Annotated in this window: 107 protein-coding genes and 1 tRNA gene (2 of these 108 only partly in view); 44 read left to right on the forward strand and 64 right to left on the reverse strand. The window is 61.4% G+C overall.

Annotation, left to right across the window (positions count from 1 at the left end):
• A protein-coding gene (locus AC1Q6X_RS11650) for a GNAT family N-acetyltransferase (protein WP_070224661.1) crosses the window boundary here: on the reverse strand, nucleotides 1-69 show its start. It extends 462 nt beyond the left edge of the window; the window shows 69 of its 531 coding nt (coding positions 1-69); it begins with the start codon at nucleotides 67-69; the stop codon falls past the left edge of the window.
• Nucleotides 70-244: 175 nt separating this feature from the next.
• Between AC1Q6X_RS11650 and AC1Q6X_RS11655 the strand changes: the two genes are divergently transcribed.
• Both AC1Q6X_RS11655 and AC1Q6X_RS11660 read left to right on the forward strand, forming a co-directional pair.
• Nucleotides 245-1,693: a M20/M25/M40 family metallo-hydrolase gene (locus AC1Q6X_RS11655; protein WP_492497074.1), complete on the forward strand. Its 1,449-nt coding sequence runs from the start codon at nucleotides 245-247 to the stop codon at nucleotides 1,691-1,693.
• Between the two features lie 6 nt (nucleotides 1,694-1,699).
• The gene (locus AC1Q6X_RS11660; protein WP_070224663.1) at nucleotides 1,700-2,605 is read left to right on the forward strand and encodes a LysR family transcriptional regulator; all 906 of its coding nucleotides are present in this window, start codon (nucleotides 1,700-1,702) and stop codon (nucleotides 2,603-2,605) included.
• Here the strand turns inward: AC1Q6X_RS11660 and AC1Q6X_RS11665 are convergent.
• The 5 genes from AC1Q6X_RS11665 to AC1Q6X_RS11685 form a co-directional block, all read right to left on the reverse strand.
• Nucleotides 2,592-4,055 carry an efflux transporter outer membrane subunit gene (locus AC1Q6X_RS11665; protein WP_492497076.1) on the reverse strand — a complete coding sequence of 488 codons (1,464 nt, stop codon included), beginning with the start codon at nucleotides 4,053-4,055 and terminating at the stop codon, nucleotides 2,592-2,594. The two genes, AC1Q6X_RS11660 and AC1Q6X_RS11665, sit on opposite strands and share 14 nt — an antisense overlap.
• On the reverse strand, nucleotides 4,052-7,192 hold the full coding sequence (locus AC1Q6X_RS11670) for an efflux RND transporter permease subunit (protein WP_492497078.1): 3,141 nt from the start codon (nucleotides 7,190-7,192) through the stop codon (nucleotides 4,052-4,054). The genes AC1Q6X_RS11665 and AC1Q6X_RS11670 overlap by 4 nt, the downstream gene beginning before the upstream one ends.
• A gap of 9 nt (nucleotides 7,193-7,201) precedes the next feature.
• Nucleotides 7,202-8,338 (reverse strand): efflux RND transporter periplasmic adaptor subunit, encoded by a 1,137-nt coding sequence (locus AC1Q6X_RS11675; RefSeq protein ID WP_492497080.1) that lies wholly within the window; start codon nucleotides 8,336-8,338, stop codon nucleotides 7,202-7,204.
• The gene (gene epsC / locus AC1Q6X_RS11680) at nucleotides 8,335-10,554 is read right to left on the reverse strand and encodes a serine O-acetyltransferase EpsC (RefSeq protein ID WP_492497082.1); all 2,220 of its coding nucleotides are present in this window, start codon (nucleotides 10,552-10,554) and stop codon (nucleotides 8,335-8,337) included. Before epsC ends, AC1Q6X_RS11675 begins: the two co-directional genes overlap by 4 nt.
• A gap of 464 nt (nucleotides 10,555-11,018) precedes the next feature.
• Nucleotides 11,019-11,876, reverse strand: coding sequence for an MBL fold metallo-hydrolase (locus AC1Q6X_RS11685; RefSeq protein ID WP_492497084.1), 858 nt, complete (start codon nucleotides 11,874-11,876; stop codon nucleotides 11,019-11,021).
• Between the two features lie 178 nt (nucleotides 11,877-12,054).
• On the opposite strand from AC1Q6X_RS11685, the gene AC1Q6X_RS11690 reads away from it, so the two are divergent.
• From AC1Q6X_RS11690 to AC1Q6X_RS11730, 9 genes are all read left to right on the forward strand, one after another.
• Nucleotides 12,055-12,291 (forward strand): hypothetical protein, encoded by a 237-nt coding sequence (locus tag AC1Q6X_RS11690; protein WP_492497086.1) that lies wholly within the window; start codon nucleotides 12,055-12,057, stop codon nucleotides 12,289-12,291.
• A gap of 122 nt (nucleotides 12,292-12,413) precedes the next feature.
• Nucleotides 12,414-12,662, forward strand: coding sequence for a hypothetical protein (locus AC1Q6X_RS11695; RefSeq protein ID WP_034751890.1), 249 nt, complete (start codon nucleotides 12,414-12,416; stop codon nucleotides 12,660-12,662).
• A gap of 329 nt (nucleotides 12,663-12,991) precedes the next feature.
• Entirely contained in the window at nucleotides 12,992-13,879 is an 888-nt protein-coding gene (gene prpB / locus AC1Q6X_RS11700; protein ID WP_070220951.1) for a methylisocitrate lyase, read from the forward strand.
• 88 nt (nucleotides 13,880-13,967) lie between these two features.
• Complete coding sequence (gene prpC / locus AC1Q6X_RS11705; protein ID WP_492497088.1) at nucleotides 13,968-15,122, forward strand: bifunctional 2-methylcitrate synthase/citrate synthase; 1,155 nt, start codon at nucleotides 13,968-13,970, stop codon at nucleotides 15,120-15,122.
• 11 nt (nucleotides 15,123-15,133) lie between these two features.
• Complete coding sequence (gene acnD, locus AC1Q6X_RS11710) at nucleotides 15,134-17,728, forward strand: Fe/S-dependent 2-methylisocitrate dehydratase AcnD (protein WP_492497449.1); 2,595 nt, start codon at nucleotides 15,134-15,136, stop codon at nucleotides 17,726-17,728.
• Between the two features lie 120 nt (nucleotides 17,729-17,848).
• Nucleotides 17,849-19,048 (forward strand): 2-methylaconitate cis-trans isomerase PrpF, encoded by a 1,200-nt coding sequence (gene prpF, locus AC1Q6X_RS11715; protein ID WP_492497090.1) that lies wholly within the window; start codon nucleotides 17,849-17,851, stop codon nucleotides 19,046-19,048.
• Nucleotides 19,049-19,192: 144 nt separating this feature from the next.
• Complete coding sequence (locus AC1Q6X_RS11720; RefSeq protein WP_492497092.1) at nucleotides 19,193-20,728, forward strand: MBOAT family O-acyltransferase; 1,536 nt, start codon at nucleotides 19,193-19,195, stop codon at nucleotides 20,726-20,728.
• A gap of 12 nt (nucleotides 20,729-20,740) precedes the next feature.
• On the forward strand, nucleotides 20,741-21,967 hold the full coding sequence (locus tag AC1Q6X_RS11725) for a hypothetical protein (protein WP_492497094.1): 1,227 nt from the start codon (nucleotides 20,741-20,743) through the stop codon (nucleotides 21,965-21,967).
• Between the two features lie 60 nt (nucleotides 21,968-22,027).
• Complete coding sequence (locus AC1Q6X_RS11730; protein WP_492497096.1) at nucleotides 22,028-23,914, forward strand: propionate--CoA ligase; 1,887 nt, start codon at nucleotides 22,028-22,030, stop codon at nucleotides 23,912-23,914.
• Nucleotides 23,915-23,958: 44 nt separating this feature from the next.
• Here AC1Q6X_RS11730 and AC1Q6X_RS11735 read toward each other — a convergent pair whose 3' ends face one another.
• Nucleotides 23,959-24,672 carry a S24 family peptidase gene (locus AC1Q6X_RS11735; RefSeq protein WP_070220944.1) on the reverse strand — a complete coding sequence of 238 codons (714 nt, stop codon included), beginning with the start codon at nucleotides 24,670-24,672 and terminating at the stop codon, nucleotides 23,959-23,961.
• A gap of 149 nt (nucleotides 24,673-24,821) precedes the next feature.
• Between AC1Q6X_RS11735 and AC1Q6X_RS11740 the strand changes: the two genes are divergently transcribed.
• The 18 genes from AC1Q6X_RS11740 (at nucleotide 24,822) to AC1Q6X_RS11825 (ending at nucleotide 42,648) form a co-directional block, all read left to right on the forward strand.
• Nucleotides 24,822-25,235, forward strand: coding sequence for a FeoC-like transcriptional regulator (locus AC1Q6X_RS11740; protein WP_492497099.1), 414 nt, complete (start codon nucleotides 24,822-24,824; stop codon nucleotides 25,233-25,235).
• 25 nt (nucleotides 25,236-25,260) lie between these two features.
• A complete protein-coding gene (locus tag AC1Q6X_RS11745; RefSeq protein WP_492497101.1) occupies nucleotides 25,261-25,803 on the forward strand; it encodes a hypothetical protein in 543 nt (180 codons plus the stop codon).
• A gap of 333 nt (nucleotides 25,804-26,136) precedes the next feature.
• Nucleotides 26,137-27,342, forward strand: coding sequence for a phage tail tube protein (locus AC1Q6X_RS11750; protein WP_492497103.1), 1,206 nt, complete (start codon nucleotides 26,137-26,139; stop codon nucleotides 27,340-27,342).
• A gap of 76 nt (nucleotides 27,343-27,418) precedes the next feature.
• Nucleotides 27,419-27,871, forward strand: a complete 453-nt coding sequence (locus AC1Q6X_RS11755) for a hypothetical protein (RefSeq protein ID WP_492497105.1) — start codon at nucleotides 27,419-27,421, stop codon at nucleotides 27,869-27,871.
• Nucleotides 27,872-27,879: 8 nt separating this feature from the next.
• Entirely contained in the window at nucleotides 27,880-28,215 is a 336-nt protein-coding gene (locus tag AC1Q6X_RS11760) for a phage tail assembly chaperone (protein ID WP_230504772.1), read from the forward strand.
• Nucleotides 28,216-28,331: 116 nt separating this feature from the next.
• The gene (locus AC1Q6X_RS11765; RefSeq protein ID WP_492497107.1) at nucleotides 28,332-32,882 is read left to right on the forward strand and encodes a tape measure protein; all 4,551 of its coding nucleotides are present in this window, start codon (nucleotides 28,332-28,334) and stop codon (nucleotides 32,880-32,882) included.
• A 20-nt stretch (nucleotides 32,883-32,902) separates the two neighbouring features.
• Nucleotides 32,903-34,372 carry a hypothetical protein gene (locus AC1Q6X_RS11770; protein ID WP_492497109.1) on the forward strand — a complete coding sequence of 490 codons (1,470 nt, stop codon included), beginning with the start codon at nucleotides 32,903-32,905 and terminating at the stop codon, nucleotides 34,370-34,372.
• Nucleotides 34,369-35,223 carry a hypothetical protein gene (locus AC1Q6X_RS11775; RefSeq protein WP_230504779.1) on the forward strand — a complete coding sequence of 285 codons (855 nt, stop codon included), beginning with the start codon at nucleotides 34,369-34,371 and terminating at the stop codon, nucleotides 35,221-35,223. The genes AC1Q6X_RS11770 and AC1Q6X_RS11775 overlap by 4 nt, the downstream gene beginning before the upstream one ends.
• Nucleotides 35,220-35,510 (forward strand): hypothetical protein, encoded by a 291-nt coding sequence (locus AC1Q6X_RS11780; protein WP_230504781.1) that lies wholly within the window; start codon nucleotides 35,220-35,222, stop codon nucleotides 35,508-35,510. The genes AC1Q6X_RS11775 and AC1Q6X_RS11780 overlap by 4 nt, the downstream gene beginning before the upstream one ends.
• Nucleotides 35,507-36,217, forward strand: a complete 711-nt coding sequence (locus AC1Q6X_RS11785) for a hypothetical protein (protein ID WP_143450066.1) — start codon at nucleotides 35,507-35,509, stop codon at nucleotides 36,215-36,217. Before AC1Q6X_RS11780 ends, AC1Q6X_RS11785 begins: the two co-directional genes overlap by 4 nt.
• Nucleotides 36,218-36,250: 33 nt before the next feature.
• Nucleotides 36,251-37,081: a hypothetical protein gene (locus AC1Q6X_RS11790; protein ID WP_492497112.1), complete on the forward strand. Its 831-nt coding sequence runs from the start codon at nucleotides 36,251-36,253 to the stop codon at nucleotides 37,079-37,081.
• Nucleotides 37,081-38,859 (forward strand): hypothetical protein, encoded by a 1,779-nt coding sequence (locus tag AC1Q6X_RS11795; RefSeq protein WP_492497114.1) that lies wholly within the window; start codon nucleotides 37,081-37,083, stop codon nucleotides 38,857-38,859. Before AC1Q6X_RS11790 ends, AC1Q6X_RS11795 begins: the two co-directional genes overlap by 1 nt.
• Nucleotides 38,860-38,873: 14 nt before the next feature.
• Nucleotides 38,874-39,056 (forward strand): hypothetical protein, encoded by a 183-nt coding sequence (locus tag AC1Q6X_RS11800; RefSeq protein ID WP_492497116.1) that lies wholly within the window; start codon nucleotides 38,874-38,876, stop codon nucleotides 39,054-39,056.
• 76 nt (nucleotides 39,057-39,132) lie between these two features.
• A complete protein-coding gene (locus AC1Q6X_RS11805) occupies nucleotides 39,133-39,561 on the forward strand; it encodes a hypothetical protein (protein ID WP_070313495.1) in 429 nt (142 codons plus the stop codon).
• A 14-nt stretch (nucleotides 39,562-39,575) separates the two neighbouring features.
• Nucleotides 39,576-40,073, forward strand: a complete 498-nt coding sequence (locus tag AC1Q6X_RS11810) for a glycoside hydrolase family 19 protein (protein ID WP_492497118.1) — start codon at nucleotides 39,576-39,578, stop codon at nucleotides 40,071-40,073.
• The gene (locus tag AC1Q6X_RS11815) at nucleotides 40,070-40,396 is read left to right on the forward strand and encodes a hypothetical protein (RefSeq protein ID WP_492497120.1); all 327 of its coding nucleotides are present in this window, start codon (nucleotides 40,070-40,072) and stop codon (nucleotides 40,394-40,396) included. Before AC1Q6X_RS11810 ends, AC1Q6X_RS11815 begins: the two co-directional genes overlap by 4 nt.
• 128 nt (nucleotides 40,397-40,524) lie before the next feature.
• A complete protein-coding gene (locus AC1Q6X_RS11820) occupies nucleotides 40,525-40,689 on the forward strand; it encodes a hypothetical protein (protein ID WP_180279150.1) in 165 nt (54 codons plus the stop codon).
• 459 nt (nucleotides 40,690-41,148) lie between these two features.
• Complete coding sequence (locus AC1Q6X_RS11825; protein WP_492497123.1) at nucleotides 41,149-42,648, forward strand: nucleobase:cation symporter-2 family protein; 1,500 nt, start codon at nucleotides 41,149-41,151, stop codon at nucleotides 42,646-42,648.
• Between the two features lie 41 nt (nucleotides 42,649-42,689).
• Here the strand turns inward: AC1Q6X_RS11825 and AC1Q6X_RS11830 are convergent, their stop codons facing one another.
• The 17 genes from AC1Q6X_RS11830 to AC1Q6X_RS11910 all read right to left on the reverse strand — a co-directional run bounded on the left by AC1Q6X_RS11830 (nucleotide 42,690) and on the right by AC1Q6X_RS11910 (nucleotide 55,793).
• Nucleotides 42,690-47,732 (reverse strand): diguanylate cyclase domain-containing protein, encoded by a 5,043-nt coding sequence (locus tag AC1Q6X_RS11830; RefSeq protein ID WP_492497124.1) that lies wholly within the window; start codon nucleotides 47,730-47,732, stop codon nucleotides 42,690-42,692.
• A 337-nt stretch (nucleotides 47,733-48,069) separates the two neighbouring features.
• Nucleotides 48,070-48,933: an SGNH/GDSL hydrolase family protein gene (locus AC1Q6X_RS11835; protein ID WP_205602260.1), complete on the reverse strand. Its 864-nt coding sequence runs from the start codon at nucleotides 48,931-48,933 to the stop codon at nucleotides 48,070-48,072.
• A gap of 71 nt (nucleotides 48,934-49,004) precedes the next feature.
• Nucleotides 49,005-49,337: a hypothetical protein gene (locus AC1Q6X_RS11840; RefSeq protein WP_492497126.1), complete on the reverse strand. Its 333-nt coding sequence runs from the start codon at nucleotides 49,335-49,337 to the stop codon at nucleotides 49,005-49,007.
• A gap of 408 nt (nucleotides 49,338-49,745) precedes the next feature.
• Nucleotides 49,746-50,024: a phage tail protein gene (locus AC1Q6X_RS11845; RefSeq protein WP_492497451.1), complete on the reverse strand. Its 279-nt coding sequence runs from the start codon at nucleotides 50,022-50,024 to the stop codon at nucleotides 49,746-49,748.
• Between the two features lie 181 nt (nucleotides 50,025-50,205).
• Nucleotides 50,206-50,478: a hypothetical protein gene (locus AC1Q6X_RS11850; RefSeq protein WP_227741996.1), complete on the reverse strand. Its 273-nt coding sequence runs from the start codon at nucleotides 50,476-50,478 to the stop codon at nucleotides 50,206-50,208.
• The gene (locus AC1Q6X_RS11855) at nucleotides 50,475-50,960 is read right to left on the reverse strand and encodes a hypothetical protein (RefSeq protein ID WP_492497129.1); all 486 of its coding nucleotides are present in this window, start codon (nucleotides 50,958-50,960) and stop codon (nucleotides 50,475-50,477) included. Before AC1Q6X_RS11855 ends, AC1Q6X_RS11850 begins: the two co-directional genes overlap by 4 nt.
• 36 nt (nucleotides 50,961-50,996) lie before the next feature.
• Nucleotides 50,997-51,206 carry a hypothetical protein gene (locus AC1Q6X_RS11860; RefSeq protein ID WP_492497130.1) on the reverse strand — a complete coding sequence of 70 codons (210 nt, stop codon included), beginning with the start codon at nucleotides 51,204-51,206 and terminating at the stop codon, nucleotides 50,997-50,999.
• Between the two features lie 3 nt (nucleotides 51,207-51,209).
• A complete protein-coding gene (locus tag AC1Q6X_RS11865; RefSeq protein WP_492497132.1) occupies nucleotides 51,210-51,503 on the reverse strand; it encodes a hypothetical protein in 294 nt (97 codons plus the stop codon).
• Nucleotides 51,500-51,895, reverse strand: a complete 396-nt coding sequence (locus AC1Q6X_RS11870) for a hypothetical protein (RefSeq protein WP_492497133.1) — start codon at nucleotides 51,893-51,895, stop codon at nucleotides 51,500-51,502. The genes AC1Q6X_RS11865 and AC1Q6X_RS11870 overlap by 4 nt, the downstream gene beginning before the upstream one ends.
• Entirely contained in the window at nucleotides 51,889-52,041 is a 153-nt protein-coding gene (locus AC1Q6X_RS11875; protein ID WP_175445091.1) for a hypothetical protein, read from the reverse strand. Before AC1Q6X_RS11875 ends, AC1Q6X_RS11870 begins: the two co-directional genes overlap by 7 nt.
• Entirely contained in the window at nucleotides 52,038-53,876 is a 1,839-nt protein-coding gene (locus AC1Q6X_RS11880; protein WP_492497134.1) for a replication endonuclease, read from the reverse strand. The genes AC1Q6X_RS11875 and AC1Q6X_RS11880 overlap by 4 nt, the downstream gene beginning before the upstream one ends.
• Nucleotides 53,866-54,243: a hypothetical protein gene (locus AC1Q6X_RS11885; protein WP_492497135.1), complete on the reverse strand. Its 378-nt coding sequence runs from the start codon at nucleotides 54,241-54,243 to the stop codon at nucleotides 53,866-53,868. Before AC1Q6X_RS11885 ends, AC1Q6X_RS11880 begins: the two co-directional genes overlap by 11 nt.
• A gap of 101 nt (nucleotides 54,244-54,344) precedes the next feature.
• Nucleotides 54,345-54,764, reverse strand: a complete 420-nt coding sequence (locus AC1Q6X_RS11890) for a hypothetical protein (RefSeq protein WP_492497136.1) — start codon at nucleotides 54,762-54,764, stop codon at nucleotides 54,345-54,347.
• A gap of 120 nt (nucleotides 54,765-54,884) precedes the next feature.
• Nucleotides 54,885-55,148 (reverse strand): Ogr/Delta-like zinc finger protein, encoded by a 264-nt coding sequence (locus AC1Q6X_RS11895; protein ID WP_046682346.1) that lies wholly within the window; start codon nucleotides 55,146-55,148, stop codon nucleotides 54,885-54,887.
• Entirely contained in the window at nucleotides 55,145-55,333 is a 189-nt protein-coding gene (locus tag AC1Q6X_RS11900) for a hypothetical protein (RefSeq protein WP_492497138.1), read from the reverse strand. The genes AC1Q6X_RS11895 and AC1Q6X_RS11900 overlap by 4 nt, the downstream gene beginning before the upstream one ends.
• Before the next feature lie 48 nt (nucleotides 55,334-55,381).
• A complete protein-coding gene (locus tag AC1Q6X_RS11905; protein WP_492497140.1) occupies nucleotides 55,382-55,579 on the reverse strand; it encodes a hypothetical protein in 198 nt (65 codons plus the stop codon).
• A 10-nt stretch (nucleotides 55,580-55,589) separates the two neighbouring features.
• Nucleotides 55,590-55,793 carry a hypothetical protein gene (locus AC1Q6X_RS11910; RefSeq protein WP_492497142.1) on the reverse strand — a complete coding sequence of 68 codons (204 nt, stop codon included), beginning with the start codon at nucleotides 55,791-55,793 and terminating at the stop codon, nucleotides 55,590-55,592.
• Between the two features lie 79 nt (nucleotides 55,794-55,872).
• On the opposite strand from AC1Q6X_RS11910, the gene AC1Q6X_RS11915 reads away from it, so the two are divergent.
• The 3 genes from AC1Q6X_RS11915 to AC1Q6X_RS11925 all read left to right on the forward strand — a co-directional run bounded on the left by AC1Q6X_RS11915 (nucleotide 55,873) and on the right by AC1Q6X_RS11925 (nucleotide 58,906).
• Nucleotides 55,873-56,316, forward strand: coding sequence for a helix-turn-helix domain-containing protein (locus AC1Q6X_RS11915; protein ID WP_492497144.1), 444 nt, complete (start codon nucleotides 55,873-55,875; stop codon nucleotides 56,314-56,316).
• Complete coding sequence (locus AC1Q6X_RS11920; RefSeq protein WP_492497146.1) at nucleotides 56,216-57,178, forward strand: hypothetical protein; 963 nt, start codon at nucleotides 56,216-56,218, stop codon at nucleotides 57,176-57,178. Before AC1Q6X_RS11915 ends, AC1Q6X_RS11920 begins: the two co-directional genes overlap by 101 nt.
• Before the next feature lie 237 nt (nucleotides 57,179-57,415).
• Nucleotides 57,416-58,906 (forward strand): esterase/lipase family protein, encoded by a 1,491-nt coding sequence (locus AC1Q6X_RS11925; RefSeq protein ID WP_492497148.1) that lies wholly within the window; start codon nucleotides 57,416-57,418, stop codon nucleotides 58,904-58,906.
• A gap of 222 nt (nucleotides 58,907-59,128) precedes the next feature.
• Here the strand turns inward: AC1Q6X_RS11925 and AC1Q6X_RS11930 are convergent, their stop codons facing one another.
• The 26 genes from AC1Q6X_RS11930 to AC1Q6X_RS12055 all read right to left on the reverse strand — a co-directional run bounded on the left by AC1Q6X_RS11930 (nucleotide 59,129) and on the right by AC1Q6X_RS12055 (nucleotide 78,686).
• Nucleotides 59,129-60,385 (reverse strand): phage late control D family protein, encoded by a 1,257-nt coding sequence (locus AC1Q6X_RS11930; RefSeq protein ID WP_492497150.1) that lies wholly within the window; start codon nucleotides 60,383-60,385, stop codon nucleotides 59,129-59,131.
• The gene (locus AC1Q6X_RS11935; protein ID WP_492497152.1) at nucleotides 60,382-60,990 is read right to left on the reverse strand and encodes a phage tail protein; all 609 of its coding nucleotides are present in this window, start codon (nucleotides 60,988-60,990) and stop codon (nucleotides 60,382-60,384) included. The genes AC1Q6X_RS11930 and AC1Q6X_RS11935 overlap by 4 nt, the downstream gene beginning before the upstream one ends.
• 15 nt (nucleotides 60,991-61,005) lie before the next feature.
• Entirely contained in the window at nucleotides 61,006-63,876 is a 2,871-nt protein-coding gene (locus tag AC1Q6X_RS11940) for a phage tail tape measure protein (protein WP_492497154.1), read from the reverse strand.
• Nucleotides 63,877-63,990, reverse strand: coding sequence for a GpE family phage tail protein (locus AC1Q6X_RS11945; protein WP_071650284.1), 114 nt, complete (start codon nucleotides 63,988-63,990; stop codon nucleotides 63,877-63,879).
• A gap of 8 nt (nucleotides 63,991-63,998) precedes the next feature.
• Nucleotides 63,999-64,307 (reverse strand): phage tail assembly protein, encoded by a 309-nt coding sequence (locus AC1Q6X_RS11950; RefSeq protein ID WP_492497156.1) that lies wholly within the window; start codon nucleotides 64,305-64,307, stop codon nucleotides 63,999-64,001.
• A gap of 42 nt (nucleotides 64,308-64,349) precedes the next feature.
• Entirely contained in the window at nucleotides 64,350-64,859 is a 510-nt protein-coding gene (locus AC1Q6X_RS11955) for a phage major tail tube protein (RefSeq protein ID WP_070289540.1), read from the reverse strand.
• 50 nt (nucleotides 64,860-64,909) lie between these two features.
• A complete protein-coding gene (locus tag AC1Q6X_RS11960) occupies nucleotides 64,910-66,085 on the reverse strand; it encodes a phage tail sheath protein (RefSeq protein WP_492497158.1) in 1,176 nt (391 codons plus the stop codon).
• Between the two features lie 34 nt (nucleotides 66,086-66,119).
• The gene (locus AC1Q6X_RS11965) at nucleotides 66,120-66,596 is read right to left on the reverse strand and encodes a hypothetical protein (protein WP_492497160.1); all 477 of its coding nucleotides are present in this window, start codon (nucleotides 66,594-66,596) and stop codon (nucleotides 66,120-66,122) included.
• 3 nt (nucleotides 66,597-66,599) lie between these two features.
• Nucleotides 66,600-68,126, reverse strand: coding sequence for a phage tail protein (locus AC1Q6X_RS11970; protein WP_492497162.1), 1,527 nt, complete (start codon nucleotides 68,124-68,126; stop codon nucleotides 66,600-66,602).
• A complete protein-coding gene (locus AC1Q6X_RS11975; RefSeq protein WP_492497164.1) occupies nucleotides 68,123-68,743 on the reverse strand; it encodes a phage tail protein I in 621 nt (206 codons plus the stop codon). Before AC1Q6X_RS11975 ends, AC1Q6X_RS11970 begins: the two co-directional genes overlap by 4 nt.
• Nucleotides 68,736-69,647 carry a baseplate assembly protein gene (locus AC1Q6X_RS11980; RefSeq protein WP_492497166.1) on the reverse strand — a complete coding sequence of 304 codons (912 nt, stop codon included), beginning with the start codon at nucleotides 69,645-69,647 and terminating at the stop codon, nucleotides 68,736-68,738. The genes AC1Q6X_RS11975 and AC1Q6X_RS11980 overlap by 8 nt, the downstream gene beginning before the upstream one ends.
• Nucleotides 69,644-69,988 (reverse strand): GPW/gp25 family protein, encoded by a 345-nt coding sequence (locus AC1Q6X_RS11985; RefSeq protein ID WP_492497168.1) that lies wholly within the window; start codon nucleotides 69,986-69,988, stop codon nucleotides 69,644-69,646. The genes AC1Q6X_RS11980 and AC1Q6X_RS11985 overlap by 4 nt, the downstream gene beginning before the upstream one ends.
• A complete protein-coding gene (locus tag AC1Q6X_RS11990) occupies nucleotides 69,985-70,629 on the reverse strand; it encodes a phage baseplate assembly protein V (protein ID WP_492497170.1) in 645 nt (214 codons plus the stop codon). Before AC1Q6X_RS11990 ends, AC1Q6X_RS11985 begins: the two co-directional genes overlap by 4 nt.
• 137 nt (nucleotides 70,630-70,766) lie before the next feature.
• A complete protein-coding gene (locus AC1Q6X_RS11995; protein WP_492497172.1) occupies nucleotides 70,767-71,462 on the reverse strand; it encodes a hypothetical protein in 696 nt (231 codons plus the stop codon).
• Nucleotides 71,459-71,974: a RusA family crossover junction endodeoxyribonuclease gene (locus tag AC1Q6X_RS12000; protein WP_492497174.1), complete on the reverse strand. Its 516-nt coding sequence runs from the start codon at nucleotides 71,972-71,974 to the stop codon at nucleotides 71,459-71,461. Before AC1Q6X_RS12000 ends, AC1Q6X_RS11995 begins: the two co-directional genes overlap by 4 nt.
• Before the next feature lie 144 nt (nucleotides 71,975-72,118).
• Nucleotides 72,119-72,802 (reverse strand): hypothetical protein, encoded by a 684-nt coding sequence (locus tag AC1Q6X_RS12005; protein WP_492497176.1) that lies wholly within the window; start codon nucleotides 72,800-72,802, stop codon nucleotides 72,119-72,121.
• An 86-nt stretch (nucleotides 72,803-72,888) separates the two neighbouring features.
• Entirely contained in the window at nucleotides 72,889-73,353 is a 465-nt protein-coding gene (locus AC1Q6X_RS12010) for a phage virion morphogenesis protein (RefSeq protein ID WP_492497178.1), read from the reverse strand.
• Nucleotides 73,350-73,838, reverse strand: coding sequence for a phage tail protein (locus tag AC1Q6X_RS12015; protein WP_492497180.1), 489 nt, complete (start codon nucleotides 73,836-73,838; stop codon nucleotides 73,350-73,352). The genes AC1Q6X_RS12010 and AC1Q6X_RS12015 overlap by 4 nt, the downstream gene beginning before the upstream one ends.
• Nucleotides 73,822-74,313, reverse strand: coding sequence for a lysis system i-spanin subunit Rz (locus AC1Q6X_RS12020; RefSeq protein ID WP_492497182.1), 492 nt, complete (start codon nucleotides 74,311-74,313; stop codon nucleotides 73,822-73,824). The genes AC1Q6X_RS12015 and AC1Q6X_RS12020 overlap by 17 nt, the downstream gene beginning before the upstream one ends.
• Nucleotides 74,310-74,870 carry a glycoside hydrolase family 108 protein gene (locus AC1Q6X_RS12025; protein WP_492497184.1) on the reverse strand — a complete coding sequence of 187 codons (561 nt, stop codon included), beginning with the start codon at nucleotides 74,868-74,870 and terminating at the stop codon, nucleotides 74,310-74,312. The genes AC1Q6X_RS12020 and AC1Q6X_RS12025 overlap by 4 nt, the downstream gene beginning before the upstream one ends.
• Nucleotides 74,870-75,241: a hypothetical protein gene (locus tag AC1Q6X_RS12030; RefSeq protein ID WP_492497186.1), complete on the reverse strand. Its 372-nt coding sequence runs from the start codon at nucleotides 75,239-75,241 to the stop codon at nucleotides 74,870-74,872. Before AC1Q6X_RS12030 ends, AC1Q6X_RS12025 begins: the two co-directional genes overlap by 1 nt.
• Before the next feature lie 65 nt (nucleotides 75,242-75,306).
• Nucleotides 75,307-75,516 carry a tail protein X gene (locus AC1Q6X_RS12035; protein WP_492497188.1) on the reverse strand — a complete coding sequence of 70 codons (210 nt, stop codon included), beginning with the start codon at nucleotides 75,514-75,516 and terminating at the stop codon, nucleotides 75,307-75,309.
• Nucleotides 75,516-76,019 carry a head completion/stabilization protein gene (locus tag AC1Q6X_RS12040; protein ID WP_492497190.1) on the reverse strand — a complete coding sequence of 168 codons (504 nt, stop codon included), beginning with the start codon at nucleotides 76,017-76,019 and terminating at the stop codon, nucleotides 75,516-75,518. Before AC1Q6X_RS12040 ends, AC1Q6X_RS12035 begins: the two co-directional genes overlap by 1 nt.
• A gap of 97 nt (nucleotides 76,020-76,116) precedes the next feature.
• On the reverse strand, nucleotides 76,117-76,833 hold the full coding sequence (gene gpM / locus AC1Q6X_RS12045) for a phage terminase small subunit (RefSeq protein ID WP_492497192.1): 717 nt from the start codon (nucleotides 76,831-76,833) through the stop codon (nucleotides 76,117-76,119).
• Entirely contained in the window at nucleotides 76,833-77,852 is a 1,020-nt protein-coding gene (locus AC1Q6X_RS12050) for a phage major capsid protein, P2 family (protein ID WP_492497194.1), read from the reverse strand. The genes gpM and AC1Q6X_RS12050 overlap by 1 nt, the downstream gene beginning before the upstream one ends.
• A 48-nt stretch (nucleotides 77,853-77,900) precedes the next feature.
• Complete coding sequence (locus AC1Q6X_RS12055) at nucleotides 77,901-78,686, reverse strand: GPO family capsid scaffolding protein (protein WP_492497196.1); 786 nt, start codon at nucleotides 78,684-78,686, stop codon at nucleotides 77,901-77,903.
• 136 nt (nucleotides 78,687-78,822) lie between these two features.
• Between AC1Q6X_RS12055 and AC1Q6X_RS12060 the strand changes: the two genes are divergently transcribed.
• The 6 genes from AC1Q6X_RS12060 to AC1Q6X_RS12085 all read left to right on the forward strand — a co-directional run bounded on the left by AC1Q6X_RS12060 (nucleotide 78,823) and on the right by AC1Q6X_RS12085 (nucleotide 84,754).
• Nucleotides 78,823-80,622: a terminase ATPase subunit family protein gene (locus AC1Q6X_RS12060; RefSeq protein ID WP_492497198.1), complete on the forward strand. Its 1,800-nt coding sequence runs from the start codon at nucleotides 78,823-78,825 to the stop codon at nucleotides 80,620-80,622.
• Complete coding sequence (locus AC1Q6X_RS12065) at nucleotides 80,619-81,701, forward strand: phage portal protein (RefSeq protein WP_492497200.1); 1,083 nt, start codon at nucleotides 80,619-80,621, stop codon at nucleotides 81,699-81,701. The genes AC1Q6X_RS12060 and AC1Q6X_RS12065 overlap by 4 nt, the downstream gene beginning before the upstream one ends.
• Entirely contained in the window at nucleotides 81,698-81,913 is a 216-nt protein-coding gene (locus AC1Q6X_RS12070) for a hypothetical protein (protein ID WP_492497202.1), read from the forward strand. Before AC1Q6X_RS12065 ends, AC1Q6X_RS12070 begins: the two co-directional genes overlap by 4 nt.
• Nucleotides 81,914-82,417: 504 nt before the next feature.
• Complete coding sequence (locus AC1Q6X_RS12075) at nucleotides 82,418-82,756, forward strand: hypothetical protein (RefSeq protein WP_230503851.1); 339 nt, start codon at nucleotides 82,418-82,420, stop codon at nucleotides 82,754-82,756.
• 10 nt (nucleotides 82,757-82,766) lie between these two features.
• Nucleotides 82,767-83,405, forward strand: a complete 639-nt coding sequence (locus tag AC1Q6X_RS12080; protein ID WP_492497204.1) for an SOS response-associated peptidase — start codon at nucleotides 82,767-82,769, stop codon at nucleotides 83,403-83,405.
• A gap of 137 nt (nucleotides 83,406-83,542) precedes the next feature.
• A complete protein-coding gene (locus AC1Q6X_RS12085) occupies nucleotides 83,543-84,754 on the forward strand; it encodes a RelA/SpoT domain-containing protein (RefSeq protein ID WP_492497206.1) in 1,212 nt (403 codons plus the stop codon).
• Nucleotides 84,755-85,197: 443 nt separating this feature from the next.
• On the opposite strand, the gene AC1Q6X_RS12090 is transcribed toward AC1Q6X_RS12085, so the two are convergent.
• The 3 genes from AC1Q6X_RS12090 to AC1Q6X_RS12100 all read right to left on the reverse strand — a co-directional run bounded on the left by AC1Q6X_RS12090 (nucleotide 85,198) and on the right by AC1Q6X_RS12100 (nucleotide 86,890).
• Nucleotides 85,198-85,515, reverse strand: coding sequence for a hypothetical protein (locus tag AC1Q6X_RS12090; RefSeq protein WP_492497208.1), 318 nt, complete (start codon nucleotides 85,513-85,515; stop codon nucleotides 85,198-85,200).
• 112 nt (nucleotides 85,516-85,627) lie between these two features.
• Entirely contained in the window at nucleotides 85,628-86,635 is a 1,008-nt protein-coding gene (locus AC1Q6X_RS12095) for a tyrosine-type recombinase/integrase (protein WP_492497210.1), read from the reverse strand.
• A 168-nt stretch (nucleotides 86,636-86,803) separates the two neighbouring features.
• Nucleotides 86,804-86,890: transfer RNA gene (locus AC1Q6X_RS12100), tRNA-Leu, on the reverse strand.
• Nucleotides 86,891-87,685: 795 nt separating this feature from the next.
• Between AC1Q6X_RS12100 and AC1Q6X_RS12105 the strand changes: the two genes are divergently transcribed.
• Nucleotides 87,686-89,503 carry a hypothetical protein gene (locus tag AC1Q6X_RS12105; RefSeq protein WP_492497212.1) on the forward strand — a complete coding sequence of 606 codons (1,818 nt, stop codon included), beginning with the start codon at nucleotides 87,686-87,688 and terminating at the stop codon, nucleotides 89,501-89,503.
• Nucleotides 89,504-89,601: 98 nt separating this feature from the next.
• Here AC1Q6X_RS12105 and AC1Q6X_RS12110 read toward each other — a convergent pair whose 3' ends face one another.
• The 7 genes from AC1Q6X_RS12110 to AC1Q6X_RS12140 all read right to left on the reverse strand — a co-directional run bounded on the left by AC1Q6X_RS12110 (nucleotide 89,602) and on the right by AC1Q6X_RS12140 (nucleotide 96,871).
• Complete coding sequence (locus AC1Q6X_RS12110) at nucleotides 89,602-91,887, reverse strand: TonB-dependent receptor (protein ID WP_492497453.1); 2,286 nt, start codon at nucleotides 91,885-91,887, stop codon at nucleotides 89,602-89,604.
• Nucleotides 91,888-92,322: 435 nt separating this feature from the next.
• Entirely contained in the window at nucleotides 92,323-94,056 is a 1,734-nt protein-coding gene (locus AC1Q6X_RS12115) for a methyl-accepting chemotaxis protein (protein WP_121669868.1), read from the reverse strand.
• Nucleotides 94,057-94,368: 312 nt separating this feature from the next.
• A complete protein-coding gene (locus AC1Q6X_RS12120; RefSeq protein WP_492497214.1) occupies nucleotides 94,369-94,758 on the reverse strand; it encodes a nuclear transport factor 2 family protein in 390 nt (129 codons plus the stop codon).
• A gap of 11 nt (nucleotides 94,759-94,769) precedes the next feature.
• Entirely contained in the window at nucleotides 94,770-94,982 is a 213-nt protein-coding gene (locus AC1Q6X_RS12125) for a hypothetical protein (RefSeq protein WP_070222955.1), read from the reverse strand.
• An 84-nt stretch (nucleotides 94,983-95,066) separates the two neighbouring features.
• A complete protein-coding gene (locus AC1Q6X_RS12130; RefSeq protein ID WP_070222954.1) occupies nucleotides 95,067-95,570 on the reverse strand; it encodes a DUF2939 domain-containing protein in 504 nt (167 codons plus the stop codon).
• A gap of 125 nt (nucleotides 95,571-95,695) precedes the next feature.
• Entirely contained in the window at nucleotides 95,696-96,142 is a 447-nt protein-coding gene (locus tag AC1Q6X_RS12135; RefSeq protein WP_492497217.1) for a DUF2939 domain-containing protein, read from the reverse strand.
• 36 nt (nucleotides 96,143-96,178) lie between these two features.
• Nucleotides 96,179-96,871, reverse strand: a complete 693-nt coding sequence (locus AC1Q6X_RS12140; RefSeq protein ID WP_070291241.1) for a hypothetical protein — start codon at nucleotides 96,869-96,871, stop codon at nucleotides 96,179-96,181.
• A gap of 226 nt (nucleotides 96,872-97,097) precedes the next feature.
• Between AC1Q6X_RS12140 and AC1Q6X_RS12145 the strand changes: the two genes are divergently transcribed.
• Nucleotides 97,098-97,937 carry a hypothetical protein gene (locus AC1Q6X_RS12145; RefSeq protein ID WP_070291240.1) on the forward strand — a complete coding sequence of 280 codons (840 nt, stop codon included), beginning with the start codon at nucleotides 97,098-97,100 and terminating at the stop codon, nucleotides 97,935-97,937.
• A 14-nt stretch (nucleotides 97,938-97,951) separates the two neighbouring features.
• Entirely contained in the window at nucleotides 97,952-100,171 is a 2,220-nt protein-coding gene (locus AC1Q6X_RS12150) for a penicillin acylase family protein (protein WP_492497219.1), read from the forward strand.
• A gap of 107 nt (nucleotides 100,172-100,278) precedes the next feature.
• Here AC1Q6X_RS12150 and AC1Q6X_RS12155 read toward each other — a convergent pair whose 3' ends face one another.
• Both AC1Q6X_RS12155 and AC1Q6X_RS12160 read right to left on the reverse strand, forming a co-directional pair.
• Nucleotides 100,279-101,460, reverse strand: coding sequence for a trans-sulfuration enzyme family protein (locus tag AC1Q6X_RS12155; protein ID WP_492497221.1), 1,182 nt, complete (start codon nucleotides 101,458-101,460; stop codon nucleotides 100,279-100,281).
• Nucleotides 101,457-102,836, reverse strand: a complete 1,380-nt coding sequence (locus AC1Q6X_RS12160) for a pyridoxal-phosphate dependent enzyme (RefSeq protein ID WP_492497223.1) — start codon at nucleotides 102,834-102,836, stop codon at nucleotides 101,457-101,459. Before AC1Q6X_RS12160 ends, AC1Q6X_RS12155 begins: the two co-directional genes overlap by 4 nt.
• A 303-nt stretch (nucleotides 102,837-103,139) precedes the next feature.
• Between AC1Q6X_RS12160 and AC1Q6X_RS12165 the strand changes: the two genes are divergently transcribed.
• Nucleotides 103,140-103,688, forward strand: a complete 549-nt coding sequence (locus tag AC1Q6X_RS12165) for a thymidine kinase (RefSeq protein ID WP_034755172.1) — start codon at nucleotides 103,140-103,142, stop codon at nucleotides 103,686-103,688.
• A 9-nt stretch (nucleotides 103,689-103,697) separates the two neighbouring features.
• On the opposite strand, the gene AC1Q6X_RS12170 is transcribed toward AC1Q6X_RS12165, so the two are convergent.
• On the reverse strand, nucleotides 103,698-103,970 hold the full coding sequence (locus AC1Q6X_RS12170; protein ID WP_070222941.1) for a putative signal transducing protein: 273 nt from the start codon (nucleotides 103,968-103,970) through the stop codon (nucleotides 103,698-103,700).
• A gap of 49 nt (nucleotides 103,971-104,019) precedes the next feature.
• Nucleotides 104,020-105,990 carry a methyl-accepting chemotaxis protein gene (locus AC1Q6X_RS12175; protein ID WP_492416091.1) on the reverse strand — a complete coding sequence of 657 codons (1,971 nt, stop codon included), beginning with the start codon at nucleotides 105,988-105,990 and terminating at the stop codon, nucleotides 104,020-104,022.
• Nucleotides 105,991-106,510: 520 nt separating this feature from the next.
• Between AC1Q6X_RS12175 and AC1Q6X_RS12180 the strand changes: the two genes are divergently transcribed.
• Both AC1Q6X_RS12180 and AC1Q6X_RS12185 read left to right on the forward strand, forming a co-directional pair.
• On the forward strand, nucleotides 106,511-108,778 hold the full coding sequence (locus AC1Q6X_RS12180) for a carboxy terminal-processing peptidase (protein ID WP_492497226.1): 2,268 nt from the start codon (nucleotides 106,511-106,513) through the stop codon (nucleotides 108,776-108,778).
• Nucleotides 108,779-109,165: 387 nt separating this feature from the next.
• Nucleotides 109,166-112,255 carry the 5' portion of an nSTAND1 domain-containing NTPase gene (locus AC1Q6X_RS12185; RefSeq protein WP_492497228.1) on the forward strand. It continues 528 nt past the right edge of the window, so only the first 3,090 of its 3,618 coding nucleotides appear in the window; the start codon lies at nucleotides 109,166-109,168; the stop codon falls past the right edge of the window.

Here is a 112,255-nt window from a genome sequence, read left to right on the forward strand (position 1 = left end):
GAGGGAAATATAGGTATTCAGGTCGGCAGCCTGCAAATGCCGGATGGTGCAGAGGGTTCCCTTGAGCATGTCGGTTTCCGGTAGCGATCACGAATCTTCATGGTAATCGACTCTGGGGGCAAGAGGCAATCGGTCCCGTAAAAGTTGCTGCAATGACAGAACAAATACGCTATCGTAGACAGCCGCGCCTTGCCCATGGCCACGGCGTACCCGCTTCGACCTCGTTGACTGGAACTGACATCACATGCAAATCATCCTGACTGGCGCGCCATTGCGCCGTTCCGTTTTATCCATCGCCCTTGGCTGCATCGTCAGCGCCGGCGCCTTTGCCGCCGTACCGGGCAATACGCCGCAAGCGCTGGCGCAGGTGCGCGATACGGCGCTGCAAAGCGACTGGGCCTACGCCCGTCTGGCCGACATGACGGATTTGATCGGCCCGCGCCTGTCCGGCTCCGCAGGCGCGGCCGCCGCCGTGCAGCAGGTGGCCGACGCCATGCGCCAGCTGGGCGCCACCGTCACCCTGCAGCCCGTGAAAGTGCCGCACTGGGTGCGCGGCGTGGAAACGGCGGAAATCGTCGACTATGCGGGCCGTCCGCAGGGTGTCTCGCAGCGCGTGGTGCTCACGGCCCTGGGCGGCTCGGGCGCCACTGCGGCCGCCGGCCTGACGGCACCCGTGATCATCGTCAAGAGCCTGGACGAACTCAAGGCACGCGCGCCGGAAGTGAAGGGCGCCATCGTGCTGATCGACACGCCGTTCGACCAGGAGATGGCCGAACGGGGCCTGGCCGGCGTTACCTACGGCCAGGGTTCGCGCGCGCGCTTCCTCGGGCCGAAGGCGGCGGCCGACCTGGGCGCGGCGGCCGCGCTGGTGCGCTCGGTCGGCGGCGCGAACTTCCGCATCCCGCATGCGGGCGCCACGGGCTTGGACGACAACAAGCGCATTCCGGCCGCCGCCGTCACCGTGGAAGACGCCTTGCTGATCGGCCGCCTGGCCGCGCGCGGGCCCTTGAAAATGCACCTGACCCTGACGCCGCAAAATCTGCCGGAAGCGGACAGCTACAACGTGATCGCCGACTGGCCCGGCACGGACAAGGCTAGCGAAGTGGTGGTGGTCTCGGGCCACCTCGATTCCTGGGACCTGGCGACGGGCGCGCACGACGACGGCGCCGGCGTCGTGGCGGCCATGGGCGTGGTGGAAACCTTGAAAAAGCTCGACTACCGCCCGCGCCGCACCATCCGCGTGATCGCCTGGATGAACGAGGAAAACGGCGGCCGTGGCGGCCAGGCCTACTTCGAGGCCCACAAGCAGGCGCTCGGCAAACAATACGCGGCCATCGAGATGGACAGCGGCGCCGGCCGCCCGTTCGGCATCCTCGCCAGCGTGGGGCCGAAGTCGGAAAAACTGTTCGCGCCGCTGCGCGCTGCCTTGCTGCCGATGGGCGCGCACGCGTTCACGCGGCGCGATGCGCTGGGCACGGGCGACCTGCACCGCCTGGAAACGGGCGGCGTGCCCAGTTTCGAGCCGCTCGTCGACAGCCACAGCTACTTCCACTACCACCACACGCCGGCCGACACCCTGGACAAGGTCGACCCGGATAACCTCAAGCGCAACGTGGCGCTGATGGCGTCGCTGGCCTGGTTCCTGGCCAATATCGACGGCGAGATCGGCCGCGCGCCGGAGCAGGGCGAGTAAGCGCCAATGTCGCTACCCGATCTGAACCTGTTGATCACCCTCGATGTCCTGCTGGCCGAAGGCAGCGTCACGCGCGCGGCGCGGCGCTTGCGTCTGAGTCCATCGGCCATGAGCCGCGCCCTGGCGCGCCTGCGCGAGACGACCGGCGATCCGCTGCTGGTGCGCGCCGGGCGTGAACTGGTGCCCACGCCGCGCGCGCTGGAGCTGCGCGAACGGGTGGGCCGCCTGCTGGGCGAGGCGCTAGCCGTGCTGGGACCGGTGCAAGCGCTCGATCCGCGCCAGCTGGCGCAGACGTTCACGCTGCGTGCGAGCGACGGCTTCGTGGAAAATTTCGGCCCGGCCCTGCTCGCGCATATCGGCGCGCAGGCGCCTGGCGTGCGCCTGCGCTTCGTGCAAAAGCTCGACCGCGAAAGCGTGCAGCTGCGCGAGGGCAGCATCGACCTGGAAACGGGCGTGATCGGCAGTCTCACCAGCCCGGAAGTGCGCACGCGCAGGCTGTTCGGCGACCGTTTCGTGGGCGTGGTGCGCAGCGGCCATGCGCTGGCGCAAGGAGCGATCAGCGCCGAGCGCTATGCGGCCGGCCAGCACGTGCTGGTGGCGCGGCGCGACCAGGATACGGGACCGATGGACGACGCGCTGGCCGCGCTGGGATTGCAGCGCACGATCGCCAGCATCGTCGGCGGCTTCACGGCGGCGCTGGCGCTGGCCGCCGGCTCCGACCTGATCGCCACCGTGCCGGAACGGCATACGGGCAATCTGCGTGCCGGCATGTTCAGCTTTGCGCTGCCGCTGGGCATGCCGGACCTGACCGTGTCGCTGATGTGGCATCCGCGCATGGATGCCGACCCCGCCCACCGCTGGCTGCGCGGCTGCGTGGTCGACGCCTGCGCGGCCCGGATCAGCGCCGGCTGATGGCGCCGGCAGCGGCCTGCTGCACGGGCCCGTCGAAGCCGCCGGCAATTGCCGTGTAGGCGCGCGCCGTGGCGATGGCCATGTCGCGGTGCGCCGTCACCAGCTGCTCCTGCGCGGCCAGCGCAATGCGTTCCGCTTCGAGCACGCCGAGCAGGCTTTCCGCGCCTTCCTGGTAGCGCACGCGCGCCAGGCGCGCGCTTTCCTGCGCCAGCCGGTGCGCCTCGCGCAGTTCCGCTTGGCGGTTGCGCAATTGCACCCATTGCGCGATGGCGCTGTCGGTTTCCTCCAGCGCCAGCGCCAGCGCCTTGTCGAAGCCGGCCTGCGCGGCCTGCACCTCGGCCCCGGCCGCGCGGGCGCGGGCCCGGCGCGTGCCGCCATCGAACAGCGGCAGGGAAAACGCGGCGCCCGCATGCCAGCGCGCCGCATCGCCGCCATTCCAGTCGCCGGCCACGCCGGAGGCGCCAAACAGCGCGCCCAGGCTGATGCGCGGGAAGCGTTCGGCGATGGCGGCGCCTTCGCGCGCGCTGGCCGCTGCCAGCGCCCGTTCGGCCGCGCGCACGTCGGGCCGGCGCAGCAGCAGGTGAGCCGGCTCGTCCGTCAACAAGGTTTGCGGCAGCGTCAGCGGCATCGGCTGGTCGAGCGCCGCCAGTTCCGGCGCATCGAGACGCTGTCCGGTGAGCGTCGCCAGCCGGTTGCGCGCCAGGCGTTCTTCGGCGTTCAGGCTGGGCAGGCGGGCACTGGCCAGGCGCATCTGCGCCTCGGCGCGCATGCGTTCGGCCGGCGCGGCGCGGCCGGCGCTTTCGCGCTCGCGCACCAGTTGCAGGGTGCCGGACTGGTTCGACAGCTGCTCCTGCAGGCTGGCGCGCATCTGCTGCGCGCCGCGCAGCACCAGGTAGGCGTCCACCACCTGCGCCAGGATCAGGCGCCGCACATCGTCGCGCACGGCGGCGCGCTCGTCCGCCGATGCCTCGGCAGCGGTGATGCTGTGGCGCACGCGGCCGAACAGGTCGAGCTCCCAGCTGAAGACGGCGCTCCACTGCAGCGGCGAGGCGATGTGCGGCTGGCCGCCGCGGCTCTCGATCGCCGCCAGGCGCGCGCGTCCGGCCTGGGCGTCGAGATCCACCGCCGGCAGGCGGGCGCCGCGCGCGGCCTGCGCGAACTCGCGGGCGCTGGCCAGGCGCGCGGCGGCGATGCGCACGTCGTAATTGTCTTGCCAGGCGCGCTTGACCAGCTGCTCCAGGCTGGCATCGCCCAGTGCCTGCCACCACAGCGCCGGCGGCGCGCCGGCCTGCAGTTCCGGGCCCCCCGCCGAGGGCAGGGCAGACAGTTGCGCCGGATCAAGCGCCCGCGTCGCCGTGGGCGTGCCGGCGCTGCAGCCGGCCAGGGCCAGCATGGCCGCCGCCAGCAGCGGCGCGGCGCGGCGCGTGTTCAAGTGTGTCATGCGGATCATGCGGCTTCTCCCAGCGCGACCGTGTGCGTGGCCGGCGCCGCGCGGCGCCTGCTCAGCAAGGTGAAAAACAAGGGTGTAAACAACAGGCCCGACAAGGTCACGCCCAGCATGCCGGCGAAGACGGCCGTGCCCATCGACTGGCGCATCTCCGCGCCCGCACCGGAAGACAGCATCAGCGGTATCGCACCCAGCAGGAAAGCCAGCGACGTCATCAGGATGGGACGCAAGCGCGTGCGGGCGGCGGCGATGGCCGCTGCGCGCGCGTCGGCGCCGGCCGCCATCGCCTGGCGCGCGAATTCGACGATCAGGATGGCGTTCTTGGCGGCCAGGCCGATCAGCACCACGATGCTGATCTGCGTCAGCACGTTGTTGTCCAGGCCGCGCCACGACACGCCGATCAGCGTGGCCAGCACGCAGCTGGGCACGATCAGCACGACGGACAGGGGCAGCAGCCAGCTTTCAAACAGGGCCGCCAGCAGCAGATACACGAGCAGAACGGCCAGTCCCAGCACCATGCCGGTGCTGGCGCCCGCGTGTTTTTCCTGCAGCGCCAGTTCCGTCCACTCGTAGTCGAAGCCGGCCGGCAGGCGCGCCTTGAGCAGTTCTTCCATCGCGGCGATGGTCTGCCCCGTGGAGTAGCCGGGCCTGGTGCTGCCCTGGATTTCGGCGGCAGGATACAGGTTGTAGCGCGGCACGCGGAACGGCGCCGTGCCTTCGCTGAAGGTGGCCACGCTGCCCAGCGGGACCATGTCGCCGCTGGCGGTGCGCGTCTTGAGTGCGGCCAGGTCGGCCACGCTGCGCCGGTAGGGCGCGTCCGCCTGTGCGGTGACGCGCCAGACCCGGCCCATCAGGTTCATGTCGTTGACGAACACGGGTGCCAGGTAGCTTTGCAGGGTCTCGTTGATGCGCAGCGGCGGCACGCCCAGGTATTCGGCCCTGGTGCTGTCCAGTTCAACCTTGATCTGCGGGCTCATGGCGTTGAACGGCGTGAAGGCGCCCGTCACCGAGGGCAGTTTCCCCGCTTCCTCGGCGATGCCGCGCGCGGCCGCCTGCAAGGCTTGCGGTCCCAGGCCGCCCGTGTCGCGCAGCATCAGCTTGAAGCCGCCGCCGGTGCCGATGCCGCGCACGGAAGGCGGCGGTATGACCATCACGCGCGCCGCGCTGATGGGCGCCAGCTTGCCGCGCAGGGCGCCCAGCATGGCCGGCCCGTCCAGGCCACTGCTGGCGCGCGCGCCGAAGTCCTTGAACATGGTGAAGATGACGGCCGTGTTGGGCGCCGACGTAAACGTGGCGCCGTCGGTGCCGACGAAGGCGGCCGTGTGGGCCACGCCGGGGTGGCTCATCAGGCGTGCCGTGGCGTCCTGCACCACTGCGCTGGTGCGCGCCAGGGTCGAGCCGGCCGGCAGCTGGATCGAGACGATGGCATAGCCGCGGTCCAGCTGCGGCACGAAGCCGCGCGGCGTCGCGTCCAGGCGCCACAGGGTCAGGCCCGCCAGCACGAGGTACACGGGCAGCATCAGCCAGCGCCGCGAGAGGATGCGCCCGGTCAGTTGCACGTAGCCGCCCGTCAGGCGGGAAAAGCCGCGGTTGAAGATGGCCATCCAGCGCGCGCCCAGGCTGTTGGCATCGTGCTGCGGCTTGAGCAGCAGCGCGGCCAGGGCCGGCGACAGCGTCAGCGAGACCAGTGCCGAGATCACGGTGGAGGCGGCGATGGTGACGGCGAACTGGCGGTAGAACATGCCGGAGATGCCATCGATGAAGGCCGTTGGCACGAACACGGCCACCAGCACCAGCGCGATGGCGACCAGCGCGAAGCCCACCTCGTTCATGCTGCGCTGCGCCGCGGCGACGGGGCTCATGCCGTCCTCCATGTGGCGCTCGACGTTTTCCACCACCACGATGGCGTCATCGACGACGATGCCGATCGCCAGCACCAGGCCGAACAGCGACAGCGTATTGAGGGAATAGCCCATCGCGGCCAGCACCGTGAAGGTGCCGACCAGGGACACGGGAATGGCCAGGATGGGAATGATGGCGGCGCGCCACGAGCCGAGGAACAGCAGCATGGCCAGGCACACCAGCAGTGCCGCCTCGAAGATGGTGTCGCGCACCTTGTCGATCGAGGAACGGATGAATTCGGTCGGATTGTAATAGGCATGGTAGGCGACGTCCTGCGGGAAATCGGCTTCCATTTTGGCCAGCAGCGCCAGCACGCGGTCGCCGGTGGCCAGCGCATTCGAGCCGGGCAGCAGGCTGATGCTCAGCGCGATGGCCGTGCGGTTGTCGACAAAGCCGCTTTCCGCGTAATCCTGCGCGCCCATCTCGACGCGCGCCACGTCGCGCAGGCGCACCACGCCGCCGTCGGCATGGGCGGCGACGATGATGGCCTCGAATTCGGCCACGTCGCGCAAGCGGCTTTGCGCCTGCACCTGCACCTGGTAGGCGCCATCGCTGCCGCCGGGCGGCTGGTTCAATACCCCGGCGGCGACCTGCGAGTTGGCTTGCCGTACCGCCGCGATCACTTCCGGCGCGCTCAGGCCCAGCGAGGCCACGCGCGCCGGATCGAGCCAGATGCGCATCGAGAAGTCGCGCGCGCCGCGCGTGTAGATGTCGCCGACGCCTTCGATGCGGGCCAGCTGGTCCTTGACGGCGGTGCCGATGAAGTTGGAGATGTACTGCTGGTCGCGCGTGCCTTTCGGCGAATCGAACAGCACTACCATCAGCTGGTCGGGCGAGGCCTTCTTGACGGCCAGACCCAGCCGGCGCACGGCGTCGGGCAGGCGCGCTTCGGCCACCGCCACGCGGTTCTGCACCAGCGACTGCGCCTGTTCGATGTCGGTGCCCGGCTTGAACACCACGCTGATGGTCAGCTTGCCGTCGCCCACCGATTGCGAGGACATGTAGAGCATGCCGTCGACGCCGTTGATTTCCTGTTCGATCGGCGCGGCGACCGTATCGGCGATTTCCTGCGCCGAGGCGCCAGGATAGCTGGCCTTCACCGTCACCGTGGGCGGCACGATCTCGGGAAACTCCGAGATCGGCAGGCGCATGGCCGACACCGCGCCCACCAGGGTGATGAGGATCGACAGCACGATGGCAAACACGGGACGGCGGATGAAAAATTGGGAAAAGCGCATGGCCGCTCCTTATGCGCCGCTGGCGCGGGGAGCGGCCACGAGCACCTGGTCGCCTGGGCGCACCTTGGCCGCGCCGGAGACGATGACCCGCTCCTGCGGTCCGAGGCCGGACAGCACGATCTGCTTGTCGCCCTGCAGGCCGCCCAGTTCCAGCTTGCGCGGCGCCACCTTGCCCGCCGCGTCCACGATGAACACCATCTTTTTGTTCTGGTCGCTGAGGATGGCGGCGTCGGGCACCAGCAGGCGCTCTTGCGCCGCGCCGACGGGAATGCGCACGCGCGCAAAGCTGCCCGGCATGACGGCGCGGTCGGCGTTGGCCAGGCTGGCGCGCAGGCGCACCGTGCCCGAGCGGGCGCTGATCTCGTTGTCGACAAAATCGACGCTGGCATCCTGGGCGGGACCGCCGCCGTCGAGCGCCAGCTGCACCTTCGATGGCAGCTTGCTTTGCTGGCGCAGGCGCTGGAAATCCGCTTCCGACAGGTCGACCGTGGCGCGCACGGGGCTGTGCGCGACGATGGTGGTCAGCACGCCACTTTGCGCGGCGCCGCCGGCCACGTAGTTGCCGACATCGACGCGGCGGTCCGACACCGTGCCGGCGATGGGCGCGCGCATGGTGGTGAAGGACAGTTCCAGTTCGGCGCTGCGCAATTCCGCCTGGCTCAGCATGACGGCCGCCTGCGCGCCTTCCAGCTCGCCGCGCGCCCTTTCCAGCTCTTCGGTGCTGGCCGCGCCCGTTTGCTGCAGCCGGCTGCTGCGTTCGAACTGGGCCGTGGCCAGCTTGCTGCGCGCATGGGCCTGGGCCAGGCTGGCCCGGGCGCGGTCGCGCGCCGCCGCGAAGGGGCGCGGGTCGATGACGAACAGCGCATCGCCGGCCTTGACCTGCTGGCCGTCGCGAAACGCGATTTGCTGCAAGTAGCCCGACACGCGCGAGCGCACTTCCACGCGCTGCGATGGTTCGATGCGGCCCGTGTAGTCGAGGCTTGCCTGCACCATCGACGATTCGGGCAGGGCCACGGACACGGTGGGCTTGGGCGGCAGGCCGCCAGGCGCGGCCTGGGAACGGCCGCAGCCGGATAAAGTGGCGCTGCAGGCCAGGGCCAGCAGCAGTGGGAAGGGCAGGGACGGGATCGGACGGGGGCGCATCATGCGGGGTCTCCAGAAGACGTAGGGGGCTTGGCCAGGACGCGGCCGAGCGCGAAAATGGCCAGCGCGGCGAGTATCAGCGCGCTGGCGACGGCAAAGGTGGCGTGCATGCCACGGATCATGGCGGCTGGCCGGGCGCCGGCGATATCGCCAGCGCCGGCGGCGAAGACGGCGCCCATCACGGAGGCGCCCGTGACGAGGCCCAGATTGCGCGACAGATTGAGCATGCCGGAAATGAGGCCGCGCTGCTCGGGCACGATGTCGCCCATCACGGCGGTATTGTTGGCCGCCTGGAACAGCGCGTAGCTGGCCGTGAGCAGCATGATCGGCGCGACGTAGCCGGGGATGCCCAGGCTGGCCGGCAGCAGGGACAGCACCAGGCAGGCGGCGGCCGCGCCGCACAGGCCCGCGCCGCCCATGCGCTGCGCGCCGTAGCGGTCCACCAGCCAGCCGGACGGCACGCCGCAGAACGCCGCCACCAGCGGCCCGGCCGCCAGCACCATGCCGGTGACGGCCGTGCCCAGGCCCAGGCCGCGCGCCAGGTAGAAGGGACCGACCACCAGGGTCGACATCATGACCGTCGATACGAGCATGCTGGTCGCCAGGCCGGCGCTGAGCACGGGCGCGCGCAGCATGGCCAGGCGTATCAGCGGCGCCGGCGCCTTCAGTTCGACGCGGACGAACAGGGCACCGCCCACGCAGGCGGCCAGCAGCAGGGCTGCGTTGCGCATGCCGAAATGGCCGCGCCCCAGGGTCATGGCCAGCGCGTACGCGGCCAGGGTCAGCGCCAGCAGCAAGGTGCCGCGGTGGTCGAACACGGGCCGCCTGGCGTGCGCGCCGCCCCGGTCAGCCGGCAGGTAACGCCAGGCCAGCAGCAGCGCCACGCCGGCCAGCGGCACGTTGACGAGGAAGATGGATTGCCAGCCGAAGCGCGCGATCAGCAGGCCCCCCAGCGCGGGCCCGAGCGTGGTGCCGACTGCCGACATGGTACCGAGCAGGCCCATGGCGCTGCCCGTCTGCGCCTTGGGCACGGTGCTGCCGACAAAGGCCATGGTCAGCGCCATCATGACGGCAGCGCCCAGGCCCTGCAGGGCGCGCGCGGCGACCAGCAGCCACAGGGTGGGCGCCAGGGCGCACAGGATGGAGGCGGCGGCGAACAGGGCGATGCCGGCCAGCAGCAGGCGGCGCCGGCCGATCATGTCGCCGAGGCGGCCCACGCTGACGATCAGCGCGGTGATTGCCAGCAGGTAGGCCAGCACGATCCATTGCACGTCCTGGAACGGCGCATGCAGGGCCCTGGCCATGTCGGGCAGGGCCACGTTGGCGATGCTGGTGCCCAGCGCGGGCAGCAGCATTGACAGGGACAGGCTGGCAAGCGCGCCGCGCACGGGCATCGTGGCGGTGCCGGCCGGGGTGGTCTGCTGGCTTGGAGGTAGGGGTTTTGACGGCGAATTCATAAGGTGGCTTGTCCATCCAATAAGAGTCATTCCATGGTAGCGAGGGATTTGGCATGGCGGAAGACGCATCATTTGCACTATATTGTTGCGTTTGACGCCATGTCTGGTGCGTGGGCGCCGCTGCAGCATCTGGCCCATCTCGAAGGCGGGCGGGCTGTCGGCCAGGTGGCAGCGGACGATGCGCCCGGGAATGCCGGCCACCGTGCAATGGGCGGGCACGTCCTGCAGGACCACGTTGCCGGCTGCCGCCTTGCTCATGGTGCCGATTTCGATGTTGCCGAGGATATTGGCGCCCGCGCCCAGCATCACGCCCGAGCGTATCTTCGGATGGCGGTCGCCATGCTCCTTGCCGGTGCCGCCCAGGGTGACGTTCTGCAGGATGGAAACGTTGTCGTCGACTGCGGCCGTTTCGCCGATGACGATGCCGCTGCCCTGATCGAGCATGATGCCCGCGCCGATGCGCGCGGCCGGATGGATGTCGATGCCGAAGATGCCGGCCGCATGGCTGGACAGGGCAAAGGCGGCCTCGCTGCGGCCCGCCGTCCACAGATGGTGCGCCATGCGGCAGGTTTGCAGCGCGTGAAAACCCTTCAGGTTCAGCCGCGCGTGCAGGCTGTCGGGGCAGGCGGGATCGCGCTGCGCGATGGCCGCAAGGTCGGCCGTGATGCTGGCCAGGATGGGCGGCTGCGTGCTTGGATTGTCCTCGAACAGGGGCCGCAGCACGGCCGGGCGCATATCGCGCGCGCCCAGGCGCTGTGCCAAGATGGCGGCAGCCCGGCGGGGCTGTCGTGCGGCAGTATCAGCTTGGCGAGCTGCTGCGCCATGCCGTGCACCTGCGTCCACACGCCGGGAATGTCGTCGGACTGGCTGGCTGCGGCGGCATCGATGCGGCGCAAGGGCGGCGCAGGCGGCAGGGAGCTGGCATAGGTCAAGTAAGTCATCGTGGTGCCTGTCCAGGCAAAGGAAGGGGGAAAGTGGAGTGCATGGCAACAGGGCCGGCGCCGGCTGGCAAGTGCCCGGGCTCCCGGAAGGCAGGGCCAGGCGATTGCGGATACACGATAAGCCGCCACGAAGGACGAAGCAAATCGTAAATACTGAGCGTGCGGCTCACGATTCCTGATGCTTGGGGAGGCAGGGGCGCATGCCGCGCTGGCGCGCGGGCAGGCGGCGCCAGGGGGGCGGTGCGATGAGGCGGGAAGGAGGGGGCGGAGCGTGGCCCCGCGAAATTACAGCGCGTTGAGCGGAATCTTCAGGTAGCGCACGCCGTTGTCTTCCGGCTCGGGCAGCTTGCCCGCGTTGATGTTGACCTGGATGGCGGGCAGGATCAGGGTCGGCATGTCGAGGGTGGCGTCGCGGCCCGTGCGCATGGCCACGAATTGCTCTTCCGTGATGCCGTCGCGCAAATGGATGTTGCTGGCGCGCTGTTCGGCCACCGTCACTTCCCAGCGCGCCTCGCGGCCGTTGGGCGGGTAATCGTGGCACATGAACAGCCGCGTCTGCGGCGGCAATGAAAGCAGCCGCTGCACGGAGCGGTACAGCAGGGTAGCGGAACCGCCGGGGAAGTCGCAGCGGGCCGAGCCTACGTCCGGCATGAACAGGGTGTCGCCGACGAAGACGGCGTCGCCGATCTGGTACGCCAGGTCGGCCGGCGTGTGGCCGGGCACATGCAGCGCGCGCACTTCCAGCTTGCCGATATGAAACACCTGGTCGGGCGCGAACAGTTGGTCGAATTGCGAGCCGTCGGCCCTGGCGTCATTCTGGTGATAGACGGCCGCGAATGCCTGCTGCACCGTCTGGATGGCGGCGCCGATGGCCACGTCACCGCCCAGCTGCTGTTGCAGGTAGGGCGCGGCGGAAAGATGATCGGCGTGCGCGTGGGTTTCCAGCAGCCAGCGGCACTGCAAGCCGTGTTCGCGCACGAAGGCGATCACCTTGTCGGCCGAGGCGGTCGAGGTGCGGCCCGCCTTCGGGTCGTAGTCGAGCACGGAATCGATGATGGCGCAGTCGCGGCCATCGGCCTCGTAGACAACGTAGGTGACGGTGGCGGTGGTCGGGTCGAAGAAGGCTTGGATTTGTGGAGTCATCGCGGCGGCAAGGGACGGGCAAGGGAATGGCATTATATCGCCAGAGTTCGCTAAAAAAATGCTGCAAATTGACATTTGACATGCGAAAAACAGATATGCGGGCATGCATGCGCCCGTCACAGTCGTGCGCACCCTGGCGCTTGCAGCATGGTAACCTCATTCTTCCAAGGAGGAATTCATGAACGATATCACTGTACGCAGCGAACAGTACCGCGGTTTTACGATTTCCGTGACCCCGCAAAAGGATAACGACGATTTATGGGATTTTACCTACCGCCTGCAGCGCGACGGTGAGCCGGAAGCGCAGGCGATCACGCGCAGCCGCACCCTGGGCGGCTACGCGGCGCCCGAAACCGCTTGCACGGCGGGCCTGGAAGTGGCCAGGACGGAAGTGGATAATCTGCTGCGTCCTTGAGCCAGCGTAAATCGTTTAGCCTGAAAGTCGGCCTGACCGCGCGCCGGCGCGTGAAACACGTCGCTAGCGGTCACGCTTCATGCTACGATTTCCAGTATTGAGTCAGTCAAAGGAGGCACCCCATGAATAGCAGTTCTAAAATTCACTATAAAGGCTGGGAAATCGTTCCCCTGGCCGTGCCCACCACCGATGGCAAATGGTCGGCCAGTTGCGACATCGAACGCGCCACGGCGGAAGGCCTGGAGGTGTTCGAAGGCTCGACCATGCAATTCGTGCGCGACGACGAGGAGGGCGCCATTGCCGCCGCCTGCGAAGAAGCCGTGCGCCAGATCGACAACATCATCGCCAATCCGCTGGTGCGGCTGGCTTAGCCCCTGAATTTCCAGCAAACCTGCAGCCGGCGCCCGCCGGCTGTTTTTTTATGCGCGTCGCCGGTGGCAGTCTCATATGTTTCATGTTTCAATGTTTCAAATGGAATGATTGAAACATATTTGAAACATCATTGGCCTGAATCGTGACATCGCTGTTCCCTGGCGTGACAACGCGTGCAGCGCCGATACGTGGCCATTTCCCTGGTTTTCACTGTGCCGTGGCGCATTTTCCGCGCGAGCGCATGGTGCTGGCACGGCATTTGCAATACCAATGCTCATAGCCACTCCATGAAACATTCGGGACCATCCGAAACCCATAAGGTGAACACATGACTCAATACTCAGCAGGTGCCGCATTCCGCAAGGCCGTCCAGGAAGAATCCCCGTTGCAAGTCGTCGGCGCCATCAACGCCAACCACGCCTTGCTGGCCAAGCGCGCCGGCTATAAAGCCATCTACCTGTCCGGCGGCGGCGTCGCGGCCGGATCGCTGGGCTTGCCAGACCTGGGCATTTCCAGCCTGGACGACGTGCTGACCGACATCCGCCGCATCACCGACGTGTGCGACCTGCCGTTGCTGGTCGACGCCGACACGGGCTTCGGCGCCTCCGCCTTCAACGTGGCGCGCACGGTGAAATCGATGATCAAGTTCGGCGCGGCCGGCCTGCACATCGAAGACCAGGTGGGCGCCAAGCGCTGCGGCCACCGTCCGGGCAAGGAAATCGTGAGCAAGGAAGAAATGGTCGACCGCATCAAGGCGGCCGTCGATGCGCGTACGGACCCGAATTTCGTCATCATGGCGCGCACCGATGCGCTGGCCGTCGATGGCCTGGAAGCGGCACTGGAGCGCGCCGTCGCCTGCGTCGAGGCGGGCGCCGACATGATCTTCCCGGAAGCCATCACGGACCTGGACATGTACGCCACGTTCGCCAAGGCCGTCAACGTGCCGATTCTGGCCAACATCACGGAATTCGGTTCCACGCCGCTGTTCACCTTGGACGAACTGCGCAGCGCCCACGTGGGCCTGGCCCTGTACCCGCTGTCGGCCTTCCGCGCCATGAACAAGGCGGCGGAAAACGTCTACCAGGCGCTGCGCCGCGACGGCACGCAAAAGAACGTCGTCGATACCATGCAGACGCGTATGGAACTGTATGAATCGATCAACTATCATGATTTTGAGCAGAAACTGGACGCGCTGTTCGCCGCGCAAAAGAAATAAGCAGAAATAAGCAAAAATAAGCAAAAAGCAGGGACCGCATGCCGGTCCCGTAGTGACGCACCCGAGACTATTCAATCTGGAGAACACAATGACCGCACCGCAAGCCGCCACTTTCAAGCCTAAAAAATCCGTCGCCCTGTCCGGCGTCACCGCCGGCAACACGGCGCTGTGCTCGGTCGGCAAGACCGGCAACGATTTGCATTACCGCGGCTACGACATCCTGGACGTGGCCGACAGCTGCGAGTTCGAGGAAATCGCCTACCTGCTGGTGCACGGCAAGCTGCCAACCTTGGCGGAACTGAAAGGCTACAAGGCCAAGCTGAAGTCATTGCGCGGCTTGCCGTCGGCCGTCAAGCTGGCGCTGGAAGCGCTGCCGGCCGCCGCCCACCCGATGGACGTGATGCGCACGGGCGTGTCCGTGCTGGGCTGCGCCCTGCCGGAAAAGGACGATCACAACGCGCCGGGCGCGCGCGACATCGCCGACCGCCTGATGGCGTCGTTCGGCTCCATGCTGCTGTACTGGTACCACTACAGCCATAACGGCAAGCGCATCGAAGTGGAAACGGACGACGACTCGATCGGCGGCCACTTCCTGCACCTGCTGCACGGCGAAAAACCGTCGGCGTCGTGGGAAAAAGCCATGCACACCTCGCTGATCCTGTACGCGGAACACGAATTCAACGCGTCGACCTTCACCAGCCGCGTCATCGCCGGCACGGGTTCCGACATCCACTCGGCCATCACGGGCGCCATCGGCGCACTGCGCGGCCCGAAACACGGCGGCGCGAACGAAGTGGCACTGGACATCCAGAAGCGTTACGACAACGCGGACGAAGCGGAAGCGGATATCCGCGAGCGCGTGGCCAACAAGGAAGTGGTGATCGGTTTCGGCCACCCCGTCTACACGATTTCGGACCCGCGCAATAAAGTCATCAAGGAAGTGGCCCGCTCGCTGTCGCACGAAGCGGGATCGACCAAGATGTTCGACATCGCCGAGCGCCTGGAATCGGTCATGTGGGAAATCAAGAACATGTTCCCGAACCTGGACTGGTTCTCGGCCGTGTCCTACCACATGATGGGCGTGCCGACGGCGATGTTCACGCCGCTGTTCGTCATCTCGCGCACCTCGGGCTGGGCCGCCCACATCATCGAGCAGCGCATCGACAACAAGATCATCCGCCCGAGCGCCAACTACGTGGGCCCGGAAGACCTGGAATTCGTGCCGATCAAGGACCGCAAATAATGAGTACCCCCATGAATACCCTGTACCGCAAATCCTTGCCGGGTACCCAGCTAGATTACTTCGACACGCGCGCCGCCGTCGACGCGATCCAGCCAGGCGCCTATGCCACCTTGCCCTACACCTCGCGCGTACTGGCCGAAAACCTCGTGCGCCGCTGCGACCCGGCCACCCTGAACGCCTCGCTGAGCCAGTTCATCGAACGCCGTCGCGACCTCGATTTCCCCTGGTTCCCCGCCCGCGTCGTCTGCCATGACATCCTGGGCCAGACGGCCCTGGTCGACCTGGCCGGCCTGCGCGATGCCATCGCGGCCCAGGGCGGCGACCCGGCCCTGGTCAATCCCGTCGTGCCCACGCAGCTGGTGGTCGACCATTCGCTGGCAGTCGAATGCGGCGGCTTCGACCCCGACGCCTTCGCCAAGAACCGCGCCATCGAAGACCGCCGCAACGAAGACCGTTTCGACTTCATCGACTGGACCAAGAAAGCCTTTAAAAACGTCGACGTGATCCCGCCCGGTAACGGCATCCTGCACCAGATCAACCTCGAGCGCATGTCGCCCGTGATCCAGGTACAGGACGGCGTGGCCTATCCCGACACCCTGGTGGGCACGGATTCGCACACGCCGATGGTCGATGCGCTGGGCGTGATCGCCATCGGCGTGGGCGGCCTGGAAGCGGAAAGCGTGATGCTGGGCCGGGCCTCGTGGATGCGTTTGCCCGATATCATCGGCGTCAAGCTGACGGGCAAGCCGCAGCCGGGCATCACGGCGACCGACACGGTGCTGGCGCTGACGGAGTTTTTGCGCAAGCAGAAGGTCGTCTCGTCCTACCTGGAATTCTTCGGCGAAGGCGCGTCGCACCTGACCCTGGGCGACCGCGCCACGATTTCCAACATGGCGCCGGAATTCGGCGCCACGGCCGCCATGTTCTACATCGATGCGCAAACCATCAAGTATCTGAAACTGACGGGCCGCGACGATGAACTGGTGAAACTGGTGGAGCTGTACGCCAAAGAGACGGGCCTGTGGGCCGACAGCCTGGTGGACGCGCAGTACGAGCGCGTGCTGACGTTCGACCTGTCGTCCGTCGTGCGCAATATCGCCGGGCCGTCGAATCCGCACAACCGCGTGCCGACCTCGGAACTGGCCGCGCGCGGGATTTCCGGCGTGGTGGAAAACGAACCGGGCAAGATGCCGGATGGCGCCGTCATCATCGCCGCCATCACCAGCTGCACCAATACGAACAACCCGCGCAACATGATCGCGGCCGGCCTGATCGCGCGCAATGCGAACCGCCTGGGCCTGACGCGTAAACCTTGGGTCAAATCGTCGCTGGCGCCCGGCTCGAAAACCGTGGAACTGTACCTGCAGGAAGCGGGCCTGATGCCGGAGCTCGAAGCATTAGGCTTTGGCGTGGTCGCTTTCGCCTGCACCTCGTGCAACGGCATGTCGGGCGCGCTCGATCCCATCATCCAGGACGAAGTGGTGTCGCGCGACCTGTACGCCACGGCCGTCCTGTCGGGCAACCGCAACTTCGACGGCCGCATCCACCCGTACGCGAAACAGGCTTTCCTCGCCTCGCCGCCGCTGGTGGTGGCCTACGCGATCGCCGGCACCATCCGCTTCGATATCGAGAAGGATGTGCTGGGCCATGACGCTGACGGCAAGCCTATCCTGCTCAAGGATATCTGGCCGTCGGACGAGGAAATCGACGCCATCGTCGCGTCCAGCGTCAAGCCGGAGCAGTTCCGCAAGGTGTATATCCCGATGTTCGCCGCGCAGGCGGATGACGGCATCAAGGTCAGCCCGCTGTACGACTGGCGTCCGCAGACGACGTATATCCGCCGTCCGCCGTACTGGGAAGGCGCGCTGGCAGGCGCGCGGCCCTTGAAAGGCATGCGTCCGCTGGCCGTCCTGGGCGACAACATCACCACCGACCACTTGTCGCCATCGAACGCCATCATGCTCGACAGCGCGGCCGGCGAATACCTGGCGAAGATGGGTTTGCCCGAGGAAGACTTCAATTCCTACGCCACGCACCGGGGCGACCATTTGACGGCGCAGCGCGCCACGTTCGCCAATCCGACCTTGAAGAACGAGATGGTCATCGAGGACGGCAAAGTGAAGGCCGGTTCGCTCACGCGCATCGAGCCGGAAGGCAAAATCTCGCGCATGTGGGAAGCCATCGAGGTGTACATGGAGCGCAAGCAGCCCCTGATCATCATCGCCGGCGCCGACTATGGCCAGGGTTCCTCGCGCGACTGGGCCGCCAAGGGCGTGCGCCTGGCGGGCGTGGAAGCCATCGTGGCCGAAGGTTTTGAACGCATCCACCGCACCAACCTGGTGGGCATGGGCGTGCTGCCGCTGGAATTCCTCCCTGGCGTGAACCGCAAGACCCTGGGCCTGGACGGCAGCGAAACCTACGACGTCGTGGGCGAGCGCACGCCGCGTTCCACCTTGACCCTCGTCATCCACCGCAAGAACGGCGAGACGGTCGACGTGCCCGTCACCTGCCGCCTCGATACGGCGGAAGAGGTGTCAATTTACGAGGCGGGCGGCGTTCTTCAACGATTCGCGCAGGATTTCCTCGAATCTTCGAAAGCCGCGTAACGGTAGGTCGGATTAGCGCTTGCGCGTAATCCGACCTTATCTGCCGAAACGCGCCAACAATGTATCGGATTACGCGCGGCGATGCCCCGCTGATCCGACCTACCTCTTCCAGGAAAATTCATGACCCACGTACCCCAAATCAAGATCCCCGCCACCTACATGCGTGGCGGCACCAGCAAGGGCGTGTTCTTCCGTCTGCAGGATTTGCCCGCCAGCGCGCAAGTGCCGGGCGCGGCGCGCGACGCCTTGCTGCTGCGCGTGATCGGCAGTCCCGACCCCTACGGCAAGCAGATCGACGGCATGGGCGGCGCCACGTCGAGCACCAGCAAGACGGTGATTCTGGCGAAAAGTACGCAGTCGGAGCACGACGTCGACTACCTGTTCGGCCAGGTCTCGATCGACAAGCCGTTTGTCGACTGGAGCGGCAACTGCGGCAACCTGTCGGCCGCCGTCGGCTCGTTCGCCATCGCCAGCGGCCTGGTGGACGCGGCCCGCGTGCCTGCCGACGGCATCGCCACGGTGCGCATCTGGCAAGCCAATATCGGCAAGACCATCATCGCCCACGTGCCCATGACGCAGGGCGAAGTACAGGAAACGGGCGACTTCGAGCTCGATGGCGTGACCTTCCCGGCCGCCGAAGTGAAGCTGGAATTTCTCGACCCGGCCGCGGACGAGGAGGGCGGCGATGGTGGCAGCTCGGCCATGTTCCCTACTGGCAACCTCGTCGATGACCTCGACGTGCCTGGCATCGGCGTGTTGAAAGTCACGATGATCAACGCCGGCATCCCGACGATTTTCGTCGATGCGCACGCCATCGGCTACACGGGCACGGAACTGCAGGACGCCGTCAATGGCGATCCGGCCGCGCTGGCCCGCTTCGAGACCATCCGCGCGCATGGCGCGCTGCGCATGGGCTTGATTTCCCATCTTGATGAAGCGGCGAAGCGCCAGCACACGCCGAAGGTGGCCTTTGTCGCCAAACCGGCCGGCTATGTGTCGTCGAGCGGAAAAAAGGTGGAGGCGGGCGACATCGACCTGCTCGTGCGCGCTCTGTCCATGGGCAAGCTGCACCACGCCATGATGGGCACGGCGGCAGTTGCCATCGGCACGGCGGCGGCTATTCCCGGCACCCTGGTCAACCTGGCAGCGGGCGGCGGACCCCGCAACTCGGTGCGCTTCGGCCACCCGTCGGGCACCCTGACGGTGGGCGCGCAAGCGCAGCAGGTCGATGGCCAATGGCGCGTCACCAAGGCCATCATGAGCCGCAGCGCGCGCGTGCTGATGGAAGGCAGCGTGCGCATTCCCGGCGACGCGTTTTAAGGCCAGGTAGGCCGATGCGCAGGCAGATCAGTTGATATTTCTGCTAGCAAAGAAACGGAGCGACAAGGAAAATGGGGGAGCGTCAGCCGCGATGCGTGCAGCGCAGACGCTGGCGACCTCCCATACTTCCCGACGGGTGAACTGATGTTATTTAACTCTTACGTCTTCCTGTTCGCGTATCTGCCCATCACGGTGGCCGGTTTTTTCATCCTGGGACGGCGCAGCGAATTATGGGCTGCCGCCTGGCTGGCGTCGTCGTCGCTGTTCTTCTACGCGTACTGGGATTACCGCTACCTGCCGCTGTTGCTGGGCTCCGTCGTCTTTAACTATGGCTGCGCGGCCTGGCTGGCGGCCAGCCCCCGGCCACGCAAGAAATGGATACTGGCTGCCGCCATTGCCGCCAACCTCGGCTTGCTTGCCTACTATAAATACGCGGGATTTTTCGTTGCCAGTCTGGCGCAATTGCTGGCGCAGCCAATTCCCTCTTTGCACGTGATTCTGCCGATCGGCATCTCGTTTTTCACGTTTACGCAGATCGCCTTCCTGGTCGACACCTGCAAGGGCAAGGCGCAGGAAAGCCGCTTCGTCCACTATCTGCTGTTCGTCACGTATTTCCCGCATCTGATTGCCGGTCCTGTCTTGCATCACAAGGAAATGATGCCGCAATTCGCCGACCGGCGTACCTTCCGCCTGTCGGCCAGCAATATCGCCATCGGCAGCACGATTTTTTTCATCGGCCTGGCCAAGAAGGTGCTGATTGCCGACAATATCGGCGCCTATTCGGCGCCCTTGTTCAGTGATCCCGCCGCGCCATCCTTGCTGATCGCCTGGGCTGGCGTGCTCGCGTATGCCTTCCAGCTGTACTTCGATTTCTCCGGCTATTCCGACATGGCCATCGGCTTGTCGAGATTATTTGGCGTGCGGCTGCCGCTGAATTTTGCTTCGCCCTACAAGGCGCGCAATATCGCGCAATTCTGGCGCCGCTGGCACATGACCCTGTCGCGCTTCCTGCGCGACTACCTGTATATCCCGCTGGGCGGCAACCGCTGCGGGCCCGTGCGGCGCTACCTGAACCTGATGATCACCATGGTGCTGGGCGGCCTGTGGCATGGCGCCGGCTGGAATTTCATCGTCTGGGGCGCGCTGCATGGCGCTTACCTGGCGATCCACAAGGCCTGGAGCACGGTGACGCGCAAGCTGCACCTGCCGTCCGGTACGCGCGGCGGGAATGTCGTGGCGACGGCCCTTACTTTCATTGCCGTCTGCGTCGCCTGGGTCTTCTTTCGCGCACCCGACATGGCAACCGCCCTGACAATCATCCAAGGCATGGCGGGCGGCTTTGGCCTGGATTTGCCCGATGCGCTGGCGCCCCATTTGCTGCCGCTTCAGCCTGTGCTGGCCGCCATGGGCATGGGCTATTACCTGGGCGGCGGCACGGTGTTCATTGAAAGCTGGACGTGGATAGCGGTGGCAGCGCTGATTACTTTTTCCATGCCGAATACGCAGCAGATCATGCGCCACTTTGATCCGGCGCTGGATTTTCCTGCCGGTGGGCGACACCTGCGCGCCTGGCTCACCTGGCGCGCCTCGCCTGCGTGGGCGGCCGCCATCGCCGTGCTCGCGCTGGCGAGCATGCTGGCCCTGAACCGGCCCGCTGAATTCCTGTATTTTCAATTTTAGAGAGGGCGCATCATGACGGCATCCCCTTTCAAATCCTATCTGGCCGTACTGGCGCTGGCGCTGGCGGGGGGCGCCGTGCTGGTGGGCGCCTTCGTTTTCGTTGTCGACCCTTATGGCCTGTATGGCGTCGTCCGGCGCGATAATTTCAATGCCGTCAAGCCGGGCCTGAGCCGCTACCAGAACCAGATCAAGCAGGAACATGCGCTGCGCAGGCAGCTGCGCTTCATCATCCTCGGCAATTCGCGCGCGGAGATCGGCTTCGATCCGCGCGCCAGCGCCCTGTCGGCGCTGGGCGCCGGCTACAATCTGGCGATTCCGGGCACGGGCCTGGCGACATCCGCCAGCCAGTTTGCGCAACTGCGCCAGGCCGGCGTCAAGCCGCGCACGGTCATCGTGGGCATGGAATTCATCGATTTTCTCAATCCCGCCGTCGCACCGTTCGCACGTCAGGCGCCAGCGGCGGCCGCGCCGGCGCATGGCCGCGCGTTCTGGCGCTTCGATGCGCTCTTTTCGCTGGCCTCCGTCAAGGATGCCGTGCACACGCTGCGCATTCAGCACGACGATGAGGCGGTTACCTTGTCGGCCGATGGCTTCAATCCCTTGCTGGAGTACGGCGCCCATGCGCGCCGGGATGGCTACCACAAGATGTTCACGCAGCGGGCGCAGGAAAGCGCCGCCAGCTTGCGCCGCAAATCGACGCGGAGCCTTGCCACCGAAGACTTTCGATTGCTGCGCACCTTTTTGCTGGCGATGGCGGCCACCGAGGCCGATATCAAGCTGGTGATCTATCCGTATCACGCGCAAATGCTGGCCATGTTCGAGGCTGCCGGGCTGTGGCCCCTGTTCGAAGTATGGAAAGCACAGCTGGTGCCGGAAATTGGCGCGGTCAAGGCGCGCTACCCGGATGCGCATATTTCCCTCACGGATTTCAGCGGCTATGGCGCATACAACTGCGAGCCGATACCCGCCGCCAATGAGCGCGGCACTGCCACGCGCTGGTACTGGGAGGCCGGACATTTCAAGAAGGCGCTGGGCGATATCGTATTGCAGCGCGTGATGTCGCCGCAGGATGTTGCGCCTGGCGATGGGCAGTTTGGCATGCCGCTCGATGACGCCAGCCTCGAGGAAAACCGCGCGCGGATCGCGCAGGAACGCAACAGTTGCGCGGCGGCGCAGCCGGCATTGTTTTCAAGGCAGCTGCTCGCCACACAGCATAGCCACACTGGAGGAAGCAGATGAACAGATAAGCAGAACATGCACGAACAAAAAAACACAGATTGCACGCCTACCGGAGGAGACATGAATTTCGCAGCATTTTATCAACGCTCGATCGACACGCCTGACGTTTTCTGGCGCGAGGAAGCGGAAAAGATCGACTGGCATACCCCGTTTTCGCAGGTCCTCGATTATTCACGCCCGCCGTTCGCCAAATGGTTCGTCGGCGGCACCACGAATTTGTGCCACAACGCCGTCGACCGCTGGGTGGACCGCCAGGGCGATGCCGCCGCGCTGATCGCCATTTCCACCGAAACGAACACGGAGCGCAGCTACAGCTTTCGCGAGCTGCAGCGCGAAGTGGAGCGCTGCGCCGCCATATTGCAGTCGCTGGGCGTGGTCAAGGGCGACCGCGTATTGATCTACATGCCGATGATCGCCGAGGCGGCGTTTGCCATGCTCGCGTGCGCGCGCATCGGCGCCGTGCATTCCGTGGTGTTCGGCGGCTTTGCCGCCAACAGCCTGGCCAGCCGCATCGACGATGCGCAGCCAAAATTGGTGTTTTCCGCCGATGCCGGTTCGCGCAATGGCAAGGCGATTCCCTACAAGCCGCTGCTCGACGAAGCCATCCGCATCGCAGCGCACAAGCCGCAGCATGTGCTGCTGGTCGACCGCCATCTGGTGCCGATGGAACGGACGAATGGCCGCGACGTCGATTACGCGGCCCTGCGCGAACGGCACCTGGACGCGCAGGTGCCAGTCGCCTGGCTCGAATCGAACGAGCCGTCGTACGTGCTGTACACCTCGGGCACGACGGGCAAACCGAAGGGCGTGCAGCGCGACGTGGGCGGCTATGCGGTGGCGCTGGCGTCGTCGATGCAGTACAACTTCTGCGGCAAGCCCGGCGAAACCTTCTTTGCCACCTCGGATATCGGCTGGGTGGTGGGACACTCCTACATCGTCTACGGCCCGCTGATCGCCGGCATGGCCACCATCCTGTACGAGGGCTTGCCCATCTGTCCCGATGCGGGCATCTGGTGGAGCATCGTGGAAAAATACAAGGTCACGCGCATGTTCTCGGCGCCGACGGCCATCCGCGTGCTGCGCAAGCACCCGGTGGAACTGATGCGCAAATACGACCTGTCGTCATTGAAGGCACTGTACCTGGCGGGCGAGCCGCTCGATGAAACCACCTCGCAGTGGATCGCCGACGAACTGAAGGTGGACATCATCGACAACTACTGGCAGACGGAGACGGGCTGGCCCATTCTCTCGGTGGCCAAGGGCATTGCCGACACCCCGACGCGCCTGGGCAGCCCCGGCCAGGCCATGTACGGCTACCGCGTCAAGCTGCTCAACGAGGCGACGGGCGAGGAGTGCGGCGCGAACGAGAAGGGCGTGCTGGTGCTGGAAGGCCCGCTGCCGCCCGGCTGCATGCAGACGGTCTACGGCGACGACTCTCGTTTCGTCGACACCTACTGGTCCACCTTCAGCGGTCGTCAAGTGTATTCGACCTTCGACTGGGGCGTGCGCGACGCGGACGGCTATTATTTTATTCTGGGCCGCACGGACGACGTGATCAACGTGGCCGGCCACCGCCTGGGCACGCGCGAGATCGAGGAAAGCATCACCAGCCATCCGAACGTGTCGGAAGTGGCGGTGGTGGGCGTGGAAGACAAGCTCAAAGGCCAGGTGGCGATGGCTTTCGTGATCCTCAAGGACCCGCGGGGTTTCGACAGCGTCGAGGCGAAAACGGCGCTGGAACGCGAAGTGATGGCCGTGGTCGACCGCCAGCTGGGCGCCGTGGCGCGGCCCGCGCGCGTGCTGTTCGTGGCGCAGTTGCCGAAGACGCGCTCGGGCAAGCTGCTGCGCCGTTCGATCCAGGCCATCTGCGAAGGGCGCAGCCCGGGCGACCTGACGTCGATGGATGACCCGGCATCGCTGCAGCAGATCCAGGCAGCGCTGGCTTAAGCGCCATGACGAGAACGAAGTTTATCAATCGATAAACTTCGTTCTCAGATCCGGTCGCTTTCCTTGCGCACGACCCTGCCGACGATCAGGCATTCATTGCCGCGGCACAGCTTGCGGTGGTATTTGCGCTGGTCGGGGTTGTCCGATGTCAGCCACCATTCGCCGATGTCGCGCGCCATGCGCTTGACCACCGGTTCGCCTTCGTAATTGATGGCAAACACGATGCCGTCGGCCGGCCGGTTGTCGGCCGTATTGATGATCACCACATCGTCCTCGTACAGGGCCGGCTCCATGCTCTCGCCCTTGACCTTGATCGCCACCAGTTTTTCAGGGTGGTAGCCATTGCGCTCGACCCAGCTGCGCGGCACGCTGATGGTGCTGCCGTCGTGCGTTTCCGGTTCGATGGCAAAGCCCGTGATGCCGGCCGACAGGCGCAGCTTCACCTTGCGGATCGGGTAGAAGCGTTCATCTTCGCCATCTTCCACGACCACGGGCTGCACGCCGGCCAGCGCGCGCGCGGCCATGGCCGCCTGGTCGGGCGCCGCGCCCTGGTCGAAGTACATGCTGTCCAGCTGCAGGTCCGCTTCCAGCTTGCGCGCGATCTTTTCGCTGAACGCGCGTCCCTCGCGGTAGGTGGGCGAGAGGATTTGCGAGATGCGCGCCTCGCTCCAGCCGCTGACGTCGGAAATTTTCTTGCGCGTGTTGTCGTAGTGCTCGCGGATCAGGGCCAGCAGGCGGTCGCGTCTGTATTGATACATATTCATCTCCACATTAAACCTGAAATTTACCGTTTGATAAATTACCAAATGCTTGACTTTAACATTAGCGATTGATAAAGTCCACTCGTTGCCTGTCGCAAACGCACTACAGCGTTTGCCGGTTGGCGACACCACGGGAGGTCAGGCAGATGTTGAACAGCAGTCAGTCGGTTGAAAGCAGGGCGGCGCCGCGGCAGGGGCGCCAGTTACAGGGACGCAGCAAGAAGTCGCAGCTGCATATCGCCCGCATCGCGCAGTACATCCGCGAGCAGGGCCAGGCCAGCGCGGCGCAGTTGTCCGCCTTGCTGGGACTCGACGCGGGCACCATGAGCCGCTATTTGCGCCACATGTGCGGCATGGGGCAGATCCACCTGGCGCAGCGCCATTGCACGGAGCCGGGACGCCAGCGGCCCGCCCTGTACGCGCTGGGCGAGCAGGAAGACGAGGTCGACGGCTGGGCCGAACTGCCGCCGCAGGTGCGCCGCACGGCCAGCTGGCCACGCGGTGCGGCGCGCCGCGATCCGCTGGTGGCGGCCCTGTTCGGGCCGGCGCGGGAAAACTAAGACAAGAATCAACGAGGAGAAAATCATGGGGTTTGCAGAAAAATTCATCGCATCGCTGTCGTCGCAGAACCTGCGCGACGATGCCGTCCACCACGACCTGGACGTGATCGCGGCCGCGGCGCTGGCCGGCGACATGGGCGCCTTGCTGTGCCGCGTCAAATACGCGGACGGCACCGTCAGCCGCTTGTTCGAGGGCAATGCCGGCAACCTGGCGCAGCTGCTGCGCGCCTGGACGGCGGCCGTGACGCAGAAGGGCCGCGCGCGGCGCTGGGTCAAGGCGCAGACGGCCTGGGATGCGCAGGCCGCCAATACCTTGTACCGCCGCGTGGCCGAAGCGTCGCTCGCGCACTGGCTCGACAGCAAATGCAAGGTCTGCCACGGCACGGGCGTCGTCGCCGCCATGCAGGCCGGCGCGCCCGTCGTCTGCAAGGCGTGCCGCGGTGCCGGCGAAGCGGCCATCAGCTGCTCCGGCGGCTTCGAGCTCGAACGCATCAAGGATATGGTCAGCGAACTGGAAGGCATCTTCCAGTCGCACGGGGCCCGCGCTATGCGCCGCCTGGGGCACTGAAAAAATTCTGCAAGATGCCTGCTGATGCAAAAAACGCCCCTACAATAGAGTCTCGATCACGCAGCAACAGCAACACCGGCAACACCGTAGGACCACATGCTTCTCCACTCGTAATAGACGCGCTCGAAGCGCGACACCGATAGGGGAAATCAGCGCAGCGAACGGCCTTCATGGCCCCCTTCGCCCATCTTCCGTCCGGCACGGCCCCGCGCCATCCGGACGCCAGCCCGCCGCCTCACCGCGTGCGGGCTTTTTATTTTCCTGATACTTGGCAGTTCCCCCCTCAAGACCGCATCTGCGGTCTTTTTTTTCATCCCACGAAAGGTATTACTTATGGCATCGACAGCAAACGGCATCGACAGCTTGATCGTTATCAGCAAACAAAGCGCCGAAGGCAGCAAGGCCGCCGCCGGCGGCGGCCAGATTTATCCCCGCGTCACGGCCACCTTCGACACGGAAGCGGACAAATATGCGAGCGCCGAGATCGACGCCAGCCAGCAACAGGGCGATACCCGCCTGGGCAATTTCCGCACCACGGGCGCCATCAAGGCCGAAGCGGCGTGCGGCACCTACGCGCCGCTGATGGCGGCGCTGCTGCGCCGCGACTTCACGGCCGGCGGCGTCGCTGCCGCGCAAACCACCATCGCTGCCGCCGCCTCCGGCCTGACGCGCAGCGCCGGTTCCTGGCTGGCAGAAGGTTTCCGCGCCGGCAGCGTGGTGCGCATCACCGGTATGACGGCGCCGGCTGCCGCCAACAACGCGAAGAACTTCTTCGTCACGTCGGTGACGGCGACCAACCTGAATGGCCAGTTCATGGACGGTTCGGCCATGATCGTCAAGGCGGCCGGCGACTCGGTCGGCGTGGCGGCCGTGGGCAAGCGCAGCTTCACCCCCTTGAGCGGCCACACCACCGACTGGTTCACGGCCGAAGTGCAGGACCCGAAGATCGGCGTACACCGCAGCTTCGTCGACCAGCTGGTCAGCAAGATGGATATCGCCGTGCAGCCGAACGGCATCACCAGCCTGGACTTCACCCTGATGGGCAAGGCGGAAGGCCCGACCACGGCCGTGCCGTACTTCCCCACGCCGCTGGCCGCGCCGGGCACCGGCAAGTTCTCGGGCGCCACGGCGATGCTGTCGGTGAACGGCATCCCGTCGCAGATCTGCACCGGCATGTCCATCTCGCTCGACGGCCAGGTCAAGGTCGACCCGGTGATCGGCTCGAAGTACGCCACGGCCGCCTCGCGCGGCAAGGTCATGGGCTCGGGCCAGTTCACGGTGCTGCTGCAGGACGCCACCTATCTCGACTACTTCAAGTCCGAGACGGAAATCCCGCTGGCCTACGCCATGGCGTCGGGCACGGCGCCAACCGCCGACGTGCTGGCGCTGGCCATGGGCCGCATCAAGATCACCTCGGCCAAGATCGACGACGGCGAGAAAAACAAAATCGTCACCTGCGCCTTCGACGTCCTGCGCTACAAGGGCGCCGATGCGCAGCATGAAGCGACCACCTTGAGCATCCAGGACAGCGCGCTGTAAGCGGCTGACGCTTGATCCGGGGCCGCCGTGAGGGCGGCCTTTTTACTTTTTACCTTTATCAAGAAAGAAAATACACATGAACAACGCACAAATGATCGCCTCGGCTGGTTTTGATATCTCCCTGCTGAATGACGGTAACAAGTCCGTGGACCAGGTGCACCTGGTGTCGGTCCTGTTCGACGAAGACGGTGCGCACAAGGCGGGCTTTGAAATCGTCAGCAAAAATTCCGACCAGTACCGTGCCGTGATCCGCGAAACGTCGGTGGTGGCGATCAAGCGCTCGGTGCAAAAAAGCAAGCAGATCGACGCGAAGACCGACGAAGGCGCTGCGGAACTGTATGACCTGGCGGAAAACCGCAGCATGAAGATCGCCATCGCGGTGGTGGTGGGCATGCCTGGTTTCGTCGACAAGGGCGTGCCGGTACAACCGTCCCCGGCTTTGCTGAAGGCGATTTTTGAAAAAATGCCGTCCTGGCAGGAAAAAGTGCTGGCTGCGCTTGAGGCGGAAGGCAATTTTTTGACGGTCTAGCCGCCGCCTTGCTGCTCTTTGCCGACGAACAGTTTGAGCGTTCGGCGAAGGCGGCTGATGGCAATGCGAAAGGCGAGCACCTGGATGCCGCGAAGCGTCATCCACTCTACCGGGAGCCGCAGGCTCCCGTTTGCGCGCAACTGCCGTTTGAACTGGCGCACGTGTGGCAGTTTTTCGTGCAGATGAGCCGCAAGCGGCAAAACGGCATGGCGGTCAATCCCTTGAGCAGCCTCGATATCCTGGCTTGGCAGTTGCGACACCGCATACGCCTGGCGGTATGGGAAGAAGAGCTGGTCGATCAGCTTGACGCGGCCTACATGGTTCATCAAAACAGTTCTCATTAGGCTGGCCTTTACCCGGCCTATCTATAGCAGAGGTGACGCCAAAAACACAACTGTCATCGCCAGGGTGGCCTCGATTTGCATTGCCACCCTTCGGTGGCTTTTTTTATGGGTAAATTATGACCGTTGATATTGCAACACTACAGATACGCATTGATACGCTCAATGTGCGCATCGCGGCAGATGACCTGGAACGCATGCGCGAGGCCAGCGAGAAGGCCGCCAAGTCGACTCTGAAACTCGAAGATGTCACGAAAAAATACACGGAGATACTCTCCAGCCTGGGTATTTCCAACAATATCGGCCAGATCGTTAAATTAACTGATGAATATACGAAATTGACAGCGCAACTGCGCATGTCGACCAGCTCTACACAGGAATATGGCGAGGCGTACGACAATGTCAAGCGTATTGCAGCCTCGGGACAAACGGATCTCGCCGCTACGGCGGGTCTGTATACCCAAATGAACGATGCGACCAAGAAATTGGGCATCAGCCAGGCCGAAGTGGCCGGCATCACCGAGGCCCTCAATCTGGGCGTCAAGATCAGCGGCGCATCGGCGGCCGATTCCGCTACCGCCTTCAAAGGGCTGTCCGATGCCTTCGCCGATGGGGCCCTGAGCAGCCAGCAATTTAACGCCATCAGCCAGGCCGCCCCTGAAGTCATGGCGGCAATGGCCGCCGGTCTGGGCGTGTCGAAAGAAGCGCTTGCCGGGTTTGCCGGCGCAGGATTGATCACCGCCGATGTGATGGCCATCGCGCTACCGAACGCGCTGGGCGAGTTGCGCAAGGAAGCCGTGCAGTTCGAAACTATTGGCGGCAGCTTTACCGTTCTGAGCAATAACGTGATGGAATTCACGGCGAGGCAGGCGGAGTCGAGCGGCGCCGTGCGCCTGATGACGAGCGGTCTCGAATTTTTGTCGAATAACCTGACCCTTGTCGTTGGCGTGCTGGAAACGCTGACCACCGCGAAGTTTGCCACCTGGGCTGCCGGCGTCGTAGTGGCTACTTACAGCAAGGTCGCAGCCAACCGGGCCTTGCTTGCATCCACCCTGGCGGCGGCGAATGCCGACGTGACGGCGACCGCTGCCACCTCGGCACTGGCGGCTGCACGGGTAGCTGAATTGCAAGCGACGATACGCGCCAGCCAGGCCGACGTGGCGCTGGCGCTGACCACCAATGGTCTGATACCGGCCCAAGCCCGTGCCACTGTTGCCTCCGAGGCTCACTCCGCCGCATTGGTGGCGCAAACGGCAGCAACGCGAGCCGCATCGGTCGCTGCAGGGGTACTGAAAGGGGCCTTGGCATTCATGGGTGGGTATATTGGCTTGCTGGTGACTGTCGTAGGGTTAGGTGTTACTGCCTGGAATATGTGGGGGAGTTCATCGAAGGACAATGCGGAGAAGGCCGTAGAGCCCATGCGCAAAAGCACCAAGGATATCATTGCTGAACTCGACAAGCAGATGGTCCAGCTGGCAAAGCGCAATGAGCTGGCAAAGCTGGGCGTGTCGGAAAAAGGATTGGATACCCCGGCTGGCGAGCGCATGGCAGAGATATCGACGGAGATGGATGCGGTGCGCAATCGCACGGGAAAATATCAGTCCCTGGACAAGGCGGCGCGGGACAGCAACATGGCAAGGCTGCAAGCCGAATTCGATGCGCTGCAGGGCAAGCTCAAGCAGCTTGAGCAGCAAGGCGCGTCGGGTAAACCGACGAGCGGAACTGGTACAGGCGCGCCATCACTTCCCGCTCCGCCAACGCCTTTCGAAGTCATGATGGATGACATGCGCGGCAAGGCCCGCGACCTGAAGCGCGAAGTTGCCGGCTATGCCGAGATGAACGAGGCGCAACAGTTCGATTATCGGTTGAAGGAACTCCTGGCGGATCGGACGAAAAAGGTGACCGCAGCACAACAGGCGGGATTCGAGGTTGCACGCAAAGTGATACAAACTCGCCTCGATGAGATCGAGGTGGACAAGCAAGCCAAGGCAGTGGCGGAGCAGGCGCAGGCGGAGGCGAAAGCGCTGTCCGATACGCGGACGCAGGCCGTTGCCGATGCCGTCAAGGAAGCGGAGGCTGGCGAAAAGCTGGTAGCGGTGTATGGCATGAGCAAGACCGCTATCGCGCAAAATGAAATGGCGTTGTTGAAGGAACAGCGCGCCGCGCTGGCGGTGGGCAAGGAAAATGCGGCGCAGATCGAGTATTTGAATGCCTTGATCGATGCCAAGCAGCGCAGCATGACGGCGACGGAAGAACTGGCCGCCAAGGAAGCGTCTGCCGCTGCGGCCAAGAAGGCCTCGGATGAATGGGCCGCCAGCGCCAAGGACATCGAAAAATCGCTGACTGACGCCTTCATGAACGGCTTCGAAGGCGGCAAGAACCTGGCGACGATGTTCAAGGACAAGTTGAAGAGCATGTTCAACAACCTCGTGCTGCAACCGATCATGTCTCCCATTGCGGCCGGCTTTGCCTCGTTCCTGAATCCGGGTGCGGCGCAGGCGCAGGGCAGTTTGGCCAATGGCGGGGGTATCCAGGCGCTCATGAGCTCGGCGAAGGGCATTTACGAATCGTTATCGACCGGCCTGTCCGGCATCGGTAACTCGGTGGCCGATGGGGTGCAGCGTGGAATCAACATGCTGCAAGGTTCCCCCTATTCTCCGTTTGTCAGTGCCAATGGTTCGTTCGCCACCGGTGTAGGCGCGGCGGCAAGCGTTGCCGCCGGCGTCATGGGTGGCGTGTACGGCGGCAAGATGATTTCGGGTGAATATGGTCGCAACGGCGTTGTCAATGCCGGTACGGCCATTGGCGCAGGGCTAGGAACTGTGGTCTTTCCTTTGGTAGGCACGGCGATGGGAGCCCTGGTCGGCGGCTTGCTGGGAGGCGCCGCGAACCGCCTGTTCGGCATGGGCGAGAAAAAGGTCAGCAGCGCAGGTATTTCCGGCAGTCTCGGTGTCGATGGCTTTACGGGCGAGAGTTATTCGAACTGGACCCAGAAAGGCGGTCTTTTCCGCAAGAATAAAAAGGGTACCGACCATTCTGAAGTCGATGCCGAGCTGGCCGCATCGTTAGGCGATACGTACGCGCAGATGAAGGCGGTGACGGGCACGTTCGCCAACACACTGGGCGTGAATACGGATGGCCTGGCCAAGCGCACGCAGTCGCTCAATATTGTCATGACCAAGGACGATGCGGCCAATCAGAAAGCCATTGCCGACTTCTTTACCGGCGTCGGCGATGCCATGGCCATGGAATTGGTTCCTTCCTTGTCGCAGCTCAAATTGAAAGGCGAGTCGGCGAGCGCTGCGCTGCAGCGCCTGGCGGGTAGTTACGCCACTGTTGACGCCGTGCTGGCAACCTTGGGCAGCACTTCGCAGCAGGCATTTGGCGCCGTCGGCGTGGCATCCCTGGCGGCGCGCGAGCAATTGGTCAAGGCCGCCGGCGGCGTTGAAGCACTGGGCAATCGGACTGCGTTCTTTGCCGAAAACTACCTGACCGAAGCCGAGCGCCTGGCGCCCGTGCAAAAACAAGTGACGGAACAGATGGCAGCCCTGGGCTATGCCAGCGTGACCACGCGCGCGCAATTCAAGGACACGGTATTGCAACTGGCCAATTCCGGCGCCTTGGCCACCAAGACGGGCGCCGAGCAGTATGCGGGCCTGATGGCGCTGGCCGATGCGTTTGCGAAGACGCATGCGGCGACGGAAGACCTGACCAAATCGGAGCAGGGTATCGCCGACGAGCGTAAGAGCATCCAGGAAAAACTTGACCAGATGACGATGACGTCGGCGCAATTGCGTGCCCGCGAGCGTACTTCGGTCGATGCTTCCAACCGGGCGCTATATGACCAGCTGCAGGCGCGGCAAGAGATCGCCAGCGCCTACGAGACGGAATCCTCCGCCCTCAAATCCACCATCGACCGCCTGAAGTCGTTTGGCGACGGTATCCGTTCGTTCAAGGATTCCCTGTTGCTGGGCAGCTTGTCGACGCTGACGCCGATGCAAAAGATGGCTGAGGCGCAGCGCCAATATGAGGAAACGCTGGCCAAGGCGAAGACGGGCGATGCGGCGGCGCAATCGGCGCTGACGGCGGCGGCCACGGCGTACCTGACGGCGAATCAGGTAGTCAAATCGTCGAGCGACGCCTATGCGGCCGATGCGGCGCGGGTGCAGGCCGACCTGGCGGCGCTGGCGGCGATTGCCGGCACGCAGATGAGCGATGCGCAGAAGCAGTTGACGGCCCTCGACACGCAGGTGGGGCAGTTGATCAATCTAAACAAGACGGCGGTGGGCATCCAGGAAGCGGTCGATGCGCTGGGCGCTGCATTGCGGGCAGGTGGCAACGTCGATATTACAGGCGGGATGCAGTTCGCATCCGCTTTCGGCATGCCGCTTGCCGCCGTTGACGAGGTGGTGGTCGACGCGCCGGCGGCGCAAGCGATGCAGCGCTATTTCAGTGCCGGCGATGGCGTCAACGAAGCGCTGGTGGCAGAGATCAAGGGCTTGCGCGAGGAAGTGCGTCAGCTGCGCGCCGATCAGGACCAGCAGACGGGCGCCATCATCAGCAGCAATTACGACGCCAATGAACGCGCCGCCGACAAGGTGTCGGCCGGCGCGTCGGAAGCGGCCCGCGCCTCGGTTTGGGCCAGTCAATCGAAAGCGAGCATAGTATGAACGAAACCTTGAATGGGTCCATGAGCGACGCGCAGTTTACCGCGTGGCTGCGCAACGCCTCGGCGCGGCGTCTGGTGCTGATAGAGGTGGCCGTGCGTAGCGCTGGCCAGGAGCGCACCCGCTTCCTGAGCACGGGTGCGTATGTCACGTCGCCCGATGACACGCCGCCGAACCTGGCCTACCAGTCCATCGTCTCGACGGGCATGCAGTTCACCGAACAGCTGTCGCTGGGCGGCGAGGCCAGTCTGTCGGCGGGCGACATCGAGATCCACAATCCGTCCGGCATCCGTGATGCCTGGCTCGATGACGTGTGGATGAACCGTCCGATTCGTGCCTGGATCGGCGATCCGCGCTGGCGCCGCAGCGACTTTCGCATGATCTTCAATGGCGTGGTGGCCGACATCGCGCCGAAAGGCCGCGACAAGCTGGCCCTGAAACTGCGCGACAAGCTGCAACGCCTGAATACGCCTGTCAGCGAGGCCAAGCTGGGGGGCGCGACGCCGAACAAGGATGCCGTGCTGCCACTGGTTTTTGGCGAGGTGCACAACATCACGCCGCTGCTGGCCGATCCGGCCTTGCTTCAGTACCAGGTGCATGACGGCGCCATCGAAGGGATCATCGAAGTGCGCGACAACGGGTTGCCGGTGCGAATCACGGCTGACAAGGCCAGGGGCACCGTCGTCCTGGCGGCGCCACCCGCCGGGACAGTTACCGTGACTGTGCAGGGCGACCGTCCTGGCGCCTATGCCAATACGGTGGCCGCGCTGGTGCGGCGCCTGGCGACAGCCTACGGCAAGGTGGGCGACCGCTTTGTCGATGGCGACCTCGATACGGCCAACCTGGCGGCGTTTGATGCCGCGCATCCGCAAGCGGTGGGCCTGTTCCTGGCCGGCCGCACGAATGTGCTCAATGCCTGCCAGATGCTGGCGTCCAGCTTGGGTGCGCAGCTGGTGATGTCCCGCCTGGGGCAGCTGCGGCTGCTGCAACTTAGCCTGCCTCCCGCCGGCTCGCCGACGCAGGTAGGGCCGAAGCACATGGTGGCGGGCAGCCTGACGCCAGTCAGCCGCAGCGCGCCGATGGCATCCGTCAAGCTGGGCTTCTGCAAGAACTGGACCGTGCAAACGGGTTTGCTGACAGGTATCCCAGTCCAGCACAAGGATTTGTTTGAAACGGAGTGGCTGACGGCCACCCTTGTGGACAGTGCGATACAGGCGGCCTACCGGCTCGACGCGGAACCGCTGCAGCAGGACACCATGCTGCTGCGCCGCGTCGATGCCGAGGCAGAGGCGCAGCGTCGCCTGGCGATTGGCCGCGTGCCGCGCATGGTTTACGAATTCGACGGCACGGCGGAGATGCTGGCGCTGGAATTGGGACAGGCCGTGACAGTCACGCATCCACGCTTTGGCATGGAAAACGGCGTGGCGGGGCAGGTTGTATCACTGGCCCCGGATTGGTTGACTGGACATGTGAAAGTGGGGTTTGTCGTATGAGTACCATCATGAATGACCGCGACGTGCTGTTGCAGGCAACGTCGCCACGGCTGACGGCGCCGGAAGCGGGGGCCGCGCTGCTGCTGACGGTGGACACGCCCGTGTTCCACGTCAGCACCAGCGGCGCCGGCTCGCCGGCCGCCATCAATTTCAAGGCCACGCAAATCAATTTGCCCGGCACCGTGCAATGGAGCTGCAGCGCTGGCGGCGTCCTGAGCGGTAGCGGTAACACGCGTAGCCTGGCCTATAGCGCCATGTCGGTGCAGCAGGTCACCGTGACCGCCACTTTGCTGCACGACAGCGGCGTGACGTTCACGGCGCAGCAGATCGTCAACAAGGTGCAGGACGGCGTGAATGGCGTGCCTGGATCGAATGGCAGCAGCGGCAAGTCAGCGCGCCAGTGCTTCACGCTGATCGACGGCTATGCGCTGGCCTTCAATCCGGCCAGCGTGACGGTGCAGGGCGACGCTTATCCCCCCGTGGGTACCTGGGGCGAGACGCGCCCCTGGGGCGCGGCCATCAATGGCGCCCCGGCGGAACGGCAGGTGTGGTTCCAGTCCAGCGGCAACTACGATCCGGTAACCAACCAGACTGTGTGGACGACTCCTTTCCAGAGCTATGCCAAGTTTGGCTCGCTGGAGGCGATTTCGACCAAGACGGGGGCGTTGACGTTCAGCGATACCTGTAAGTCCGCCAATGGCAATGTCGTCATTAATGCGGATGGCACGTTTTATTTGCGTTCGACGCCCAGCGAGGTGACTGGATATCAACGAATTGAACTCAATGCGAACGGATTTTACGTGTTCAATAAAGACGGCCGGGCGGTGATAGAACTGGGGATGGCTTTATGAGGGCCGCCGCGTTGATACTTCGTACCGATACAGGCCGGGTGATATTCGATTCACGGCAGGCGGCAGGCGGAGTCTGTCTTGGGATCTTCGCCATTCCGGCGACAGGAAAAACCATCATCTTTCCTGGCTTGCCGCGTGGCCGCATGCCAATGGTGGTGTATGGCGATGGGCAAAATCATGTGGAGTGGTCCTATGACGAAACACCTGGCTATCCGCGTTTTATTTTCCCCGTTAGCAGCGATTTGCCATCAACCAGTATGACGACTGCGGGAGTGTATTTGAAATGACAAATACATTGCGCATTTTGAATGCCGCTGGCGATCTCGTGGTCGATAGCGATACCCCTGGCACCGCCTGCATAGGTAAAGCGAATTTCTTGAAAACTGTACAGCCTTACTACAAGGATAGCGCATGGCAGACGGGCTACTCACAATATACGTTTGCGACGGATCGCCCGGTGCTGTGGGCGTTCGATTTGCCGCTTGGCCGGCGTGTCGGCATTTTTGGCACATCGTATCAGGATGGTGTCCATACGGTGGGGGTGTATTGCGGTACCGGAGGAGATTGGGAAAAATTTGACAGGCAGGAAGCTGTGGATGTTTGGGCCTTTTCCACCATATCCCAGGCACGCTCAAAGTTTGGTTTGATCTTACGGCATAGTAAGGAGCACTACGTGACCCATGATTTTGGCACACCGAATATCACTTTCCCGATTGCGTCCGGATCGCTGGGTGAAAGTGTCCGGATTCCTCCCGTTGATCGTCCAATCGCCATTGGAAATGCACCTTTCTACAATGTTTCGTATTTTGATCTTGAGCCTGGCTACATCCTGACGAATAGCCGCTATTTTCTTTTGCGCACCGCGAACAATACAGTGGGATATTCGGCAGGGCTCACATTCAAGAGGATTGAATCGCAAGGTCAGCGGGGTAAAGACTCAACGGTAAGTCATCCTTCGCCATTCCTGGTAATAGATGGAAGCTTCCTGCCGTAGAGATATTTTGCAAATTTCAGGAAAGAATATGTCATGACGAATTTACGCATCATCCACCACAATGCGGCTGACCTGGCCGTCATCACGGCATCGAGCCAGTCGGGGGGGCTCACCGCAGCAAACCTGTTGACGGACACTAAATCCGAAGTATGGCGGTCGACAGGCACGAGCGCCACCCTGCGCGCTGTTTTTCCCTCGACCGCTTTGATCGGCGCCTTAGCGCTGCCATTTTGCAACTTGAGTTCGGCCGCCACCTTGCGTGTGCGCGGCTACGTATTGGCGAGCGATTCGATACCCGCATTCGACACGGGCACGGTGCAGGCCTGTGCACACCAGCCGCTGGGCGCCTGGGACTGGGGCCTGGAACCCTTGGGCGTGAATGCCTTCTCGTATGGCGGCGGCGCCTACGGGCGCATCTGGTTTGCACCGGCTTGGGTGGAAAAGTTGGAAATTGACATCGATGACGCGCTCAATCCTGCCGGCTACATCGAGGCGTCGCGCCTTGTCGCCGGCATGTACTGGTCGCCTGAAAGCAATGCCGACTATGGTGCTTCGGTGACGGTCGACGATGCCAGCCAGCATTACCGCAATGAAGGCGGTGATTTGCTGACGAATGTGGGACCGCGCAGCCGCAAGCTGGCTCTGAGCCTGACTGCCATGTCGCCACCCGACCGCAGCAAGTTGATGGCCATCTTGCGCGGCAATGGCAAGTCGCGTCCGGTCTTCATCAGCCTCTTTCCGGAATCCGACGACCCCTTGCTGGAGCAGGATCACCAGGTATACGGCAAGCTGCCCGATGCGGCTGCCGTCACCACGCCGCAATTCGAACGTTATTCGACATCCATTACTGTAGAGGAAATCTGATGCCAGCCAATTTTTATCCCGGGCAAACGGACTATGTGCGCAAGCTCAACGACTTGGCGCTTGCTAAGGATGTCGCGGATATTCCGCGCAATGCGGCTGCTGCTGCGGCCAGTGCGGCAGCGGCGGGACAGGCCGCTACCAGCGCCAGCGCAGATGCAGTTAAAGCATCCGCGCAGGCCGCATCCGCAAGCGCCGCGTTTGTTTCGCTCGACGCGCGCTATCTCGGTGCTAAAGCGCTGGCGCCGACATCGGACAACGCTGGCGCAGCGCTGCTGGCCGGCGCGACCTACTGGGACACGGTGCTGAACGGCGGCTGCCTGCGCGTATTTCAGGCTGGCGCCTGGATGACGATACCCACCAACGTGGCCTCGCAAGTTGCAAGCACGCCGGCGGGTGGCATCGTTGCGACGAATGTGCAGGCCGCGCTGGCCGAATTGGATACCAAAAAAGCGGTGCGCGCGACGACGCTGGCTGGCTATGGCATTACTGATGCGCAGCCTAGCTCGTATGTGCCGGCCTGGGGCAGCATTACTGGTAAGCCACAGTTTGCGGCGGTGGCTACGTCAGGCAGCAAGGTTGATGTTGGCCTGGGTAGCGTCGACAATACGGCCGATATGGACAAGCCAGTCAGCATTACGCAAAGAGCGGCGCTGGATTTAAAAGCATCGCAGAATGGTGATGTCACACAGGACTTTAAATTAGCCAGTATTAACGGTTCGTTCATCGGCGGTATGCAGAATCGTGTCATCAACGGCGATATGCGTATCAATCAGCGTGGTGTACCTAATTCGGGCACATATCTCATTGGTTATGGTTTGGATCGTTGGAACTATGATGCATCCTATAATGGCAAGGCAGCTTATGGCCCTAATTTTTATAACGTGGCTACTCGCGCCCCCGGCTTTCCTAATTACCTTGGCTTGGGGGCTCAAGGAGCTTATAACGCTGCTGCTGGCGAAGCGTACCTGTTGCAGCAGGTAATCGAGGGTAATCATTTGGCCGACCTGCAATATGGTACAGCCAGTGCAAAAACTTGCACGTTGTCCGCTTGGGTTTACTCGAACATCGCTGGTACGCATTCGGGTGCTTTTTACAACATCTTAGCAAACAAAAGCTATGTGTTTTCTTTCTCGGTTCCTGTAGCGAACACATGGACGAAAATCGCTGTCTCTATCCCCGGTGACCTTGCAAGTGCAATGAACACGAATAATATGCAAGGCCTGCATCTGCGCTTTAACTTGGGGTCGGGGGCTAACTTTGTACGTCCAGTAACAGGTACTTGGATTACTGGCAACATGACAGGTGTAGCCGGTGCTGTAAACATGTTAGCTAATAATGGCAACTTCCTGATCACAGGTGTGCAGTTTGAAGTAGGCACAGCAACACCATTCTCGCGTCGCTCTATGGCAGAGGAAATGAGTCTGTGCATTCGTTACTACTGCAATTCGTTCCCTGAAGGTGCGGATGTAACTGTACTTGCTGCTGACGCGCTTGGGTTAATTTTATCGGGAGGCGAAGCTGTAGATTCTCTGGAAAATAACGGCCGTCATACGGTTAAGTTTCCTATCCCTATGCGTGCTACTCCGACGATCAATATGCGGGGCTATGTGGGCAATCCGTACAGCTGGGCATGCCAAGGTACGGCAGCTCAAGGGGGTGTCCAGGGCTTTTTGGGACAAGCCGGAGAAATTACCAATAAGTACATGAAAGTAAAGTCCAATACCTCGGCTCGTCAGTACAATATCCAAGGTAACTGGGAAGCCATCGCCGAAATTTAAGATTAGGAGAACGCATGTACACCATCGCAGAAGAGGCAAACGTAATCATTCGTGAAGCGGACGGGGCGATCATACCGATGGATTGCCAGAACGTCGATTACATTAAATATACTGAGTGGCTTGCGAACGGGGGCGTGCCGAAGCAGTTTGAAGCCCCATTGTCTGACGCAGTGCCCGCAGACGAACGGATTACCTAAGTTCCTGTATTTCTTATACCTCATCAACAAACCCGCTTCGGCGGGTTTTTTCATTTCCACCACCTGAAAGGCAACCATGGCCCTCGAAACCACCGCCGCCGGCGGCGCATTGATCAAACTGTTTGGCGTGCCCGTGCTGGCCGGCGCCGCCGCCACGTCGCTGGGCTTCATGTTCATGTGGCCCCAAACCACCAAGGAGGCATTTATTCGTTTTTGTTCCAGCATCATCATTTCCACCTTTCTCGGCCCCGTGCTGGTGGCCGCCGTGCTGTCGTGGTGGCCCAGTCTGTTCGACAGTGCGAAAACCGTGGCGGGCCTGTATGGCGGCGACCCGGCCACGGGATTTTTATTTATCGCCGCGCCGCTGATGGTGGCGGCCGGCTTGCCTGCCTGGTGGGTACTGGGCGCCTGCGTGCGCTGGTTCGACAAGCGGCGCGGCAAGGATATCGGCGAACTGGCGGCCGATGCGGCCGCTGCCGTCAAGGATGTGCGGGGCATGCTGTGACAGGCGCGCAATTGATGCAGATCATGCCGTTGGCCGGCCGCCGCGCTACGCTGTTCCTGGCTCCGCTGAATGCGGCGATGAACGAGTTCAGCATCGATACGCCGCTGCGCCAGGCGGCGTTTCTGGCGCAGGTGGGGCACGAATCGGGACAGTTGCGTTATGTGCGCGAGCTGGCCAGCGGCACGGCCTATGAAGGACGCGCGGACCTGGGTAATGTGGTCGCTGGCGATGGCGTGCGCTTCAAGGGGCGCGGCTTGCTGCAGGTGACGGGGCGCGCCAACTACGCGGCGTGCGGCGTGGCGCTGGATATCGACTTGCTGGCGGCGCCGCAGTTGCTGGAGCAGACGACTTTCGCATGTCGCTCGGCGGGCTGGTTCTGGCAATCGCGCGGCTTGAACCGCCTGGCCGATGCGGGCGACCAGGAACGGGTGACGCGCCGCATCAACGGTGGCGTGAACGGCCTGGCAGAGCGTCTGTCCTTGTACCAGGCTGCACGCAAGGTGCTGGCATGAAGCCGTCCTGGAGCATTGTGGCCATGCTGCTGTTGCTGGGCACGGCCGTGTTTTGCGCCCAGCGCTGGGGCCGCGAAACGGGCCGTGCCGCGTGCGCGGCGCAAGTACTGGAAGTGCAAGCCCTGTTGCGGCGCCAGAGCCAGGCGCTCGATACGATGCGGGAAGAGGGCGCACGCCGGTCGGCGCGGGTACGCCAGGCGCTGGCCACGGCGCAGACCGGGCAGGCAGAGGCGCAAGCGGCGGCAGCGCGCATCCTGGCGCTGCCGCCCGAAGGCGACGCCTGTCGTGCCGCCGAGGCCTTGATCGCCAGAGAAATGCCATGAGGTCGCCAGGCGAACGTGCCGGAAGGCATGCCGGCAGCCTCGCCAACCGTTTAGCCAGTTTGTTGCTGGTAAGCTTGTTGAGCGGCTGTGCGGCATGGGGGCCAGCATCGCAGGTGCAAGCGTGGCCGGTGAGCGCGCCATGCATCGCCACGCGCCCCGCCTCGCCCGCCTTGCCTGCGGTGCCAGCCCACGGCATCTTCGAGCAAGTGCAAGCCTTGCTGGCGCGCGAGCAATTGCGTGCCGCCCATGTGCGTCAGCTGGAAGCGCTGCTCGATGCCTGTACCGGCGGCTAACAACGCCTGATAGCGCCCACCAAAACCGTGACGAGCGCAGGGAAGGTCCGGCGCCCCGCTGGCCCGAGAAACGCCACTGCACGAAGCAGCGTGCCGCCGAGGCAGTGAGCATCGGCGGCCGCAAATGACGACGCGCATTGGTTTTTGACAGGCGTTCCAGGCAGCAGTCCCCATTCACCCGTGGCCTGCCAGCGCCGCCGCCTTCTGGTGCAGATGCGGGGCGGCATGCGAGAAAACGGTGCATTCACCGCCTGATTAGCTGATTTCTGGTGACTTTCGGCACAATCTCTGTATACAATCACCTGGCACGAAGCGTGCATGGCTACCTCGGTCATCCCATCCAAGGAGCTTCGCATGCATCATCGGCCGCTAGTGTGTTTCTGTCGTCCCGTTTCTGTCTTGCTTTTCCTTTTCACCTGCACCCATCCGTGCCGCGGTAACCCAGGAAATGGAGCGTAAATGGCCTCTCCCCGTCTGAAATCCATCCACCGCGGCGTGCCCGGTACCACGCCTGCCGCTCCGTCCCCCGTCGATGAAGTGCTGCCGGCCGGGAAACTGTTCACCCTGGGCTTGCAGCACGTACTCGTCATGTATGCGGGCGCCATCGCCGTGCCGCTGATCGTCGGCCGCGCGCTCAAGCTGCCGCCCGAGCAGGTGGCGGCGCTGATCAGTGCCGACCTGTTCTGCTGCGGCCTCGTGACCCTGATTCAGTCCTTGGGAATAGGCAAACATTTCGGCATCCGCCTGCCCGTCATGATGGGCGTGACCTTTGCCGCCGTCAGTCCCATGCTGGCCATGGCGAACAATCCGGCCCTGGGCATCACCGGCATCTTTGGCGCCGTGATCGGCGCCGGCGTCGTTTCCATGCTGATCGCGCCCTTCATCAGCCGCCTGCTGGCCCTGTTCCCGCCCGTGGTCACGGGCAGCATCATCGCCGTGATCGGCGTGTCGCTGATGCGCGTGGGCGTGAACTGGGCCATGGGCGGGCCGCCCGCCATGGCGCAGATCGCCGATCCCGTTTTCCTCAAGATGGCCGCTGCCGCCACGGCGGCCGGCTTGCCCGCGCCGCCTGGCCCCGTGCCCCTGATCGCCAACCCCGGCTACGGCGCGCTGGACAACATGGGCATCGCCTTCTTCGTGCTGGCCGTCATCTTGCTGGTGGCCAAGTATGGCCGTGGTTTCCTGTCGAATATCGCCGTGTTGATCGGCATCATCTCCGGCACGGCCCTGTCGTTTGCGCTGGGCAAGGCCGACTTCGCCAAGGTGGCCAGCGCCAAGGCTTTCGCCATCGTTACGCCGTTCCAGTTCGGCATGCCGACTTTCGACCTGGTTGCCATCGTGACCATGAGCCTGGTGATGATCGTCGTCATGATCGAGTCGCTCGGTATGTTCCTGGCCTTGGGCGAGATGACGGGCAAGCGTATCGAACAGGCCGACATCAGCCGCGGCTTGCGCGTCGATGGTCTGGGGACCTTGATCGGCGGTATCTTCAATACCTTCCCGTACACGTCGTTTTCGCAAAACGTGGGACTGGTGGGCGTGACGGGCGTGCGCAGCCGCTGGGTCTGCGTGGCGGCCGGCATCATCCTGCTCATCATGGGTGTGATCCCGAAGATCGCGCAGACGGCCGAAGCCGTGCCGGCGTTCGTGCTGGGCGGGGCAGGGCTGGTGATGTTCGGCATGGTCGCCGCGACGGGCATCCGCATTCTGGCCGGCGTCGACTACAAGAGCAACCGCAACAACCTGTTCATCGTGGCCCTGGCTATCGGCTTCGGCATGCTGCCGCTGGTGGCCGAGCAATATGCGCAGCACATGCCGAAAGTCCTGTCGCCGTTGCTACACAGCGGCATCCTGCTGGCCGCCATCGTTGCCGTGCTGCTCAATCTGTTCTTCAACGGGCTGGCGTCAAGCGAAAAAGCGCGGGAGCAGGCGCGCGAGAACAGCCATGGCAGCGATTGAGGCATCGCCGGCGCCGTGAATGCGGTGCGCGGCGCTACCGGTCAGCCAGGCGGCAGCACCCTGAGCACCACGCAATTGCGCCCCTCATCCTTGGCGTGGTACAGCGCGGCATCGGCCAGGCGCAGCAGGGCGTCCGGATCGGCGGCTCTCGGTGCCGGCTGGACCGCGATGCCGACGCTGATCGTCACCTGCCGCGCCTCCGCATTCGCGTGGGAGATACCCAGATCTTCGATCGCCCGCCGCAGTGCTTCGCCGATCTGGCGCGCTTCGTCCGCGCCGGTGTTGGGCAGCACGATCGAAAACTCTTCGCCGCCATAGCGCGCCGTCAGGTCGCCCGCGCGCCGCATGCCGGCCGCCAGCGCATGCGCGACCCGGACCAGGCATGCATCGCCGGCCTGGTGGCCGTGACTGTCGTTGAAGCGCTTGAAGTAGTCGACATCGAGCATGATGACGGCAAGCGGCCGGCCGACGCGCGTGGCACGCGCACATTCGGCACGCAATACGTCGTCGAAATGACGCCGGTTCGCCAGGCCGGTCAGACCGTCGGTGATGGACAAGGTCGCCAGTTTGCGGTTGGCGTCTTCCAGCTGTTCCGTGCGTTCGGCAACGCGCCGTTCGAGGCTGTCATGCAGCCTGGCGCTGGAGATCGAGATCATCGCCTGGGCGCCGAGCATGCGCAGGAACGCCACGCGTTCCTCCGTGAACGAGGCTTCTGCAAGCCGGTTCTCGAAATACAGGATGCCGCCGATCTGGCCGCCGTGCCGTATCGGCAGGCACATGACGGCGCGCGGCAGGTGCAACTGCACGTACGGATCGGCGGCAAAGCGCGAGGCGCCCGTGATGCAGTCTTCGATCACCTCGGCGCCGGTGCGAATGACGTAGCGCAGCAGCGACAGCGGGAACTGCGGGTCGCTGGCGGCGTTCAGGTCGAACTGGCGCGATTGCAGGACAGTGACGACATCGCCATCGATATTGGCCTCCAGCTGGTAGCTGCCTTCGGACAGCAGCAGCAGGCGCGCCACCTGCGCGCCGGCGTTTTCGCACACGATGGTAATGAGGCGCGTCAGCACGCTGCGCAGGCCCACTTCGTTCGACAGGATCTGCGACGCTTTCAGCAGCGACGCCAGGTCGAGCGCTGAACTGCCGTGCGTGTGGGAGACGGAATGACGTTGTGCGCCGCGGCCATCCATCCTTGACAGCAGTGCGCCATGGCGCGCCTGCAGCTGCGCTACCTTGCCCTGCGCACCCCACTGGCCGTAGTGCGCGATGGCGTCCTGGATGAAGATGCCGGCCACGCGCGCATGTCCTTGGTCGAACCAGCATTCGCCGCACAGTTCATTGCCCAGCGCTTGCATGTTGACGTAGCCCGCCAGGCCGGCCGCGTCGATCGCCTGCTGGTAGCAGCGCGTGGCCAGCTGCAGGTCTTCCCGGTAGCGTGCCATCTCGGCCATCACCAGCAGATGCTTGGCGTCGCTATTGTCCGAGCCTTGCCTGGCCCACTCGGCGAGGCTCGTTTGCAGCGTGCCGACCACGGCCAGCACATCGTTCGCATCGGCACGCGCAGGATCGCGCCGCAAGGCGCGGATCAGGATCAGCGCGGCGTAGAAGCTGCACTCGGCAACCTTGGCCTGGCCGCGCATGATCTGGGTGACGATGCCAAGCTGGCCGGCCAGCGGCTCGGCGTCGGCGCTGTCGAACAGGTAGGCGTTGCGTATTTTCCCCTGCAAGAAGTAGGCGCGGTACAGCTGCGAGCCGCCATACTGATCGAGGAAGCGCGCCTCGCTGAAGGCCCCATCATCGTAGCTGTCGTGACGGGGCAGGAGACCCATCAGGCATTTGATCGGCTGGACCGCGGCGGCGACGCAGCAATCGGCCATCGCCTGCTGGCCGTTGGCGCGCATCAGCGCCAGGTCGTGCTCGATGTCGTGCATCAGGTGCGGCAGGTAGTCGCCGAGGATGATACGGTCGGTGGCGCGCACGGCCGCCACCACGCCGACCTGCACGAAGTCGGCGATTTCCAGCGCCCAGCCAAACGCTTCTTCGTACAGGGCGTCGGAGCTGCGCAGCGGCTGCGTCCAGTGGTTGCTGAGCGCGCCGAACATCAGGCCCGTGAGCGTGCGCGTCTGCAGGTTGGCACGGCGCCTGGCCAGCGCCATCGCCATCGCGCCGAAGGCGTAGCCGCGCGCGATGTCGCCGCTGTACAGCGCAAGCATCATCGCGTAGCCGACATAGGCGACAGCGCTGAAATCGCTGTTCCCCCGCTGCATCGACAGCCGCGTCATCGACACCACCATCAGCGCGCTCAGATCCTGCTGGCCGGCGTAGTAGCTGGCCATCCACAGGCCCTGCATCATCTGCATCGCGGCCACGGCGTCCGGCTCGCACATGTCATCGGCCGCCAGCAGGGTGTCGGGCGCGTGCGCGCCAGGCTGCTGTCCGATGTCGGCGAGAATGTCGCTGAAGCGCGCCTTCATCTGCGCCACATCGTGCGGGATGTCGATGTGCAGCAGCGCCAGGCCGTCGCGCTGCACGGCAATGGCGTCGAGCAGGCGGCCCTGCAATTGATACTGGTGCGCCTGGATGGCAATGCAGCGCACCTGCTGCAAGGGGCTCAGGGAGCGGGCGCGCACCAGTGGATAGATCGCCTCGGCCGTATCGAACTGGCCGCACAGGTAAGCCGCTTCGGCCGCGCCCAGCTGCAGGTCGAGCCAAAGGCTGGCGTGGACGCTCCATGCGTGCTCCGGCAGCAGCTCGAGACCTATGCGCATGTGTTCCAGGGTGGACTGGAACGCGGCGGAACGCCGTGCCTTGACGCCGGCCTGGAGATTGAGCGTCGCCAGCTGCACGCGCTCGTCCGCATCCTTGATCAGCGCGCGACCGGCGTTGAGCTGCTCGACGATTTCAAACAGTGTTGCGTCCTGGTGCTGCGGCGCCGTATGCCGCAGGAGCAAGCGGCCGATGAGCAGATGGTTGGCCACGCGCGTAGCGTCGTCGGCGACCAGGTAGGCGGCCTGCTGCACCCGGTCGTGCAGGAAGCGGTAAGCGACGCCGCTGTTGGCCGCATCGCTGTCGCCACTGACGTACTTATAGCGTTCGTCGAGCGGCTGGATCAAGCCCGCCCTGAGCGCCGGCCACAGGTCTTGCTGCGTTTTGCGGTGAGCGCGGTCCATTGCCAGCGCGAGCGTATCGAGCGTGAAGCGGTTGCCGCAGGAGGCGGCCAGTTGCAGCAGATGCTGCGTCACCGTGGGCAGGCGGCGGATTTTTTCCAGCAGCACCTCGACCACGTTGTCGGTATATTTGGCCTGTTCTATCGCGGGCAGGTCCCAGTCCCAGCAATCGTCGGCGGCCCGGTAGCGCAGATGGCCCGTCTCATTGAGCGAAGCGAGGAACTGGTTGAGGAAAAAGGGATTGCCGGCCGTCTTGCGGTAGCAAATACTGGTCAACGGCGCACAATCGTGGGTTGCCACGCGCACGGTGGCCGAGACCATTTGCGCCACCTGCGGCTCGGTCAATGCGCTCAGTAACAGCGTCGACAGGCGTACCTCGCGGGCGAGCAGCTTGTCGCGCAGCGCGATCAGCGGATGATCGGCGCTCACCTCGTTGTCGCGATACGCGCCGATGAACAGCATGCAGCTCTTGTCGCAGGAGACCATCAGCAGTTCGATCATTCGCAACGTGGCCGCATCGGCCCATTGCAGGTCGTCGAGGAACAGCACCAGCGGATGCCCGGCGCAGGCGAACACTTCAACGAAGCGGGGGAAGAGGCGGTCCAGGCGCAGCTGGGCCTGTGCCGGGTCCGACGCGGGCACTGCGTCCGTGGGGCCGACGATCAGCGCCAGTTGGGGAATCAGTTCGATCAGCATGCCGATGCCGCTGCCCAGCACCTCGTGCAGTTTGGCGGACCACTGCCGCAGCGTTTCCTCGGGTTGGCCGAGCAGCTGGCGCACCAGCTCCTGGAAGGCCTGGATCAGCGGGGCATACGGCACGTCGCGCTGGAGCTGGTCAAATTTACCGGACAGGAAGCAGCCGCGCCGCGCGATGATGGGCTTTTGTACTTCGTTGACGACCGCCGACTTGCCGATGCCCGAATGGCCGGCCACCAGCAGCATCTCGCACCTGCCCGCGGCGCTGCGTTCAAATGCCGCCAGCAGCACGGCGATGCCATCCTCGCGCCCGTGCAGCGTTTGCGGCACGAGGAAACGGCCGTTGTGGTCGGACAGCTTGAGCGTCTGCGCCGGCTTTTGCGCGCGGCATGCTTCGAGATCGCTGCGCAAGCCCTGCAAGCTTTGGTAGCGCTGATCGGCATTTTTTTCCAGCAGCCGCTGGATGATCGGCAGCAGCTGGCCAGGCAAGCTTGCCAGCGCCGGGTGCGACCAGTCGGGACTGCGCGCAATGTGGCAATGCACGAGTTCCATCTCGTCGCCCGTCTCGAACGGCGCCTGGCCGGCCAGCAGCTCGTAGAAGGTGGCGCCCAGCGCATAGAAATCGGCGCGCCAATCGACGCGCCGGTTCATGCGTCCGGTCTGTTCCGGCGCCATGTAGCGCAGCGTGCCTTCCAGCGTCTGGAGATTGGCGATGCCATGGCTTTCGTACGGCAGTTCGCAGGCGATGCCGAAGTCGATCAGCTGCAGCAGGCGCCGGTCGCCATTCCACACCAGATTGGCGGGATTGATGTCTTTGTGGATCACGCCCTGACGATGAACCTCGTCCAGCGCCGCGCACAGTTGCAGCGCGATGTCGAAAAAGTCGTCCAGCGCCAAGGCGGGTTGCGACGGCATCCTGCGCGCCGCCACCTGCGCACGCAACACCTGGTCGAGCGCCTGGCCGCCGCAATCTTCCACGATCATCGTCCAGCACCCGCCGTGCAGCTGCAGCGCCAGCGGATGCGCCACGCCAGGATGGCGGCAGCGGCGCGCGATCGCATACTCGCGCTTGAATTGCGCCAGTTGCTGAAAGGAGGGGAACTGCTGATTGGGTTGCTTGACGATCAGCGCGGTGCCATCGGCGGCCCTGGCACGGTAAACCCGTGAGCGGACACCGCTGTGCAGCTGTTTGATGATCTCGTGGTCGAAAAGAGAGCGCATGGGCTAGCAGTACACAGACGGTTGCGGGAGCCTGGAGGCGCACATTTCGGAATATTACTTGATTGTAAGTATTATATCAGTAGGGGGCTTTGGAGGAGGGAGAGGGGGGCGGGGTGTTGTAAAAACGTCAGTGGGAGCAGGTTAGCCCGGGTGTGGGAATTGATCGTGATGACAGTCGCGGCAAGGTGAAGAAGTAGAGGTGATGGAGGTGTCGGAATTTACAGACAAGGAAGAGTTACGCGTAGATGCCGCACCTCGGCCAGCACATGCTATTGGGCAAGATACAAGAGGATTTTCTGGAATTGAGGAAGCCTCCATACCTTTCTTGAACTAGTTATCACTTAGGTGCAAGTCCATCGCCTTGCAATATGGGTAGCCACACATTGTGCGCAATTTTTTCGAAACCCGTCGACGTTGGATGAAGCTCGTTAGCCCAGTCGTCGTCACCTAAGGTGCCGCGACTATCGACAAGACGAACGCGGCCTGGATAACGAGCGACCAACCCCTTCAACCGCAAAGTGAACTCGTCGATCAAAAAACGGATGCAGGAATCCTGCAGGTGGGTAGGCACGTTTGCGACTACTAGCGATGCTCGCAGCCATTTGCTTTCGGCACCAAAGATGCCGATACCTGTTGGCCGAGCATAGTCGTAGTTATGTAAATAGATCTTCGTTGGTCCGGTTGCATTTTGCGTCGTATTCCAAGTTGCACCAATTATCTTGTCGATAAGAGCGATGAAGCTTCCCGTAACTTTATTTAAAAATCGGTTCAGGCTTTGCTCGTCATCACCGGATCGGTAGCAAGCTTCAGCCGAAGTGCAGGCGGAGCAGTCTTTTAGCAGTAGCGGGCGCATATCGGATAGGCCGGCGAAGTCGTTCCCTCCACCGCTTATGAAAACAGCCGACAAAGAATCCCCATGTAGTTGTAATGCGGTCTGGATTCTTCTTTTATAGGTTCCGTAAACATAATCGTAGGCTTCGGCACCGTTATTTCCGTGAGCTAGAATGTAATGTTCCTTTTTTTCAACCAAATTTCCTAATTTGCTTAATAATGAGCCACCAGGAAGAGGATACCAGAACCAGCTGTCGCCGATTGCCAATATTGACGGCTGATGAAAATCGTTCTGCATCATGGTCTCGTCCCAATAAACATTTTTGTTGTGCATGATAATTTCTCCAGTATGAACCATCTTTGAATTCATGCTTAGGATTCTTGCTGGAAAGCGGACAGATCCCTAAGCATTACGAATATTTTTTTCCTCTGGCGATGAGGTCAAGCAGGTGAGAATGTGCGAAACGCGCTTATGAAATTTTTTGATAATTTGTATTTTTGTATTTCATCGGTATAAGAAATGGTGCCTGATTCTATTGGTTGCTTCGGTGCGTCTTCCTTAATTGGCTGAGTAAATTTCTCAATCTGACAATTTGATGCTAAATTAAATTTCATTCCGTCATCAGTTTTTTGAAACTGTGACTGTATATAATTTTCTTTTTGATGGATTGTTAAGATTGGCTCTCTATTAGTCAGCAGAGAGCTAATTAGGTTCATTTTTTGGATTCGAATGGCACCGCCGGCCTTGACGCCGCCGTGAGGCTGCTTGAACAAGCTGATGGTGCTCGCCAGCTCGTCCTCGCTGGCTTTTATCGCCGCCGCACGGCCATGGTCAGCCGCTTTTCTAGAGAGCGTTTGACGTCACTCTGTGGGCGGTGATGGCGGCGATCACGCCGGGGCAGGGGGCAGGGCGTCGTCCTCATGGTCGTACTCCACCACGTCGCCGTCGGGGTAATGCTTCGTGTGGATAGTGTCGTCGGACTCGCGTGCCTCAGACGCTTGCGGATACATCGCCGCGTAATCACGCCGCGCGTTAGGTGGTCTCTCGGGAAAAGACGATCAACTGTTCGCCCATGGTCCGCACCGACTAGGTGGGCGTGCTGTCAGCGTGCCGCGCGGCCCATTTCAGCAGGGGGACGTCGTACTGCTGTCAGAACTTGTCCCGGTAGGGCGGCATGTGCTTTATCTCGGCCGGATGCTGGATGTCCAGGCAACCGGCCTCGCCGGTTTGACCGCGATGCGCTCGGTCAGGTTCAGCTTGATCGAGATATCGACTGTTTCACGGTTGTTGAATTCGAGCTTGAAGGCGATGCCCTGCTTGCGCGTTTCCTCATTGGTCATCAGGTCGAGCTGGTGAACTTTCAGCCAGGCGAGCAGGGCCACCATGATGGCGCCGGCGTCGGAGTCGCTCGCGTAATCACGGCGTAAATCTGGCGTAACCGCTAGAGGTTTTTGTTGGATTTAATCTGGATTAAGGGGAATGGCGGGATGTAAAAAAAAGCCATTAAACCGTTGATTATATTGGGTTTAATGGCTTTTTTGATGTTTTTGAATTCTGTGCGCTGGTGCCCGGAGCCGGAAACTCAACCTATTGAATAATGCGGCTTCCCGGGGTGTTGGCGTAATTTTGGCGTAAACGAAATTAATTCTTTTCTCGGTACGATTCGGCCCAGGCGATCACCTCCTTTGCATTATACAGGGGCTGCGCATGCCCCTTCGACGTTGGCAGCCGGATGGCTTTCGGGAAGCTTGGAAGACACGCCATGCGTTCCCGCACGGTTCCCGGTTCCCGCTTTAAGTACTGCGCGATTGTGGCGATGTCCCACAGGTCAATCGCCAGCGGAATGGCGGGACGCTGCAATTTATCGATGGCCAGAGCCAGTTTGGCGACGAATTCCGTTTCGTTCATATTCATTGTGTGCTCCTGGCCGCCGTACCGGCAGTGATAGTTGTAAGGTTCTTCGGCAATGCTGTGACAAGGTGTTGTTCTTTTGTAACTCTGGCGAACAGCGCATGCTCATTTTTTAAAGCACGCAGGATTTCGGCATAGTTTCGAAATGCGTTGCCACCCTCGTCCGGGGTGCGCGCTTCGGCAAATTCCTCAGCCATCAGAATTGCGCCATCGAGTACCGACTCATGCCGCGCGGCCAGGGCCATGTATTTCTGATCCGCGTATTCGGCAATCACCAATGCGAACGCTTCGGCCTCGGTGCGCTGCGGGACTTCGGCGCCGTGCTTGCGATAGTCACGCAGCCGGCAGAATTCTTTGTATTGGTCCATAGGGTTTGTTTGTGCTTCAGTTGATTGATTAAATTGGCCGAAAAACAGCTTTCTTCGTTGCTTGTCACTCATGCAGACCAACTCGTGGAAATATTGCTCGTTCAGGTAGCTCATCATGCGGGGATACTCTCGTCTTTTTTTGCGGGCTGCACTTCACCCTGGCAATGCCATGTTCAGTCCGATCTGCGCACGACTTACACTCAGCACGACCATGCCGCCGCGCTCTACGGTGACGCCGCCACGGTACTTCCAGACGCGTGCAATGTCGCCTGGCTGACTCCCGGCCATAACTAGCGCGTCAAGGCGCATTTCTTCGCTAGTCAGCTTCGCTTGGAAGGATTTTTTGTAGGTGGTTTTGTTCATGGCTTAAAACTCCGTGGTCAAACTGCCGTCTGGCAGTCTGAACATCACATCGAATCTCACTCCGCAGTCGCTGCCCATTCGCAATGCCTCGTGGTATGTGCCGCACCTGCAATGGTCCCAAACGTATTCGTCCACCGTTCCAGGGTTCTCTACCACTACCCAGCGCTTCGCCTCGTGTTTCTCAGCCAGCTTCTGTGCGCGCAGCACGCGTGCCGCCTCACGATCTGCGCTGGTGATTGGTTTACGCGGTGCGCGAACCTCTGGCGGGAACATGTCGAGCGTTGCGGTATCGTTCATGCGGCCACCAACAGGGCAGGGCGGATGGAAACGATGGCCGACAGTGGCACCGCGCGGAACATGCCAGGCCACTGGTGGTCCAGCTCTACCCAGGCGTGCAGCTCGCCATTGCCCACGTCGCGGCGCAGGTCGCTGACGGTGCCGGCCTGGTAGCCCTCGTCGCTGTCGAAACTTACGCGATCACCTACCGCGACAGTGCGTTCGTTGCAGTTTTTCCTGCCTTGAATGTCAAGAAGGGCCAGCGACGCATCTACGTCGGCAATCATCTCAAGTTGCAGAGCGATTTTCACATCGTCGGAAGACCGCAATCCGGACAGATAGGCTCTACGCTGTCTCAGTGCATTGCGGGCCTCGTCGGCCTGATTGTTGGATATTGTCAAAGTGTTCAGCATTGCGGTGCTCCTTTCAGTTTGGCGGTAACGCCGCACACGCCGTAGCGGTCGATGGCGGCGTCGATCACGTCGCCGCTGGATGCGGCAACCTCGAAAAATTCAAAGCGTTCGGTTTGCGTGCGAACGATCACGGCAAAGGTGCTCATGTGCCATCCCCTTCAAGGTGCGGCGAGTCAGGGACGATCAGCCTGGGATACGGGCAGGCGTTGACGGCCGCCCAAGCGGCAATGACCGCTGTTTTTGCCTCGTCGGACAGATTGGGCGCGGGCGCCGCCGCTGGCGTGGCCGGGGCAGGGCGGTCGGGGTGCGTACAGTTATTTACACGAGTCCGAGGAACGGCAACCCCAACAGCCACCCCGCGAGCGCCTGTGGCCTGTACCGGCGTCCACGTATGGCGCACGGACTTGAAGACCACGCCGATGAGGTCGCTGCAACGCACGCCGTAGGGCGTGATGCGCTGCGTTTCGCCGTAGCGCCCGATGACGGTCTTTTCGTCCTTGGCCAGGGTGACGACCAGTTCCTTGCGCGGCACCAGGGCGCCGCCCTGGGCGCGCAGGTACTCGGCCCAGCAGGCGCGCTTTTCGCCGTCGATCTTCTGCACGGCGTCCCAGGCGCGGCGCATGGCGGCTGGGGCCTCGTTGAGCATGCTTTCCTCGATGCGGCGCAGCTCGCGCCACACGGTGACGGGCGCACCGCCCCATTGCTGGAATTGGCGGATGCCCCAGCACGCGGCCCAGGACTCGACGCGCGCCGATGGCGTCAGCTCGACATCGCCTTCGGTGTCGGCCGCGACGACATAGCCTTCCTTGGTTTTGTGCTCGGCCACGCCGTCGATGTTCTTGGCCACGTACTTGGCGATATAGCCGGCGGCGCTGCCCTTGGCCCAGTCGATGCGTTTCACGTCCAGGCGGCGCGCGAAGGCGCCCGGTTCGCCACGGTCCACGCGCCAGGCGTAGCGCTTCATGATGCGGATGGCGCGGCCGACCACGTCCTGCAGGTGGACGGTCTTGTATTTCGCGGTGGGGCGCACGAACAGCAGCAGATGCCAGTGCGGACAGCCGTCGTGGTGCGGCTCTGCAATGCGAAAGCCGTACAGGCCGATGCCCCGGCGCGCCAGCGCGGAGCGGCACAGCGATGTCATCTTGCCTAAATATGCATTGGCCTCGCGTGGCGTGGAGCCGTCGAACTTTTCGTTGGGCTTGCCGCTGTGCTGCATGGCGTGAAAGCGTGATGGGCACGTCCAGGTGATGAAAATGCCCTGGTCGCCGCACTCGCGGGCGATCTGCTCGAAGCCGTTGATGCGCAACATCAGCTCGCCGCGCCGTATGGCCTTGTTGGCAGTGGTCTTCTCGGCCAGCTCGGCAATGCTGAATTGCTGGCCGTTCTCGTTCTGCACCAGGGTGGCGGCCAGCGCTGCCGCATTACGCCGGTTCTGCGCCAGGCGCGACAGCACGGCGTCATTGCTGGCGTAGGGTTCACCGCTGTATTTCACATAGCCCAGGCGGATATTGCCCGCTTCAAAGGCGCGCTTGACGCGCTTGCGCAACTGGCGGCGCCACCAGCGGGCATCCACCAGGCGGGCGATGGTGTCGGTCATCGTGTCGAACTCGGGCAGCTCGACGCCATACGAGGCGCATTCGTCTTCCATGATCTGCAGGGCGTGCGTGTCGGACACGGCCATCCACAGCATTTTGCTCACGCCGGCCGCCGCGCGCTCGGCGGTGGCCACGATATCGGCATCGCTCTGCGACAGGTCGACGCCGGCCGGCACATACTGTTCGGCAAACTGGCGCACAAAGCTGGTGGCGACGGATTCATAGATTTTGTACCAGGACGACCAGGCCATCTTGGCCATGGCGGCCGTGATGACGCGGTTGCGCCATTTGTAGGGAATGCGGGCCAGCTCGGGCGCGAAGTGGGCGGAACGCAAGAAGGCTTCGTGGCGTTGCGGGGCAGGCAGCAGGATTTGTTTAGATTGCATTCAACAGTCTTTCGTACACACGGATAGCGGCAGAGGTGGCGGCGCGCAGCGCGATGCGCTCTGCTTCGGTAAATGAGTGGATGGGCGATTCCCAGCGGTCGGCGTCCATGCCGGCGGCGATCAACACGGAGCGGCGCGCGCCACGCGGGGACAATCCCCAGGCCTGGGCGATAAAGCGCGCCTCGCTAGCACGCCGCTGCTCGATGGCGCGCAAGCTGGCCCGCTCGGCCAGGCTGGCTTTCGCCGCAGCGATGGCTGCCAGTGCCTCCGGCGCCCCTGGGGGCGTCGGCACGTCCCTGTCACGGGCGGCGAGGATAGCCGTCGCTGGCAGGAACGACAGGTGATTGTCGATAAGGGACGCCGGCATGGTTCAGTCCTTGATGAAGCCAATGGCCCGCAGCACGCCGGGGGTAATGACGATCAGGAGCGACAGCAGCCAGATGCCGCAGGTTTTGGCCAGGCGCAGCATCAGCGTGCCACTTCCTTGGCAAAATACTTGGCCCAGTAAGTCAGCGTGCGCGACGAGCTGGTGCATTGCACGACGCCCGATTCGCTGGCGAACAAGTAGCGCAGCTCGATGGGCAAGCCACCTACCAGGGCGCGCTGGCTGTCTGGCAAGAAGAAGCCGCCATGCTGCAGCGCCTGCAGATCGCTGATGATGAAGGTCAGATTGGTCGCACCGTAGGCGTGATAGGTCTTGACGATCTCACGGAGATAATCGGACAGCACGGCAATGCTGTCAGGAGTGCGGGTGCGAGTCTGAGCATTGGCCAGCAACAGGAAACAGGTTGGCGCGACAGGTACGACACATTTTTCAAGGGCCGGACGGCCCGGTTTCGGCATTGCCGGGATGTCGGCGTGACGGGTGGCGTGCAGCGTGTTTTCCATCGGTTTTCCTTATTTCAGGTTGAACGAATCCCGCACGCTCAAAAGGGAGCGCTGCAGGGCACAGCAAAAGAGGGGAGTTACAGCGGCCGGGTTACGGCGGCGCGAGGATCGGGATAGTCATCAGCAGCCCGCAGTCAGGTCCAAGGCCAGCTGGCTGGTGGCTGCCGCGCGCGCATGCTGGGACATCGGGATGCGAATATCCGGCTTGGGCATGGCGGACAGCGAGAGGGTGCGCAGTACTTCCAGGCCTGCCACGAAGGAGTGCCCGCAGTCGGGGTTCTGGCACATGTAGGTGATTTCCTTGAACATGGCGGACATCGTGCGGCTCTTGACGGCGCGGACGGTGTATTCGCAATGCGGGCAGGGCAGGCCGATGACTCTCATTTCAGCTTTCTTTCCACTTGGTACAGGGCGCGACCGCGACCCGTCATGTTTTTCGACTGCTTGCGTAAGCGCGATTTAACGAGCCATTCAGCGGCCTGCTCGATACTGGCTAGTCCTTGCCGCTGACGTAAGCGCTCAAGCAATTCGCGCTCTTCATCGTTGATGGTGATTTCGTGATCGGGCATGTTCGACAGCTTTTTAGTTACTCAAAAGTTACTATTTAGGGACTCGGTTTAAGCGCTGCAACGCTGTACGCTGTCGATGTTGTCTGCGGCAATGGTGGCAAGGGCTTCACGCATGACGATCTGGCGCACCAGCACGGCCAATTCTTCGCCCTGGTAATTGGCGATCGATGAAACGAGCTGGTGCTCATATTCATCCAGGCGCAACATGACTTTATGGCTACGGATACGTTTTGCATCGGGATACATGGCATCGTCCTTAGTTGAGGGGTTGAAATTCGATTTCGCGTTTGTAGTCGGCGAGGCCGCGCAGGATCAGGAAGCGGAGGAACCAAGCGCGGGACCGGTCAAGTTTCTCTGCGTAGCCTTCGACTTCGCATACCTCGTCAGACGTCAGACGGACGCCAAGTGGCTTAGAAGTGATGCCTTTGGCAGTACGCCTGGCATTGGATACGTTTTTCATAATGTTATGATGTGTAATCGCTACAGGATGGCGTAACTATAGTGTCCAAAAGCGCACTAGTCAACAAAAAGATGTGAGTATGAGCATGTTTGGTGAAAGATTAAAGCAAGAGCGTCAGCGTTTAGGCATGAATCAAGATGACTTCGCAGCGGTTGGCGGGGTCAAAAAACGCGCTCAAATTTCGTATGAAAAAGATGAGCGATCTCCGGATGCGGTCTATTTGTGTGCGCTGTTAGAAATTGGTGTAGACGTTTGGTATGTGATGACTGGCAGCGTTTCAGCTGCGGTGCTCAGTGCGGATGAAAGTGAACTAGTTTCTGGTTTCCGGAACCTAGATGCGCGTGGACGAGCTGGCGTTCTTGGAATGATTGGTGGCATGCGCCTGCCAACGCCCCCAGCATCTTCCGCAGGGAATGCCCCACATGTTGAAACCCATGGCACGATTGGGCAAAATTTCGTGGGGAACATCATTGGGCCGCAGACTTTTAATGTTGCCGGCAGCGGACGAAAAAAGGAAAAATAGTCTGCAAATGATTTACGTTCTTATGCTTATTGTAATTGCTGCTTGTTTGCTTTGCATAATTTTCAGCAGCTGGAATCCTCGGAAGCGAGCGATTGACGCTGGCGAGCCGGGCGCCTCCCTTTGGCGACATATTCAACTATGCATATCAAGCGCAAAGGTGAGAAAGCCTCCATGCCTAACCGAGCGGATTGCAGCTCCGCAAAAAGTTCCTTCGGCTAGTGAGAATATTCCACAACTCAAGCAAGTCGCAGTTGAGGTGCAACCTGCTCAAGTTCCATCACGCGCAAAGAAAAAGTCGAAGAGAGGGCCACGAGGCGAAGCAGGAGATGTCGACGAAATTCAGTTTTCGTATCCGAGGCGGGACGGTTTGGGCTATGTAACTCGGAAAGTCTCAGTGTGGGCAGTTGATGCGGATTATTTGGAAGGTTATTGCCATGCAAGGCAGGGAAAACGAACTTTTTCTTTGCGGCGTATTCGTGGCAAGGTGACTTCGCTAAGGACAGGAGAAGTTCAACGTACCGGGAGGTGGGCGAGTGCGATGCGCCTCCTTCCCAACAACAGACTCGTTACTGATGGGGCCTCCCATCGTCCAGTTGGCATTAAAGTCTATCCAGTGGGTAGGGCCAATCAGAAGCAGTGGCAGACAGCGGCATATTTTGTAGGTTTTCGTGATGCTAAGCGCTGTGGATTGGAGTCAATGGCGAGGGTGGCCGGTTGGCAGGTACGCGGAGGGTTTAGCGTTTCCCTGGATATTTTGATCGCTGGCCCGCTCGCTGGGAGCGTGCAACTGAGCAAAGCAGAATCGATGGGGATTGATGTTATTTCGGAGTCTGATTTTATAGAACGAATTGCGGAAAGCTGAACGATGGCGGGGTCAGGTCTGCTATTTGGACACGATCTCAGACTTGGCGTCTAGAATCACAGCAAATTGTGATGTACTAATTGTAAATACGGCACGACTCACTATGCTGCGTATGCGTATTGACGCTGAGCTTACGTAGAGACGTCGGCTTGCAAATTCGCATAGCTGGGCCTGTGTCGGAATGGCAGACCTGACCCTCAAACCCGATAAAATATCTCATCGACCATCACTATAATAATGATTTCTTCCTATCTTGAACAGATTCTTCCCGTGCTTCTTCACTCCATTGTATACGGTATTCCAGTTGCTATCTTAGGTGCGCTGCTTGCCCTTTCTTTTCACATTACTTTTGGTGCAGTCAAGGGACTTCCCAACTTAGGGTCGTACTTGTATCTTCATTCCAAGGCCGTTACGTTCTCGCTTGTAAGTTTCTTCCGCAATCTATTGTACATAAAAAAAATCCCTCTCGAAATTAATCCCCATGATACTGGTAATTCTTCGCCATTTCGCGTTGTAATTATTCCCGGAACGTGGAGCCCCAGGCAGTATGACTGGTCTCGGTGGCAGAATTATTTCGACAATCTGGAAAAATGTGGTTATGCGGTATATAAATTCCAGTGGCACGCGAGCAACAGTGAGAGCGCTCGACGCGAAGCTGTTATGTTCCTGCGTGATTGGCTTAATAAAGAATGTAATGGTGTGCAGCAAGTTGTCTTGATTGGTCACTCGTATGGGGGACATGTTGCAGCACTGGCGGGTGAAAATCCACTAGTTAGTGACGTTATAACTCTAGCAGCGCCATTTGTCTCAACCAGTAAGCTCGGAAATGAACAGATAGCAGCCGGTGCGCTTGCGCTGTTTACACGTGCATTCTTATTTCCGACAATAATTTGGCTTGCTTACACAATCTATATGGTTTATTCCGCAAATGGGATCGTTGGAATAACTGAGCCAAAGACTGGCTGGGATGCTTATGCATTCTTTGCCGGAATAGGAAGTTTCCTTTTCTATTCCGGTTCTGTCGTCGTTCGCTTACTCCAATCAATAGATAAACCACTAATGAACATATCCTTACCCAATCCAGGGAATAACGGCGCATCAGTTTTCTGTGTGCAGGTTAAGGGAGATCCTATCGTCGAGCAGCTAGTAGATGCAGCTAGGAGCGATTTCTCGCAGGCAAAAAGCTCGATTGCCTTTATGAAGCAGAATGCGATCCAATTCCCCGCAATCAAAAAATGGGCGATACCTTATTATTTTTTATGTGTTATTTTTGTTGCACATGTATATGCTTTTCCAGAAGTTTCTACTATCTTTGAGATTCTGGATAATTATAAGAAAAATATTACTCTGCAGGCGCTTCAAGGATGTTTTGTCTTTTTTGTGTATGCTCTATTGATTAGAGCTCTCGTCAGTGTTTTTCCTGTTTCTGCACTAAAAGATATCAAAAATTTGTTGTCTGACCTCTCGCAGCTTGTAGACTGGGACGCAATGACTCGAGACAACCGTCGCTCGGTAATATGCCTTCTAGCCGGACTGCCTTTGCACGCGCGGTTAGTGCATTCTGTACATATTTGCGCGAACATCCCTGAAGCAACGATATTGGAAGTTGAACTGCCTGAATCGCGCACAAGTTGGCACAGACATTCGGACGTTGTCGGAAATGAGCACGTGACATCGAAAGTAACGGATTTGTTGTGCTTGCGGATCAAGCAAACCTCTTCGATTTGAACTCGGTTGGGTATGCGAATACAACGAAATATACATAAAGCTAGCATTTAGCGGACCCTTTTCACAACTTGTATGAAAAGGAGCTACTGAAAGTTGGGATTGTATCTACTATGAAATATAGAACGGCGCTCAGGGAAGCTTGTACGGGGCTGAAATGTTGGGAGATAAAAATATAAATTTCAAATATAAATTGGTCGATAGAGTACTTCAACGTTTGTCACGTTATCTCCGTGTCAGTTTCAAAATTTCAGGAACCTCGCTGTTCTCACGAATGATCTCGCGTACCTCCTTGATGCGCTCCCACGCCAGTTTTGCCGCCCGCTTGGCGCCGCTCTTGCTCTTGTAAAGATGCTCCAGCGTCTTGAGCGTACCCGTGGCACCTGCCAATTCCTGCCCCGTCTTTTTCTTCTTCGCCGCCACGTCCTTCCACTTGGCCACCACGCCCGTGACGCCTTCGTCCGGGTCTTTCTCGTCCTCGCGCTCGGCTTCGACCGCTTCTGTTTTCGTTTCAAACTCCACCCGCGTGGTAAATCCATTACCGCCCAGGCTGTGCGTGACCTTGACCGATAGCCATTCGGTGGCGTCGATCTCGGGCTTGAAGCCCTTCACCGTCACGGGCGATTGCGGGAACACGGCCGGGTTGCCCAGGGCCAGGCTCATTTCGAAGGTGGCCAGGCCGCGCAGGATGCGCTGCCATTCGGCCACGGCCGCCGTGCGTGCGTCCGTTTCGTTGGCAAAGGTGGTGCGCAGGCGCTTGCTGTTGCCGGGCACGCCGGCCACGACGCTGCGGCGGCGCGCGTAGCGCTCGTCGTGCCAGAAGGCGCGCACGCCCGTGTAGGCGTCGCTTTCGGCGCTGTGGTAGCGGTGGCCGTCGCCCAAGGCGCGCGTGATGGGGATGACGGGCAGCGCCTTGCCGCTGGCGGTGCGGCTCTGGTTGATGGGGATGAAGAGCAGGGTGTCGTTCTTGACGGTGGCCACCGCGTCGTATTTCCTGCCCAGCCGGCGCAGGAAGGCCGCGTCGCTTTCGTGGGTCTGGTCGATGTGCTCGATGGCCGTGTCGCGCAGGCGCGCCGACACGCCCGACGCCAACTCGTTGCGGAAGGCAATCGCCTCGATGATGGCGCCCAGGGTGGTCTTGTGAAAGCTGTGTTCCTGTTGCTGTTTGAAGGTGTCGATCAGGTTGGCCGACCTGGCGCGCAGGGTGATGGTGTCGGGCGCGCCGCTGTGCTCCACCTCGTCGACGGTGAACTTGCCCATGTCCACCAAGCCGGACGCTTGCCAGCCCAGCGCCAGGGCGATCTGCGCGCCGCGCGGCGGTAAGGCCAGCTTGCCGTCGCTGTCGTCCAGTGCAATGTCGAGCTGGTCGCTCTCGTCGCCACGGCACAGGGTCAACGTCAGATTGATCAGCCGCGGTGACACGATGGCGGTCAAATCCTTGTCCTCGATGCTGACCTTGAAGGCGGGGATATGCTCGCTCATTTGAACTTGTCCGCCGCGCTGCCGATGGCGCTGCTGATGCTGGCGCCAATCTTGTCTTTCATCTCGCTGACCACGCCGCCGTATTTCGACGTGATGCCGCCGATCACATTGCCCACCACGCTGCCCACGGCGTTCTTTGCCGCGCCGGCAATGCTGCTGGTCATGCCGTCGATGCTGAGCATGTTTTTCAGGTCGCCGATGTCGCCCAGGCCGACCATGGCCAGCACGCCGTCGTCGTCGCGCTTGAGCGCAATCGAGAACTCGACGCGCCGCGCGCCGCCGCTGCCGTCCAGAATGGTGCGGCCCTCGGTCATGCTGGTGATGCGGTAGGAGCCGAGAATGCGGCCCGTGCCCTGGATCAAAATCCACGATTTACCGGTATCGGCCATCATGCGTAGCGCATCGAGCGAATACAGGGAGCCGGTCAGTTCCGGCGCCACCCAGCCCGACAGGGTAATCGTGTCGTCGCCTGGCCCCACGTACTGGTGCGCATCGCGCAGGCCCACGCGGGCCGTGCTGGCGTGCTTCCATTCCGTTTGCCGCTGCAGCTCGTGATAGGCCAGCGTGGGCAGGCTGAAGACGAACATTCCTAAAATCATCATCATGGTGGTTTTTCTTTCTTAATCGTGGTCGCGCAGGGACGAGCGGATGCGCGCCGCCTTTTCGCGGTCGCGCTGATCGAGCGCCACGCTCACCGCGCGCGCGATGGCTTGGGGATCGGTGCCGGCCTGCACATGGAAGGTGATTTCGATCTTGTCGCCCTGGACGGTCATTCCGGCACCAAACCCGCCCTGGGCCAGCGGCGCGCGCGTGTCGAAGGCGCTGGCGGGTAACGCCGTGGCCGTGCCGATGGCGATGCCGGCGCCCAGTTGCGTCAGGCGCTGCGCCATGCCCGATACCTTGGCAATCGGCGCGCCCTCGCTGCGGTCCAGGCCCACGGCCAGCCCCTGCATGGTGTAGTCGCCGAGCTGGGCAAACACGCGGCTCGGACTGTGGATGCCCAGCTTTTCCTTGAACCAGCCAATGGTGCTGGAACCGGCATTGCTGATGGCGTCCTTGACGGCGCCCATGGACCCGGTGATGCCGTTGACCAGGCCGCGCAGGATATTGGCGCCAAATTCCGTGAACTGGGCCGGCAGCTGGATGCCGAACCAGCTCAACACGCCCGCGAACGCCTGATAGAACATGCCGACGGGCGACCAGTTGATAATCAGGGCTGTGATACTGCCCAGGCCGCCCGCGCAAACCGTGCGCAGGCGCGCCCAGATATCGGCGAAGAAGGCGGCGATAGGTTCCCAGGATGCGGTGATGCGCTGCAGGATGCTGGCGCCAAACTCGCTGAATTTGGCTGGCAGCGCGATGCCGAACCAGCCCAGCACGCCCGCGAAGGCGCGATAGAACAGGCCCAGCGGTGACCAGTTGACGATCAGGCTGCTGACGCCGCCTATGCCGCCGGCAAAGGCGGTCTTGACGTGCGACCAGATGCCGCTGAAAAACGCCTTGATCGGCTCCCAGTATTTATAGATCAGGTAGGCGGCGCCGGCGATGACCGTGATGGCCAGGCCAATTGGATTGAGCATCAAGGCGCGGCCCAGCCACAGCACGGCGCGGCCGGCCCACATGAAGGCGCCACCCAGGCCGCGCAAGATGGGTGTGAGCACGCCGCCCGTCACGCCCATCTTGGCGAACATGACGTGCAGCATGGCATACGGGCCGATCAGGGCGGCAATGCCCAGCATCAGCGGGCCGAGCACCAGCAGCAGACCGGCCAGCACGGCAAAAGCGGTAATCATGATCTTGGCCACGGTCGGGTTGCGTTCCATGAAGCCATTCAGGCGTGTGACGGCGGAAATCGCCATTTCCAGTCCCTGCGCATACAGCGGCAGGATTTTTTCGCCCATGGTCAGTTTCAAGTTGGCCAGCTTCGACTGCGCCTCCAGTTCCTTGCCGGCGGCCGAGTCGCGGCCCAGCTTTTCCAGCCGGCCGATATCGGCGGCGCCACGGTTGAGCTTTTCGTTCTTGTGGATTTGCCCGCGCTGCAAATACATCTGCGAATACAGGTTCGACGCCGTGCGGTTGGAAAAGATGCTGCCGATGGCATCGAGCACCTGTTTCTTTTCCGTGATGCCTTTTTTTGCCAGTTGCGGCAACAGCACCTTTTCCATCCACTCAAACTGATTTTCTCGGAACAGCTCGGAACCCAGCAGCGCACCGGGATCGAGGAATGCAATTTGCCCGGCTTTATCTGGCGTGACCTTGCTTTTGTCTCCAATCAGGCCAAACTCGTCCAGCTTCCTGGCTGAACGTTTCGTCGTGCGGCCCTGGTACAAGTTCTGATAGGCGCTCATCAGGGACGTGCCGACGCGGTTGCCGCTCATTTCCTGCACCAGCGGTTCCATCTGGTAGTAAAAGGCGTCATCTTTCAAGCCCTTGGCGGCGATGCCGCCCGTCTTGATCATGTTCAGCCATTCATTCGGGCCGACGCGCCCGCCCGTGGCGGTAATCACCTGCTGCACGATATTGGCCTGGGCTTCGAACTTTTCCTTGCTCTCCAGGCCACCGCGCAGCTCGATCACCTTGAGCATATCCATGAACTTGCGTTCGTTGTCGGCGCCCTCGGCCTCACCAAAGAAGGCGTGATTGGCAAACTTCATCTTGGCCAGGGTAGGGGCGACCATTTCCGCGTGGTGCACGTCGGCAAAGGCGCTCATGCCGTCGCGCATCAGCTGCAGGTTGTCGAGCTGGCTGGTGCCGTAGGTCTTCATGTTGCGCGCGAAGGCGACGGCCTCGGCTGACACTTTGTCGCCCAGGCCCAGCGCGTTGACGCGGCCCACTTCTGTTTGATAGTGCTTGGCCTCGTTCAGCCCCTTGACGACAGGTGCGCCCAGCACGGCGCCCGTGGCGGTGGCGCCTGCGCCGGCCATGGCCATATTGCCCGCCTTGCTGCGCAGCTTGTCGGCGTGCTGGGTGGCATTGGTGACGCGCTGCTGCTTGGCGGCGGCGTTGGCCAGCTTCTGCTGCTGCAAGGTCATGGTTTTGTTGGTGGCCTCGATTTCGCGGCGCAAGGTGCGCTCGTGGTTGGCCAGGTCTTTGGTGCCGATGCCGGCGCCCGCCAGGCGTTCGCGCATGACCTGCAGTTGCTGGGCCTGCTGCTGGCCGGCCGTCTTCAAGGCGGCGGCCGCTTTGACGGCGGCGTTCAACTCGCGCGTCATGGCGCGCGTGGGTGCTTCCGTCTGTTTCATCTTGGTGGCCAGGCTGGCCACCTTCTGCTGGGCCGCTTCCAGCTTGGTGCGGGTGGCGTCCAGGCCGCCGTGCAGCTCGCGGAATTTGCCGATGTTCTTTTGCTGGGCGTTCAGCTCGCGCAAGCGGTCGCTGGTCGCCTTCAAGGCCTTGGCCGTGTCGCTGGAGCCACCCATGATTTTTTTCAGCGGGCCGGTAATCTTGTCCAGCGCTGCAAATACCACCTGTAATTTCAGATCCCGACCAGCCATCTATTCCGCTCCGCTTCGCTGCCGGGCGCGTTCGCGCCAGGCCATCAGTTCATCAATCGTAAAGCCGTCCATCGCTGCCGGCGTCCAGTGAAAGACGCCGGCAATGTCGGCCATGGCGTCTTCTACTTCGCCGGGGATACCGAAAGGCGATCGGCTTTGCTCGCCAAAAAACCGGCAACCTCGGCGCCCACGGCCAGCAGGTCGGCCGGGTCCATGTTGGCGATGTCGTGCGCGGTCAAGGTCGGTTCGGTGATACGCGGCAGCACGATCTGCAGGGCCGACACGTTCAGGTTGGCCAGCTCGATCAGGGAAATGCCGCGCAGGGCGCCCGCCTTGGGCTTGCGCACGGTCAGCGAGGTGATGAAGGTGTCGCCGCGTTTGATCGGCTCGTCCAGTTCGATGATGGCTTGATTGTTGTTTTCGGTGTTCATGGTGTTGTCCTTGTAGGGTGGTGGTGAAAAGTAAAAGGGGGATTACAGGCCGCTGGCCTTGCGGATGGCCGCATTGGTATCGACGCCGCCGATGTTCTCGATGCCGCTCATGAAGTCCAGTTCGATGACGGTGGCGCCGTCGATCATCAGCTTGTAATAGCTGCAAGCCATGGTGTACTTGTGGGTGGTGTCGTCGCCCATCTTGGCGCCGCCCATGTCGATTTCCTTGTAGCGGCCACGCACGACGACTTCGACGGCGGCCACGTTGCCGTCTTCGTCGTTCTGGTAAGCGCCGGCGAAGCGCAGCATCACGGCACCGTGCGCATGCGCGCCGTATTGCTTCAAGGCTTCGGCGATCAGGCCGCCAGCGCTCCATTCCAGCGACAGTGCTTCATTGCCGAAGTCGACGGACACGGGGCCGCTCATGCCGCCGGCGCGGTACTCTTCCATCTTGCGGCTCAGCTTGGGCAAGGTGATTTCGGGCACCATGCCCATGAACAGCACGCCGTTTTGGAATACGTTGAATTGCTTGAGTTTGTGGGGCATGCCCATAGTGTTCTCCAGTGGTCAGTTGCGCCCGCGCGTGGCGGGCACGGGGATGGTTAAGCCGCGATGCGCGAGGCGAAGTCGGCCAGGTAGCGGTCGGTGATGCGCTGCTGGAAACGCAGGTTTTCCAGCGGCGGCACGGGCGTGTAGTCATAATCGATGGCCAGCTTGCCGGCCTTGAGCGTGTCCTTGTCGTTGTACTGCTCGTCATACCAGGCGTGGCCGTCGATGATGTAGCCCTGCAATTTCAAGTCGCGGAATTTGGCGTTGATGCTTTCCAGCATGTCGCGCACCAGGGACGGATGCAGGGGCAGGTCGACAAAGGTGAAATGTGCTTCGGCGATGGTGTCGGCCAGCACCTGGGCCGTGCGCGTGTAGTTCTCGAAATAGAAGAAGCCGCCCGGCGCCTCGCAGGTGCGCGAACCCCAGAAGCGATAGCCGCCCATGTTAATCAGGGTGGTGACTTCCTTGGCGTTGAGCACGCCGGCGTCGGTGGCCGGGTCTTGCAGGTCGAAAAATACGTCCTGGGTCAGTCCGGTTGGGCCGTTGACGACCACGTTCGATAAAGTCTTGTGCCAGCCCGTTTCCTCGTCGATCTTGGCGCGCAGGCCCATGGCGTACGCCACAGCGGAAATGCTCGCCTCCTCATCGATGGCGGTATCCCAGTTCACAAAATCGGGCCAGATGATCATGACCTCGCGCTGGCCGAACTGGCCGCGATAGGTGGTGGCGGCCACCACGTTGCTGCAGCCATACGCGGAGGCGTACACGAAGCTGCGCAGTTGCTGCGCCACGCTGGCCAGGGCGTTGGTGACGGCCTTGGTGTCCAGGCCCGGCGCGCCCAGGATGCGCGGTTTCACGCCGAGTTTGCTTTGCGCGGCCAGCAAGGCTTTCACGCCCAGGTATTTGCCATCGGGCGAGACGCCGCCCACCACATTGCTGGTGGTGTCCGCTTCCGTCTCGCCTTTGGCCACACGCACCACGACGGTCAGGGGTTTGGTCTGCGCGGCAATCGCTTCCAGCGCGCGGTACAGGGTGCCCGTCTTGCCGGCCTTGCCCATGGCGGCCAGCACGTTGGTGACGAGCACGGGCGTGTCGAGCGGGAAGGCCGCCGGGTCGGCGTCGTCGGCCGTGGCGATCAGGCCCAGCACGGCCGTGGAAACGGTGCGGATGGGGCGCGAACCCTCGTTGATTTCAATGACGCGCACGCCATGGTGGTAGTCGGTGGCCATGTGGCTCTCCTGGTAGAAAAGAAGTTTCGGGTGGTTACTGCAGGTTTTCGGTAAAGGCGCGCTGCGCCTCTTGCGGCAGGCCGGCGGCGATCTGCGCGTATTCGTCGGCAATGGCCAGGCGCAGCGCATCGAGGTCGCCAGCGGCCAGCACGCCGGCGCAGATGGTGATGTCGAGCAGACGCAGGCGCGCGGCGGCAATCGCGGCGACGGTGGCGCTGTCGCCATCGGACATCGCCGCAAAGCCGATGCCGGCCAGGCGGTTCAGGATGGCATCGCGCGTCTTGCGCGTCGCTTCCAGGTATCGCTCGGCGAGGATGGAAAAGGGCGCACTGGCGCGCTGCCGGGCCACCGGATTGCCGGCGGCATCGGCAACGATATCGAAGCCCTGCGCCTGGGCGGCAAAAAGCGCCTCGTAATGCGCTGGCGTCACTTCGCGGGCGTCGTCAGGGATCGCCAGGTCCGCGATGCTGGTATCGAAAAAGCCGCAGCAGGAGGGGGAAAAGAGCTTCATGATTTACCTTCCAATTGCCAGAATACAGACGGGATTAATATAGAAATTGCCTGCCGCGTCCCGCAGGGAGACGGAACAATTGAAGCGTGACGGACCGGCGACGCCCACGTTGGCGATTTCACCGCCAGGGACAGAGCCGGTTCCCCAAGCCGCCAGACAGACGGACGGGAAGGCTGTGGGAAAGGCGAACACGGACGGCCCGGTATTTGAGGTGGTCATATAGCCCCACTGCAGCAGCAAGCCGCTGGGCAGGCGTTGATGGCCATTGCTGGCCAGGGAGGCAACGAAGGCGGAGGCATACTTGAGCTGGGCCGTGCCCGCCAAGGCCAGCCAGGCGCCGTCCGAGATTTTGACCAGGACCAGCGAATCGCCGTCGTTGAGTTCGAGCGACGACAGCGCGTTGTTGGCATTGCTGGCCACGATGACCTGGCCCGCCTGGCCGCGCACGATGACAGGTAGCAGGCTCTGCGAGACGATTTCCAGCGTGGCGCCTCCTGGTATGCCCGCCAGCGACGGCAGAGTCAGAGTGGCAACCTCCGCGCCTTGCACAAACAGCACCTTGCCGATGTCGGCCGCCTGGATGGCGTAGGACGCGCTCAACGTGCGCACGCCGCTGCGATTGCCCAGCGCGCGTTGCACGGCCGCCATGTTGGCCAGCCCGGTCGATGCGTCGAACTGTTGCGGCGTGCTCGTTTCGGTCAAGCACGGCAAAACCGTCGTGCCATCGCAATATAGCGCCTGCGTCTGGCCACGGCCAATGCCGACTCCGGCGCCGTCCACCGGTTTCAACGTCAGACTGAAGGCGCCCGTGGTCTTGTTGCACACCGTCCAGCTACACGCCGCCGCCGGCACGATGACGTTGATATTGCCCGTGAGCGCGCCCGTGAACTGCAGCACGTCGGCCTTCGCTTCCGCCTCGGTGAGCACCACGTCGACCTTGCCGGCCACGGATTTATTCAGGACGATCAGCTCTTTCGGCTTGTACTGCGGGTGCGGGTCGGCGGCGGCCAGGTGCTGCGCCAGCAGCGTGTCGGCATAGGCGCGCGCCTCGGCGCGCACTTCGATATCCTGCTCGTCGGCATACTTGCGTGTGGCCAGGATGACGGACGGATCGATTTTCAGTTCGATGGCGGCCGTGCTGGCGACGATCAGCACCACGCGCACAACCTGCGTGCGGCCGCTGCCCTCGACCATCAGGGGCTTGTAGCTGGGCGGGCAGTTGGCCACGGCGCACAGGTCGCCCGCCTCGTCGTAGATGCCGATTTCGCGCAGCCACCAGCCGCCCACGTCCTCGGGCAAGACTTGCTCGACGATGATCTGGCTGGCGTTGGCCGGGTCGATGGCGAGCTGGTTCAGGTCGGCGCGGCGTACTTCATGCACGAGCGTCTTTTGCAAGCGGTCGGGGATCGGCAGGGCGCCGTTGCCGTCGCCCACGCCCATTTTTTTCAGTTTCAGGGTGTGGCCCAGGGCGATGGCGTTGGCCAGCTTGGCCTCGCCCACCTGCGTCAGAATGGCAAAGTATGTGCTCATGGATAGATGGTCATGGTGTCAATGGTATGGGGTGCGCCGCCTTGTAATAGCGTGCCGCGCACTTCGATTTCTTCGGCGATCCACGGATAAACCGTCATCGCATCGCCGTGATAGGTACTCAAGCCGATCCGCACCTGGCCACGGGTTTCCAGATACAGCGCCAGGCCCGTCAAATGCCGGCTGACGGGCTTGGCGTCGGCGATCAGGCGTTCCATTTCCTGGAACATGGCGTCCGTGATGCCCGAGTCCAGCACGCCGACGTCGAGGCGGAAGGTGCCCGGCACGCCTGGCGGCGTGGTCTGCCACCATTCGGTGATGCGGATCAAATAGCCCAGGGACTCGACCACGCGGCGCACGGCGGCAATCGTGCCCTTGTGCTTGTGGATGAAATAGGACGCCTTGATGGTGCCGCGCTTGATCGACTCGGGCCAGGCATCGTCCCAGCGGTCCACGGAACAGGCCCAGGCCAGGAACGGCAGCAGGGCAACGGGGCAGCGGTCGGCGTTCCACAGGTCACGCAGCGGCACAGGCACGTTGACCAGCTCGGCGCATGCCACGGCAATGGCGCGTTCCAGCGCCGTGGTATTCGGCGGCAGGGTAGGCACGAGCTTATTCATCGAGCACCACCACATTCAAATGGATGGCGGTGCAGCGCGCGGCCTGGGTGGCGTCCAGTTCGATGTCCGCCGCCGGGCTGGTCAAGACGACCTTGCGCACGCCTTCGACGTGCACGGCGGCGCTGCAGGCGGAACGATAAATGCTGTGGCCCAGCGGACGGCGCGGCTGCGACACGCGCACGGCGTTGGCGCGCGCGGCGTCCAGCAGGATCGGCACTTCCGGCCCGACGCCGATAAACAAGGTGGCCTCGATCTGGTAGTCGATGACCTGGGCAGCCTGCACGGTGAGGCGGTCGCCCAGGGGGCGCACTTCCTCGGCGTTGAGCGCACGCGCCACGGTGGCCAAGAGCGTGGCGTCTGCGATGCCGGTGTCATTGTTCGCCAGCACCGTGACGGTGACGCTGGCCGGCGCGGGGCTGGTGGCGCTCGCGTCCTTGACCTGGCCGTCGGCACTGCGGGCGTGGAATTCATAGGAGGCTTTCGGGCCGGCGACGGACAGGCCATCCGGCGCTTCCTGGATGCGCAGGCGGTAGGCGTCGTTGTCTTCCATGACAGCCGCCACGGGCGGCAAGGCGTTGGGATTGGCCGGCGTGATGGTCAGGCGCGCCACGTTGACGTTGGCACCCAGCTGATCGAGGTCGCCATCGAGGGCGAACGCCAGCATGACGGCCTTGCCGGCCTCGTTGACGCGGTTGCGCAGAATGGTTTCTTGATACGCGTTTTCTTCCAGCAGCTTGGTGGCCGGTTCCGATTCCAGCTCGAGCAGGGCCGTGACGGCGGCGCGCTCGGCTTCCGGCAGCAGGCTGACCAGGTGCGTCTTGCGGCTGGCCAGGATGGCTTCGAAGTCCAGCACCTCCACCACGCTGGGCGCCGGCAATTGGGTCAGGTCGATAGGCGTGCTCATACGATGCCGCCTTGTTTGACGGGCACGGACAGGGTGATGCCCTGGCCGTTGGCCGTGCCGTCCAGCAGCAGCGCGATGGCGCCGTCCGTGTCGCGCGTGAGCTGTACGCTGGACAGTTGCAAACGCGGCTCCCAGCGGCGCAGGGCAAAGGCGGTGGCGGCGTAGATGCGCAACTGCGTCGCGCTGTTCAGGGGCTGGTCGATCAGCTCGGGCACTTCGGAGCCATAGCGGCGGCGCCGGATGCGCGAACCGATGGGCGTGGTGAGGATGTCGGTCACGGATTGGCGCAGGTGGCCCAGGCCCGTCAGGCTGCGCCCGGTGGCGGCGTGCATGCCCATCATGCTTGCGGCCCGCCCGACTGGTCGCCACCGGCTTTGACGCCGCTGTGCGCGTGCTTGGCCAGGCTGATGGCGCCGGCCAGCACGTCCTCGCTGGCTTTGATTGTCCCTTGCACGGCCATGGCCACGCCGCCGGCGGCGCCGGCTTTGGCATTCACGCCGCCGTTCAGGGCGGTGGCGCCGTTGACGATCAGGTTTTTCATGACGGTCAGGTCGCCCGTGCAGATGGTGCTGGGGGCGTTCGACGTCACCTTGTCGGCGGTGATGGTGGCGGTGCCGCCTGGCAGCGTGGCCGTCAGGGCATGGGCCGCATGGTCGTACTGCACCACGGCGCCGTCCGGGTAGTGCGTGGTGTAGATGCTGTCGCTGGTATCGGGCGCGTCAAATTCCTGCGAGTACAGGGCCGGCAGGACGATGCCGCGTGTCAGGTCGCCGCCCGGGGAAAAGACGATGACCTGTTCGCCCACGGTGGGCACCGACCAGGTGCGCGTGCTGCCGGCGCGCGGCGTGACCCAGTTCAGCCATTTGGTGGTGAGTGTCGGCCCGAGCCGCACGCGCGCTTTGGCCCCTTTGACCTCGGCAATGGTGCCCAGGCGGATCAGGTTTTGCAGCAAGCGGAGGATGTCGGACAGGTCGGCGTTCATGCAATGCATGTTGCCGAAGTCCGCGTGCGGATGCACGCGGGGGCGGGTTGATATATGGCTTAATGACTCTGGCAGATTGTAATTATCAACTTATAGTTTCGGTAAAGGCACGGCAGAGGGCCGCTTCCGACTCACTACTATACGGATGTTCGCGGCTGCTGCTTTCGAATTTGCTTTCTGATTTCTAGGACGTGGCCTCGCAGTTGTTCGGATGTATCTCGACTGATTAACGCGCCTTGTATTGCCCCTTGTGCTTTTGCGTATAGATCGAATAGATCCTGGCTTACACTATCCGCCAGAACCTCTGGCGCTATAAGGTCTTTGCTCTGCAACATCTCGTTGTACAGATCTAGGAGGCTTCTTGAATTCGCTTGACTCAAGCCGAGAGAAACACCATAAGCGCGAATTGTGGCAACGTGCAGCAGCCAAAGGTTGAGGAACGGGAGGGTCGCGTCGTCTTCTTGGGCCGCAAGTCGCGGCAGTCGTACAGTAAGCGCATGCTGTAGATTCAGCTCGCGAGGCTCTTGCGCAAGTCGACGAATCATTTGAAAAGATCCAGCGTCCACGTCTATATACCTGAAGTCAACCTTTGCTCTTGGAATTAAATTCGATATTTCTTCCAGAGCTTTCAGCCTCTCTTTCATCGCATCGTTACTCTGAGATTTGTTGACGAGTTCGATGATGATGATCTCGTCGGACTCATTTTGCGCGAGCGCATCGAACCGATATGAAAGGCCCTTAATTGAGGCATTGTAAAGAACAGTGAAGCCGCGCTCGAGGTAGCTTTTCCCAATCAACTTCAGTTGATATTGTTCGTATTCTCTAGAAATCACCACAGGCCACCATTGTTATTGATATACGGTTCAAATTTAATTGCTGTCGCATACTCTGGATTGAAGGGGCCGCCGGCAGCAATTGATGCCTGCCCGTTGGCGATCATCAGTGCTTTAAGTAAAGTTGGTGCCAACCCGACAGGAGTGAGCAGCGAGGCTCCTGCGATTTGTGTAAATCTTTCGGAGGTTATCCGAAGCACTGTTTTATCGTTGCTGAGAATCGGTGCGAATGGCGCTGCAGGAGGAATTGGCCTATTGTGCGTACATAGCGCATCGATTGTATGCTTGAGTCCGTTATCAATATCCGTATACTGGGCGTTGGGCGGAAAGAAGAATATCTTAACGGTCACATCGCCCGTGTACGGCGGTGCAATGGGATTCGGCGCGAACTTTTGAGTTAACTCTACTTTTCCAATATCGCTGACTATTTCTTTCCAAACCAGCATTTTAGCCGAGGTTCCGTTGACCGATGACGGTCTGCCGAGAGCTACAAATTCTATTGGTACCGTCACTTTTCAATTCTCCTCAATCCAAATTTATATAGACTAGTTTTAGTTCTTTAAGATTATGGAGATTTGCCACTGCCAGAGTGGCGTTTGTCGGGTACGATCTGTTTGATCATCAAATTTTGGCGGAAAGGAGAGACTTGCGTAGTCTCAGGTATCAGCAATAAAATTTAAAAGAGTTACGCCAATCGGCGAAGTTCTGCTCTGTGACAATCCACTACCACTCATGGCTGTATTTAATCCTTCAGTATTTACTAATCCACGGACGTACAAGTCTTTCCACAATTGGTTATACAGAGTGGTTTGTCCACGTAAAGAAGGAATATTGTCCTCCAGAACATGAGACAGACTTCCCATCGACATGCCGATAGGTGCAACCGGAGCATGGGAAAAAGCGAGTATTCGAAAGTGCATTTCCGAGAACTCATCAATGAACCCTAGCAGAAGATGCTGGAAAGTTTCTTCCGGTGCCTCTCCTATTGCGATATGAATAATTGCATTTTTCAGAGCGTCTAATTTTGCTTTCTGATGAGTGCGAATGGCCGAAGATGACGCTTGCATAACAGCGGTAATAAATTGGTTGTTTTCCTGCAGCTTAGAGAGGTCCAATCCATTTTCTTCCAGCTCGAGAAGTTTCTTACCTACTTGCTCCATCCAGGCGGCGCGGCGACGCTCCAAAGGGGGCTGGACCAATAACTGAAAGAGTTCGACGGCTGGACCTCCTACAACTGGAATAACAGAAAGCCCAGCCTTAGCCAGAGCGTGGGCTACGTCACCTTTTGAAGGTTTTTGTACATTAGCAGACATATCCATCCTTATTATCTTAATAGCCATCGCAACATCCGCAGCCAACAGCGGCTAGTATTTACGACTCTAACTCATTTGATAATTAGTGTCATTTTAAATTTGCGTTGGCGAACTCATTTTTTTATATGCTGTAGGAGAGATTCTCTTATCAGCGTTCTGTTTTTATCACTTAAGCCCAACAGCGACCGCTCCGGGTACTTGTAGGCGGGCCCTTCTTTAGCAATCCGATCTTGCTGGCCAAACTGATGCACCCGCGCCACGCGCGCCACCCAGCCAAAGAACCCGACCTCGATCTGGTCGCCTGTCGCCTTCACCTTCAGGTGTTTTGCGGTGCGAATTTTGGCAAACATCGCCGCCTTCTGCCGCTTGATACGTCCGTTCTTCCCTTTGAATTCCTTGCGCCGCTTGCGCGCTGGATAGGCCGTGCCATCCGGTCCTTGCTGCGCCTTGATGCGCTGCGCCTGGCTGCGGCGCAGGTCGATGGCCACCTTGTGATTGATGGCGCGGCGCTGGGCCGGCTGCAGCTTGGCCAGCAGGGCGCCGGCCCAGGCTTCCAGTGCGTGCAGGTCGTCGCTCATGGCGTGGCCTCGGGCGTGCGCCATTCGGCCAGCAGCGTGTCGCCGTCATACAGCTTCCAGAACTCGTCCGCGTAGGCCGGCATGTGCTGTATTTCGGCCAGGTGCTTGATGTCCAGGCGGCCCGCCTCGCCGGTCTTGACTGCCACGCGTTCGGTCAGGTCCAGCTTGATCGAAATGTCGACCGTCTCATGGTTGTTGAAATCCACCTCGAAGGCGATGCCGTGCTTGCGCGTGTCCTCGTTGGCCATCAGGTCGAGCTGGTGGACTTTGAGCCAGGCGATCAGGGCCACCATGATGGCGTCGGCGTCGCCCGCGTAATCGGTCACGATCAGGTTGAGCTTGAAGCGGTATTCGAAGGAGAGGGAGGCGGTGGCTGACGCCACCACGTTGCCCTCGTCGGCGAAGACCAGCAGGCGGTCGGGATCGCGCTGCAGGTCGGGGATGGCAGCGGCCAGGTGCTGGCGCAGGCTATTCGGTTTGTACATGGTAGGTGTCTCGTACTAGGTTGTAGGCGTCGATGCAGGCATTCAGCTGGCGGGTGGCGTCGTCGCCGTCGCCGGCAATGGCGTCAAGAGTTGCCGCAGTCGCCGGGTCAAGTTCGGCGCGCGCTTGGTGCCGATGGCTTGCGGCAGCGGTGGAATCTGCAGTGGTGGCACACTGGACGCTGGCAACGGGGATTGACAGGCGCACAGCGCCGCTGCGCACATCAAGATTAAAACGGTCGCGGTCAGTTTTCGCATGGGTTTGCTCCTGGGTAAGTTGGTCGGCGCGCTGCATCAGGGTGGCGCCGGCGGCGCGCTCCAAGGTGAGCACGCGGGCGGTGGCCTGGGCCAGCGCGGTGGCGGCCGTTCGCTGCAGCGCGGCGATGGCTACATCCTTGCGCCAGCCCTGGGCCGTCCAGCCCGCGATGGCGCCGCACAGGAGAACAGCGGCCAGCGGGCGCCAGGTGCTGGTCGTCACATGGCCACCCGTTCCTTGATCCAGCCGAACAGGAAACGGCGCTGGCTCTTGTTGGCTTCGGTGATGTCCAGGTAGCGCGCCGCCTGCAGGCCGTTCAAGGCGCGCAGCAGCACGGTGGCGCCATCCTGGCCGCGCCATTTGAGAAAAGCGGCCAGCGCACCCAGCGACTGTTCGCCCAGGCGGCCGTCGACGAATAGGGCCGGATAGCGCGCGCCCGTGTCATTAAAACCGTTCAGCCAGCGCTGCAGGAACTCGGCCGCGCGGTGCGGCCCCATGTTCACGCCCGTGTCGATCAGCTCGGCGCCGATGCCGGCATGCAGGGCCAGCACCTGGTCGAACTTCGGTTCCGTGATGTAGCGCGCCGTGTAGATGGCGCGCGCCACGGATTCGGGCAGATCGCGCATCGGCCCCGTGTAGCCATTCGCGCGCGCCACGGCCACGGTGATGCCGTAATTGGTTTCGCCGCCCTTGTCTTGCGGGTCATTCACATAGCCGCCTTCGGCGCGCAGGATGGCGTCGATGGTGCGCGCGATCAGTGGATTGTCGGTGGTGGCCATCAGTGTTCCTTCGCATCTTTGACCAGCTCGGCGATGTCCTTGTCGCTGCGGCGCTGGAACCACAGGGCCACGGCGCGCGATACCCACCAGCCGGGCGCGCCGACGATCAGGTCGATGGCGGAAGCGTTGACTATGGCGCCGATGGCGGGGAGCTGGGCGCATAGCAGCTGATACACGGTGCCGCCCAGCAGGCACGAGAACACGCCCGCGCAGGCCAGGCGGGCGACGAACTCGCCCTTGTTGAAGGTGCCGTCGGCGTTCAGCGGCGGCAGCACGATGTAGAGCATGGCCGCGCCGACCATGCCCAGCGCCGCCTTGAAGCCATACAGTTTGACCAGGGTGGCGAAACCACCAAACGATTCTGCGGACATTGCTTGATACTCCGGGGTGAAGTTAGATAGATTTTTCATGAGGATGAAAATGGTGGATTGCTGCGTTAATCCCATAGCTGCACGATGTCCGCGACCTGGCCCGTGCTGGGCGCCGGCTCGGGCAGGGTGACGACCAGGCCGGCCGGCAACACGGCGCCGTGGCGCGCCAGCGCGGGATTGCCTTCCAGGGTTTGCTCGACGTATCCCGCGCCGTCGCCCAGGTAGCGCCACACCAGGGCGTCTACCGTATCGTGCTGCTGCGTGCGTACCTGCATCAGATCAATTCCACGGTCAAATGCGTGCGGCCGACCATATCGGCGATGGCCCATTGCGCGTTGCGCCGCTGCGCGCCGGGCGCCTCGTCGAGCCACTCCATGCTTTTCTTGTCGCTGACGGACGTGGCCGTGCTGTCGTAGTCGCGGTAACGCTCGATCAGGTCGGCCTTCGCCGTGCTGTAGACGGCGCGCCGGTACTGCGCCAGCAGGCGGGATTCGCGGTTGATCTTGGCTGCGGGAACGTCCCCCAATGCAAGGAATCCGGCAGCGGCCTGCTTGCCTTGCCAGTCGGCCAGTTCGCGGTTGACGTGCAAAATGGCCTCGACCACGGCTTGCACCAGGCGCGCATCGGTGACGGTGCCGTCCAGGCGCATGGCGTCGCGCATATCGGTGAGCAGGATGTCGGGAAACCAGCCGTCGTTCTCGATGATGCCGGCGGCCGGTGCCGGCGGCGCGGGCGTGGTGCCGGGCGGGATTGACGGGGGCAGGGCCATGAAGGACATACGGGGGCGCTTTCAAAAATGGGGCGGTGGACGGGGTTCATCAGGCCGCTGGTTTGGCCAGAATCCCCCCGTGCCGCCGTGCTGCGGGGGATGCTCTTTACGTGGAACCGGCCGCGCGCTTGATGCGCCGTTCCAGCCGTTCCATATCTTTCTTGACGCCACACGATTCGGACAGGGCGCGGGCGCGTTTCAAATGACCCATGGCCGTTTCCGCCTGTGCCACCAGTTCCGGGGCGATGTCGGTGTCGTCGGCTTGGTCCAGCACGGCGACCATGGCCAGGCCGATGGCTTTATGCAGTTTGGCGCGCGCCTGGTCCGGTGCGTCGCTGGCGGCCGTCAGCTGTTCGACGGTGCCCAGCACCTGGGCCGCGTGCTGCGGATCGGCGGCCAGCTTGCCGTGCAGGTAGCCCTCGGCAAACTCGTCCAGCATCAGGGTGGCGATATCGCGGCTGTAGCCATCTGGCAGGGTGAACTTGTGCGCCAGGGCGTATTCGGCCATGACCAGGGCGCGCGCATATTCGCCCGTGTCGATATGCCACACCAGCAGGGTGGCAAAGACGTCATCCTGCGCGCCCTTGCCGCCGGCCAGCACGCCGTCGATCCATTGCGCGTAATCCGGCAGCAAGGTGGCCTTGACCTCGATCTTGCGTTCCACCGACTGGATGGATTTCAGGCGGCGGCGGTCGTCGGCCAGCTTGTAGAGCATCAGCTCGTAGGCCGTGCCGGTGGTGACGCCCTGCGGCGCGGCGGCGCCGGCCGTGCGCTCGGCCAGCATGCGCGCGCGGTGGCGCAGGGCGGGGGATTGGTTCGCCATCACTTGTCTTTCAGCTCGATGTTTTCCACCAGCGCGGCCAGGCCCAGGTCTTCGATCACGTAGGCGTCGTTGGACGACTCGTAATTCTCGATGCGGTCGCGCTTGGGCTCGTCCACCACGCGGCGGCGGCGCGCGCCATCCTGGAAGTAGATCGACAGATTGTCGAAGCGGGTAATCAGGATGGCGTTGTCCGGGAAGTACGGCACGCGCGCCGCCGGCAAGCCGCCGATACGCTTCTGGCTGATGATGATGTCGGCCGCCAGCGTTTCCGTGGGCGCCTGCTTGGTGTTGACCAGCGGGAAATACTTGTCGTTCAGCAGCTTGCGCCCGACGATGGCTACCAGGCCCGTGTCTTCCTGATACCACGGGTCCAGCAGGTTGACGGCATCGGTGACGGCCGCGTCCAGGTTGGCATAGTCGGCGCCGTCCACGTCGCCGATGATGACCTTGCCCGGCATGCCGTTGGCCACCAGGCCCAGCACGCGCTCGGGCGCCTGTTCGCGCAGATGCTGCAGCCAGCCCTTGTTCACGTCCTGCAGCAGCGGATTGGCGGCCAGGTCGGTGGTGGCCATGACTTTCACGCCATTGAAACCGATGACGATGCGGTCCAGCGCCTGGCGCGTCAGGATGGCGTTGGCCACGCGCGACTGGAAGTCCTGGAACTTGGCCCAGGCGTCCAGCTTGGCATAGCTCAAATGCGTGTCGAAGTTGGTCTGCTCGCAGCGGTACTTGGTGCTGTCCAGGGTGGACAGGTCGCGCGTTTCGCGTTCCTTGTCCTTGGTGTTGGTGCGGCTGGCAATCGGGCCGGACACGCCCAGGCCCAGCTTTTCGCCTTCCTGCTCGCCCACGCCGATGATGTTCACTTTTGAGAGGAACTCGCTCGATTCCTGCATCTTGTTTTCCAGCTTTTGCTGCACGCTGGGGGTGACGCTGAAGGTCTTGGCCACGTTGTCCGTGTCGTTCAGTTGGCCCAGGCGGGTTTCGTATTGGCCAAAGACCTGGCGCGTTTGCTTTTTCATGGTTCGGTGCTCCGTTGTTGAATGGGGGGGAAGAAAGGGCGAGGGCGCTTAAAACTCGGTCTGCACGGCACCGTCGTTGCCGGTGGCAGCAGGGCGGCGCGGGCCGTTGCCGGGCGCTTCGTCCATCTGCGCCTTGAAGGCGGCCAGCTCGTCCTGCGTGGCCTGCAATGCGGTTTCGGTTTTCTCCAGGCGCGTCACGGTGTCCGCGTAGTTGTCGTTGGCGGTGACGACGTGGCCGGCCAGCGCCTCGACGGCTTCGCTGATGTCGGCGAACTGCGCCGCGTCGGCGCCCGATTTATGGGAAAAGCGCGACAGCAGGTTTTTCACGGCATCGGCCAGCCTGATGCCCTGCTCTTCGAATTCCAGCTCGACCTCGACGGCGGAGGTGAACAGGTTGGCGCTTTGCTGCTTGCGGCCTGCGGAAAATTTCAGCGCATCCGTGCCCAGGCTGGCGGGGCTGTCGGTGACGCCCAGGCCGACCAGGTAGGGCTGCGCCGAATCGGCAAAGTCGGGCTGGATTTCCAGGCTGGTGTACAGCTTTTGTTTCGCCTTGTTGATGGCCACCAGTTCCGGCGTGGGTTCGATCTGCGCGAACAGGGCCAGTTTCTTGCCGCTGTCGGTGTCGACTTCCTCGGCTTTGACGGCGATCACGTCGCCGTAGGCCTTGAACTGGCTGTCGGGCAGGATGCCGCGAATGTGCTCGAGCCAGATGCGCGCGCCGTAGGTTTTCGGGTTGTAGGTGGCGGCGATCTGCTCGATGGTGGCGCGGTCGATGTTGCGGCCGTCCGTGGTGGCGCCTTCGGTGGCGACGCGGAAGAATTGGGATTTAGGCATGGTGGCGTGTCTCGGTTGATCGGATAACGCCATGGTCAACGTCTTGGCGCCGCGATTCAATGTGGTGCGGGTTGCTATGGGCCATAGCGACTTTTGCCTTTCCCCGCTCCGCGCGCGCGCGGCCTACGCTGGCGGCATGCTAGTCATTGAACAAAAACCCGACGAAATAATCGCCGAACTGGCCGTGCCCGAATCCGAGCCGCGCCGAGCCGCGCGCGCCCTGTACTGGAAGGGCTGGCGCATTTCATCCATCGCCCGCCACCTGGGGATCAAGCGCAGCACGATCAATAGCTGGAAGCTGCGCGACGAATGGGACAAGGCCCAGGCCATCGAGCACGTGGAAGCGTCGGCCGAGCTGCGTCTCGTAAAACTGATCGAAAAAGAGGTCAAGAGCGGCAGCGATTACAAGGAAATCGATTTACTCGCCCGCACCATCGTGCAGATGGCGCGCGTGCGCCGCTACGAGCAGCCGGGCGGTAACGAGGTGGACCTCAACCCCAAGCTGGCGAACCGCAACGCCGGGCCGAAGAAAAAGCCGACCCGCAACGATTTCAGCGAAGAACAGAAAATCGAGCTGCTCGACGCCTTCCAGGATTCGCTGTTCGATTACCAGAAGGTCTGGTATCGCAACGGCGACCAGCGCACGCGCGCCATCCTCAAGTCCCGCCAGATCGGCGCGACCTGGTACTTCGCGCGCGAGGCGCTGGCCGATGCCATGGCGACGGGCCGCAACCAGATCTTCCTGTCCGCGTCCAAGAGCCAGGCGCACGTCTTCAAGCAATACATCGTGCAATTCGCGCGCGAGGCGGCCGGCATCGAGTTGACGGGCGACCCCATCGTGCTGCCGAACGGCGCGCACCTGTATTTCCTCGGGACGAACGCGCGCACGGCGCAGGGCTACCACGGCAATTTTTACTTCGATGAATTTTTCTGGACGCAGAACTTCCAGGAACTCAACAAGGTGGCCTCGGGCATGGCCATTCACAAGAAGTGGCGCAAGACGTATTTTTCCACGCCATCCTCGACCACGCACCAGGCTTACCCGTTCTGGACGGGTGAGCTGTTCAACAAGCGCCGCGCCAAGGTGGATCAAGTCAACATCGACGTGGGCCACGCCCGCCTCTCGTCGGGTTTTACGGGCGAGGACAAGATCTGGCGCCAGATCGTCACCATCCTGGACGCCGAGCGCGGCGGCTGCAACCTGTTCGACATCGACGAGCTGCGCAACTTCGAATACAGCCCGGACCAGTTCGACAACCTGCTGATGTGCAACTTTATTGACGACTCGGCCTCGGTCTTCCCGCTGGCCGAGCTGCAGCGCTGCATGGTCGATTCCTGGCTCGAGTGGGACGACTACAAGCCGTTGCTGGGCCTGCGCCCGTTCGGCAACCGGCCCGTGTGGATCGGCTACGACCCGGCCTTGAACGGCGACAGCGCCGGCTGCGTGGTGCTGGCGCCGCCCATGACGGCCGGCGGCAAGTTCCGCATCCTGGAGCGCCACCAGTGGCGCGGGCAGAGTTTCGAAGACCACGCCGACGCCATCCGCCAGATGACGCAGCGCTACAACGTCGAATACATCGGCATCGATACCACGGGTATGGGCATCGGCGTGCTGCCCATCGTGCGCGGCTTCTTCCCGGCCGTCACGGCCCTGAACTACTCGCCGGAAGTGAAAACCCGCATGGTGCTAAAAGCCAAAAACATCATCAGCAAGGGCCGGCTGGAATTCGACGCCGGCTGGACCGACATCGCGCAGTCCTTCATGGCCATCCACAAGACCCTCACCCCCAGCGGGCGGCACGTGACCTATGTCGCCGGCCGCAGCGATGAAACCGGCCACGCCGATCTGGCGTGGGCCTGCATGCACGCCCTCGATCACGAGCCCTTCGAAGGCACCACCGACAACCACCACTCTTTCATGGAGATTTATTCTTGAGCAAAGCACGACACTTGCGCGGCCGGCAGGCCCAGGGCGCATCATCCACAGCGGCCACGGCCACGGCCACGGCCACGGCCACGGCGCCGGCCGCCGCCGACATCGAGGCGTTTTCCTTCGGCGACCCGACGCCCGTGCTCGAGCACGCCGATATCCTCGATTGCTTCGAATGCTGGAAGAACGGCCACTGGTACGAGCCGCCCGTCAACCTGGCCGGCCTGGCCAAGTCGTTCAATGCCGGCGTGCACCACAGCAGCGCGATCCACTTCAAGGCCAACGTGCTGACGTCGACCTTGATGCCGACGAAATACCTGTCGCGCGATGGCTTCAAGCGCATGGCCCTGGACTATCTGACCTTCGGCAACGCCTACCTGGAAGACCGGCCCAGCCGCAGCGGCAAGGCGCTGGCGTACCAGCATGCGCTGGCCAAGTACATGCGGCGCGGCGTCGATCTGGATACCTATTATTTCGTGAACGGCTACCAAGCCGTGCATGAATTCGACAAGGGCCGCGTGTTTCACCTGATGGAGCCGGACGTGAATCAGGAGCTGTACGGCGTGCCGCAGTACTTGAGCGCCCTGCAATCGGCCTGGCTCAACGAGGCTGCCACCTTGTTCCGTCGCAAATACTACAAGAACGGTTCGCACGCCGGCTTCGTGTTCTACATGACGGACGCGGCGGCGAACACCCAGGACGTGGACAACCTGCGCCAGGCCATGCGCGACAGCAAGGGGCCGGGCAACTTCCGCAACCTGTTCATGTACGCGCCGAACGGCAAGAAGGACGGCATCCAGATTCTGCCCGTGTCGGACGTGGCCGCCAAGGACGAGTTTTTCAACATCAAGAGCGTCACGCGCGACGACCAGCTGGCCGCGCACCGCGTGCCGCCCCAGCTCATGGGCATCCTGCCGAACAATGCCGGCGGCTTCGGCGCCGTCGAACCGGCCGCGCGCGTTTTCGCCCGTAACGAGCTGGTGCCGCTGCAGGCGCAGTTCGAAGCAATCAACGAGTGGGCCGGCGTGGAAGTGGTGCGCTTCGCCCCGTACGACTTGGCCACGGGCGGGGAGGGCGCGGCATGAGCGACCACATCGACAACACGGACAAGATCATCTTTGCCGAGGTGGCGCGCGGCCTGGCCGCCGTGCGCGGACGGCCCGCCCTGGTGGCGCATGGCTGCTGCCACTACTGCGACGAGGCGCTGGCGCCCGGCCTGCCGTTCTGCAACGTCGATTGCCGCGACGACTACGAGAAGGAGCAAGCCGCCAAGGCCCGCGCCGGCCGCACAGGATGACCGTCACGCCGCGATAGCCGGCAGGGCGGGGCCGCGACAGTCCAGCCGCGCCAGAGCGCCCCAGCCACCGCACAAGCCGCCCACGAGGCGGCTTTTTCACGTCCCGACGATTGGCATTGCCTTGGAAGCAAGAAAAAGTCCCATTTCGGCCCGGCGCGCGCAGTTGTCCCCCCTCCACACCTGCCAGCTATATAGGGCTCTTTTGACTCAAATGTGCGCCATGGCCGAAGGCGCATGAGGACTGGCGCGGCGGGGCGAAGAGGGGCCATGCGATTTGACGCATTTTGACGCACTTTGAGCGGCTTTTCGTGCAGGTGGTGTTGCGACGTGGGTACGGTGTTGTTTTCGCGCTGTGCCGCCTTCTGGTGCGCTTCTGGCCCATGCACTGGTGTCCCTGTTGTGAGGAGCATTCATCTTTAAGCTCTCAAGTGATTGCCGGGTATTGCGACCTCAAGAACTCTTGATATACTGTATGTATGTACAGTATTTTACTTGGGTGTCACAATGATTGTTAAAATGTTAAAGATGCGCCTTGCTGGGGTGGAAGTGCCCAAGCGCCGGCTGCATGATCGCTATAACTCGGCACGGCCCGGCAAGTTGGAAGTCGTTGAAACGACAGACCAGGGCTTGCACCGTTTGGTGAAGCTGGCTCGCTTCACTTACGGCGAGAGCGGAAACTACGTTGACACACTGTTCGATGTGAATTTGCTTTGGTATCGGGATGGGCGCATGGTGTTGTCAGGGTTTGAGCGCAGCAAGAAAGATATGCAATTTTGCGACTATGCGCAGTCCTGGCTGTGTTTTGTCGGGACGGAGCCGCCGCCCATGCCGGAAGGCAGGTAGAATAATTTGCATGTGCGCCGACTATACCCCCAGCCGTAGCGATCAGATCGAACAGCATTTTGCTGTCCGCTCCCCTCAATTTGATCTGCCGCCGGAAGCTTGGCCCGGTTACATGGCGCCGATCATCCGCGCTTCGCATGAGGTGCCCGGTGAGCTGGAAGTCGCGCCGGCATGTTTCGGGATGGTTCCGCATTGGGCCGATATGAAGCTGGCGCGCCAGACCTATAACGCCCGCACCGAAACCGTGGCGCAGAAGCCGTCCTTCCGCAATGCCTGGAAGCGCAAACAATTTTGCATTATTCCTGCGGATAATTTCTTCGAACCTTGCTATGAGACTGGAAGGCCGATCCGCTGGCGCATCGAGCGCGCTGATGGCATGCCGGCTGCCATCGCGGGTATATGGGAATTTCGGCCGCAAGATTTGCTGCTGTCGTTCTCGATGCTGACGATAAATGCCGATGGCCACCCGCTCATGCAGCGTTTCCACAAGCCGGATGAAGAAAAACGGATGGTGATGATTCTCGACCCGGACCAGTATCATGGCTGGCTCGATGGTTCCCTTGTGACTGAAGCGGATTTGTTCCAGCAGTATCCAGCGGAACGCCTCGTAGCTGTCGCTGATCCGCTTCCCCAACGTGCAAAAAAATAGGCGAGAATTCGATTTATTGAAAACAGCGGTTTTTAATTTGGAATGATGCAGCTGATTGTGGATGTTGTTATTTCTTCGAACTCACCATTTTATAGTAATTAATTATTATTAGATTTTTATTGAGGGGGAAGGCTTTGATGAATCAAAAAAAATTAGAAAAATTTCTTTCTGGGAATAGAATAACTGAAAAGGAGTGGGAGGATAGTTGTTTGAAATGGGAGGAATTGGAACTAATTGGCGTAAATTACGAAATAGAAATTCCTCATCTGGAAGCTGTTGCTACACTGCTGGCAAATATTATTCAAAAATTCAATGCGGTACATTCTGTTCGTTGGCGAGTAAAAAACAAAGATCACCTATTAGCAAAGATTGTGCGAAAACGCGCTGAGAAAAGTAAAAAGTACGCCGATATATCAGTTGAAAATTATGATGGCATAATTACAGATTTGATTGGCATTAGGGCGATACATTTATTTAAATCTGATTTTGTTGAGATCAATCGTGCAATATCTGAGTCATTTTCTATAGTTGAACCTTCAGTTGTTTACATGCGCACTGGGGATGATGAACAGTTTATTGAAGAATGTAGGAAGATTGGCTTTTTAGTGGAAATGCATCCCAAAGGATATCGTTCAATACACTACGTCATTGCAACAAAGCCTTTCAAAAAAGAGATTTGTGTGGAATTGCAAGTACGGACTATATTTGAAGAAGGCTGGAGTGAAATAGATCATCTTGTGCGTTACCCAAATTATTCTGATGATGCCCAACTGGCATACCTTCTTACTATTTTTAATAGGATTTCTGGAAACGCTGATGAAATGGGTGGATTTGTCAGATTTTTTGCAACAGAATCGAAAGAGGAAAAAATCCGGTTGGAAAATGTTGAGCGTGAAAGAGATGACGCACTTGCGAAGGCTCAAGCCTTACTTGAACAACTTGAGGCGGCAAAAGGAAATTCTGTTGGTGCTGAACAGATAGCCGAGTTGAAAAATGAATTGCATAAACTTAAGACTGTACCAATCAAAACAAAATCGGTAACGTCACCCAATAGCTTTATCAATATGCTGAGCTTGGTTGGCATATCTGGAGAGACTACAACCAATCTGAAGGCATACATTAAGGCTCTGGATGAGCACACCAGTACTCAGGCTTTAGCGAAAGCAGCGGAAGAGCATATCAGCACACAGGCACTAGCGAAGGCAGCGGAAGAGTATATCGGTACACAGGCTTTAAAGAAGGCAGTTGAAGAGCATATCGGTACACAAGCTCTAAGAAAGGCAGCAGTAGAACATAACAGTGTTCAGGCGGCCTTGAAGGCTATAGAAGCTCAAGCTGGGCTCAAATAGGTGGCAAGTTGTGTAGCATATTGACATATTAACATATTGACATATTGATATGTTAAGGTTGCCATAAAAGCAAAAAGACTATTCTTCGAATGGCCTTTTTTCTTACCCATCGGATACCATGCGGCGCAACTTTTGGCATGGCTTTGAATTAAGGTGGGTCTCGTTCGTAGGAGAAACACGCTGTTGTATCGTCAGTGTATCGGCACGGAGCGATGATCGAAGTGCTGTGCGCTAGGCTATGGTGTGAGGGTTATGAATAGAAAAAAAGGCTGTCATTTTGTTGTCATTCCTAGGCTAAAACAGCCCAAAAACAACCCAAATAATGACAGCCTTCTTCTTGCTAACTACTTGATTCTAAACAATTCAGTGGCGGAGACGGTGGGAATCGAACCCACGGCATCAGGAATCGTAATCTTGAGCTCAAACGTGCCCACATCGTTAGTTTAGGTGATCGGTGCGTCGCCATGCACTTTCCAGTTTTCGATTAACCATGCGGATACGTTAGCTTGGCTTCGCTTGTCTGACGGTAGGTAGCGATGAATCAGCCGTTCAGCCTTTTTAGCAATCACTGCGCTACCGCTTCCATGTTCGTTAGCGAATTTATTGATGAAGTAAAGAACTTCATACCATTCGCCGCGATTCAGCAGGACGCTGTCCGGAATATTGCGCAAGGCCGGGTTATCGCCACCCGTAGTTCCAGGTGGATATCTGAACTGCAGATCGCTCTTCTTAAGAGGGCTAATACGGTGATCGACTGCCATGAGTATTCTTCTGTGATGTCCGTCGCCAAACGGTTGTTTAGCTCAACAGTACTGAGCGGTATCTTGAGGCGCATTAATGAAAATGCAAGTACATCAACAAAGAAAACATGCATTACCCAAGCTTGGCAGCCATATTCTCGGCACTCTCGTTGTAATAGACCTGGAGCATACGCAAATCCCTGTGGCCGACCATGCGCGCCAGGTCCAGCACGTTCAATTTTTTTGCCAACTGCGTGATGGCTGCATGCCGGCTGTCGTGGAAGGTCAGTCCCTCGATGCAGGATCGTTCGCGCGCTTTGCGGAACAGGGCATCGAGCGAGGCCGTGGTAATGCCGAACAAGGGCGCCTCGCCCGAGTCCGGCAGCAGCGCCAGGAGTTCCAGCGCGCGCGTCGATAGGGGCACATCGCGTCGCACGCCGTTTTTATTGATCGAGGCGGGGAGGCGGGCGACGGCGCCGTCAACCCAGGCGGGCATCAGCCCGCAAATTTCCCCGGCCCGCATGGCCGTCTCGATGGCGAAGAGGTAGGCGACCGCCACGGCCTGGCTCTTCGTCGTCACCGGCTCGTCGGCAAAGCCAAGTGCGTTGCACAGGCGCTCGATTTCATCATCGGTTGGAATGCGTTCGCGTGCGGCGGCAGGCTTGGGGCGGCGCACGTCGCTGGTCGGACTGTCCGCAAGCCATTTCCATTCCTTGCGTGCAGTCGTAAAGACGTGGGAAAGCAAGTTCAGCTCACGATTCACGGTGGCGCCACTGACCTTGCTTTCCCCGGTCATGCGCTGATCGCGCCAGGTGCCGAGCAGTTCAGGTGTCACGTTGGCCAGTTTTATATCTCTAATTTTCTCGCCGCCAATGACCACTTCGCCGATGGCATTGAGGCGCAGGCGCTCCCATCGCTCGCTACGCTTGTGGATCGAGACTTCTTCCAGATACCTGTCGAATGCGTCGCCGCAGCTTTTCCCGATGACGATGCCACTGTCGGCGCCGCGCCGGATTTCGGTTTCGCGTTCCGACGCCCAGGCCGCAGCCTCGGCCTTGGTGCTGAATGTTTTAGATTCCCGAGTGCCGTGGATGGCGATCTCTGCTCGCCAACCGCCAACCCGTTTCCTGAATGAAGCCATGCATCCCTCTCGTTGAGGCGTAATCATGGCGTAAATTTGGCGTAATCGCTACTGGTTTTTGTCGGTTTTAATCTGGATTAAGCCGAATGCCTGGACGTAAAAAAAGCCACTAACCCGTTGATTTTATTGGGTTTAATGGCTTTTTTGATGTTTCTGAATTCTGTGCGCTGGTGCCCGGAGCCGGAATCGAACCGGCACGCCCTTACAGGCGGGAGATTTTAAGTCTCCAGTGTCTACCAGTTTCACCATCCGGGCAGCGCGGCGAGATTCTAGCACAAGTGATATCGATAGCGCCATGTTGCGCCGCATTTGCGCCAGTCTTGTTGCTCGAGTTACTTCGTCAGATCGGTGCGTGGCTAGGCGGCCTGCCATGCGTGTCGTCGCGCCAAAAAACGAAGCTCGGCAAACGCTCTCGGCGCGCCACCGTGCGCGCGATTTTTGTCGCACGCTTATCTGTCAGCGGCTGCGGATATTGGATGACGTGAACGGCACACCGGTCTGACGGATAAGCTGGCAACAACTCGGCTGCAAAAAGCCCGGCGGCTTTTAAGAGCCGACAGGTGTCACTCTCATCGTGGAGTGGAGAGTCATCTCCCGCCAGGCGCCGGACAGATGTGGAACACTTATCAACACCTAATGCGCGTCGTAATTTGCGGTCTGCGATGCTTATTGGCTCAGCGCCCCAGTACCTTGGTACAGTTGCGCTTCTCAAGTCGACGGTGGCACCTAGCCTTCTTTCCGCTCGCCAGGGTTTGTCAGGCGTTGTTAAGCTTGCCTACTTACATCATACAAAATCAGCTTGCAAAAGGAGGGCAACTATAGGATAGATAGCCATAGATTTTCACGGCCGCAAGGTCAATGCAAAGAGGACGCCCAAAAATTAGCACCTCCGTCTCATGCGAGGCAGATGGATTATTGCGGGCCTTGGGCAAGGTGCTCAAGCATTTCTCGCAGTCGTGCGGCCAGATCCTTGTCGTCACTGCCCGCAAGACTTGAATCACGCGTCCCGCACGCCGGAACGCTTCCCTAATTTCTTGTTTGAAAGTTGTCATGCAAAAAAAAGTCGCTAGTACCGAACCGCACACCATTACTGCTTCTGAGGCCGGACGTGCATTGAATGCGGTCCCGCTGAGTCTTGATCTCAGTGTGCCGAAAGGATTGACATGGCTCGACGATACCCTGAGCGGCATTGATCTGTACGACAAGGGGTTTGTTCGCCGGCCTTCCTTGTTTTTCGATCCCAGCGCCACATCCAGCCTTGGATTGGGCACCTTGAAACATCCGTATTTCACGCAGGCCCAGTTAATGCTGGTAATCAATGGAAATATGTCCGGGCAGGTGCTGGGCTTGAAGCGGGGAACGACCTTGCGCGTGACGGGAACAATGGGGCTGCAACTGGATGTGTACGGTTCGCCTGGCAAGCCATTCACCATTTGTCCCTATGGCGATGCCGAAGCATTACCCATCATTACGAGTGGTGTGGTCGTCCTGAACTGGACGCTGGAGGACGGCGCAGCGAATATCTGGTCTTATCCCATGGGCGCCATCGAGCATGACTGCTGGCAAAATGAGGTGCGTCTGTGGAAGAAGACCTTTGCGGGCAGCGCCGCGGCAAGCCTGACCACGGAAGGCAGCAGTGCGTACGTGAACGGCATCTTGTACGTGCGCCCCTATGCCGGTGAGGATCCGCGTCTGGGGCAAATGGAGGTCTCGAGTAGCCAGCATGCCCTCATGATCAACTACTCGAACGTGCCACACACCGGGTACATCCATGTCTGCGGCGTCGAGGCGCGCAAGGCACGCAATGTCTCCATTTCGGTGGCGCCTCCGACGACTGGAGTGGTCGATGCCATCGTCAGCATCAACGATATCAGCCTGGTCGGTTGCCGCGCCACTCAGGCTGGCGCCGATGGTCCTGTGCTTGCCTCGGACGGCATCACTATGATTGGACTGTCAGATGCGATACGCCTGAAGGGGGGCTACGTGGCAGGGAACCGCATCGACGACGTGCTTAACAACGCGATCGAGTACAGCTGCACCTCCGGACTTATCGTTGAAAAGAATATCAGCAGCAATTGCGGCGGCAATTCAATCGTGGAGCTCTGGTCATCCAACGATAACAGCATTATCCGCTACAACTATGGCTATTACAGCACTACGCGCGACCGGCGCCAGCTTACCTATGCTTCCGGCGGTATTTGGTTCGCCAACAACTATCAAAGTGCCGGTAGCCTGGCCAATAGCGATGCCACGAACACCAGGAATTTCGATAACGTTGCGCATCACAATATGATTGTCTTGCCAGGACTTCGCGGCGTGCGCATATCGGGAGGGACGGGCTTGAATGTCTATCAAAACACCATCTATTACGATGAGGCGCTAACCGATCCCGCAGGCAAGCAGCAGTGTACGGCACTGTATATCGATGGGGCCGCAGCCGATGGCTTCGTCAATTTCAGCAACAACCTTGTATATTTTAAGCGCGATCCGCTGGTGGCGCGTTTCCCCCGCATGGTCAATCTGAACCCCGGAGCTGGCCGTCCGACGGGCGACCGGAATATTTATTTCACGGAAGGAAGCGGCATGAGCGGCGACGGTTTTTACACGGGAGCGGATGGAACGACGAACAATATCGTGACCTATAAGGCGCGTATGGCCACCAGCAATTTTGATCAAAATAGTATCTTTGGCCCGTATTTCATCGGTAGTAACGCGACCGTGGCCAGTATGGGGATGCATGACGAAAGCATGCGCATCGTGGCAGCCGGACACATCGGGAAGGCAGTGTCGACTATCGGCAGGCGATACTTTGACGGACAGCCTTACGCGCCCGACAATGCCACGATAGGCGCATTGGCAGGACGCTAAAGCGGAGTGGCCAACGGAGGGCCTGAAAGAATGCCGCTCAGCTGGCGCTGACGGCATTCCTCCGCGCGCGGTGCTCGCGCATGCATTCCCCGCAGCTATCAGAATGTCGCCTTGAACTGCACCCCATACGTGCGCGGTTCGTTGACGATGCCTGTCAGGTTGTCGAAATCGATCGCGCCCAGCGACTGGATCTGGTTGGTGATGTTGCGGCCGTACGCGGAGAGTTCGTATTTGTCCCATTTGTAGCCGACACGCAAACCGCCTTCGAGCAGTTCCTTGGCCTTGTATTCCTTCGCTTCATACAGGAAGAAGTTGTAGCTGGTGCGGTAGGCCCAGTCCGTGTAGGCGTAGAACTCGCCATTGGCGAGGGGAATGCTGTACTTTAATGTGAAGTTGGTTTGCCATTCCGGCGCGCGCGGCAGCGGGTTGCCGTCGATGTAGGCCGTGCCCTTGAACGGGCCCAGCGGGTCGGTCACGGTGCAGCCGCTGGCCGGGTTGTTTTGCGCGTTGCCGCAGCTTTGCACGAACAGCTTCTTGTCCTGGATTTCCGTATGGTTGTAGCTGCCGCCCAGGGTCATGCTGAGCGAATCGCTGAGGTTCGCCTGGAAATCGAGTTCCACGCCGCGGCCCGTGGCCTTGTCTGCGTTGATCAGCTGGTTCATGTTGACGGCGCCGCTGCCGGCCGTCAGTTGCTTGTCCTTCACGCGGTACTGGAATATGGCCAGGCTCAGGCGCGCGCGCTTGTCGAACAGGTCCTGCTTGATGCCCGCCTCGACGGACAGCGCTTTCTCGGCGCCGGCAAACGAAGGGCGGTCGGCCAGGCCGTTCAGGCGGCCCTGCATCGACGGCGCGCGGTAGCCGGTGGCGATGCGCGCGTAGGCATTCGTTGCCGGCGTCAATACATAGGTGCCGCTCAAGTCCCAGCTGACGTTGTGCGAGGTGTCGTGCAAGTCGAAGGGGCCGGCCGTGGTCGCCTCCACCCGCTTGGCGGAGAAATCCTTCTTGTCGGTCGTGTAGCGCAGGCCGGCGCGCAGTTTCAGGGCGTCAGAGACCGTGTAGTTGAGCGAGCCGAACGCCGCGTACGACTTCGAGCTCTGGTTTTGCGTGGCGTAGTTCGGGCTTTGCGGGTTGCCGGGCGCCAGACTGTTGAAGCCGATGCTGTCGATCTGGATATCTTCCTTGAAGTAGAACAGGCCGGCTATCCATTGCAGCGGGCCGCGGGCAGACGACTCGGCGCGGAATTCCTGCGAAATCTGCTTGTGCTTGGGGATCACGTCGGCCGTTTCCACGACGAACGGGATGAAGCCGGGACCCATCGGCGGCGCGGACACGGCGCCATAGCCGCCGTCGACGTCGGCGCGGCTGTAGAAATCGAGCTTTTCGTAGCCGGTGATCGAATGCAAGGTGACGCCGGGCAAGTCCCATTTCAGGCGCATGCTGGCGCCCTTGGTTTTCAGGTGCTGGCGGTTGATGCCGTCGGTCGGGTAGTTGTCGTAATCAAATCCGTCGACGAGGTCGTTCGTGCCCTGTTTCAGGATATTCGCGCGGAACAGGGTGGCCGTGCCGTCGAGATTGCGCGCGTGCACGTTGAACAGGGCCGTGAAGTCGCGCGTGGGCTTGACCAATACCTGCAGGCGGGCGGCGCTGTCTTCATAGCCTTCGAAGTCGCGCGTGCCGGTGGGGCGCGGGTTGTGCACGCGGTCGTCGCGGCGCTGCGTCTGGCCGGAAAAGCGCAGGGCGACCGTGTCGCTGACGGGCACGTTGAACGCGCCTTCCAGGTTCTTCATGCCATCCTTGCCGAAGCCGCCGCTCAGGTAGCCTTCCGTCTTGAAGACGGGCTTGGCGGAATCGAACTTGATCACGCCGGCTGGCGAGTTACGGCCGAACAAGGTGCCTTGCGGGCCGCGCAGCACTTCGACCTGATCCACGTCAAACACGGGAAAGCCCTTGAGCATGGCGTTTTCCTGCACTACGTCATCCATCACCAGGCCCACGGGCTGCGAGGCGTTCAGGTCGAAGTCGGTATTGCCCAGGCCGCGAATGTAGAAGCGGGGGAAGGTGCGGCCGTAATCCGATTCGACGGAGACGCTGGGCGAGCGGCTGTTGAGGAAGCGGATGTCGGCGCCGCCGGCCGTCAGCGTGTCGAGCTTGTCGCCTTTCAAGGTGGCGATGGACATGGGCACGTCCTTGATGTTTTCCGCGCGCCGCTGCGCCGTCACGATCACCGTTTCCAGCTGGCCAGGACCGGTCTGTGCCGCCGGGACGGCAGGCGCGTCGGCGGCTGGCGCCGGGACGCTATCCTGTGCCATCGCCTGCAGCGGAAAGGCGGCGCTGATTGCCAGGGCAATCAGGGTGTGGCGTACTGTGCTGGCATGCGGTGTCATCATGAAACGGCTCCTGTCGGTCAAGGTTGTTGGGGGCATGCAAGCTGGCGCTGGCCAGCTGAACGAAAAATCATGCTAGCACGGGAAATTTTGGTATTCATGCCATTTTCCAACGATGGCTATTCATATCCGTTTCGACTCAATACGCGAATAAAATCGTATTTGTCGTCACTATCTGGCGGGTGCATAGTGGAGTGCCGGCAGGCTTGTGCGGGAACAAAATAGGCTGGACAAGACGACGCGGTTTCCTGCGGCGGCGCAAAAAAGCATGCGCCATTTCGGCGTAGTAGCGGGATCCGGGGCGGCACAAATACAACAGTTGCCGCGGATTTTTTATGTGAGGGGCGTGTTGTTGCAACGCGACAGGGGAGGCCGGCTGCGGCTCTCCCCTGTGCGTGTGAAGCGGGGCATGCGTGGCTGCATGCCTCTATGTGCTTAAAACTCTTCCCAGTCGCCGGCCGTCACGGCTTCCGCTTGCGCCGCACGGGGTTTTGCCGGCGCGGCCTGGCGCTTGGCGGGGCTGCTGGCCGCTGCTGCCGGTACCAGGCGCAGCGGCTTGTGACTGGCGCGTGCCGGTGCTGGCGCCGGTGCGGGTGCCGCCAGATGGCTGTCATGCGTCTTGAAGATGCTCACGGTTTCCACCAGGTGGCTGGCCTGCTCGCGCAGCGATTCGGCCGCCGCCGCCGCTTCTTCCACCAGCGAGGCATTTTGCTGCGTGACGCTATCCATCTGGGTCACCGCCTGATTGATCTGCTCGATTCCTGCGGACTGTTCCTGGCTGGCCACCGTGATTTCAGCGATGATGTTGCTGACGCGGGCGACGCTGGCGACCACCTCGGACATCGTCGTGCCCGCTTGCGCCGCCAGCCTGGAGCCCGCATCGACGCGGCTGACGGAATCGTCGATCAGCGCCTTGATTTCCTTGGCTGCGCTGGCGCTGCGCTGGGCCAGGCCGCGCACTTCGGTCGCCACGACGGCGAAGCCGCGGCCCTGTTCGCCGGCACGCGCCGCTTCCACGGCGGCATTCAGGGCCAGGATATTGGTCTGGAAGGCGATGCCGTCGATGACGCTGATGATGTCGACAATCTTGCGCGACGATTCGCTGATCAGGTCCATGGTGCCCATCACTTGCCCCACCACGGCGCCACCCTTGCTGGCGACGTCCGATGCCGTCGTGGCCAGCACATTGGCTTCGCGGGCATTTTCCGCATTCTTGCGCACGGTGCTGGTGAGCTCTTCCATTGACGAAGCGGTTTCTTCCAGCGAACTGGCTTGCTGTTCCGTGCGCAGCGACAGATCGCTATTGCCGCTGGAAATTTCCGCGGCGGCAAGGGAAACGGTGTCGGAATCCTGGCGCACCGACGACACTACCGTGGTCAGCGACTCCTGCATGCGCTGCAGCGCCGACAGCACGCTGGCGGTATCGTGCGGTGCAACGTTGAGTTTGCCTGTCAGGTCGCCGCCGGCCAGCAGGCTGACGGCGTCGCACAGCTGCTTCGGTTCTGCGCCCAGCGCCTTGAGCAGGCTGCGTGTGATGAGCCAGCCCGCCAGGGCTGCCAGCACGATGGACAGCAGGCTGGCGCCGATGAGAATATTCCTGTTGAGCGTGTAACGCTCGTTGTCTTCCTGCAAGATGGCGGTAGAGCGCTGGTCCGTCAGGGCGAAATATTCATCGCTGGCGGCGACGAGGGCGGCCAGCAGCGGGCGGCATTCCTCATTCATCTTGACGATGGCCTGGTCGGTTTTCTTTTGCAGCGCCAGGTCCACGATAGCCATCGCGACGGGAGAATAGCGTTTTTCGATGCCGTCTATCTTGTTGACTATGGCGCGCACTTCATCCGATACCTCAGGCTGCTGTGTCAGCTGCAGCAGATGCTGCATGTTCTTGACGACCTCGGCCTGCGCCTGCAAGACCTGTTTGCGTTCGATCTCCAGGTCTTCCGGCTTGGTGACGAGCACCAGATTCCTGGCCGCCACGGCACGCATGTCGATTGCGTCACGTACGCGGTGCGCCGTATTGGCGCGGGCGGTGATGCCGTTGACATACTGGTCAAAACTGGCGTTGAAGTTGGAAAAGCTCCGCACGGACAGGATCGATATGCCGATGAGGAAAAAGACCAGCAGGCCGAAAGCCAGAGTGAGCTGGGTGCGTACGGTGAATTTGTCCATGATGTCTCTCCAAAATACGTGGTGATGATTAGAAAGGGGGCTTGCGTGAGACCGGTGGCAGGCGCTTGCCTGGCGACGGGTCGAGTCCTACGCAGTGCTTTTCTATCCAGAACACGGATTCGTGGTGCAAGGATGGAATTAATTTAAAAAACCGATTTCAATAATTTATTTGTTTTATTTATTAAATTCATTGTTGCACAAAAAATTCATTAAATCAATGATATTTTGCGTGTCAAAAAACAACTTTTCGGTATGGATGCTGGTTCCTGCGCCGTTTGATCGGGCGCAGGACAGTATCTTCGGGGAGGTGGATCAGCCGGGAATGGGCGTGCCCTGGTGAAAAATCATTTGCCAGCGGCCATCGCGCCATTTCCACAAGGAACTGCGCAAGCTGGCGCTGGCGGGCAGGGTGCCGTTGGCGTGGCGTTGCGAGCGGTAGGTAACCAAGGCAACATCGTCGGCCAGCAAACGGGCCTGAAAATCGCGGATGCTGCGCTGGCAAAAGTCTTCCACCGGCAAGTCCGCCAGGGTTGCCGCGCGTGTCCAGAGATTGCCCGAGCTGCCGAACTCGACGAAGTCGTCAGCCAGCAGGGCCGCCAGCCTGGCCCTGTCGGCGCGCACCGCCTGGCTTTGCAGCGCCGCTTCCAGCGCCTGCAGCTGCGCCGCCAGGCTGTCCTGCTGAGTATCCCGCGCGTCGTCCATTGGCAAGATATTCAGATAGGAAATGCGCCCGCGCCCGATACATTCAGGCAGGCGACCTTGTCGCTGGAAAAGTACTTGATTTGTCCCAGGCCGATGGCGTAGCAGCCGTCGCTGAGCGGGGAAATGGGGCCGGTGAGTTTTTCACCGCCGACCAAGGTCACCACCCAGGGCGTGGTGGCCGGTTTGCCCGCGTGGGCCAGTGCGTGTTGTACCAGATCTGACATGCTGCCTCCGTTGGAAATCAAAATCCGATGATAGCAGTGTCCGGTGTCGGATAGCCGCTGGATTGACGACAAGAGGGGGGCGCTTTACGCGTCGGCCAGCAAGTTCTTTGGCAGGGCCACCGATACCAGCTTCCAGTGCCACAGGCCGTCGCGCGTCAGGGTCAGTTCGCCGATATGGCTTTTGCTGTGGGCGCGCTGCACCACCACGCTGTTCCACGAGGTGTAGCGCAGCCTGTAGTCGGGCTTGGTGTTGCGCTTGCGGCCGCTGATGTCGCTGACCTTCGCGATCGGGTTTTCGTAGCGGTCATTGAGCTTCATCAATGCGACGATGCCTTCGGGCATCAGCATGGTGTCGAGCAAGGGATCGATGACCTCGGGATTGATATCGTCGGCCACTTCCGGCGCCGAGAACAGGGTGTGCAGTTGCTGCCCCAGGCTGCCGCGCAACTGGGCCAGGTCGATCTGCGCGGCCAGCGCCTGCGTATCCTCGTCCATGGTGGCCGCGCGGATCTTGTTCATGGTGAAGTACGGGCTGCCATAGAAGACGCCGGCCAGCGCGACCAGTACCGCTACAGCGAGAAGCATCATTTTTTTCATCGTGCAATCTCTCGGATGCCTGGCGACCCGGTGCGCCTGAGGTGTTGGCATTCTACATAATATTTCCCAAAATCAATATGACGGTTTAGGTAAGTGTTGTTTTAGATCAAGTTTCTTTAGAGTAATTCCGGCGGCAGGGTAATGTCCATCAGTTTCCAGTCCCAGATGCCATGGCGGCGCAGCAGAAACTGGCTGGCGGCGGGGCCGGCGCCGCTGCGCCGCAGCACCACTTCAGTCCACGAGCGGTACGCCATGCCGAAGTCGTGGCGCTTGCCATCAGCCCCCTGCTTGCCGTGCAAGATCAATACCGTGATGCCGGGCGGCGAGACGATGGTGTCGAGCATTTCCTTGAAATCATCGTCATTGGCCGTTTCGCCGCCCGCGCGCAGCTGGCGCGCCACGCTGGCGCGGATCGCAGGCAGGTCGGCCTGCTGCGCCAAGTTTTCCAGGCGCACGGATTTCGCCGCGATGCTGATGCGGTACATGGCGATGTAGGGGCTGACCCAGGTGAAGCCGATGGCGGCGACGGCAAAAATGATCGCGGTGGCGTACTTTCTTTTCATGCTATATCTGCCTGGATCGCAGCTTGCCCGCGAGTGTCAGTAGCCGCCAATGATTTGGTATTCCAGGCCCTGATTTCCTGCGCTACGTACTTGGATCTTGATTTTCCTGAAGGTGATTTCCGCAGGAAAATTTGTGATCTCGAATGATAAATCTTGCGAAAACGACGGCCTTGCCAGGCTGCCCGCATACTCCCGGTAGGCAATGCGCAAAGTCTTATTGCTGTAGCCCTGATATAGCAATTGTGAATTGATGGACCTGTCGATAGGTGCAGTTTCCACTCCCGGGCCGAATTTGATGCCGGGGCTGACGTCTTCGTGCCACCACGCCAGATCGCCTGCGATCATCACCTGGTCCAGCAGGCCATCATTGTTTCGGTCGGCAAAACAGGCATTCTTGGTCATTCCGGGCAGCAGCATATTGAATACCTGCCGTTCAGTGCAGTAAGCAGGTTTTCCCTCGACGTCGGCGCGGTACAGGAAGTCGCCCTCGATGACAGCTACACGTCCGCCGCCAATCGACACGGCGCGTCCATCGTAAATCTGATAGCCCGTTTTGCTTGTGTATTGAAATGTGGACAACAGTGCTTCACCGGCAGTGACCTTTGAAACGACATTCAGTTGCGGATCATGGCCGATGCGTTCCATCGTGCGGGTGGTCTCGCGCACTTCCATGGTGGCGCACCCGCTGAGTACCAGGGCAGCGATGGCGACGCGGCATAACTTTTTCATTGATTTCCTTGTTTGTCTTCGAAGCGCTCATACGCAAGCAGGCGCGAGTAAGGGGAAGGTCGTTAAATATTGCCAAATGATAAGTTCAGTTGCTTCTGAAGGAAAGGAAAAATGCGCTTTTTTCTGCCGTGACGAGCGATGGGGGACCACGGTCAGCCTTATGGAGGGCGGATGGTGTAGCATTCGTGCCGGCGCGGACCATCGCGCCGCAATATTGAGGACAACCATGAATATCACTATCAATCAGGTGCTGCAGTCGTATATCGACCCGCTCACCGCCAGCGAGTACGCGGCGCTCGAGCGCAGCCTGCTGGCCGAAGGCTGCCGCGATGCGCTGGTGCTGTGGAACGACGTGCTGATCGACGGGCATAACCGCTACGCCATCTGCCGCCAGCACGGCATCGAATTCAAGACCATCCAGAACACCAGCTTTACCTCGCTTGACGACGTCATGCTGTGGATGATCGACAATCACCTGGCGCGCCGCAGCGTGTCGGACTTCCAGCGCGGCGTGCTGGCCTTGCGCAAGAAGGAAATCGTCGCCGCGCGCAGTCCGGCGCCCGTCAGCGCCCAGGACGCGCCCGATGGCGAAAACGCGCCCAAGCCTCCCATGAGCACGCGCGAAGAGGTGGCCAAGGCGGCCAGATTGAGCAGCAACCAGATCAGCCAGATCGAGAAGATCCAGAAAGCCGCTTCGCCCGAGCTGGTGGAAGCCGTCCGTTCGGGCACGATCTCCATCAATGCGGCGGCCACCGTGGCATCGCTGCCGCCCGAAGAGCAGGTGGCGGCTGTCGCCGGCGGCAAGAAGCTGCTGCGCCAGGCGGCCAAGGAAATCCGCGAACAGCGCGCCGCCACGCGCACGCCGCGCGAGCCGAAAGCGCCTCACGTTTCGCAGGACACGCCGGAGACGGGCAACGAGCCGTGGGCGGAAAACGCGGCCCAGGCGCCGTCCGAAACGGAGCGCCTGCGCGGCGAGATCGCCAGCTTGAAGCAGAAAGTGGCGCAGCTGCAGGCGGAAAATGTGGAACTCAACCAGCGTATCGCCACCCTGATCGACGCATCCTGATATTGGAGTAGTGCATGCCAGTTCGCCGTGCCTTGTTCGCCGCCATCGCCTGCGGCATCGTTGCCGCTCCTCCCGCGCTGGCGGCGCCCGGCGCTTCCGTCACGGACATGGCCCGTTGGCAGGCGCAGGCCGCCAACGTCAGCATCGCGCGCGACACCTGGGGCATTCCCCACGTGACGGGCAAGAAGGATGCCGATGCCGTCTTCGGCCTGATGTATGCGCAGGCCGAGGACGATTTTCCCCGCGTGGAATTGAACTATATCAATGCCATGGGGCGGCTGGCGGAAGTGGAGGGCGAGCGGGAGCTGTACCGCGACCTGCGCATGAAGCTCTTCATCGATCCGCAGGAGCTGCAGGCGCAGTACCGCGCCAGCCCGCCGTGGCTGCAGAAACTCATGGATGCGTTTGCCGATGGCCTGAATTTTTACCTGGCCACGCATCCGCACGTCAAACCTCGCTTGATTACGCATTTCGAGCCGTGGATGGCCCTCAGTTTCAGCGAGGGCAGCATCGGCGGCGATATCGAATCGGTCAACCTGACGCAGCTCGAAGCGTTCTACGGCCAGCAGGCCAGGCCCGTCGCCATGGCGCTGGCCAGCGTGGAGACCAGGTTGGCGTCAGGCCTGGACCCCGAACCGAGCGGCTCGAACGGCTTCGCCATCGCGCCCGCGATTACCAAAAACGGCCATGCGCTGCTGATGATCAACCCGCACACCTCGTTCTACTTCCGTCCCGAAGTGCAGGTCACCAGCGGCGAAGGCCTGAACGCCTACGGCGCCGTCACCTGGGGCCAGTTCTTCGTCTACCAGGGCTTCAATGAACGCCTGGGCTGGATGCATACCTCGGGCGGCGGCGACGTGATCGACGAATACCTGGAAAGCATCGTCGATCACGATGGCGCCTGGTTCTACCGCTATGACGGCGGGCTGCGCCCTTTGAAAGCCGTGCCGATCACCTTGCCCTATAAACTGGCCGATGGCCGCATGGGATCGACAACCATCACCGTCTATTACAGCCACCACGGACCCATCGTGCGCGCGCTGGACGGTAAATGGGTGGCCGTGCGCCTGATGAACGAGCCGTTGAAGGCGCTCATGCAGTCGTACACGCGCACCAAGGCGCGCGATTACGCGGCCTTTTACAAGACGATGGAGCTGCGCACGAATTCGTCGAACAACACGGTGTATGCGGACGGGGATGGCAATATCGCCTATTTTCATGGCAATTTCATCCCCGTGCGCGACCCGCGCTTCAACTGGAAGCAGCCCGTCGACGGCAGCGACCCTGCCACGGAATGGAAGGGGCTGCACACGGTGGCGCAAACCATCACCTTGTTCAATCCGAAGAATGGCTGGATTCAGAACACGAACAACTGGCCGTATTCGGCGGCGGGCGCCAACAGCCCGCGCCAGCAGGACTATCCCGCCTACATGTCGGCCTACGGCGAAAACGCGCGCGGCCTGCATGCCGTCAAGGTTTTTCAGAACAAGACGGGTTTTACGCTCGACAGCCTGATCGCCGCCTCCTACGACAGCGAACTGACGGCCTTTGAAACGCTGCTGCCGCCGCTGTTCGCGGCCTACGATGCGCTGCCGGCCGGCGGCGCGCAACAGCTGGCGCTGGCGGAAAAAATCTCGCTGCTACGGACCTGGGACTGGCGCTATGCGCTGACGTCGACCGCCACCTCGCTGGCCGTGTTCTGGGGCCAGGAGCTGGCGGAGCTGACGGGCAAGCAGGCGAGGGAACAAGGCGTGCCCGTGGTCGATTTTCTGGCGACGGACAAGGTCACGGCGGCGCAGCGGCTGGCTGCCCTGGCGACGGCGGCGGACAAACTGCAGCGCGATTTCGGCCACTGGCAAACGCCGTGGGGCGAGATCAACCGCTTCCAGCGCCTGACGGGCGACATCGTGCAGCCGTTCGATGATGCGCAGCCGAGCTTGCCGGTGCCTTACGCGTCGGGCAACTGGGGCGCGCTGGCTGCGTACGGCCAGAGCAGCAAGAGCCGCACGAAACGCATCTACGGCGAACGCGGCAACAGCTTTGTCGCGGCCGTGGAATTCGGCCCCCGCATTAAGGCGAAAAGCATCCTCGCGGGCGGCCAGAGCGGCGACCCGAAGTCGCCGCACTTCCAGGACCAGGCGGCCATGTATGCGCGCGGCGAATTCAAGGAGGTGTTGTTTTATCCGGAGGACGTGGCGAAGCACCTGGAGCGCAGGTATCGGCCGGGGGAGTGAGGTTTGTGGTGTGTCGGATTACGCCCGGCGTTGCCGAGCTAATCCGACCTACCGGCCTCGGTATGCCGTAGGTCGGATTAGCGCAGCGTAATCCGACACCTCTCCCTTCAAATCGCGTCCAGCGCCGTGCGCAGATCATGGCGCAAATCCTCGATATCCTCGATCCCCACCGACAGGCGGATCAAGCCGTCGCCGATGCCCAGCTTGGCCCGCTGTTCGGCGGGAATGCTGGCATGCGTCATCAGGGCCGGGTGCTCGATCAGGCTTTCCACGCCGCCCAGGCTTTCGGCCAGGGCGAACACCTCGCAACGCTCGAGGAAGCGCCGCGCGCCAGCCAGGTCGGTGTCGAGGTCGATCGAGATGATGCCGCCGAAACCATCCATCTGGCGCTGCGCCAGCGCGTGCTGCGGGTGCGACGCCAGGCCCGGATAAAACACCTGTTTGACTTCCTTTTGCTGTTCCAGCCACTGCGCCAGCACCAGGGCACTTTCGCAATGGCGCTGCATGCGGATAGCCAGGGTTTTCACGCCGCGCAAAGCCAGAAAGCTGTCGAAAGGCCCGGCAATCGCCCCCACCGAGTTTTGCAGGAAGCCCAGCTGCTCGCGCCATTCCGCCTGGCGTTCCTCCGCGCCGACGATGGCGATGCCGCCGATGATGTCCGAGTGGCCGTTCAAGTACTTGGTGGTCGAATGGACGACGATGTCGAAACCATGTTCCAGGGGGCGCTGCACCAGCGGGCTGGCGAACGTGTTGTCGGCCACGGCGATGATGCCCCGCTCGCGGCAGATGCCGGCGATCGCCCGCAAGTCGGCCAGCTTCAGCATCGGGTTGGTCGGCGTTTCCACCCACACCATCTTCGTTTCCGGGCGCAGCGCGGCCAGCAGGTTCTCGGGATTCGTCAGGTCGACATACGTGAATGCGTGGCCGGCCGAACGCCGGCGCACGCGCTCGAACAGTCGATACGTGCCGCCGTACATGTCGTCGCCGGCGACGATGTGGCTGCCCGCGTCCAGCAGTTCCAGCACGGACGAAATGGCGGCCAGGCCCGAAGCGAACGCGAACGCTGCGCTGCCACCTTCCAGGTCGGCCACGCAGCGCTCGAGCGCCCAGCGCGTGGGATTGTGCGAGCGGCCGTAATCGAGGCCCTTGTGTACGCCGGGGCTGTCCTGCACAAAGGTGGAGGTGGCGTAAATGGGCGGCATGATGGCGCCCGTCGACGGGTCGGGTGACTGGCCGGCGTGGATGACGCGGGTGGCCAGGTGGCGCTTGCGGGTGGTTTCTTGGCTCAAGATAAAGTCCTGCGTAAGTGGTTGAGAAGGTCGAAGCGGGTGATCAGGCCATAGAAGCCGGTATCGTCGGCGACGACGGCCGTCAAGCCCCGGTCCAGCGTGGCGCGCAGGGCGGGCAAGCCGCTCGATGGCGCCAGGGTTTCGATCTGCGTCGTCATGGTGGCGCCCACCAGACCTGCGAAATGGGCGGCGTCGCTCGACACATGCAGCAGCAAGTCCGATTCGTCGATAATGCCGACCAGTTGGCCGCCGTCGATGACGGGCAGTTGCGCCAGGTCGCTGGCGCGCATGCGGTTGAAGGCCGTGAGCAGGGTGTCGCCGGGCGCCACGCTGACGACGTCGCCCTCGTCGTAACGGCGTCCGATCAGGTCGCGCAAGTCGCCCGAGAGCGCGCGCTGCAACAGGCCTTGGTCGCGCATCCAGCCGTCGTTGTAGACTTTGGATAAATAGCGCGTCCCCGTGTCGCAGACGAACGTGACGACGCGCTTCGGGCTAGTCTGTTCGCGGCAGTATTTGAGGGCGGCGGCCAGCAGCGTGCCGGTGGACGAGCCGCCTAAAATACCTTCGGCGCGCAGCAGGGCGCGCGCCGAATCAAAACTTTCCTGGTCCGTGATGGTATAGGCCTTTGTGACGCTGTCCATGTCGGCGATGGCCGGGATAAAATCTTCGCCGATGCCTTCGACGGCCCACGAGCCGCTCGTGTCGCTCACTTTGCCCGTGTCGATGTATTCCGTGAGGATGGAGCCTTGCGGGTCGGCCAGCACGAATTCGAGCTTGGGCTGCGTCTTGCGGAAGTAGCGCGTCAGGCCCGTCAGGGTGCCGGACGAACCGACGCCGACGACGATGGCGTCCACGTCATGGCCAGTTTGCTCCCAGATTTCGGGAGCCGTCGTCGTTTCGTGGGCCAGCGGATTGGCGGGATTGTTGAACTGGTCGGCGAAGAAGGCGCCCGGCAGTTCGCGCGCCAGCCGCGCCGCATAATCCTGGTAGTACTCGGGATGGCCCTTGCCCACGTCCGAGCGCGTGGTATGCACTTCGGCGCCCAGCGCCTTCAAATGCAGAACTTTTTCCGTCGACATCTTGTCGGGCACGACGAGAATCACGCGGTAGCCCTTGATGCGCCCGACGAGGGCCAGGCCGATGCCGGTGTTGCCAGCCGTGGCCTCGACGATGGTGCCGCCCGGCTGCAAGCGGCCGTCGGCTTCGGCCGCTTCGATGATGGACAGGCCGATGCGGTCCTTGATGGAACCGCCGGGATTTTGCGACTCCAGTTTCAGGAACAGCTGGCACGGGCCCGTATCGAGCCTGGTGACTTCGACCAGCGGAGTGTTGCCGATCAGCTTGTATAGCGCTGGCGGCTGGGAGGGGGATGGCATTCGATCATTCATGGTGGCTCCTGTCAGAGAAACAGCCGCTCAGGATCGTGTCCCGAGCCGCCTTCCGTGCCGCGCAGTGTAGGCGGGTGGACGAGTGCGGCGAACGAATGTTTCTATGCTTGCATATGCGCGCTGCGCATATCGGCGGCAAGGTGCGCGATGCGAGTATGCGCCGTTTTTCGCCCGCTTGCCGCACCACAGGCAGGACTATTAAGCTGCCGCAAGCTCACCATTGCGATTTATAATCACGCCTCGAAAAGATACTAAATAGTATTGAAAATCAACCAGACAGGGCAGGCGGCGGTGGCAAAACTTTATTTCCGGTATTCCGCGATGAACGCGGGCAAGTCGACGGCCTTGTTGCAGGTCGCGCACAACTATGAAGAGCAGGGCCAGCAGGTGCGCCTGTACACGGCCGCCATCGACAGCCGCTACGGCGTGGGCCGGGTCACCTCGCGTCTGGGGCCGCAGCGCCAGGTCGATATCTTCCATGCCGACACGAATTTCCTCGACGATATTCCCCAGGTCGCCTGTTTGCTGGTGGATGAGGCGCAATTTCTCAGCACGGCACAAGTGCAGCAGCTGCACCAGCTGGCGCAAGTGAAGGGCGTGCCCGTCATCTGCTACGGCTTGCGCACGGATTTCAAGGGCGAACCGTTCCCCGGCTCGGCCTATTTGCTGGCGCTGGCCGACGATATCGAAGAGTTGAAGAATATTTGTACGTGCGGCAAGAAGGCCACGATGAACATCCGCGTGGACGAGCAGGGCCGCCGCATCAAGGAAGGCGAGCAGATCAGCATAGGCGGCAACGAGAGTTACCGCCAGGCTTGCGGGCGCTGTTTCTACTCCTAAGCTAATTCCTTATTCGGCGACGGGCACGCCCACGTCCGCATCGTCCGACAGCGCCAGATCGCCCCGCTCGAACGCGGCGAGGATGTCATTGGCGCGCGCCACGTCGTGTTCGCGCACCATGACGCGGGCGCCGCCGATGGCGGCTGCCAGCAGCATGTCGGCCTGCATGTGCTGGTCATCCGTCAGCAGCACGTCGATGCCGGCCGCTGCCAGGCAGCCGCGGATGACGTGCGCATCTGTGGGGATCATCAGCCGGGCAATCAAAACATAGTCGTCGTGCATCGTGTCTCCTGGCAAGGTGGTATGCGCCATCTTAGCACCGCGCCCGCTTTTACAGCTTGAACACGCTCACCACCTGGTTCAGCTCATGCGCCTGCTCCTGCAGGGCGTCGGCGGCCGCGGCCGCTTCTTCCACCAGGGCCGCATTCTGCTGGGTCACCTGGTCCATCTGGGCGATGGCCTGGTTGACCTGCTCGATGCCGCTGCGCTGCTCTTCGCTCGCCTGCGCGATCTCGGCCATGATGGTGCTCACTTGCTGGACGCTGGCCACCACGGTGTCCATGGTGGCGCTGGCCTGGCTCACTTGGGCGTGGCCCAGGTCCACCGTGCCGGCCGATGCCTGGATCAGGTCCTTGATGTCTTTCGCGGCGGCCGTCGAACGCTGTGCCAGCGTGCGCACCTCGGTGGCGACGACGGCGAAACCCCGTCCCTGTTCGCCGGCGCGGGCCGCTTCCACGGCCGCGTTCAAGGCCAGGATATTCGTCTGGAAGGCGATGCCGTCGATGACGCCGATGATGTCGGCGATCTTGCCAGATGAGCTGCGGATGGCGTCCATGGTGCTGGCCACCTGCGCCACGGCGGCGCCGCCTTCGGCTGCCAGGCTCGACGATTCATGCGCCAGTTTGCTCGCTTGCTGCGCGTGATCGACGTTCTGGCGCACGGTGGAGCTCAGTTCCTCCATCGAGGCGGCTGTTTCTTCCAGCGAACTGGCTTGCTGTTCCGTGCGGCTCGACAAATCCAGGTTGCCGCTGGCGATTTCACCGGACGCCGTGGCGATTTGCCCGGCGCTGCCGCGCACGTTGCCGACCACTTGCGACAGGTTGTCGCTGATGCGGTTCATGGCGCGCAGCAGGCGGCCGATCTCGTCCAGGCTGGTCGTATCGAGGTGCACCGTCAGGTCGCCGGCGGCGATTTGCGCAGCGGCCGTTTCGGCGGCGGCCAGCGGGCGCGAGACGAGGGTGCGCACCAGCCAGTACAGCAGCAGGGCGAAGACGAGCAGGGCGACGAAGCCGGAAATGGCCAGCTGGTTGCGCAGCTGGCGCGCTTCCAAGGTGATTTCGTCCGTGAACGTGCCGCCCGCGATGATCCATTGCCAATCCTTGAATTGACGGTAGTACAACTGTTTTTCGCGCGCGCTGGCAGCCGTTTCGCCGGGCGCCGTCCACGTATAGCGCATGGCGCCGTCTTTTTGCGCCAGCATTTCCTGGATGAACATCCGGCCGTCGCTGGCCTTGAATTCGAGCGCGCTCTTGCCTTCGCTGTTCGGGTGCAGCACCAGGTGGCCGTAATTGGCGCCGGGAGCCGTGTCGACGATGTAGATGTAGCCCGTCTGGCCGATCTTGACCTGGCGAATCTTCTCTTTCAGCATGGCCAGATTCTTGCTGATATCGAGGCCGATGAACAGCACGCCCACCACTTTGCCTGCCGCGTCGCGCACGGGGTCGTATTGCGTAATGTATTGCTTGCCAAACAAGGTGGCCATGCCGACGAAACGCTGGCCCGCACGCAGCGGCGCGTAGCTGGGGTGGTTGTGGTCGAGCTGGGTGCCGATGGCGCGTTCGCCATCCTGCTTTTTCAGCGACGTGCTGATGCGCACGAATTCATCGCCGTTGGCGGCAAAGATGGTGGCGATCACGCCCGTCTGCGCCGTGTAGCGGTCGACCAGGGCCGTATCGAGGTTGAGCACCTTGCCGCCGTTGGCCAGGGCCGGCGTGGCCTTGCCGGCCACGGCCACCATGGCGCCCGCGTCGACGGTGAACGGGCCGGGAAATTCGGCCGCGAACAGGCGCGCAAAGCTGGCCGCTTCGTTGACCATGGCCGTATGGAAGACTTGCGTGGTCGTCATGACGCTATTGAGTTCGCTGGTGACGGCCGCTTCGGCACGCTGTTCCAGCACGCGCGAGGTATTGATACTCATCAAGGCAGTCAGGCTGGCGAGGATCAGGCTGACGAGGGCAAACGTGAAGACGGTAATCTTGCCGCCGACACTCCAATGGCGGGGGGAGAAGGAAATTGTAGGCATAGTGTGAGTCTGGCAAAGGGTAATCAGCTCGGCCATTCCAGGTCATGACATGACACGCGGGGAGGGGATCTGGTGGGGACACTGTTGAAACGAAAGCGCGCCGGCTGTGGGAGCGGCGCGCAGGCAAGCTGTATTTCAGGGCGCGATGATAGCATGTTGCTTGCCATTTGTTACTAAGTGTTTCCCGCAGGAATCACTTTTTCACATAAAAACATCATTGAGATCAAGGATTGCCGCTTCAATCTATTGACTTTTTTCATTCCAGTGGCGCATGTTGATATTCATCGCTGCTGAATGATGCGATTTTTCTCACGAATGTTTCACTTTGTAATGAATGAGACGCCGCCTTTAATCCGCGTTTAAGCTTCCAGGAAGAAACTGATCTTCCTTGGGAGACTGCCAGGCCGTATCCTGTAGAATAATATGCAGACCAGTCGTGTATCCCCTTACTGTCTTGCTGGCTGGCGCATGCATCTCTGCGCCGCCTGGAATTGATTTAACTAAATTTTCGGAGAAGCCGATGAAGAAGCAAATGATGCTGGTCACCCTGGTGCTCGCCCTGTCAGCCCACGCTGGCGCAGCCCAGACGGACAAGAGCGCCGCTCCTCCGCTCACCATGAAGCCGCTGGCCCAGCAAACGCAGGCCGCCTTGTGGGCATCGCGCGTATTGACGCGCGTCCATTACAAGGCCATGCCGCTCGACGACGCCATGTCGGAGAAAATCTTCGACCGCTATTTCAAATCCCTGGACGCAGAGAAACTGTTCTTCGTGCAGGCCGACATCGACCGCTTCGCTCCCTTGCGCACCAAGCTCGACGACGCCATCATCAATGAAGACCTGACGGCGCCGTTTGCCATCTACAACCTGTACCAGCAGCGTTTCGACGAGCGCATGGCGTATGCGCGTGAATTGCTCAAAACCAAGTTCGACTTTACCGCCGACGAGAGCTACCAGCTCGACCGCGAAAAGGCCGCCTGGCCGAAGAACGATGAGGAAGTGCGCGACCTGTGGCGCAAGCGCGTCAAGAACGACTGGCTGCGCCTGAAACTGGCGGGCAAGGAAGACAAGGCCATCCGCGAGACGCTGGACAAGCGCTATGAAAGCTACACGACCCGTTCGCGCAAGCTCAACAGCGAAGACGTGTTCCAGATCTTCATGAACTCGTACGCCATGTCGATTGAGCCGCACACCAATTACCTGGGCCCGCGCGCCTCGGACAACTTCGACATCGCCATGCGCCTGTCGCTCGAAGGCATCGGCGCCGTGCTGCAGACGCGCGACGAATACACAGTGGTGCGCGAAGTGGTGCCGGGCAGCCCGGCCGGCCTGTCGGGCAAGCTGAAAGTGGGCGACCGCATCGTCGGCGTGGGGCAGGGCGAAAGCGGCCCCATCACCGAAGTGCTGGGCATGCGCATAGACGATGTGGTGCAGCTGATCCGCGGCGCCAAGGATTCCGTCGTGCGCCTCGACATCCTGCCGGCCGACGCCGGCCCCGATGCCAAGCACGTCGTCTTGCCGCTGGTGCGCAAGAAAATCAGCATGGAAGAGCAGGCGGCGAAGAAATCGATCATCGAAGTGCGGGACAACGGCGTCAAGCGCCGCATCGGCGTCATCGCCCTGCCGACGTTCTACCAGGACTTCGAAGCGCGCCGCCGTGGCGACAAAGACTTTAAAAGCGCCACGCGCGACGTCAGCCGTTTGCTGGCCGAGTTGAAGAAGGACAAGGTCGACAACGTCCTGATCGACTTGCGCAACAACGGCGGCGGTTCGCTGAACGAAGCCGTCGAACTGACGGGCCTGTTCATCGACAAGGGCCCTGTCGTGATGCAGCGCAATGCCGAAGGCAAGGTCGACGTGGAAAGCGACACCAATTCCGGCCTGGCATGGGATGGCCCGATGGGCGTGCTGATCAACCGCGGCTCCGCTTCCGCTTCCGAAATTTTCGCCGCCGCCGTGCAGGATTACGGCCGAGGCGTCATCATCGGCGAAGGCAGCTTCGGCAAGGGCACCGTACAAACCCTGTTCAACCTCGACCGTTTCGGCGGCAGCGAGAAAGCCCGCTTCGGCGAGCTGAAGATGACCATCGCCCAGTTCTTCCGCATCAACGGCGGCACCACGCAGTTGCGCGGAGTCACGCCCGACATCAAGCTGCCGGCCATGTCGGACACGGAAAATTTCGGCGAATCGAGTTATGACAATGCCCTGCCATGGGTGGCCATCAAGCCGGCGCCGTACATGCCGACGGGCGACCTGAAGGATATCGTGCCGCTGCTGGACAAGAAGCATGAAGCGCGCGTGGCCAAGGACAAGGATTTCCAGTACTTGCTCGATGACATAGCCCTCGTCGTCAAGCAGCGCAAGGAAAACCAGATTTCGCTCAATGAAACCGTGCGCCGCAAGGAGCGCGATGCCCAGGAAGCGCGCGCCAAGGCCCGTGAAAAACGCCTGATCGCGCAGATTTCGAATCCGGCCGACGACCTGGTGGTGATTCCCGATCCGAAAGACGTGCTGAAGGGCGCGAAAGCGGCCAGCAAGACGGCCAAGCAGATCGCCGCCGTGAAGGGCGCCTTGCGCACCGACGACGGCTTGCAGGGCGACGAGCGCGCGCTGAGCGCCGAACTCGATGCCGAAACGGCCGCCAAGAGCGCCAAGGACGTGCTGCTGAACGAAGCGGCGCGCATCCTGGCCGACGAAGTGGCGCTGATCAAGGCCGATACCCGTCTGGCATCGAAGGTCTTGCCATATGCCGCCGATGTGAAGGCGACGCCGGTGGCGGCAGCGAAGTAAAAAACTTTGGGGTGAGGGAGAGTTATCCGTATGGCGTATTTCTATCATTCCAACAATCAATTGGATTGATATGCCGCGATGCAGCATAATGCACTTGTCTCCTCTATTCTCCTCCAAGAAAATAGATTCAGCTCGCTCTCGCAGCGGGCTTTTTTTTGTTCTTTTGCTATCCGGCAGAGGACGCTACTGAACAGCATAGGTTCATGATCGAGTCGCTAGATCCAGATCAAAACTGCCTGCATTAACCTTTCAGATTGCAGTCATTCGATTACAGTCAAGTGATCAGGTGATCCGGTGATCAGCGGCCACCCATTGACGGAGAGGGGCAAGGTTGCCCAGGAACCAGCACATATCCGACCGACGGTAGCTATTCGGTAGGGAGGGGCAATGGCCGAAGAGAGCGCGGAAAAGAAGGTTGATGACGCAGTGCGCGAGTGGCTGTCGCGGTGGACTGAGCGTGTTGGTTTCTTGCTTCCCATGCTGACGGCCTGGTTCGGAACCTTCCTTTCTGAGCGCCAGGCCAAGTTCTTCGCCTATCTCGGGGCGGCCACTCTTGCTGTTGCCTATGTTATCTTTCTTTATTGGCGAAGTCGTCATCGGCCGCCACTACTCCCGCCAGCGCCTCCGCAAACGCTGGATACTTCAATCTTGCGCTCCTTCCTGCCATTCGAACAAGGCGACACGCTGATCGGTCGTCGCAGCGACTGCACGGATGCAGTGGCAATTTTGCAAGGCGCCGACTTTCGCTTTGGCGTGATATGGGGCGAATCGGGCTGTGGCAAGACCTCATTCTTGCGCGCTGGCCTGGTCGCGGAGTTGCACCGGCGTGGTCATGTTCCCATTTATCTGGGAAGGCCGACTGACGATCCCTGCACGGCGATCGAACGCGCGTTCAGCCAGTACGGCGGCACTGCGCGCTTGTTCGTCATCATTGACCAGTTTGAAGAATACTTTCTCACGCACCCCAGTCATAGTGCGAGCGGCGCGTTGGGAAACTGTATGCGGAAACTGCTCGACGAGCACCCGCACTGCTCACTGGTGATTGCCATCCGGCGCGATTTCTTTGCGCGATTGCAGAACTTCGCTCCCGACATTCCCGATCCAACGTCGCCGCGCACGACGTTCGAGTTGGCCAATTTGAGAACGCATTCTGCACGTCAAGTTCTGGCGCAAGCAGCTGCCGACGAGGCGGTCCAGTTCGAGGCTGCGCTTGTCGACGCCATTATCGAAGATCTGGAGAACAACGGCGAGGTTTGGCCCGTTGAGCTTCAACTGATCGGCACGCGTCTCAAGCGTGCGCACGTTCGGGAGAAGGCCGTGTATGTCGCGCTTGGACGCAAGGCTGGCGTGATTGGCACCTTTATCCGTGATGAGCTTGCGCGTCTTCCCAAGCCTGTTTTAGGCGAGATCGTATTGCGCAAACTCTGTGCTCCTGGCGGTATCGCAAAATCGCCTGTCGATATTACTTTAGATGCAATCGTCGAGGATGTCCGCGCGCGCGATGCTGCTTTTCTGGCTGGAACCGAACTCGCAACGTGCCTGAAGAAGTTACTGGAAGCGCGGCTCGTCATCCAGACCGGGCCCGATACGTTCAACTTGACCCATGATGCGTTGGCGCCCCTGATTCAGCGAGGAACCTCAGGCCTGCAAGGGGCGACCGAGGCGGCAGAGCGTTCCATGTCCTTCTATCTTGGCGCATTTCGCAACGATAATATGGTACGGATTCCGATCCGGACGCTTCTGCAAATCCGCCGCCACGCCACGCGCCAGACCCTCTCGGATAACTTTGTGAGGGAACTGATGGCCCGAAGCTGGCTCAGCGGGGCTTTTGCACTGAGCTGGCCAGCCGCCATGGCAGTCCTGATATTGGTGGCGGGCGGCTATGTCTTCGCTTTCAGTAGCTGGTCGATAGGTACTGTACCCGTGGCCTTTGCGTCGGCTCCGCCGGCGGTGGCCATACGCTTCAGCAATCCTTTCACGCGATTTCTGTCTGGAACGGATAAGGTTGCGGTGGAAACGTCGTTTGGTATAGATCAGATTGACCCAGCGAACACGATTGCCGTCACTCATGTTATGCGCGGGGAAATTTGGGGTTTAGGCGGCACGCAGGAAGCAGTAAAACACCTCGCCGACGTCTTGGATCCAATCGAGAAAATCCGTTTTCTGCGTCTTGCTGGAAAACCGAAAGAGGCAGCGGCGGCGTTCGCCACCTTCAGCCGCAGGAAACAAAGCGCCCTTCGTTTGAAAGCGGCCTCCGATGCGATCGGATTAGCTGGCAGGACTAATGATGAAATGGGCACGGACGAAGTTGTGCAAGTGCTTTCCCGAATTCTGGGCGCCACACCGTCGGCGCCTGACTTGCAAAGCCGGCTGGCTGCAACTGCCGGCTTGTTGCGTATTGCCGAGACCCGGGCTGGTGTTGCTGATCGAATGACGCTGAATTTGCAGCAATCTTTGAGGATTCTCAGACAGCAAAGCATCCGTCAGACTTTGGCTGAGATGCTCAAGCAGCAAAACATTCGTATTAATTGGACTGACTATGATGCGGAAACTTATCTCATTGAAGCGGCGATTAAGCAACTGCTGCTGAACGGCATATCGCAACCCACGGAAGGAGATCTTAAAATACTTGAAATGATCCTCAATGATTCAGAACTCGACCTTTTAGCGCGGAACAGAGCATTCAGTCTTCTGGAAAGTTATGCCGCTCGCAATGAAAATCTTGCCTTGCCAGCATTGAAATACTTGCTAAAGTTATCGATACGGCCGACCCATGGATTGCAATGGTTGAGGGCGGAAGCAGTAGACATCATACAGATCCTTCTTCGTAGCCACCCTCACGCGGCGCAGCACACATCAATAACAGAACTGCTGACGTCTGCGCAGTTAGATTTTTTAGAAATCAATAACCTTGAGTCTAATCCCCTTGGGTACTCCGTGATCGCTCTTAGCTTGTTCGGGGGCGAAGACAGGATCGCCTTCTCCACAAAATTGATGGAAATGCTGGAGGGGCGACTTGATAATCCAGGAGCAAGCATTCATACTCGTGAAATCGCGTTGGTCGCATGGTCCAATTTGGCGGCGGCCAAGCCTGGTCTTCAAGCTTCACCAACGACGCGCCTGGTGGCCGATCTGTTGCATGAGACTGCGGCAACCGGTAGGAATCAGATTCAAGCTGAACCGCAGCCTATTATCTACGCTGCTGCCAAGCTCGCGGCATCGGGGCAACTTGATGCTGAATGCGCACAGCTTGCATTGAACTTATTGGGACGCATCCTGAATGATGATGATGCTTTCTATCTAGCTTTGCCTGACTATCCTCTTGATGTGGAACTGAAGGATCTGCTAGGCGCCGGCGCTCAATTGGCCCCTCAGACTATGGACGCCATTGTCAAAGCAATCGGATCGTCGTCCGACAGATTAAGATTCGGCACCTATAATTTTCCCATTGCCAGATCGATCAGATCGTTGTGGGGG

The organism is Janthinobacterium sp. GW823-FHT06H09 (genome assembly GCF_058794735.1).

What these genes read in the sequence shown, in the direction of transcription:
- AC1Q6X_RS11655 (WP_492497074.1), top strand. Translation starts at nt 245, where the DNA reads ATGCAAATCATCCTGACTGGCGCGCCATTGCGCCGTTCCGTTTTATCC.
- AC1Q6X_RS11660 (WP_070224663.1), top strand. Translation starts at nt 1,700, where the DNA reads ATGTCGCTACCCGATCTGAACCTGTTGATCACCCTCGATGTCCTGCTG.
- AC1Q6X_RS11665 (WP_492497076.1), bottom strand. Translation starts at nt 4,055, where the DNA reads ATGATCCGCATGACACACTTGAACACGCGCCGCGCCGCGCCGCTGCTG.
- AC1Q6X_RS11670 (WP_492497078.1), bottom strand. Translation starts at nt 7,192, where the DNA reads ATGCGCTTTTCCCAATTTTTCATCCGCCGTCCCGTGTTTGCCATCGTG.
- AC1Q6X_RS11675 (WP_492497080.1), bottom strand. Translation starts at nt 8,338, where the DNA reads ATGATGCGCCCCCGTCCGATCCCGTCCCTGCCCTTCCCACTGCTGCTG.
- AC1Q6X_RS11685 (WP_492497084.1), bottom strand. Translation starts at nt 11,876, where the DNA reads ATGACTCCACAAATCCAAGCCTTCTTCGACCCGACCACCGCCACCGTC.
- AC1Q6X_RS11690 (WP_492497086.1), top strand. Translation starts at nt 12,055, where the DNA reads ATGAACGATATCACTGTACGCAGCGAACAGTACCGCGGTTTTACGATT.
- AC1Q6X_RS11695 (WP_034751890.1), top strand. Translation starts at nt 12,414, where the DNA reads ATGAATAGCAGTTCTAAAATTCACTATAAAGGCTGGGAAATCGTTCCC.
- prpB (WP_070220951.1), top strand. Translation starts at nt 12,992, where the DNA reads ATGACTCAATACTCAGCAGGTGCCGCATTCCGCAAGGCCGTCCAGGAA.
- prpC (WP_492497088.1), top strand. Translation starts at nt 13,968, where the DNA reads ATGACCGCACCGCAAGCCGCCACTTTCAAGCCTAAAAAATCCGTCGCC.
- acnD (WP_492497449.1), top strand. Translation starts at nt 15,134, where the DNA reads ATGAATACCCTGTACCGCAAATCCTTGCCGGGTACCCAGCTAGATTAC.
- prpF (WP_492497090.1), top strand. Translation starts at nt 17,849, where the DNA reads ATGACCCACGTACCCCAAATCAAGATCCCCGCCACCTACATGCGTGGC.
- AC1Q6X_RS11720 (WP_492497092.1), top strand. Translation starts at nt 19,193, where the DNA reads ATGTTATTTAACTCTTACGTCTTCCTGTTCGCGTATCTGCCCATCACG.
- AC1Q6X_RS11725 (WP_492497094.1), top strand. Translation starts at nt 20,741, where the DNA reads ATGACGGCATCCCCTTTCAAATCCTATCTGGCCGTACTGGCGCTGGCG.
- AC1Q6X_RS11730 (WP_492497096.1), top strand. Translation starts at nt 22,028, where the DNA reads ATGAATTTCGCAGCATTTTATCAACGCTCGATCGACACGCCTGACGTT.
- AC1Q6X_RS11735 (WP_070220944.1), bottom strand. Translation starts at nt 24,672, where the DNA reads ATGTATCAATACAGACGCGACCGCCTGCTGGCCCTGATCCGCGAGCAC.
- AC1Q6X_RS11740 (WP_492497099.1), top strand. Translation starts at nt 24,822, where the DNA reads ATGTTGAACAGCAGTCAGTCGGTTGAAAGCAGGGCGGCGCCGCGGCAG.
- AC1Q6X_RS11745 (WP_492497101.1), top strand. Translation starts at nt 25,261, where the DNA reads ATGGGGTTTGCAGAAAAATTCATCGCATCGCTGTCGTCGCAGAACCTG.
- AC1Q6X_RS11750 (WP_492497103.1), top strand. Translation starts at nt 26,137, where the DNA reads ATGGCATCGACAGCAAACGGCATCGACAGCTTGATCGTTATCAGCAAA.
- AC1Q6X_RS11755 (WP_492497105.1), top strand. Translation starts at nt 27,419, where the DNA reads ATGAACAACGCACAAATGATCGCCTCGGCTGGTTTTGATATCTCCCTG.
- AC1Q6X_RS11765 (WP_492497107.1), top strand. Translation starts at nt 28,332, where the DNA reads ATGACCGTTGATATTGCAACACTACAGATACGCATTGATACGCTCAAT.
- AC1Q6X_RS11770 (WP_492497109.1), top strand. Translation starts at nt 32,903, where the DNA reads ATGAGCGACGCGCAGTTTACCGCGTGGCTGCGCAACGCCTCGGCGCGG.
- AC1Q6X_RS11775 (WP_230504779.1), top strand. Translation starts at nt 34,369, where the DNA reads ATGAGTACCATCATGAATGACCGCGACGTGCTGTTGCAGGCAACGTCG.
- AC1Q6X_RS11780 (WP_230504781.1), top strand. Translation starts at nt 35,220, where the DNA reads ATGAGGGCCGCCGCGTTGATACTTCGTACCGATACAGGCCGGGTGATA.
- AC1Q6X_RS11785 (WP_143450066.1), top strand. Translation starts at nt 35,507, where the DNA reads ATGACAAATACATTGCGCATTTTGAATGCCGCTGGCGATCTCGTGGTC.
- AC1Q6X_RS11790 (WP_492497112.1), top strand. Translation starts at nt 36,251, where the DNA reads ATGACGAATTTACGCATCATCCACCACAATGCGGCTGACCTGGCCGTC.
- AC1Q6X_RS11795 (WP_492497114.1), top strand. Translation starts at nt 37,081, where the DNA reads ATGCCAGCCAATTTTTATCCCGGGCAAACGGACTATGTGCGCAAGCTC.
- AC1Q6X_RS11800 (WP_492497116.1), top strand. Translation starts at nt 38,874, where the DNA reads ATGTACACCATCGCAGAAGAGGCAAACGTAATCATTCGTGAAGCGGAC.
- AC1Q6X_RS11805 (WP_070313495.1), top strand. Translation starts at nt 39,133, where the DNA reads ATGGCCCTCGAAACCACCGCCGCCGGCGGCGCATTGATCAAACTGTTT.
- AC1Q6X_RS11810 (WP_492497118.1), top strand. Translation starts at nt 39,576, where the DNA reads ATGCAGATCATGCCGTTGGCCGGCCGCCGCGCTACGCTGTTCCTGGCT.
- AC1Q6X_RS11815 (WP_492497120.1), top strand. Translation starts at nt 40,070, where the DNA reads ATGAAGCCGTCCTGGAGCATTGTGGCCATGCTGCTGTTGCTGGGCACG.
- AC1Q6X_RS11825 (WP_492497123.1), top strand. Translation starts at nt 41,149, where the DNA reads ATGGCCTCTCCCCGTCTGAAATCCATCCACCGCGGCGTGCCCGGTACC.
- AC1Q6X_RS11830 (WP_492497124.1), bottom strand. Translation starts at nt 47,732, where the DNA reads ATGCGCTCTCTTTTCGACCACGAGATCATCAAACAGCTGCACAGCGGT.
- AC1Q6X_RS11835 (WP_205602260.1), bottom strand. Translation starts at nt 48,933, where the DNA reads ATGAATTCAAAGATGGTTCATACTGGAGAAATTATCATGCACAACAAA.
- AC1Q6X_RS11850 (WP_227741996.1), bottom strand. Translation starts at nt 50,478, where the DNA reads ATGAATATGAACGAAACGGAATTCGTCGCCAAACTGGCTCTGGCCATC.
- AC1Q6X_RS11855 (WP_492497129.1), bottom strand. Translation starts at nt 50,960, where the DNA reads ATGATGAGCTACCTGAACGAGCAATATTTCCACGAGTTGGTCTGCATG.
- AC1Q6X_RS11860 (WP_492497130.1), bottom strand. Translation starts at nt 51,206, where the DNA reads ATGAACAAAACCACCTACAAAAAATCCTTCCAAGCGAAGCTGACTAGC.
- AC1Q6X_RS11865 (WP_492497132.1), bottom strand. Translation starts at nt 51,503, where the DNA reads ATGAACGATACCGCAACGCTCGACATGTTCCCGCCAGAGGTTCGCGCA.
- AC1Q6X_RS11870 (WP_492497133.1), bottom strand. Translation starts at nt 51,895, where the DNA reads ATGCTGAACACTTTGACAATATCCAACAATCAGGCCGACGAGGCCCGC.
- AC1Q6X_RS11875 (WP_175445091.1), bottom strand. Translation starts at nt 52,041, where the DNA reads ATGAGCACCTTTGCCGTGATCGTTCGCACGCAAACCGAACGCTTTGAA.
- AC1Q6X_RS11880 (WP_492497134.1), bottom strand. Translation starts at nt 53,876, where the DNA reads ATGCAATCTAAACAAATCCTGCTGCCTGCCCCGCAACGCCACGAAGCC.
- AC1Q6X_RS11885 (WP_492497135.1), bottom strand. Translation starts at nt 54,243, where the DNA reads ATGCCGGCGTCCCTTATCGACAATCACCTGTCGTTCCTGCCAGCGACG.
- AC1Q6X_RS11890 (WP_492497136.1), bottom strand. Translation starts at nt 54,764, where the DNA reads ATGGAAAACACGCTGCACGCCACCCGTCACGCCGACATCCCGGCAATG.
- AC1Q6X_RS11895 (WP_046682346.1), bottom strand. Translation starts at nt 55,148, where the DNA reads ATGAGAGTCATCGGCCTGCCCTGCCCGCATTGCGAATACACCGTCCGC.
- AC1Q6X_RS11900 (WP_492497138.1), bottom strand. Translation starts at nt 55,333, where the DNA reads ATGCCCGATCACGAAATCACCATCAACGATGAAGAGCGCGAATTGCTT.
- AC1Q6X_RS11905 (WP_492497140.1), bottom strand. Translation starts at nt 55,579, where the DNA reads ATGTATCCCGATGCAAAACGTATCCGTAGCCATAAAGTCATGTTGCGC.
- AC1Q6X_RS11910 (WP_492497142.1), bottom strand. Translation starts at nt 55,793, where the DNA reads ATGAAAAACGTATCCAATGCCAGGCGTACTGCCAAAGGCATCACTTCT.
- AC1Q6X_RS11915 (WP_492497144.1), top strand. Translation starts at nt 55,873, where the DNA reads ATGAGCATGTTTGGTGAAAGATTAAAGCAAGAGCGTCAGCGTTTAGGC.
- AC1Q6X_RS11920 (WP_492497146.1), top strand. Translation starts at nt 56,216, where the DNA reads ATGTTGAAACCCATGGCACGATTGGGCAAAATTTCGTGGGGAACATCA.
- AC1Q6X_RS11925 (WP_492497148.1), top strand. Translation starts at nt 57,416, where the DNA reads ATGATTTCTTCCTATCTTGAACAGATTCTTCCCGTGCTTCTTCACTCC.
- AC1Q6X_RS11930 (WP_492497150.1), bottom strand. Translation starts at nt 60,385, where the DNA reads ATGAGCGAGCATATCCCCGCCTTCAAGGTCAGCATCGAGGACAAGGAT.
- AC1Q6X_RS11935 (WP_492497152.1), bottom strand. Translation starts at nt 60,990, where the DNA reads ATGATGATGATTTTAGGAATGTTCGTCTTCAGCCTGCCCACGCTGGCC.
- AC1Q6X_RS11940 (WP_492497154.1), bottom strand. Translation starts at nt 63,876, where the DNA reads ATGGCTGGTCGGGATCTGAAATTACAGGTGGTATTTGCAGCGCTGGAC.
- AC1Q6X_RS11945 (WP_071650284.1), bottom strand. Translation starts at nt 63,990, where the DNA reads ATGGCCGACATTGCCGGCGTCTTTCACTGGACGCCGGCAGCGATGGAC.
- AC1Q6X_RS11950 (WP_492497156.1), bottom strand. Translation starts at nt 64,307, where the DNA reads ATGAACACCGAAAACAACAATCAAGCCATCATCGAACTGGACGAGCCG.
- AC1Q6X_RS11955 (WP_070289540.1), bottom strand. Translation starts at nt 64,859, where the DNA reads ATGGGCATGCCCCACAAACTCAAGCAATTCAACGTATTCCAAAACGGC.
- AC1Q6X_RS11960 (WP_492497158.1), bottom strand. Translation starts at nt 66,085, where the DNA reads ATGGCCACCGACTACCACCATGGCGTGCGCGTCATTGAAATCAACGAG.
- AC1Q6X_RS11965 (WP_492497160.1), bottom strand. Translation starts at nt 66,596, where the DNA reads ATGAAGCTCTTTTCCCCCTCCTGCTGCGGCTTTTTCGATACCAGCATC.
- AC1Q6X_RS11970 (WP_492497162.1), bottom strand. Translation starts at nt 68,126, where the DNA reads ATGAGCACATACTTTGCCATTCTGACGCAGGTGGGCGAGGCCAAGCTG.
- AC1Q6X_RS11975 (WP_492497164.1), bottom strand. Translation starts at nt 68,743, where the DNA reads ATGAATAAGCTCGTGCCTACCCTGCCGCCGAATACCACGGCGCTGGAA.
- AC1Q6X_RS11980 (WP_492497166.1), bottom strand. Translation starts at nt 69,647, where the DNA reads ATGAGCACGCCTATCGACCTGACCCAATTGCCGGCGCCCAGCGTGGTG.
- AC1Q6X_RS11985 (WP_492497168.1), bottom strand. Translation starts at nt 69,988, where the DNA reads ATGATGGGCATGCACGCCGCCACCGGGCGCAGCCTGACGGGCCTGGGC.
- AC1Q6X_RS11990 (WP_492497170.1), bottom strand. Translation starts at nt 70,629, where the DNA reads ATGAACGCCGACCTGTCCGACATCCTCCGCTTGCTGCAAAACCTGATC.
- AC1Q6X_RS12005 (WP_492497176.1), bottom strand. Translation starts at nt 72,802, where the DNA reads ATGGCTATTAAGATAATAAGGATGGATATGTCTGCTAATGTACAAAAA.
- AC1Q6X_RS12010 (WP_492497178.1), bottom strand. Translation starts at nt 73,353, where the DNA reads ATGAGCGACGACCTGCACGCACTGGAAGCCTGGGCCGGCGCCCTGCTG.
- AC1Q6X_RS12015 (WP_492497180.1), bottom strand. Translation starts at nt 73,838, where the DNA reads ATGTACAAACCGAATAGCCTGCGCCAGCACCTGGCCGCTGCCATCCCC.
- AC1Q6X_RS12025 (WP_492497184.1), bottom strand. Translation starts at nt 74,870, where the DNA reads ATGGCCACCACCGACAATCCACTGATCGCGCGCACCATCGACGCCATC.
- AC1Q6X_RS12030 (WP_492497186.1), bottom strand. Translation starts at nt 75,241, where the DNA reads ATGTCCGCAGAATCGTTTGGTGGTTTCGCCACCCTGGTCAAACTGTAT.
- AC1Q6X_RS12035 (WP_492497188.1), bottom strand. Translation starts at nt 75,516, where the DNA reads ATGCAGGTACGCACGCAGCAGCACGATACGGTAGACGCCCTGGTGTGG.
- AC1Q6X_RS12040 (WP_492497190.1), bottom strand. Translation starts at nt 76,019, where the DNA reads ATGTCCTTCATGGCCCTGCCCCCGTCAATCCCGCCCGGCACCACGCCC.
- gpM (WP_492497192.1), bottom strand. Translation starts at nt 76,833, where the DNA reads ATGGCGAACCAATCCCCCGCCCTGCGCCACCGCGCGCGCATGCTGGCC.
- AC1Q6X_RS12050 (WP_492497194.1), bottom strand. Translation starts at nt 77,852, where the DNA reads ATGAAAAAGCAAACGCGCCAGGTCTTTGGCCAATACGAAACCCGCCTG.
- AC1Q6X_RS12055 (WP_492497196.1), bottom strand. Translation starts at nt 78,686, where the DNA reads ATGCCTAAATCCCAATTCTTCCGCGTCGCCACCGAAGGCGCCACCACG.
- AC1Q6X_RS12060 (WP_492497198.1), top strand. Translation starts at nt 78,823, where the DNA reads ATGCTAGTCATTGAACAAAAACCCGACGAAATAATCGCCGAACTGGCC.
- AC1Q6X_RS12070 (WP_492497202.1), top strand. Translation starts at nt 81,698, where the DNA reads ATGAGCGACCACATCGACAACACGGACAAGATCATCTTTGCCGAGGTG.
- AC1Q6X_RS12075 (WP_230503851.1), top strand. Translation starts at nt 82,418, where the DNA reads ATGATTGTTAAAATGTTAAAGATGCGCCTTGCTGGGGTGGAAGTGCCC.
- AC1Q6X_RS12080 (WP_492497204.1), top strand. Translation starts at nt 82,767, where the DNA reads ATGTGCGCCGACTATACCCCCAGCCGTAGCGATCAGATCGAACAGCAT.
- AC1Q6X_RS12085 (WP_492497206.1), top strand. Translation starts at nt 83,543, where the DNA reads ATGAATCAAAAAAAATTAGAAAAATTTCTTTCTGGGAATAGAATAACT.
- AC1Q6X_RS12090 (WP_492497208.1), bottom strand. Translation starts at nt 85,515, where the DNA reads ATGGCAGTCGATCACCGTATTAGCCCTCTTAAGAAGAGCGATCTGCAG.
- AC1Q6X_RS12095 (WP_492497210.1), bottom strand. Translation starts at nt 86,635, where the DNA reads ATGGCTTCATTCAGGAAACGGGTTGGCGGTTGGCGAGCAGAGATCGCC.
- AC1Q6X_RS12105 (WP_492497212.1), top strand. Translation starts at nt 87,686, where the DNA reads ATGCAAAAAAAAGTCGCTAGTACCGAACCGCACACCATTACTGCTTCT.
- AC1Q6X_RS12110 (WP_492497453.1), bottom strand. Translation starts at nt 91,887, where the DNA reads ATGACACCGCATGCCAGCACAGTACGCCACACCCTGATTGCCCTGGCA.
- AC1Q6X_RS12115 (WP_121669868.1), bottom strand. Translation starts at nt 94,056, where the DNA reads ATGGACAAATTCACCGTACGCACCCAGCTCACTCTGGCTTTCGGCCTG.
- AC1Q6X_RS12120 (WP_492497214.1), bottom strand. Translation starts at nt 94,758, where the DNA reads ATGGACGACGCGCGGGATACTCAGCAGGACAGCCTGGCGGCGCAGCTG.
- AC1Q6X_RS12125 (WP_070222955.1), bottom strand. Translation starts at nt 94,982, where the DNA reads ATGTCAGATCTGGTACAACACGCACTGGCCCACGCGGGCAAACCGGCC.
- AC1Q6X_RS12130 (WP_070222954.1), bottom strand. Translation starts at nt 95,570, where the DNA reads ATGATGCTTCTCGCTGTAGCGGTACTGGTCGCGCTGGCCGGCGTCTTC.
- AC1Q6X_RS12135 (WP_492497217.1), bottom strand. Translation starts at nt 96,142, where the DNA reads ATGAAAAGAAAGTACGCCACCGCGATCATTTTTGCCGTCGCCGCCATC.
- AC1Q6X_RS12140 (WP_070291241.1), bottom strand. Translation starts at nt 96,871, where the DNA reads ATGAAAAAGTTATGCCGCGTCGCCATCGCTGCCCTGGTACTCAGCGGG.
- AC1Q6X_RS12145 (WP_070291240.1), top strand. Translation starts at nt 97,098, where the DNA reads ATGAATATCACTATCAATCAGGTGCTGCAGTCGTATATCGACCCGCTC.
- AC1Q6X_RS12150 (WP_492497219.1), top strand. Translation starts at nt 97,952, where the DNA reads ATGCCAGTTCGCCGTGCCTTGTTCGCCGCCATCGCCTGCGGCATCGTT.
- AC1Q6X_RS12160 (WP_492497223.1), bottom strand. Translation starts at nt 102,836, where the DNA reads ATGCCATCCCCCTCCCAGCCGCCAGCGCTATACAAGCTGATCGGCAAC.
- AC1Q6X_RS12170 (WP_070222941.1), bottom strand. Translation starts at nt 103,970, where the DNA reads ATGCACGACGACTATGTTTTGATTGCCCGGCTGATGATCCCCACAGAT.
- AC1Q6X_RS12175 (WP_492416091.1), bottom strand. Translation starts at nt 105,990, where the DNA reads ATGCCTACAATTTCCTTCTCCCCCCGCCATTGGAGTGTCGGCGGCAAG.
- AC1Q6X_RS12180 (WP_492497226.1), top strand. Translation starts at nt 106,511, where the DNA reads ATGAAGAAGCAAATGATGCTGGTCACCCTGGTGCTCGCCCTGTCAGCC.